The organism is Chondromyces apiculatus DSM 436 (assembly GCF_000601485.1).
GTDB lineage: Bacteria > Myxococcota_A > Polyangia > Polyangiales > Polyangiaceae > Chondromyces > Chondromyces apiculatus.
Window position 1 is genome coordinate 57,672 of record NZ_ASRX01000014.1, and the last position, 115,343, is coordinate 173,014.

85 protein-coding genes (2 of these 85 cut by a window edge) are annotated in these 115,343 nt (G+C 70.6%); 48 read left to right on the top strand and 37 right to left on the bottom strand.

From position 1 onward, the window contains the following. Both CAP_RS10050 and ppdK read right to left on the bottom strand, forming a co-directional pair. On the bottom strand, positions 1–16 hold the start of the coding sequence (locus CAP_RS10050; RefSeq protein ID WP_231511278.1) for a PspA/IM30 family protein. Its footprint begins 728 nt before the window's first position; 16 of the gene's 744 nt are visible here — the first part of the coding sequence; the start codon lies at positions 14–16; the stop codon falls past the left edge of the window. 58 nt (positions 17–74) lie between these two features. Beyond that, on the bottom strand, positions 75–2,825 hold the full coding sequence (gene ppdK, locus CAP_RS10055; protein WP_044239107.1) for a pyruvate, phosphate dikinase: 2,751 nt from the start codon (positions 2,823–2,825) through the stop codon (positions 75–77). Positions 2,826–3,003: 178 nt separating this feature from the next. On the opposite strand from ppdK, the gene CAP_RS10060 reads away from it, so the two are divergent. Continuing rightward, complete coding sequence (locus tag CAP_RS10060) at positions 3,004–4,212, top strand: AAA family ATPase (protein ID WP_044239108.1); 1,209 nt, start codon at positions 3,004–3,006, stop codon at positions 4,210–4,212. 20 nt (positions 4,213–4,232) lie between these two features. Continuing rightward, positions 4,233–5,363: a methyltransferase gene (locus CAP_RS10065; protein ID WP_081864732.1), complete on the top strand. Its 1,131-nt coding sequence runs from the start codon at positions 4,233–4,235 to the stop codon at positions 5,361–5,363. A 42-nt stretch (positions 5,364–5,405) separates the two neighbouring features. Here the strand turns inward: CAP_RS10065 and CAP_RS10070 are convergent, their stop codons facing one another. Further along, positions 5,406–7,223: an AAA family ATPase gene (locus CAP_RS10070; protein ID WP_063748666.1), complete on the bottom strand. Its 1,818-nt coding sequence runs from the start codon at positions 7,221–7,223 to the stop codon at positions 5,406–5,408. Positions 7,224–7,351: 128 nt separating this feature from the next. On the opposite strand from CAP_RS10070, the gene CAP_RS10075 reads away from it, so the two are divergent. Then, positions 7,352–7,765, top strand: a complete 414-nt coding sequence (locus CAP_RS10075; RefSeq protein ID WP_044239111.1) for a hypothetical protein — start codon at positions 7,352–7,354, stop codon at positions 7,763–7,765. A gap of 23 nt (positions 7,766–7,788) precedes the next feature. Beyond that, positions 7,789–8,439: a hypothetical protein gene (locus tag CAP_RS10080; protein ID WP_044239113.1), complete on the top strand. Its 651-nt coding sequence runs from the start codon at positions 7,789–7,791 to the stop codon at positions 8,437–8,439. Positions 8,440–8,488: 49 nt separating this feature from the next. Here the strand turns inward: CAP_RS10080 and CAP_RS10085 are convergent, their stop codons facing one another. Together CAP_RS10085 and CAP_RS10090 are read right to left on the bottom strand one after the other, a co-directional pair. Then, positions 8,489–9,115: a hypothetical protein gene (locus CAP_RS10085; RefSeq protein ID WP_197041102.1), complete on the bottom strand. Its 627-nt coding sequence runs from the start codon at positions 9,113–9,115 to the stop codon at positions 8,489–8,491. A 48-nt stretch (positions 9,116–9,163) separates the two neighbouring features. Next, entirely contained in the window at positions 9,164–9,922 is a 759-nt protein-coding gene (locus tag CAP_RS10090; RefSeq protein ID WP_044239115.1) for a hypothetical protein, read from the bottom strand. Between the two features lie 357 nt (positions 9,923–10,279). Between CAP_RS10090 and CAP_RS10095 the strand changes: the two genes are divergently transcribed. The 4 genes from CAP_RS10095 to CAP_RS56085 all read left to right on the top strand — a co-directional run bounded on the left by CAP_RS10095 (position 10,280) and on the right by CAP_RS56085 (position 17,827). Further along, the gene (locus tag CAP_RS10095) at positions 10,280–12,775 is read left to right on the top strand and encodes a protein kinase domain-containing protein (protein ID WP_044239118.1); all 2,496 of its coding nucleotides are present in this window, start codon (positions 10,280–10,282) and stop codon (positions 12,773–12,775) included. A gap of 39 nt (positions 12,776–12,814) precedes the next feature. Next, a complete protein-coding gene (locus CAP_RS10100) occupies positions 12,815–16,063 on the top strand; it encodes an nSTAND1 domain-containing NTPase (RefSeq protein WP_197041103.1) in 3,249 nt (1,082 codons plus the stop codon). Positions 16,064–16,190: 127 nt separating this feature from the next. After that, positions 16,191–17,477, top strand: a complete 1,287-nt coding sequence (locus CAP_RS44180) for a pectin acetylesterase-family hydrolase (RefSeq protein ID WP_081864733.1) — start codon at positions 16,191–16,193, stop codon at positions 17,475–17,477. A 191-nt stretch (positions 17,478–17,668) separates the two neighbouring features. Then, positions 17,669–17,827, top strand: coding sequence for a hypothetical protein (locus CAP_RS56085; protein WP_197041104.1), 159 nt, complete (start codon positions 17,669–17,671; stop codon positions 17,825–17,827). Positions 17,828–17,944: 117 nt separating this feature from the next. On the opposite strand, the gene CAP_RS10110 is transcribed toward CAP_RS56085, so the two are convergent. Continuing rightward, the gene (locus CAP_RS10110; RefSeq protein WP_044239124.1) at positions 17,945–18,691 is read right to left on the bottom strand and encodes a 3-oxoacyl-ACP reductase family protein; all 747 of its coding nucleotides are present in this window, start codon (positions 18,689–18,691) and stop codon (positions 17,945–17,947) included. A 117-nt stretch (positions 18,692–18,808) separates the two neighbouring features. Continuing rightward, on the bottom strand, positions 18,809–19,549 hold the full coding sequence (locus CAP_RS10115) for a 3-oxoacyl-ACP reductase family protein (protein WP_044239126.1): 741 nt from the start codon (positions 19,547–19,549) through the stop codon (positions 18,809–18,811). Positions 19,550–19,652: 103 nt separating this feature from the next. Here CAP_RS10115 and CAP_RS10120 point away from each other — a divergent pair, with 103 nt between their 5' ends. Next, on the top strand, positions 19,653–20,294 hold the full coding sequence (locus CAP_RS10120; protein ID WP_044239129.1) for a TetR/AcrR family transcriptional regulator: 642 nt from the start codon (positions 19,653–19,655) through the stop codon (positions 20,292–20,294). Here the strand turns inward: CAP_RS10120 and CAP_RS10125 are convergent. The 5 genes from CAP_RS10125 to CAP_RS10145 all read right to left on the bottom strand — a co-directional run bounded on the left by CAP_RS10125 (position 20,273) and on the right by CAP_RS10145 (position 24,035). Continuing rightward, positions 20,273–21,487, bottom strand: coding sequence for an alpha/beta hydrolase family protein (locus CAP_RS10125; protein ID WP_044239132.1), 1,215 nt, complete (start codon positions 21,485–21,487; stop codon positions 20,273–20,275). The genes CAP_RS10120 and CAP_RS10125 overlap by 22 nt on opposite strands. A 28-nt stretch (positions 21,488–21,515) precedes the next feature. Continuing rightward, positions 21,516–22,280, bottom strand: a complete 765-nt coding sequence (locus CAP_RS10130; protein WP_044239135.1) for a trypsin-like serine peptidase — start codon at positions 22,278–22,280, stop codon at positions 21,516–21,518. Positions 22,281–22,309: 29 nt separating this feature from the next. Then, positions 22,310–22,786 carry a cysteine peptidase family C39 domain-containing protein gene (locus CAP_RS10135; protein ID WP_044239138.1) on the bottom strand — a complete coding sequence of 159 codons (477 nt, stop codon included), beginning with the start codon at positions 22,784–22,786 and terminating at the stop codon, positions 22,310–22,312. Between the two features lie 32 nt (positions 22,787–22,818). Further along, positions 22,819–23,271, bottom strand: a complete 453-nt coding sequence (locus tag CAP_RS10140; protein ID WP_156040664.1) for a hypothetical protein — start codon at positions 23,269–23,271, stop codon at positions 22,819–22,821. Positions 23,272–23,453: 182 nt separating this feature from the next. Continuing rightward, the gene (locus CAP_RS10145; protein ID WP_063748667.1) at positions 23,454–24,035 is read right to left on the bottom strand and encodes a P-loop nucleotide/nucleoside kinase family protein; all 582 of its coding nucleotides are present in this window, start codon (positions 24,033–24,035) and stop codon (positions 23,454–23,456) included. A gap of 181 nt (positions 24,036–24,216) precedes the next feature. Between CAP_RS10145 and CAP_RS53500 the strand changes: the two genes are divergently transcribed. Then, positions 24,217–25,446: a phospholipase D-like domain-containing protein gene (locus CAP_RS53500; RefSeq protein WP_052374682.1), complete on the top strand. Its 1,230-nt coding sequence runs from the start codon at positions 24,217–24,219 to the stop codon at positions 25,444–25,446. Between the two features lie 103 nt (positions 25,447–25,549). Further along, positions 25,550–26,230: a 2-hydroxychromene-2-carboxylate isomerase gene (locus CAP_RS10155; RefSeq protein WP_044239143.1), complete on the top strand. Its 681-nt coding sequence runs from the start codon at positions 25,550–25,552 to the stop codon at positions 26,228–26,230. Between the two features lie 6 nt (positions 26,231–26,236). Here CAP_RS10155 and CAP_RS10160 read toward each other — a convergent pair whose 3' ends face one another. After that, entirely contained in the window at positions 26,237–31,555 is a 5,319-nt protein-coding gene (locus CAP_RS10160) for an AAA family ATPase (protein WP_044239145.1), read from the bottom strand. A 142-nt stretch (positions 31,556–31,697) separates the two neighbouring features. Here CAP_RS10160 and CAP_RS52155 point away from each other — a divergent pair, with 142 nt between their 5' ends. The 5 genes from CAP_RS52155 to CAP_RS10185 all read left to right on the top strand — a co-directional run bounded on the left by CAP_RS52155 (position 31,698) and on the right by CAP_RS10185 (position 39,719). Beyond that, entirely contained in the window at positions 31,698–32,225 is a 528-nt protein-coding gene (locus tag CAP_RS52155; protein WP_052374684.1) for a PaaI family thioesterase, read from the top strand. 337 nt (positions 32,226–32,562) lie between these two features. Beyond that, positions 32,563–32,964, top strand: a complete 402-nt coding sequence (locus CAP_RS44190; protein ID WP_156040666.1) for a hypothetical protein — start codon at positions 32,563–32,565, stop codon at positions 32,962–32,964. 244 nt (positions 32,965–33,208) lie between these two features. Beyond that, positions 33,209–33,697, top strand: a complete 489-nt coding sequence (locus CAP_RS10175) for a VOC family protein (RefSeq protein WP_044239147.1) — start codon at positions 33,209–33,211, stop codon at positions 33,695–33,697. A 93-nt stretch (positions 33,698–33,790) separates the two neighbouring features. Continuing rightward, positions 33,791–39,094 carry a hypothetical protein gene (locus tag CAP_RS10180; protein ID WP_044239149.1) on the top strand — a complete coding sequence of 1,768 codons (5,304 nt, stop codon included), beginning with the start codon at positions 33,791–33,793 and terminating at the stop codon, positions 39,092–39,094. 208 nt (positions 39,095–39,302) lie between these two features. Then, the gene (locus tag CAP_RS10185) at positions 39,303–39,719 is read left to right on the top strand and encodes a VOC family protein (protein WP_044239151.1); all 417 of its coding nucleotides are present in this window, start codon (positions 39,303–39,305) and stop codon (positions 39,717–39,719) included. Between the two features lie 100 nt (positions 39,720–39,819). On the opposite strand, the gene CAP_RS10190 is transcribed toward CAP_RS10185, so the two are convergent. The 5 genes from CAP_RS10190 to CAP_RS10210 all read right to left on the bottom strand — a co-directional run bounded on the left by CAP_RS10190 (position 39,820) and on the right by CAP_RS10210 (position 46,030). Next, positions 39,820–41,007 carry a CapA family protein gene (locus CAP_RS10190; protein WP_052374691.1) on the bottom strand — a complete coding sequence of 396 codons (1,188 nt, stop codon included), beginning with the start codon at positions 41,005–41,007 and terminating at the stop codon, positions 39,820–39,822. Positions 41,008–41,069: 62 nt separating this feature from the next. Then, positions 41,070–41,441, bottom strand: coding sequence for a response regulator (locus CAP_RS10195; RefSeq protein WP_231511282.1), 372 nt, complete (start codon positions 41,439–41,441; stop codon positions 41,070–41,072). Between the two features lie 302 nt (positions 41,442–41,743). After that, positions 41,744–44,458, bottom strand: a complete 2,715-nt coding sequence (locus CAP_RS10200) for a M1 family metallopeptidase (protein WP_231511294.1) — start codon at positions 44,456–44,458, stop codon at positions 41,744–41,746. 138 nt (positions 44,459–44,596) lie between these two features. Then, positions 44,597–45,793: a hypothetical protein gene (locus CAP_RS10205; RefSeq protein ID WP_156040667.1), complete on the bottom strand. Its 1,197-nt coding sequence runs from the start codon at positions 45,791–45,793 to the stop codon at positions 44,597–44,599. A 15-nt stretch (positions 45,794–45,808) separates the two neighbouring features. After that, complete coding sequence (locus CAP_RS10210) at positions 45,809–46,030, bottom strand: DUF350 domain-containing protein (protein WP_044239155.1); 222 nt, start codon at positions 46,028–46,030, stop codon at positions 45,809–45,811. Positions 46,031–46,269: 239 nt separating this feature from the next. On the opposite strand from CAP_RS10210, the gene CAP_RS10215 reads away from it, so the two are divergent. Then, complete coding sequence (locus CAP_RS10215) at positions 46,270–47,982, top strand: TolB family protein (RefSeq protein WP_044239157.1); 1,713 nt, start codon at positions 46,270–46,272, stop codon at positions 47,980–47,982. 17 nt (positions 47,983–47,999) lie between these two features. Here the strand turns inward: CAP_RS10215 and CAP_RS10220 are convergent, their stop codons facing one another. Continuing rightward, the gene (locus CAP_RS10220) at positions 48,000–49,511 is read right to left on the bottom strand and encodes an ATP-binding protein (RefSeq protein WP_197041107.1); all 1,512 of its coding nucleotides are present in this window, start codon (positions 49,509–49,511) and stop codon (positions 48,000–48,002) included. Positions 49,512–49,869: 358 nt separating this feature from the next. Here CAP_RS10220 and CAP_RS10225 point away from each other — a divergent pair, with 358 nt between their 5' ends. The 10 genes from CAP_RS10225 (at position 49,870) to CAP_RS10270 (ending at position 61,365) form a co-directional block, all read left to right on the top strand. Beyond that, positions 49,870–51,141 carry a cytochrome-c peroxidase gene (locus tag CAP_RS10225; protein ID WP_044239161.1) on the top strand — a complete coding sequence of 424 codons (1,272 nt, stop codon included), beginning with the start codon at positions 49,870–49,872 and terminating at the stop codon, positions 51,139–51,141. Positions 51,142–51,151: 10 nt separating this feature from the next. Continuing rightward, on the top strand, positions 51,152–52,600 hold the full coding sequence (locus tag CAP_RS10230; protein ID WP_044239163.1) for an outer membrane beta-barrel protein: 1,449 nt from the start codon (positions 51,152–51,154) through the stop codon (positions 52,598–52,600). Between the two features lie 11 nt (positions 52,601–52,611). Next, positions 52,612–53,304 carry a carboxypeptidase regulatory-like domain-containing protein gene (locus tag CAP_RS44195; protein ID WP_156040669.1) on the top strand — a complete coding sequence of 231 codons (693 nt, stop codon included), beginning with the start codon at positions 52,612–52,614 and terminating at the stop codon, positions 53,302–53,304. 5 nt (positions 53,305–53,309) lie between these two features. Beyond that, a complete protein-coding gene (locus CAP_RS10240; RefSeq protein WP_044239165.1) occupies positions 53,310–54,536 on the top strand; it encodes a hypothetical protein in 1,227 nt (408 codons plus the stop codon). Further along, positions 54,533–56,350 carry a PP2C family protein-serine/threonine phosphatase gene (locus CAP_RS44200; RefSeq protein WP_052374697.1) on the top strand — a complete coding sequence of 606 codons (1,818 nt, stop codon included), beginning with the start codon at positions 54,533–54,535 and terminating at the stop codon, positions 56,348–56,350. Before CAP_RS10240 ends, CAP_RS44200 begins: the two co-directional genes overlap by 4 nt. A 16-nt stretch (positions 56,351–56,366) precedes the next feature. Continuing rightward, positions 56,367–56,915 (top strand): hypothetical protein, encoded by a 549-nt coding sequence (locus CAP_RS10250; RefSeq protein WP_044239167.1) that lies wholly within the window; start codon positions 56,367–56,369, stop codon positions 56,913–56,915. Further along, complete coding sequence (locus tag CAP_RS10255; RefSeq protein WP_044239170.1) at positions 56,912–57,292, top strand: STAS domain-containing protein; 381 nt, start codon at positions 56,912–56,914, stop codon at positions 57,290–57,292. Before CAP_RS10250 ends, CAP_RS10255 begins: the two co-directional genes overlap by 4 nt. Then, positions 57,292–58,719 (top strand): M16 family metallopeptidase, encoded by a 1,428-nt coding sequence (locus tag CAP_RS10260; protein WP_052374699.1) that lies wholly within the window; start codon positions 57,292–57,294, stop codon positions 58,717–58,719. The genes CAP_RS10255 and CAP_RS10260 overlap by 1 nt, the downstream gene beginning before the upstream one ends. A 164-nt stretch (positions 58,720–58,883) precedes the next feature. Then, positions 58,884–60,302 carry a M16 family metallopeptidase gene (locus CAP_RS10265; protein WP_052374701.1) on the top strand — a complete coding sequence of 473 codons (1,419 nt, stop codon included), beginning with the start codon at positions 58,884–58,886 and terminating at the stop codon, positions 60,300–60,302. A 361-nt stretch (positions 60,303–60,663) separates the two neighbouring features. Beyond that, a complete protein-coding gene (locus CAP_RS10270; RefSeq protein WP_044239176.1) occupies positions 60,664–61,365 on the top strand; it encodes an alpha/beta hydrolase in 702 nt (233 codons plus the stop codon). Between the two features lie 267 nt (positions 61,366–61,632). Here the strand turns inward: CAP_RS10270 and CAP_RS10275 are convergent, their stop codons facing one another. From CAP_RS10275 to CAP_RS10305, 6 genes are all read right to left on the bottom strand, one after another. Then, entirely contained in the window at positions 61,633–64,899 is a 3,267-nt protein-coding gene (locus tag CAP_RS10275) for a protein kinase domain-containing protein (protein WP_269324159.1), read from the bottom strand. A 69-nt stretch (positions 64,900–64,968) separates the two neighbouring features. Further along, positions 64,969–68,475, bottom strand: a complete 3,507-nt coding sequence (locus CAP_RS10285) for an FIST N-terminal domain-containing protein (RefSeq protein WP_044239179.1) — start codon at positions 68,473–68,475, stop codon at positions 64,969–64,971. A 20-nt stretch (positions 68,476–68,495) separates the two neighbouring features. After that, positions 68,496–69,728 (bottom strand): PP2C family protein-serine/threonine phosphatase, encoded by a 1,233-nt coding sequence (locus tag CAP_RS10290; RefSeq protein WP_044239180.1) that lies wholly within the window; start codon positions 69,726–69,728, stop codon positions 68,496–68,498. Positions 69,729–69,745: 17 nt separating this feature from the next. Continuing rightward, positions 69,746–70,765 carry a hypothetical protein gene (locus tag CAP_RS10295; protein ID WP_231511285.1) on the bottom strand — a complete coding sequence of 340 codons (1,020 nt, stop codon included), beginning with the start codon at positions 70,763–70,765 and terminating at the stop codon, positions 69,746–69,748. A gap of 143 nt (positions 70,766–70,908) precedes the next feature. Further along, the gene (locus CAP_RS10300; RefSeq protein WP_044239182.1) at positions 70,909–72,087 is read right to left on the bottom strand and encodes a vWA domain-containing protein; all 1,179 of its coding nucleotides are present in this window, start codon (positions 72,085–72,087) and stop codon (positions 70,909–70,911) included. Positions 72,088–72,271: 184 nt separating this feature from the next. Beyond that, positions 72,272–73,219 (bottom strand): tRNA1(Val) (adenine(37)-N6)-methyltransferase, encoded by a 948-nt coding sequence (locus CAP_RS10305; RefSeq protein ID WP_044239183.1) that lies wholly within the window; start codon positions 73,217–73,219, stop codon positions 72,272–72,274. Positions 73,220–73,314: 95 nt separating this feature from the next. Here CAP_RS10305 and CAP_RS10310 point away from each other — a divergent pair, with 95 nt between their 5' ends. Continuing rightward, positions 73,315–73,911: a GNAT family N-acetyltransferase gene (locus CAP_RS10310; RefSeq protein WP_044239185.1), complete on the top strand. Its 597-nt coding sequence runs from the start codon at positions 73,315–73,317 to the stop codon at positions 73,909–73,911. 3 nt (positions 73,912–73,914) lie between these two features. Here the strand turns inward: CAP_RS10310 and CAP_RS10315 are convergent, their stop codons facing one another. The 6 genes from CAP_RS10315 to CAP_RS10340 form a co-directional block, all read right to left on the bottom strand. Then, complete coding sequence (locus CAP_RS10315) at positions 73,915–75,894, bottom strand: hybrid sensor histidine kinase/response regulator (RefSeq protein WP_044239188.1); 1,980 nt, start codon at positions 75,892–75,894, stop codon at positions 73,915–73,917. A 2-nt stretch (positions 75,895–75,896) separates the two neighbouring features. Further along, positions 75,897–77,927, bottom strand: a complete 2,031-nt coding sequence (locus tag CAP_RS10320) for a hybrid sensor histidine kinase/response regulator (RefSeq protein ID WP_044239190.1) — start codon at positions 77,925–77,927, stop codon at positions 75,897–75,899. Beyond that, entirely contained in the window at positions 77,924–78,775 is an 852-nt protein-coding gene (locus CAP_RS10325; RefSeq protein WP_044239192.1) for a hypothetical protein, read from the bottom strand. The genes CAP_RS10320 and CAP_RS10325 overlap by 4 nt, the downstream gene beginning before the upstream one ends. Next, a complete protein-coding gene (locus CAP_RS44205; protein WP_052374707.1) occupies positions 78,772–79,551 on the bottom strand; it encodes a hypothetical protein in 780 nt (259 codons plus the stop codon). The genes CAP_RS10325 and CAP_RS44205 overlap by 4 nt, the downstream gene beginning before the upstream one ends. Continuing rightward, complete coding sequence (locus CAP_RS10335; protein WP_063748668.1) at positions 79,552–80,328, bottom strand: cobalamin B12-binding domain-containing protein; 777 nt, start codon at positions 80,326–80,328, stop codon at positions 79,552–79,554. 153 nt (positions 80,329–80,481) lie between these two features. Further along, complete coding sequence (locus CAP_RS10340) at positions 80,482–84,408, bottom strand: serine/threonine-protein kinase (protein WP_044239194.1); 3,927 nt, start codon at positions 84,406–84,408, stop codon at positions 80,482–80,484. A gap of 174 nt (positions 84,409–84,582) precedes the next feature. On the opposite strand from CAP_RS10340, the gene CAP_RS10345 reads away from it, so the two are divergent. Beyond that, positions 84,583–85,281, top strand: coding sequence for an HAD family hydrolase (locus tag CAP_RS10345; RefSeq protein ID WP_044239196.1), 699 nt, complete (start codon positions 84,583–84,585; stop codon positions 85,279–85,281). A 93-nt stretch (positions 85,282–85,374) separates the two neighbouring features. Here the strand turns inward: CAP_RS10345 and CAP_RS10350 are convergent, their stop codons facing one another. After that, positions 85,375–86,055, bottom strand: a complete 681-nt coding sequence (locus tag CAP_RS10350; RefSeq protein WP_231511286.1) for an RNA polymerase sigma factor — start codon at positions 86,053–86,055, stop codon at positions 85,375–85,377. 265 nt (positions 86,056–86,320) lie between these two features. Here CAP_RS10350 and CAP_RS10355 point away from each other — a divergent pair, with 265 nt between their 5' ends. The 15 genes from CAP_RS10355 (at position 86,321) to CAP_RS10430 (ending at position 106,163) form a co-directional block, all read left to right on the top strand. Further along, a complete protein-coding gene (locus CAP_RS10355; protein ID WP_044239200.1) occupies positions 86,321–87,604 on the top strand; it encodes an adenylosuccinate synthase in 1,284 nt (427 codons plus the stop codon). 235 nt (positions 87,605–87,839) lie between these two features. Beyond that, positions 87,840–89,987: a type VI secretion system Vgr family protein gene (locus CAP_RS10360; protein WP_044239202.1), complete on the top strand. Its 2,148-nt coding sequence runs from the start codon at positions 87,840–87,842 to the stop codon at positions 89,985–89,987. 19 nt (positions 89,988–90,006) lie between these two features. After that, positions 90,007–91,263: a TIGR02270 family protein gene (locus CAP_RS10365; RefSeq protein ID WP_044239204.1), complete on the top strand. Its 1,257-nt coding sequence runs from the start codon at positions 90,007–90,009 to the stop codon at positions 91,261–91,263. A gap of 62 nt (positions 91,264–91,325) precedes the next feature. Further along, the gene (locus CAP_RS10370; protein ID WP_052374710.1) at positions 91,326–92,063 is read left to right on the top strand and encodes a phosphatase PAP2 family protein; all 738 of its coding nucleotides are present in this window, start codon (positions 91,326–91,328) and stop codon (positions 92,061–92,063) included. A 192-nt stretch (positions 92,064–92,255) separates the two neighbouring features. Then, positions 92,256–93,878 carry a VPA1262 family N-terminal domain-containing protein gene (locus CAP_RS10375; protein ID WP_044239206.1) on the top strand — a complete coding sequence of 541 codons (1,623 nt, stop codon included), beginning with the start codon at positions 92,256–92,258 and terminating at the stop codon, positions 93,876–93,878. 113 nt (positions 93,879–93,991) lie between these two features. Then, positions 93,992–95,755, top strand: a complete 1,764-nt coding sequence (locus CAP_RS10380) for a hypothetical protein (protein ID WP_044239208.1) — start codon at positions 93,992–93,994, stop codon at positions 95,753–95,755. 111 nt (positions 95,756–95,866) lie between these two features. After that, entirely contained in the window at positions 95,867–96,454 is a 588-nt protein-coding gene (locus tag CAP_RS10385; protein ID WP_044239211.1) for a Uma2 family endonuclease, read from the top strand. Between the two features lie 823 nt (positions 96,455–97,277). Continuing rightward, positions 97,278–98,345, top strand: coding sequence for a DUF2169 family type VI secretion system accessory protein (locus CAP_RS10390; protein ID WP_044239215.1), 1,068 nt, complete (start codon positions 97,278–97,280; stop codon positions 98,343–98,345). Positions 98,346–98,458: 113 nt separating this feature from the next. Then, the gene (locus CAP_RS10395; RefSeq protein ID WP_044239218.1) at positions 98,459–98,926 is read left to right on the top strand and encodes a DUF4150 domain-containing protein; all 468 of its coding nucleotides are present in this window, start codon (positions 98,459–98,461) and stop codon (positions 98,924–98,926) included. 72 nt (positions 98,927–98,998) lie between these two features. Further along, complete coding sequence (locus CAP_RS10400; protein WP_156040672.1) at positions 98,999–100,147, top strand: beta-ketoacyl synthase N-terminal-like domain-containing protein; 1,149 nt, start codon at positions 98,999–99,001, stop codon at positions 100,145–100,147. Positions 100,148–100,175: 28 nt separating this feature from the next. Further along, complete coding sequence (locus tag CAP_RS10405) at positions 100,176–100,925, top strand: hypothetical protein (protein ID WP_156040673.1); 750 nt, start codon at positions 100,176–100,178, stop codon at positions 100,923–100,925. Positions 100,926–100,977: 52 nt separating this feature from the next. Beyond that, positions 100,978–101,559 (top strand): imm11 family protein, encoded by a 582-nt coding sequence (locus tag CAP_RS10410; RefSeq protein ID WP_044239226.1) that lies wholly within the window; start codon positions 100,978–100,980, stop codon positions 101,557–101,559. Positions 101,560–101,575: 16 nt separating this feature from the next. Beyond that, positions 101,576–102,370 carry an Imm49 family immunity protein gene (locus CAP_RS44210; protein WP_197041109.1) on the top strand — a complete coding sequence of 265 codons (795 nt, stop codon included), beginning with the start codon at positions 101,576–101,578 and terminating at the stop codon, positions 102,368–102,370. A gap of 39 nt (positions 102,371–102,409) precedes the next feature. Beyond that, positions 102,410–104,926, top strand: a complete 2,517-nt coding sequence (locus tag CAP_RS10425; protein WP_044239229.1) for a DUF2169 domain-containing protein — start codon at positions 102,410–102,412, stop codon at positions 104,924–104,926. Between the two features lie 91 nt (positions 104,927–105,017). Beyond that, a complete protein-coding gene (locus CAP_RS10430) occupies positions 105,018–106,163 on the top strand; it encodes a right-handed parallel beta-helix repeat-containing protein (protein WP_052374715.1) in 1,146 nt (381 codons plus the stop codon). Here the strand turns inward: CAP_RS10430 and CAP_RS47815 are convergent. Then, a complete protein-coding gene (locus tag CAP_RS47815) occupies positions 106,111–106,287 on the bottom strand; it encodes a DUF3606 domain-containing protein (RefSeq protein WP_081864739.1) in 177 nt (58 codons plus the stop codon). The genes CAP_RS10430 and CAP_RS47815 overlap by 53 nt on opposite strands. Before the next feature lie 282 nt (positions 106,288–106,569). Beyond that, positions 106,570–108,435, bottom strand: a complete 1,866-nt coding sequence (locus CAP_RS10435; RefSeq protein WP_044239234.1) for an OPT family oligopeptide transporter — start codon at positions 108,433–108,435, stop codon at positions 106,570–106,572. A 115-nt stretch (positions 108,436–108,550) separates the two neighbouring features. On the opposite strand from CAP_RS10435, the gene CAP_RS10440 reads away from it, so the two are divergent. Next, positions 108,551–110,035, top strand: coding sequence for a PAS domain S-box protein (locus tag CAP_RS10440; protein ID WP_044239237.1), 1,485 nt, complete (start codon positions 108,551–108,553; stop codon positions 110,033–110,035). Positions 110,036–110,041: 6 nt separating this feature from the next. On the opposite strand, the gene CAP_RS10445 is transcribed toward CAP_RS10440, so the two are convergent. The 3 genes from CAP_RS10445 to CAP_RS10455 all read right to left on the bottom strand — a co-directional run bounded on the left by CAP_RS10445 (position 110,042) and on the right by CAP_RS10455 (position 112,573). Beyond that, positions 110,042–111,211, bottom strand: a complete 1,170-nt coding sequence (locus CAP_RS10445) for an alpha/beta hydrolase family protein (protein ID WP_044239240.1) — start codon at positions 111,209–111,211, stop codon at positions 110,042–110,044. An 84-nt stretch (positions 111,212–111,295) separates the two neighbouring features. Next, a complete protein-coding gene (locus CAP_RS10450) occupies positions 111,296–112,126 on the bottom strand; it encodes an alpha/beta fold hydrolase (RefSeq protein WP_044239243.1) in 831 nt (276 codons plus the stop codon). A gap of 30 nt (positions 112,127–112,156) precedes the next feature. Then, on the bottom strand, positions 112,157–112,573 hold the full coding sequence (locus CAP_RS10455) for an NUDIX domain-containing protein (protein WP_044239246.1): 417 nt from the start codon (positions 112,571–112,573) through the stop codon (positions 112,157–112,159). 42 nt (positions 112,574–112,615) lie between these two features. Here CAP_RS10455 and CAP_RS10460 point away from each other — a divergent pair, with 42 nt between their 5' ends. The 3 genes from CAP_RS10460 to CAP_RS10470 all read left to right on the top strand — a co-directional run. Next, complete coding sequence (locus tag CAP_RS10460) at positions 112,616–114,157, top strand: M20/M25/M40 family metallo-hydrolase (protein ID WP_081864740.1); 1,542 nt, start codon at positions 112,616–112,618, stop codon at positions 114,155–114,157. A 118-nt stretch (positions 114,158–114,275) separates the two neighbouring features. After that, entirely contained in the window at positions 114,276–115,181 is a 906-nt protein-coding gene (locus CAP_RS10465) for an MBL fold metallo-hydrolase (protein WP_044239249.1), read from the top strand. 99 nt (positions 115,182–115,280) lie between these two features. Beyond that, positions 115,281–115,343, top strand: the 5' end (the start) of a protein-coding gene (locus CAP_RS10470) for a DUF2490 domain-containing protein (RefSeq protein ID WP_044239252.1). 627 nt of this gene lie beyond the right edge of the window; the window shows 63 of its 690 coding nt (coding positions 1–63); its start codon is at positions 115,281–115,283; the stop codon falls past the right edge of the window.

Genomic DNA, 115,343 nt, shown 5'->3' on the forward strand with positions numbered 1-115,343 from the left:
TGGAGGTAGGGTGCACCGCCGGCCCGCCCGTGTAAAGCGCGGGCCCGATCGCGGCGGTGGGGGGGTGGAGAGCTTCAGTCGGTGGCCTTGGGGCCGGCGTGGCTGCCGGCGAGGAGCGACGCCTGGGCCGCGGCGAGCCGCGCGATGGGCACGCGGTAGGGAGAGCAGGACACGTAGTCGAGCCCCGCCTTCTCGAAGAACGACACCGAGGCCGGATCGCCGCCGTGCTCGCCGCACACCCCGAGGTGGATGTCCTTGCGCGTGGCGCGGCCGCGCGCGCAGGCCATCTCCACGAGCGCGCCCACGCCGGGGACGTCGATGGACTGGAACGGATCCTTCGCGAAGATCCCCGTGTCGACGTAGGCGCCGAGGAACTTGCCCGCGTCGTCGCGGGAGATGCCGAGCGTGGTCTGGGTGAGATCGTTGGTCCCGAAGCTGAAGAACTCCGCGTCCTCGGCCAGCTCACCGGCCCGGATCGCGGCGCGCGGCAGCTCGATCATGGTCCCGAAGTGGAACGCCACCTTGCGGCCCTTGTCCGCGAACACCTTCTCCGCGATGCGGTCCACCAGCTCCCGCATCACCACCAGCTCGCGCCGGGTCATGGTTAGCGGGATCATGATCTCCGGGTGCACCTCCACCCCCGCGGCTGCCACCTCGCACGCGGCTTCGAGGATGGCGCGCACCTGCATCTCGTAGATCTCGGGGTAGGTGATCGCCAGCCGGCACCCGCGGTGCCCCAGCATCGGGTTGAACTCGTGCAGCTCCTCGTTCTTGCGCACGACCTCCTGCACGCTCACCCCGAGCACCTGCGCCATCTGTTCGAGCTGCGCCTTCTCCTGCGGGAGGAACTCGTGGAGCGGCGGATCGAGCAGCCGGATGGTCACCGGCAGGCCCGCCATCTCCTTGAAGACGCCGATGAAGTCCTCGCGCTGGAAAGGCAGGAGCTTGTCCACGGCCCGGTGCCGCGCGGTCTTGTCGCCGGCGAGGATCATCTCCCGCACCGCCTCGATGCGCTCCTCGTCGAAGAACATGTGCTCGGTGCGGCAGAGCCCCACGCCCTCGGCGCCGAAGTTGCGCGCCGTGCGCGCGTCGTGCGGGGTGTCGGCGTTGGCGCGGACGCGCATGCGGCGCACCTTGTCCGCCCAGCCCATCAGCTCGCCGAACTCGCCGCTCAGCGAGGCGGCCACGGTGGGCACGGCGCCCTGGTAGACGCGGCCCGTGCCGCCGTCGAGGGTGATCACGTCGCCGGCCTTGAACGACTTCGTGCCCGTGGGGCGCCCGTCATCGTCGTAGAGCGTCACCGTCATGGCGTCGCGCCCCACGCTCACCGACGAGCAGCCCGCCACGCAGCTCTTCCCCATCCCGCGCGCCACCACGGCCGCGTGGCTGGTCATGCCCCCGCGCGCGGTGAGGATCCCCTGCGCCGCCTTCATCCCGTGGATGTCCTCCGGCGAGGTCTCGGCGCGCACCAGGATCACCGCCGTGCCCTGCGCCGCGCGCCGCTCGGCCTCGTCGGCCGAGAACACGATCTGCCCGGTACCCGCGCCGGGGCTCGCTGGCAGCCCGCGGGCGAGGAGCGTCTTCGGCGCGTTCGGGTCGAGGCTCGGGTGGAGGAGCTGGTCGATCGAGGACGGGTCCACCCGGAGGATCGCCTCGTGCTCGGTGATGACCTTCTCCTTCACCATCTCCACGGCGATGCGCACAGACGCTCGGCCAGTGCGCTTGCCGTTCCGCGTCTGGAGCAGGTAGAGCGAGCCGCCCTGGATGGTGAACTCCATGTCCTGCATGTCGCGGAAGTGACTCTCGAGCCGCGCCTGCACCGCCATGAGCTGCTTGAAGGCCTCGGGCATCAGCACCTCCAGGCTGCGCGCATCGTCGCCGCGCCCCTTGGAGATGGGGTTCGGGGTGCGCACCCCCGCCACCACGTCCTCGCCCTGCGCGTTCGGCAACCACTCGCCGAAGAACAGGCGCTCGCCGGTCGACGGATCGCGGGTGAAGGCGACGCCCGTGCCCGAGTCGTCGCCCATGTTCCCGAACACCATCGCTTGCACCGTGCACGCCGTCCCCCAGCTCTCGGGGATGTCGTTCATCTTGCGGTAGACCTTGGCGCGGTGGTTGTTCCAGCTCCCGAACACCGCCTGGATCGCGCCGCGGAGCTGATCCCACGGATCGTCCGGGAAGGGCTTGCCGGTCGCGGCGAGGACGATCTCCTTCTCGCGCGCGATGAGGCCCCGGAGCGCCTCCGGATCGAGCACCGAGTCCGGCACCTTGCGCTCCAGCTCCGCGTTGTTGAGGCGCGAGTGCTCGACCCCCAGGGTGGTCGCGGCCTTCCGGCGCGCGGCGACGAGCGCCTCCTCGAACTGCTCCCGGGCGACGCCGAGCACGACGCCCGCGTAGGTCAGGATGAAGCGCCGGTAGGCGTCGAGCGCGAACCGCTCGTTGCCGGTGCGGGCGGCGAGGCCCGCGACGATGGCATCGTTCAGGCCGAGGTTCAGGATGGTGTCCATCATCCCCGGCATCGAGGCGCGGGAGCCCGAGCGCACCGACACGAGCAGCGGCTCGGTCTTGCTCCCGAACCCCCCGCCCACGATCGTCTCGATGCGCCCCATGGCTTCGGGCAGGCCCGACGCGACCTCCTCCGGCAGCACGGCCCCGCCCGCGTAGTAGGCGGTGCAGACCTCGGTGGTGATGGTGAACCCTGGCGGCACGGGCACGCCGAGGCGGCTCATCTCGGCGAGCCCTGCTCCCTTGCCGCCGAGCAGCGCCTTCATGGTCGCGTCGCCGTCTGCCTGCCCGGCCCCGAAGAAGTAGATCGATCTGGCCATGTCACCACTGACGCTAGTCCCTCTCCGTGCGCGGTGTCGAGGCCCGATCGGCGCGCCGAGGCCTCCGCACCGGGCGCAATCCCGCGGCTTCCGGCGTGCGGCATGCCCAGGCCGACGCTGGACATCCAGACGGCCGCCCGGCACGATGCATCGTCCTCGATCCAGCGAGTCCAGAACGATGCTGACCTCCCTCCGGCTGCGGAATTTCAAGAGCTTCTCCGATCAGACCGTGGAGCTGTCGCCGCTCACGGTGCTCCTCGGGGCCAGCGCCTCCGGCAAGAGCAACTTCCTCGACGCCATCCGGCTCCTCCAGGGGATCGGCCTCGACCTCCCCCTCGCCGACGTGCTTCGTGGGCGCACCGAAGGAGGCCGGGGGATCTGGCCCGGGCTGCGCGGCAGCGCCGAGGAGGTGGCGCGGGGCCGAGAGAAGGTGTTCACGCTGGAGAGCTGCTGGACGCTGGGCCGCCAGGTGCTGACCCACGAGATCTCGGTCCGCGTCGGCGCCGAGCCGCTCGTGGAGCACGAGTCGGTGCGCGCCGAGGGGCTCGGGGTGCTCTTCGACACCCCCGCCGCCTCGCTCAAGGGCTGGGATGGCCTCGCCCCTGGCTCCAGTCCGAGCACCTCCAAGCGCGCCCGCGGCCTTCGCCCGAGCAACGACCGGCACCCGGCGCGGCGAAGCCTGCTCGGCCAGATCGAGCACCACCGCGGCCGCGGCGAAGGCGTGCGCCTCAACGACGTGGTGGAGCAGTGCCACGCCCTCCAGCAGGCGATGCGCAACACCATCTCTCTCGATCTGCAGCCCGCCCACATGCGCGGCTACGCCCACCGCTCCCTCGACCACCTCGGCACGACCGGCGAGCACCTCTCGGCGATCCTTCACCGCATCTGCCAGGACCCCTCCCGCAAGGCCGACCTCACGGCCAAGCTGTCGGCCTTGTACGCGCCGGAGCAGGTCGACATCGACTTCGTGGAGACCGACCTCGGCGACGTGATGGTGCGCCTCGTCGAGCAGGACGGCACCCGCATCTCGGCGCGCAGCCTCTCCGACGGGACCTTGCGCGTGCTCGGCCTCATCGCGGCGGTGATGACCGCGCCCGAGGGCGCCCGCATCCTCATCGAGGCCCTGGAGCAGGGCGTGCACCCGGCGCAGGCGGGTCTGCTCGTGCAGATCCTGGAGGGCGCGACCGGGGCGGGCGGCAGCCAGATCGTGGCCACCACCTACGCCCCGTCGACGCTCCAGGCCCTGTCTCAGGAGGCACGGGGCCGCGCCGTGGCGTTCGGCAGGCGCGCTGGCACGGAGGGCACCGTGGCGCAGCGTCTCGGCGCCATCCCTGGCATCGAAGCGCTGCTGGAGAAGGGCGCCGAGACCTTGTTCTCCGCCCGCTGACCGGAGATCTGAACCACCCCATGCAGGACCCTGTGAAGACCGCGCCGGGGGCCCCGGGCGCTCTGGCCGCGCCGACTGCGCCGACCGCCTCGTCCGCCCCGCGCGAGCTGCGCTTCGAGGCGCAGCGCATCGCCTTCGGCCCCATGATGTTCCACGCGGCCATGCTGCTGCGCGACCTCGGCCTCCTCGCCGCCCTCAAGGCCGCCCACCCCACCGGCCTCACGGCCAGCGCTGTGGCCGCCAAGGCAGGCATCTCCGCGTACGGCGCGCGTGTCCTCCTGGAAGCCGGCCTGGGCATGGATCTCGTCCACCTCGCCGCCCTGGAAGACCCCGAGGGACCCTACCGCCTCGCCCCCCTCGGCGCCGTCTTTCTCCAGGACCCCATGACCCGCGCCAACGCCGACTTCGTGCGTGACGTCTGCTACCGCGGCATGGCCGACCTCGGGGCCTCCATCCGCGAGGCCCGCCCCGCCGGCCTTGAAGCTTTCGGCGCCTGGCCGACCATCTACGAGGGCCTGAGCCAGCTCCCTCCGAAGGTGCAGGAGAGCTGGTTCCGCTTCGACCACTACTACTCCGACAGCGCCTTTCCCGCCGTCCTCCCCCTCGTCTTCCGCGCCCGCCCGCGCCGCCTCCTCGACGTCGGCGGCAACACCGGCCGCTTCGCGCTGCAGTGCGTGCGCCACGACCCTGACGTGCAGGTGACCCTCCTCGACCTGCCCGGCCAGCTCGCGAAGGCCGCCGAGAACGTGGCCGCCGCGGGCTTCTCGGGCCGCATCGGCGGCCACCCCCTCGACCTGCTCGACGCCACGCAGCCCTTCCCGGGCGGCTTCGACGCGGTGTGGATGAGCCAGTTTCTGTGCTGCTTCCCCGAGGAGGACATCGTGCACCTCCTCCGGCGCGGCGCTGCGGCGCTCAACGCGGGAGGGTCGCTGTACGTGCTCGACACGTACTGGGACCGCCAGAAGACGCCCGCCGCGGCGTACTGCCTGCAGGCCACGTCGCTCTACTTCACCGCGCTCGCGAACGGCACGAGCCGCATGTACCACTCGCGCGATCTCCTGCGCTGCGTGGACGCCGCGGGGCTCGTGGTCGAGGAGGACGTGGACGGCCTCGGGATCAGCCACACGCTCTTCCGCTGTCGGGTGCGCTGAAGTTCGGGCGCTCACGTCGCGCTCCTCAGGCATCTGGTGCGCTCAGGATCTGCGCTTCTTCGTCTGCGCCGTGCTGGCGCCCCGAGCTGCCTTCTTCACGGCCTTGCGCGCCGGTCCCGCCGACATGGCGCGCACCCACACCTGCTTGCCATCGAAGGCCACCGCGAACAGGTGAATGGGCACGGCCCCGGCAGCGTGCAGTGCGGCCGCGTAGTCCAGGCGCTGGACCTGAGCCAGGCCTTCGGCGAGCGCCTTGTCCGGCCGTCGCCGGGCAGGCTTGATCACCTTCAGCTCCAGCACCGCACCAGGCTGCCCCGCTTGCCGTGGCTTCACCAGCACATCGGCCCTGCCGAGCCCAGACTCCCGGTTCGAGCGAACCTCGTAGCGCCCCTCCAGGGACGCGAGCAGGCCCACGATGAACGCCTGATAGACCAGCTCCGGCGAGCGCGCCGGGATGTCGTGGTACGAGAGGACGTTCTCGATGAAGGCTTCGAGCTGACGCTGCAGCCCCTCGGCATCTCCCGCGAGCAGCGCGGCGATGAGCAGATCCAGATCCCCACCGCACGCCCTCAAACTCGACGCCATCCAGCCGCGGAACGTGTCTGTGTAGACCTTCCGCACCTCGCGGTTGGGGATGGACAGCAGGTGCGGCGCCTCGTCCATGGGACCGCGTGAGCGTCGCTCCGCCCGGAGGTAACCCGCGAACACCAGCAGACTCCAGAGCGCGCCCTTGCTCGCCTGTACCTCTCCGAGCGGAACACTCTCGTCCAGCACCTGCTCGATGCTGCCCCCCGCCAGAAGCTCCTCAAACACCGGCTCGACCTCCAGCGCGCGCTGCTCCAGGAGCTCGCGCACGAGATCGTTGGAGCTTGTGGACAGCCAGTACGGCGCCGGCTCCTCGCTCTCGGACGCGAGGAAGTTGAGCACTGACCAGGGGTTGTAGATCACCTCCCCGCCGAAGACGTACCCGTTGTACCAGGCGCGCAGCGGCTCCAACCGGTCTCTCCCTTGCGTCTTCTCCAGGAGGCCAAGCACCTCCGCCTCGGTGAAGCCGAAGCACGTGTTGAAGTCGCGCTGGAGCAGCGAATACACGCCCAGGTTGTTCAACCCCGAGAAGATGCTCTCATCTAACGATGGGGGCGTCGTGCGGGGAACCGCGCTGTGCCCCCATACCCCCCGCGCCACCCGCAGGATCCCCGTGAGCACTGCCTTGAAGAGGTGCGGGTTTCCCTTGAGCCCACCCGCGAGAAACGCCCGGAAAAACTCGACGGCCTGCGCCTGGTAGCCGTGGAAGTACCCTGTGTGGATCGGCTTGTCGTACTCGTCGATGAGGATCACCACCCGCTCCCCGTGGTGGGCGTGGAGATAGCGGGAGAGGTCGGCGAGCGCTCCCGCATAGATGGCGAGTGACGCCGTGCCGTCGAGGATCTCCTGCGCCCACCGCGCATCTGCCCCGGTGAGGCCTGCGAGCGCCGCGCGGTGCTCGCCGTAGAGCATGGTGATCTTCTTTTTGATGGCCTCCCAGCACGCCTCCCATGACAGGAACTTCAAGTCCTTGAGGGTCAGGTGAATGACCGGGTAGCGCTGAAAATGGGCGCGGTAAGGCGCGCCAGCTTCCCAGACGCGCAGCCCCTGGAACAGCGGCGAAAGATCCTCGGGCTGCTTCTCGAAGAAGCAGCGGAGCATGGAGAGGTTGAGCGTCTTGCCGAAGCGCCGTGGCCTCGGGAGGAGCAGCACCTCGACACCCTCCTTGTCGAGCAGCTCCAGGGCGAGATGGGTCTTGTCGACGTACTCCAGGCCAAGCTCGCGCACCTTGCGGAAGTCGTCGATGCCGATGGGGACGCGGACTTTGTGGCGCATGGAGCGAGGAGCGGAACGCCAGGGACGCCCGGCGCAGGCTCAGCATCCGGAGGGCGCGGGGGAGGGCCTTCAGCACGGTCCTCCACGGCGACGGCAGCCTGGAACAGGCCCGTGGCGAGGGCTGCCACGTGGTGCACATGCACGGCTACTGGTACGGCACCGACACGCTCCATGCTCCGCTCCAGCTCGGGCAAGAGCGACCCCAGCTCCGCGCCTCGTTGGCGAGGCTGCTCACCGGGCGCACCTTGGTGGTGCTCGCGTACGGCGGCTGGGATGACATCTTCACCCGCACCTTGCGGGACGTGAGCGCAGACCAAGGCGCGTACCCGGACGCGCTCTGGTGCTTCTACGACCGTGACCCGGAGCGCATCCGCCGTGACAACGCCTCGGTACCGCCACCACGGTGGTCCGCATCAATTTCCAGCAGCTTTCCGGCAATCCCCACCGCGAGGCACCTCACCGCTGGATCGCCGCCGCCCTTCACGAAGTCCGTCCCGCCCTTCCCAGCCCGCCTGACTCCGCGGCATGGAGCGACACGCTGACCTGGCTCCAGAACGCCGAGGCTGTGCTGACCCGAGAACACATCCTCATCGCCATCGATGAAATCGAGCGCCTCCAGACCGGCATCGAGGAAGGCTGGACCTCCGCCGCATTCCTCGACTTCCTCCGCGCTGCCGGTGACAGCCTTCGGCGTACGCGGCTGCTCCTCGTCTGCGCTCATCCTCTCCATCGCCTCGGCCGTGCCTGGACCGACCGCCTCATCAGCGTCATCCACCGCGAGATCACCTACCTCGCCCCGGAGGAAGCCGAGGCGCTCCTCTGCGATCCCATGCCAGGCTTCCCGGAGATCTACCCTCCCGGCGGTGTCGCGCGCATCGTGCGCGACACCAACGGCCACCCCTACCTCGTTCAGCTCGTCGCCGACGCTCTCATCCGCAACCTGAACGGCCGGAGCAGCCTCTCAGCCAAGGAGGCCGACCTCACGCGCGCCCTGGACCGCGCCCTGACGGACACGCCCTTCTTTCAGGAACTCTGGAGCGACCGCACCGAGGAGGAGCGCGAACTTCTGCTCCGACTTGCCGAACGAGAGCCACTCACGCTGGAGGCGAGCACTGCGTTGAAGGAACTCGTGCACGGCGGCTACGTCACGATAGCGGCGGACCAGCACCGGATCGCCGTTCCGCTCTTCCGGACCTGGATCCAGGAGCACGCCTGAAGTCGCTCCCAGCCTATGGCGCGCTTCCGTGAGACTTCACAGCCTTCGCTCAGAACACCTTGCACCGGCCCGCCGCCGTCGCCCGCGCATACGGCAGCGTCGACTTCCGCGCCTTCACGTAGATCGCCCCGCCTCCAGCGGGCCTCGGGATCACCGCGCCGGAGGCCAGGGGCCGCCCCTCGGGCAGCTCCTCCACTTCCACCACGATGTCGTTCCCTTCCTGGTCCACGGCCGAGATGGACGGCCGCCGCTTCTCCTCGTCGGCGTTCCCCCCCTCGCACGTCACCCCCCGCGCGCTCAGCGCGACGGCCATCACCCCGTTGCCTGCTTCGGGTGCGCCGGCCACCCACTGGAAGCGCTTGTCCTGCACGTCGCCCACCTCCACGGCCAGGCAACTGCAGCGCGCCGTCCGGCTGGGCGAGGGAGCCAGCATCAGATCGTGGCGCACGCCCACCAAGGCCGAGGGCGCCTCGGGGCTCTGCGTCAGCGGCTCGGCGGTCAGCGCGGCCTGATCGACCTCCTCGATCTTCCGCACCTTCTTGGGCTCGCTGTCGCCCGATGCGGAGTCGGTCCAGTAGATGTCGGTGGTGTACCCCCCACCGCCACAGCCCGACGTCGCCGACATCAGAGAAGCGGCAGCCACCGCCACGAGCAACCAGGAGCGCTGAAACACCATGCCTCCCGATCTTGGCACCCCCACCCTGCAGGGACAAGTAACCGCCCGCTATTGCGCCTTGCGCTGGCCTGTGAGTGGCCCACGGATGCCTGACTCGCGCTGGCTCATCACCCGCGGGAGCCGCGCGCTCGCGAACCGGGCGGTCACCCCCACGATCCCTGCGGTGGTGCCCAGCCTATCGAGGACGGCCATCGCCTGAGAGAGCGTCAGCTCGTCGCGCTCGAACCCCAGTGAGCGCGTGGCCTCGTCGACGATTTGCGCGCTCTTGTGGGTCCCGAGCGTGGGCGCCAGCAGCGCCTTCACCTGCTCGACAGCGATGGTCGCGACGGACCCGCCCGCCTCGTTCGCGCCCCGCTCTCCATCTGCTAGCGACGTGTCCGGATCCTCGGCATCGCCGCTTTCGGCGCCTGGGTCCTCGGCGCCGCTGGCTCCTCCCACGCCTCGTACGTCGGCACCGCGCGCCTCGATGGCTCTCAAGGCTGACCCTCGCGACGCGGGACCTCGACTCTCCTCGGTGCCGTGCTCCTCCTTCAGTGCCGGGGGCCGCACGCTCACGGGCGCGTCCTTCGGCTTCGACCACTTCAGCACCTGGGTCCGCGCGAACTGCGCGGCCATCGCCTGGAGACCACCTGCTTGCGCCACCAGGTCCAGCACGGCCAGCGCCCCGGCGCGCGTCATCTCCTCCGACCACACCAGCGCATCGCCGCGCAGCCCCAGATCGCGCGCCGCGGCGTGCACGGCTTCCCGGCTCCGCTCGTGGCCCAGTGTCGGCGTCAGGAGCGCGATCAGCTCCCGCGCGGAGATCATGTCCGATACCGGAACGGCCCGCCGCATCTAGCCCGCGCCTCCCTCGACGCGCACCCGGTCCACCGAGGTCACTGCGCGCGCGGACCCGTGGAACCTGCATCTCGTGACGCTCGTGTGCACGCTCCCAGTGTACCCATCTCCTCGCGCGGGTTCGCCACTGCCGTGCGTCCGACGAAGCGCCCGTCCTGCCATCGGCCGTGACGCGATGCGCCCCGCGCCTGGCGCCTCCCTCCCACCACCTCTCCTGCCCGACCACCGTGATCGTGGTTTTCCAGCTCGCCTACCGGCGACTTCCTCCTGCCGGACGCCCGCGCTTCGCCGAGGCACCCCCGGGCGCTTCATGTACACTGCTCGGACATGGCGAGCCTCCTCCGGTCGACAGACCCGGACCTGCGCGATCTCGCCCGGGATGCTCCGCCGCTCGTCGAGGCCACCCGCGGCCGGCCCACGGGCGTCACCCTCCTCGACTGCCTCGGCGTCGGCGGGATGTCGTCGGTCTTCCTCGCGGAGCTCGACCCCGAGGGCCGCTCCGACGACCTCTCCCCGCTCACACCCCGCCGCCTCGTCATCAAGATCATGAAGCCGCGCACTGTCCACGAGCTGGAGATGGCCGGCCTCGCCCAGGAGGCGACCTTCGAGCGCGAGGTCACCTCCCTGCGCCGCATGATGGAGCGCAGACCTCCCACCGAGTTCGTGGTCGGCTTCTATGGCCGCGGGTTCGCCGACGTCGCCACCGGCCAGCGTGAGGAGCGCCTGCCGTGGATCGCCCTTGAGCTCGTCGATGGTGGCGCCGCGGGCACCTCCCTCACCGACCGCGTCGCCCGCGCGGGGGAGGGGTGTGACCCCGTCCGCGCCCTCCGCCTCACCCACGGCATCGCCGAGGGGGTCAGGGCCCTGCACGAAGAGAGCATCATCCACCGCGACCTCAAGCCGGACAACGTCCTCGTCGTCGGCCCCATCGACGACGAGACCCCCAAGATCTCCGACTGCGGCGTCGCCCGCGTCGAGGGCATCCTCACCACCATGGCTGCCCTCACCTGGGAGTACGCCGGCCCCGAGCAGATGCTCTCGCGCCCCGGGGAGCGCAACCCGCTCATCGGCCCCTGGACCGACGTGCATGCGCTCGCCGCCGTCGTCTGGTTCCTGCTCACCGGCGAGCACTGGTGCAGCGGCCGCGGCGACGAGGCCTGGCGCGCTGGCGTGCGGAGACCGCTCCGCGGCGCGCGCCGCATGCACCCCGCCTTCGCCACCGAGGGCAACCTCCTCGACGAGGTCGACGCCGTCCTCGCCCGAGGCGCCTCCCCGCGCTTGCCCCGCTCGGTCCCCACCCCGCGCCGCATCCTCCGCCCCGACGCCGCTGAGCACCGCTTCGAGAGCGTCGAGACCTTCACCGCGCGCCTCCTTCCCCTCCTTGAAGCTTGCGCTGCCCGCTCCATCGACCGCGCCGCGCAGCGCAGCATCGCCTCCACCTCGTTCCGCACCACCCAGCCGGCTGGCGAGAACGACGGCGTGGTCTCGGTCGTCCCTCTCGCCGAGCTCGTGGATCTCGACCTCACCCGGGGCCTCGGCCCGGGCATCCAGAAGGCCTCCCCGGGCGGCGTCGCCTTCCAGCCCGATGGCCGCGCCCTCGCCCGCTTCGGCGCGCGCCTCTTCCTCCTCAGCGACGGCCGTCCCCTCGAGGTCGACGTCCCTGCGGCCGAGCGCGCCGCCATCGCCGCCACGACCCACGTCGTCCGCGGCCCTGGGGGAGGGTTCGCGCTCGTCGGGCCGCACCAGGTGCGCCTCCTCAAGGCCGGTGTCTTTCGCGAGGCGCCGCTGCCCTCGCGTGCGGGGGACGCCGAAGCTCTGCCCCGCCTCGGCCCCCGCCCGGGCGCAGCCCAGAGCCCTCAGCCCACGCCCAGCCCTCCGCGCCCTCCTGTTGGTCCCATCGAAGCGGTCATCGGCGATGGCCGCGTCTTCGGCGTGGTCACCGCCGAGACCGACGACAGCGATGGCGGCCCCGAGCTCTGGACCTCGCGCGATGGCCTCCGCTGGGCGGGCCCCACCATCCTCCCCCTCGGCGGCCGCGTGAAGAGCCTCGCCTCGGGCCCGTACGGCACGCTCGTCGTCGGCGCTTCCGCGCGCGGCAAGGCGCGCGCCCTGTTCCTCGGCTTCGACGGGCAGGCCAGCGTCTACGCCAACGGCGTCAACCAGCGCCCCGCCCTGGAGGTCGCCCTCTGCGGCGCCGACCGCACCTGCTGGGCCGCGGGCGAAGGCTTCGTGCTCGCCTTCGACCGCGCTGCCGTCACCGTCGAGGAGATCGAGACCACCGAGCGCCCCATCGCCATGGGCCTCGACCCGGTGGGCGTCCCCTGGCTGGTCACCCCGCGCACCGTGCTGCGCCGCCACGCCGGCCTCGCGAACGCCTCCTGGCGCGTGTACTTCCAGCAGGACACGGGCGCCCCGCCGCTCCTCGCCATCGGCTTCACCACCGACGGCGCGCGCGTCATCGACGCCGCGGGCCGGGGCGCGATGATCATCCCCCGCGACATCGCCGCCTGGCGCAGGGAGCCGCTGCCCCTCCCTGGCAGCCCTGCCGCCAGCGCCTCCGCCAGCGCCTCCGCCAGCGTGGCGGTGAGCCTCTCTGGCGGCCCCTCCACGGGCGCCGCTGGTGGTCCTCAGGGCAACGTCCCTCCGGGCCCGCCCAAGGTCGAGATCCGCCCCGAGCTGCTCGCGCCGTTGCCGGCTGCCGGTGTGCCCGCGGGCGCGCCCGGACTCTCTGCGTCCTATCCAGCCGCGACCCGCGCGCCAGTTGCTGGCAACATCCCCGCGGGTGGCGTAGTTCCTCCCAAGGGGCGTCCGCCCCGCGCCTGATCCCACGAGCCGCGCTTGTCTCTCGACCTCCCCACCCCGGTGCGAAGCTTTCTCACGCTCCCCGACGAGGAGCGTGTCCTGGGCCCGTACCGCCTCAAGCGCCAGCTCGGCCGCGGCGGCTTCGCGCCTGTGTGGCTCGCCGAGGAGGTCTACGGCGACACCGTCCTCCGCCTCGCTGCCGTCAAGATCTTCGGCCTCGACACCCGCCGCGAGGGAGGCCGCCCTGCCGCCGACCGCGCCATCGTCGACGAGGCCCGCCGCCTCTGCCAGGTCGAGCACCCCAACATCGTCCGCTTCTACGCCCTGCCCATCAACGAGGCGCGCAGCATCGCTGGCCTCGCCATGGAGTACATCGCCGGCGACGCCCTGAGCGACCGCCTCCGCGAGCGCGGCCCCTTGCCTGTGCTCGAAGTCCTGGAGCTCGGCGCCGCCCTCGCCTCTGCCCTCTCTGCGGTGCACGTCGCGGGGCTCGTCCACCGCGACCTCTCCCCCGCGAACATCCTCGTCTCCTCCTCGCCCGCGCTCGGCGGCGCCTCGGCCTGCAAGCTCATCGACTTCGGCATCGCCGCCGCGCTGCCCCAGGGCCGCTCTCCCGACAGCGACCCCACCGCGGCCTGGGCCAGGCACCTCCTGCTCGGCAGCGACTTCCCCGAGGCGCTCGGCGGCACCGCGCTCGCCGCCCTCCCCGCCGCCATCCAGCTCGGCCCCGAGGAGGCCGCCGATCTCGCCGGCCCCCTCACCCGCGTCGGCGGCAAGCTCGGCTACGTCGACCCCGTGTGCTGGCGCGAGCTGCGCCCCGCCACCATGGCCAGTGACCTGTACGGCCTCGCCGCCGTCCTCTTCGTGTGCCTCACAGGCCGCATCCCCGCGGCGGGCACGGGCGCCCTGCGCGCCGAGATCCTCGACGGCCGCGCCCGCGCCCCGCGCCTCACCGAGATCCTCCCGGACGCGCCCCCCGCGCTGGATCGCCTCCTCGACGCGCTCCTCGACCCGGACCCTGCGAAGCGCCCGCGCTCCGCGGAGCTCGTCGCCATCGAGCTCGAGCGCCTCCGCGGCCAGCTCGCCGCCCGGCCCATCGCGCTCCCCTCCGAGGACGAGGGCCCCTTCCGCGGCCTGGAGCGCTTCGAGCAGCAGCACCGCGACGTCTTCTTCGGCCGCCGCGTCGAGATCGCCGCGACGCTGGAGGCCATGCGCTCGAACGGCCTGGTGGCCCTGCTCGGACCCTCCGGCAGCGGCAAGAGCAGCCTCGCCCGCGCCGGCGTGCTCAACGCCATCGCCGACGGCGCCCTCGGCGGCCCGCGCCGCTGGGACACCGTCGCCATCACCCCGGGCACCGATCCCCGCAACGCCATCGGCGCTGCCCTCTTCCACGTCGGCCTCGACGTCTCCCGCGCCCCCGCCGACGTCGCCGCCGACATGGTCGCGTGGACCCAGCGCGAAGGCCGCGGCCTCGTGCTCCTCGTCGACCAGCTCGAAGAGCTGACCACCCTCGCCAGCCCGGGGCCCATCCCCGGCACCGCCCCCCGCTTGTCCTACGTGTCCCACGCGGCGCCGGTCTCTCCCGCGGCGCACGCGGCCCAGGCACTGCAGCCGAACCACGCAGCGCACGCCTCGAACGCGGCGAATGCGTCCCCCGCCGCCGCGGCCGAAGCCGAGCCCGTGGACCCCTATGCCGAGAGCCGCGCCTGGACCATCGAGCTGCTCGCGCGCCTCGGCGAGCGCCCCTTGCCTGGCGTGCGCGCCCTGGTCACCGCCCGCCGCGACCTGCTCGACCCCCTCCTCGCCCACGCCGCCCTCGGCCGCGCCATCCTGCGCGGCGCGGTCCTCGTCTCGCCCATCGACGACGCCTCCTGGGGCGAGGTGATCGACGCCGCCCTCACCACGTACGGCTACACCTTCGAGGACGAGGCCCTCCGAGACGAGCTGCTCGCGGGCCTGCAGAGCACCGCGCGCGCCATGCCCCTCGTCGAGTTCGCGATGACCCGCCTCTGGGCCGAGCGCGATCAGGAGCGGCGCCAGATCACCCGCGAGGGCATGCGCACCGTCGGCGGCATCCCCGGCGCCCTCGAACGCTACGCCGAGGCCACCTTCCAGCGCGCCCTCGATGCCGGCCTCTCCACCGATCTCCTGCGCCGGCTGCTCCTCGCCCTGGTCACCCTCGACGGCACCCGCGCCACCCGCTCCCTGGAGTTTCTCCTCGACCTCGGCACGGGCCCGGAGAGCGAGGTCCGCTCCGCCCTCGCCCACCTCGAACGCGCCCGCCTCGTCGTGCGCGAGCGCAGCGGCATCGCCCTCGCCCACGACGCCCTCCTCACCCAGTGGGACCGCCTCCGCGCCTGGCTCGCCGAGGTCCAGCAGGACCGCCTCCTCGCCGAGCGCCTGGAGCGCGCCGCCGCCCACTGGGCCGAGGACACCACCGACCACGACCTCCTCTGGCGCGGCCGGGTCCTCACCGCCGCGACCGAGCTGTCGCGCCGCGGCAGCATCATCCTCAGCCTCACCGGCAGCCGCTTCCTCTCCGCCGGCCAGCGCGGCCGCGTCCACCGCCGCATCGCCGCGGGCGTGCTCTTCGCCCTCGTCAACATCGCGATCCTCGGCGGCATCGGCAAGTACATCAAGGACACCCGCGCCGAGAGCGAGCGCGCCCGCGCCGAGAGCGAGAGCGCCCGCGTCGAGAGCGAGCGTGCCCGCGTCGCCGAGCGCGAGGCCCTCGCCCAGGAGGAGCACGCCGAGAGCGCCAAGGCCGAGCTGGAGGCGCTCAAGAAGACCGTCGACGAGGACCGCTTCCGCTACTACAGCGCCCTGCGCAACCTGGCGCAGGCCCTCGCCGACAAGGAGAGCGCCCAGTCCGTGGTGCAGCGCCTCCAGCAGCGCCCGACCGAGCTGCCCGAGATCCCCCCTCCGCTCGACGGCCCCCGGTTGCTCCCCGAGCAGACCTTGCTCGAACAGGTCGAGGCGATCATCCCCGAGGCCCCTCCCCCCCGCGTGCCGGTGCGCATCGAGGAGCGCCAGGACCCGGGCCTCTTCAACCTCGGCGCCGCCTACGCGGCCTTGCAGGACGGCGCGACGCGCGCCCGCGCGTGCCGGGGCAACGACACGAGCCAGCGCCTCCTCCGGCTCGACGTGGTGTTCGGGAACGACGGCGCCGTGGAGAACGTGAGCCCCAGCGGCGACCTGCAAGCGCCGCCGCCTCTGGTGCGCTGCCTCGAAGGCGCCTTCGCCGGCATCCGCGTGCCCGCCTTCAAGGGCGCGCCCATCACCGCCCCGAAGACCGTGCGCCTGCGCTGACCAGATCCACCGACGGCGGCCCCGCAGATCGCCGCCTCGACGTCGGTGTGCCTCGCCGGCTGAGCGTCACGGCTGCTGCCGACGATTGTGTGCGTCTCGCGCGACGGCAGCACCTACCATCCATGACATGCATCCTGTGTGGCAGACGGTTGGTTGCCTGCTCGCCCTCGGGCTCGCGGCAGGCGCGTGCTCCAGCGGCGAGGAGGAGAGCGCCACGGGGGACCAGGCGCCCGCGGGCTCTGGCGGGAGCGGCGGCGTGGGTGGCGGGGTCGGCGAGGGCGGCGGCGCCTCCACCTCTCAGGGAGGGAGCGGCGGCGAAGGTGGCAGCGGGGGTGAAGGCGGAGGCACCACCGGGGAGTGCAACCCCGAGGGACCTTTCGACGGCGAGCCCATCACCGCTGCTCCCGAGTCGTGGACCTGGGTCGGCGTGCCCGGGGCCATGTGCCGCGACGGCTCTCCGACCGGCTTCGGGGTGCGGCTCAACCCGGACTCCGACAAGCTCGTCATCTACCTCGCGGGCGGCGGCGCCTGCTTCAACGCGCTCACCTGCGCGAACAACCCCTCGACGTTCACGGAGCAGAGCTTCAACAACTGGCGGTCCAACAGCAGCGGCAGGGGCATCTTCAACAACGACACCGCCCTGAACCCGCTCGGCGACTGGAACAAGGTGTACGTGCCCTACTGCACCGGCGACGTGCACTCCGGCAACGCGACCGACGTCGACGTGCCCGGCACCGCGGCGCCGCAGAACCAGGCCTTCGTGGGCCACGCCAACATCGGCCTGTACCTGCAGCGCATCATCCCCACGCTCCCCAACCTGACCCAGGTGGTGCTCACCGGCAGCAGCGCCGGAGGGTTCGGGGCGGCGTTCAACTACGACCGCGTGGCGCAGGCGTTCTGCCCGACGCCGGTGGTGCTCGTCGACGACGCGGGCCCGGTCCTCCCCGACGACACCCTCGCCCCGTGCCTGCAGAAGCGCTGGCGCGACCTCTGGGGCCTCGACGGGACGCTCCCCGCGGACTGCACCGAGTGCACCGGTCAGGCGAATGGCGGCGGCCTCGTGCGCTACGTGGAGTACCTCGGCGCCAAGTACCCGGACCGTCGGCTCGGGCTCCTGTCGGCGGACAAGGACACCACCATCGCCGGGTTCTTCGGCTTCGGCAAGAACGACTGCGCGGGCATGGACGGCGCTCCGTCACCGCTGTCGGGCGCCCAGTTCAGCGCCGGGATCATGGCCCTGCGCGACGACCACCTGATGTCGTCCCCGGCGTGGGGGACGTTCCTCGTCGACAGCACGACGCACACCTTCCTCGGGAGCGACAACTACTTCAGCATCGAGGTGGACGGCGTCGGGATGGCCGACTGGGTGGCGGCGATGGTGGCGGGTGACCCCTCGACCCACGTCGGGCCCTGACGCCTTCTTCGCCGCTGGTCACAGCGCGCTGTCCGGGAGGACATGGGTGCATGTCCTCCTGGAGGTGATCGACATCCTGGAGGTGATCGGCGACGTCTTCGAGGACGAAGGCGACGTCCTTGAGGAGATGAGGTGACGTCTTCGAGGACGAGGGCGACGTCTTCGAGGACGAGGGCGACGTCTTCGAGGAGATGGGCGACGTCTTCGAGGACGAGGGCGACGTCTTCGAGGAGATGGGCGACGTCTTCGAGGACGAGGGTGACGTCTTCGAGGACGAGGGCGACGTCTTCGAGGACGAGGGCGACGTCTTCGAGGAGATGGGGGTGACCTCTTCGAGGAGATGGGGGTGACCTCTTCGAGGAGATGGGTCAAACCCAGGAAACTCCCTGGGTTTCTTCCAGCGCCGGTCCAGCGGGAGCGGTCCGCGGGACCGGGCTGGCAGCGGGCCTGGGCGCCCTGTCCGGAGGTCAGGCGTTGTTGCCGCCGTCGATGGTGAGGCTCGCGCCGGTGACGAACCCGGCCTCCGGGCTGGCGAGGTAGGCCACCATCGCCGCCACCTCGTCGCCCGTGCCGAAGCGCTTGATGGCGAGCCCGCTCCGGAACAGGTCCGCGTACGCGCCATCCGCGGGGCTCATGTCGGTGTCGATGGGGCCGGGCTGGACGTTGTTGACGGTGATGCCGCGCGGCCCGAGGTCGCGGGCGAGGCCGCGCGTGAGCCCGGCGACGGCTGCCTTGGTCATCGCGTACACGGCCATCGCGCTCATCGGGATCCGCTCGGCGGCCATGCTGCCGATGGTGATCACCCGTCCGCCTTCGCCCATGTGCGCCACCGCCTCTTTCACCGCCGCGAACACGCCGCGCACGTTGACGGCGACGAGCCTGTCGAACTCCTCCAGGGGAAACTCGGTGATCGTCGCCAGGTAGCCGACGCCTGCGTTGTTGACCAGGATGTCGAGCTCGCCGAAGGCCCGGGCCGTCTCGCGGACGGCGCCGCGCACCGCCTCGGCGTCGGCGCTGTCGGCCTGGAGGGCGAGCGCGCGCCCGCCCGCGGCCTCGATGTCGCGCACCACGGCGTCTGCCTTGTCCTTCCCGCTCACGTAGGTGAGCGCCACCGCCGCACCTTCTCGCGCGAGCCGCTTCGCGATCGCCGCGCCGATGCCGCGGCTGCCACCGGTCACCAGGGCCACCTTGCCTGCCAGATCCGCCATGTCCATCCTGCCTTTCAGCGTGCGTGTCGGGTGGGCGCACTCGGGTGCGTCCGCTGCGTGTCTCTCGTGAAGCTCATGCGGCGCGGCCTCCACAGGGCTCATGCGGCGTGGCCTCCGCAGGGCTCATGCGGCGTAGCCGCCGTCGATGGTGAGGCTCGCGCCGGTGACGAAGCCGGCTTCGGGGCCCGCCAGGTAGGCGACCATCGCCGCGATCTCGTCCCCGGTGCCGTAGCGGGGAAGGGCCATGAGCTTGCGCAACTCTGCGGCGAACGCGGTGTTTGCGGGGTTCAGGTCGGTGTCGACGGGGCCGGGCTGGACGTTGTTGACGGTGATGCCGCGCGGCCCGAGGTCGCGGGCGAGGCCGCGCGTGAGCCCGGCGACGGCTGCCTTGGTCATCGCGTAGAGGCCGCCACCGAGGGTCGGCATCCGGTCGGCGTTGACGCTCCCGATGGTGATCACCCGGCCGCCCTCGCCCATGTGCGCCACCGCCTCTTTCACCGCCACGAACACGCCGCGCACGTTGATGGCGACGAGCCTGTCGAACTCCTCCACCGAGAACTCCTCGATCGGGGCGAAGCGACCGACGCCGGCGTTGTTGACCAGGATGTCGAGCCTGCCGAAGGCGCGGACGGTCTCGGCGACGGCGGCGCGCACCGCCTCGACGTCGCCGCTGTCGGCGAGGATGGCCAGGGCGCGTCCGTCCGCCGCCTCGATGTCGCGCACCACGGCATCCGCCTTGTCCTTCCTGTTCACGTAGGTGAGCGCCACCGCTGCGCCTTCGCGCGCGAGCCGTTTCGCGATCGCCGCGCCGATGCCACGGCTGCCACCCGTCACCAGCGCCACCTTGCCCGCAAGCTTCGTCATGACCGCTTCCTCCTGATTGAGTACCGATTGGTACAGATAAGGTGCGCGCTTGCTGGTCGGTGGTCAAGGATTTATATCTAGGTCGGTACAGAAAGGAGTCCTCATGGCCGAACGGGGCCGTCCCCGCAGCTTCGATCGGGCTGTCGCGCTGCGGCAGGCGATGAAGGTGTTCTGGGAGCAGGGGTACGAGGGCACGTCTCTCGGTGACCTCACCGAGGCGATGGGCATCAACCGGCCGAGCCTGTACGCGGCGTTCGGGTGCAAGGAGGCGCTCTTCAAGGAAGCCATCGCGCTCTACGCGGGCGCGGAGGGCTCGGCGTCGGCGCGCGCGATGCGGGAGGAGCCGACGGCGCGCGCAGCGATCGAGGCGATGCTGCGCGCCGGCGCGGAGGGCTTCGCCAGTCCGGAGAGGCCGGGCGGGTGCATGGTCACGCTCGCGGCGACGCTGGGCACGCCCGAGAACGAGGGCGTGCGCGCCTACCTGGCCGAGGTGCGGTGCGCGTCGCGGCGGCTGATGCGCGCGCGCCTCGACCGCGCGGTCGTCGAGGGCGAGATCTCCGAGGGGGTCGACGTGGAGGCAGTCGTGGCGTTCTACAGCACGGTGCTGCAGGGGATGTCGATCCAGGCCCGCGACGGCATGTCACGCGAGATGTTGGAGAAGATCGTCGCGTGTGCCATGGCCGGCTGGGACGGCCTCGTCGCGGGAAAGACGCGCCGTGCGCCTCAGGGAGCGCCGGTCGGGTGAGCGGGCATCACGGGGGCGCTCACGACGTGGCCCTCGTCGTCGAAGAGGTTCATGAAGCAGAACGCGGTGCCCTCGGGGAGATCGGCGGCGGCTTCCGACGGCCTGACGTCGACGCGCGCCGGGTGCGCCTCCCAGTGCTTGTCACGCCAGTCGTCAGGGGCGCCATCGCGGGTGATGCAGAGCTCCGCGCGCACGATGCGGCGGGGCCCCTCGAAGCGCGCCCGCACGGTACGGCCGTGCTGCTCCTGGGTGCGGATCGCTGAAAGCGGCTCGCCACCGCGGAGGAGCTGGTCGGTGAAGGCCTTGATCTCCGGAGGGTTCTCGCCCGGTCCCTCGTGGGCATGAGGCATCCGGATCCGGACCGCTGCCTGCTGCCGCGCAGGCGTGATCGCGGCGGAGCGCCAGAGTGCGTCGAGCGGGTAGTAGTCGTTGGTGCCGGTGACCCACAGGGTGGGGATGCGGACCTCGGGGAGGTAGTTCGAGGGGTCCCAGGTGCTGGCCCAGCGTTCGGCGAGCGCGGCATCGCCGAGGGCGTCGAGGTCGGCGCGGAACCAGGAGGAAGGCGAGAACATGAAGCCGCAGCCGTACACGGGCGCGACGAGGCGGAAGCGCGGGTCGATCGCGGCCGTGATGCAGGCGAGGGTGGCGCCCCAGGAGATGCCGGTGAGGCCGATGCGCGCGGGGTCCACCCGCGGGTCGGCGCGGAGGAGCGCGTGGGCGAGGATGACGGCGCCGACGGCGTGGTAGCCCCACTGATCTTCGAGAGGCCAGGTGAGCTGGTCGAGGCCGTCCTTGCCAGGGCTGCTGCAGCCCAGCGGGCCTCCGGAGGGGTGGGCTTCCCAGGCGTCCATGGTGCCCCGAGGGACGCAGCCGTTCAGGTCCATGGCGATGGCCGCGTAGCCGCGCCCGGTCCACAGCCGCACCCACGCCTCGAAGGCCGTGCCCCCGCCGCCATGCACGAGCACCATGGCCGGTGCGCGCTCGGCCCGGGCCTGCGCCGGGACGCCGCGCCAGTAGAAGACGCGCGTGTCGCACCCCCGGAAAGGGAGGCCCTCGAAGAAGCCGGCCTCCAGGCCTTCTGCGTGGAGTTCCGGCGCGGGGAAGGTGAGCGGCGGCGTGGCGCGCTCCGCGAGGCTCCGGAGGTCACGGTGGACGCGGAGGGAGGGGCGTTCGCTGTCGGGGGAGGGGGGCATGGACCGTGGTCGTGCGAAGGTGGTGAATTCAGGCAGAGCCCAGCATCTCCACGAGATTACGGCACTTCGTGGCTACCAGGATCCGCTCCGTGGGTCTCCATTGGGTAACGATGCCCACGAGGAGACTTCGCTCAGGGCTCCAGGTGTCAACCCTTCGTCCACCTGCTCCGATGCGCCAGACTGGACTTCCTGAGAGACCGTGCGGGTCGAGCCAGTCGGTCGGTTGTCCGTCAGGGCCTCGCAGGTTCTCCGGGTCGAAGTCCATGGCAAACTGGAATGACTGCAGATCAGACGGCAGATCGTCGTCTCGCTGCATGACACCGTAAGGAAGAGACCGGCTCATGACGCCGCTGGCTAGGGCGCTGAAGCGGGAGCGCACTGCCGGAAAACCATGAATGAAGAGGTAGTCCACGGCGCGCGGCGCATCGTCTGGATCCATCCGCTCCTGGGGCCAGAAGCTCACCCCTTCCGTGGGATAGTCGTCGGCGAGGAAGTAAATTGCCAAGTCGGCAGTCGCATCGAAGAGATCTGGCTTCCCTCGGAATTCATAGGGCACGTCGCCGCGAATGGCCGTCACGGCGACACGCCCATACCGCTCCTGGGCCTCACGGATCACGTGAGCCGCGGTGACAATGCCTCGTCGGCCATGCATCCGAAATCGGAGTGCCGAACCGACATGCTGGCCCGATGCGTTGCTCTCGACGCCCAGCACACTGACGATGTGCGGGTACGTGTGCCACGCCATCGGGTTCATGGTTGATTGAACGAAAGCAATCTTGTCGTCGAGATCCATGACATGCCTCTGCAGGGTCGGAGTGCGCTCTACAGCCGGTAGACGGTCCCGTTGAAGGCGCGCTTCCACTTTTCGAGGAAGACGCCCAGCTTCATCGTGGCCTCCATGCCACTTCCCGAGTTGTCCCCGGTGATTCCTCCAGGATCACGCACGTGGACGATGCCTGCTTCAATCCTGTCAACGATGACCCAGTGTTTCCCTGCCGGCATGCGGAGCAGAGCGAGGAACGGGGCTCGATGCACCAGCGCACCGAGCTGCTCCTCATGCACAGCTCCGCCTCCGTAGGTCATCGGTACAGCCGCCTCTGCGTGCATCTTCGAGAGCGTGCTGGCCAGCGTGCGGGCGTCGATCCCGTCTAGGGGATCGAAGGCCGCATCGGCGCGGATGGTAGATTCAGGGACATCGATCGCGGCATCGCGCAGGAGCTGCCGCGCACAAGCGGCGCCACAGGACATGGCCAGCTCCTGTCGCACCATCCGCGCCGACGCTGCGGCCTGCTCGTACACTCATGGCCTCATCGACGGGTCGAGCTGCCCCTCTAGCGGGTACCGGTGCCTGTCGTGGCTACCTGCGTGGCATAGCTGCCGATCACCTCGGCCACGGCCTCTTGCAATGTGGAGACGTAGACCTCTCTGCCGACCTGGCCGGGTCCAGAGATGAGCGTGACGATCTCTCCTGTGGGCTCTGCGAAGATGGCAAAAGGGTGCTGGTAGGCTCGGATTCCTGCGTGTTCCTCCAGCGATGTGCCACCCAGGATGTGGAGGTCCCGTCCCCTGGAGGCTTGTGCGATCAGACCTGCTTTCTGGAGGGCGTGAAGGGCACCGCGGAGCGCGTCTTCAACGTCGTCGGAAGAGACCCCGGGAGCCTTCGTGACCGGGAGCGGGAGGATGCGCAGCTTTTCGAGGCCCCTGCTCACCTGAACTGGCGCGAAGAAGGGCGTCGCCGGCAGGGAAGCTTCGTTCAGCATCGTTGACTCCTCACGTCGTACCACGCCCAACCTGGAGCATGGTCAGAAGCACTGAAGAGTATATAGCGCTGCCTGCGGTGGGATGGCGCTGCCTGGGCTTGGCCCTCCTTCGCCACAGCAATCTCCATTTCTCAGCGGCTTTTAGGTTTGCAAACGGCGTGCCGCCGCAGTCGCTGCTGAGTCTGAAGAGCCTCATCCACGCCAGGTCAACCTCGGCCCGGGTCCACCTTCATCGGCAGGGTGATGCGGTCGCCCCTCGGGCGCGTTTCAGGCTCGGGGGGCTCGGGGACGGCGAGGACGGTGATGTGCTCGCCGCCGAGCAGCTCCTCGGCGTCGGGGGCCTCGAAGCGTGCCTCCATGAAGTCGACCATGTCCGCGGTCACCTCGAAGGCGAACACGGCGGGGTCGCGCTCGGCGTTGCGGCGAAGGACGCGGGCGCGGCGCTCCTCGGCAGGGACGTCCAGGTAGTGCACGACGGCGGTGGCGCCGAGGCCCTCGGCGAGGGCGCGGTGCTCTGCGCGGTGCGCGCGCGTCGTGAAGCCGAGGTCGAGGATCACGTCGGTGCCGAGGGCGACGAGCTGCGCGGCGACCTCCCACATCTGCGTCTCGCAGCGGGCGATGCGCTCCATGATCCACGCGAACTCGATCGTGGTGAGGTCGGGGTGGAAGAGGGTCTTCATCCAGGGATCGATGGAGAAGCGGACGGCGCGCTGCCGCTCGGCGAGGGCGCGGGCGTAGGTGGTCTTTCCGGCGCCGGTCGATCCGCAGACGATGAAGACGGTGGCCATGAGGAGGGCTCGACTGTGCCATGGAACCGGGGTGGTGAGGGCGTGGGCGGGTGTCGGGGGCACACGGGGGTACGCTCGGGGCGGGCAGCGGGCCTGCGCGGAGGGCGTGCGGAGAGCACGTTGTAGGAAAAGGGTGCCCGGGTGCGTTGAACCCCGCGCGAAGGCGGCGCACGATCGGGACGTGGTGGGTCTCTTCGCTCGTCTTCGTGCCCGGTTCCTGGCCCTGCTCGCGCCGACGTCGGTGGCGCTGCCCACTCCGTCCGCGCTCGGATCTGGAGCGGTGTCGGCGGAGAAGGTGGAGGAGCCGGCGGAGCTTCTGTCGCTGGCGCGGGCGCAGCTCAAGCGCACCGAGCGCCGTCTCTCGGAGGTGGAGGTGCGCGCCGAGAACGCGGTGGAGCGGACGCGGCGCACCGAGCAGCGCGCCAAGACGGCGGAGGCGCGCGCGGTGTCGGCGGCGGACCGGGCGAAGCAGGCGCTCCAGCGAGAAATGGAGGCCGAGACGCGGCTGACGGCGGTGGAGGCGCGCGTGCGGCAGGCGCTGCAGCGCGAGAAGGAGATCGAGGGGAGGGCGGCGCTCGCCGAGGAGCGCGCGCGCAAGGCGCTGCAGCGGGAGAAGGGGCCGCAGGAGAAGGACGGGGCGAGGTCGCGGCGGGGAGAAGCGCCGAGGTCCGGGCGGGGCGCGGAGTCGCTGTCGCGGCCTTCGCCGCAGTCGAAACCGTCGCCGTCGTCACGGAAGGGGGAGCTGTCCGCACAGGGCGACGCAGCGCGGGTGCGGGCGGCCGAGGAGCGGGCGCGGGCCGCGGAGGAGCGGGTGCGGGGCGCGGAGCAGCGGGCTCGGGTCGCGGAGCGTCGCGCGGAGGAGGCCACGCAGCAGGCGCAGGAGGCGGTGGGGAAGATGGCGCGCCTCGAAGGGAAGCTCGGGGAGCTGGAGGTGCGGGCAGGCGTGCAGGGGGGGCGCCGCGCGGAGGCGCACGTCGCCGAGGTGGCGTTCAGCCCAGGGGAGGCTTGCCTGGAGATGATCCGCAGCCGCCTGGAGGGGGCGCGCCGGACGCTGGACGTCTGCGTGTTCACGATCACGGACGACCGGATCGCGGAGGCGATCCTCGACGCGCACCGGCGCGGGGTGGCGGTGCGGGTGATCACCGACAATGACAAGAGCCTGGACGAAGGGTCGGACGTGGGTCGGCTGGCGCGCGCCGGGATCGCGGTGAGGATGGACCGCACCGAGTACCACATGCACCACAAGTTCGCGGTGTTCGACGGGCGCTTCGTGCTGACCGGCAGCTACAACTGGACGCGCAGCGCGGCGAAGTACAACGAGGAGAACCTCGTGGTGTCGGGGGATCCGCGGCTGGTCACGCCGTTCGCGAGGGAGTTCGAGGCGCTCTGGGCGCACCTCGATCCGGGGTGACATGCGCGGCGTGTGGCCTGCTGTGCCGGCTGCTGGCTGTGCCGCCTACCAGCGTGCGGAACTTTGTCTCCACCCCGGGTGGAGCGGCGTGCAAGATCGCGGCATGCGCGGTGCTCCCGTGACCATCCGGTTCTTCTTCGACGTGATCTCGCCCTATGCGTACCTGGGCTGGACGCAGATCCACGCGCTGGCGGAGCGGACGGGGGCGGTGGTGGTGCCCGAGGCGGTGCTCTTCGCGGCGATGCTGAACCACCACGGGAACAAGGGGCCTGCGGAGATCGCGCCGAAGAGGATCTACCTGTTCAAGGACGTGCTGCGCCGCGCGCACCGGCTCGGGGTGCCGTTCGCGGCGCCGCCGCACCACCCGTTCAACCCGCTCACCGCGATGCGGGTGGCGTCGCTGCCGCTGCCGGAGGAGTCACGTCGTCGCCTGATCGACGGGCTGTTCGCCGCGGTGTGGGGCGGAGGAGAGGGGCTGGAGAGCCCCGAGGCGGTGGCCAGGGTGGCGACAGCGGTGGGGCTCGACGGCGCCGCGCTGGTCGCGGAGGCGCAGACGGCGGAGGCGAAGGCGCGGCTCCGGGAGAGGTCGGACGCGGCGATCCAGCAAGGGGTCTTCGGGGTGCCGACGATGGTGGTCGGAGACGAGCTGTTCTGGGGCGCGGACGCGCTGGTCGAGGTGGAGGCGTACCTGCGGGGCGAGGATCCGCTGCAGCAGGAGGGCGGGGCGGCGGCGCTTTCGCGCTGGGTGGAGACCACGCCGTCGGCCCGCCGCACTCCCGGCTGATTGATTTCAGGTGGAGCGCGGGGAGCGCGTGGACCGTGGGGTGGGGGGGGCCCGGCGCGCGGCGCCAGAGGCGGGAGCGAGGGCGCGCGCCGCCGCCGCGCGACGGAGCGCGTGGGCGATGCCGCTGCGCAGGCTGCTCCGGGTGGTCACGTCGCCGAAGTCGATGCCCGACTCCACGAGCGCGCGCGCGGCGTCGGGGCGCATGCCGGTGATGACCGCCTCGGTGCCGAGCAGCTTGAGGGCGCGGGCGGTGCGCAGGAGCGCGGAGGCCACGGCGATGCCGGCGCCTTTCATGCCGGTCACGTCGAGGAGGAGGGTGCGCGCGGACCAGGCGCTGGCGCCCTCCAGGGCCGCCTCCAGCACGGTGGCGGCGCGGGTGTCGTCCATGGTGCCGATGAGGGGGACCAGCACCACGCCCTCGGCGATGGGCAGGATCGGGGCCGACAGCTCGGCGATGCGGGCGCGCTGGGCCTCGATGATCTCCTCGGCGAGGGCGGCGCGTGCGGTCTCGGAAGCCTCCTTGGCGGCGAGCTCGCGCCGCAGCTCGGCGGTGCGCCGGGCGACGGCCTCCTCCAGCCAGGCGTTGGACTCGCGCAGGTCCGCGGTGGTGGCTTCGAGCTGCTCGTAGAGGCGGGCGTTCTCCATGGTGATCGCGGCCTGGGCGGCGATGGCGCGGAGCGGCTCGATGCGGTCGGGCCCGAAGGCGCCACGCGCGGCGTTGTTCTCCAGGTACAGGACGCCGGCGCGGCGGCCAGCGTGGGCGACCTCCATGCACAGGACGGAGCGGGGTTTGTAGCGCTCCATGTAAGGGTCGAGGATGAAGGCGTCGGCGCGCGCGGCGTCCGCGAGCAGGACAGGGGCGCCCGAGCGCGCCACCTGGCGGACGACGGAGAGGGGAAGGGCCGTGCTGATGGCGGTCGTCTGGAGCGGGCCCTGGGATGCGCCTCCAGGGCCGAGCTGGGCCTCGACGACCCAGCGGCCATCCCGCTCGACGAGGAGCAAGGCGCGCTCGGCACCGGCGACCTCCGCGACGATCCGGACGAGGCGCTCGACGACGCGGGCGAGGACGACCTCGGTGGTGATGGCCTGTGCGGCGCGGATGGCGGCGGTGGCGTCGAGCAGGGCGGAGGCGCCCGTGGTGCCACCGGCGCCGCCAGCATCCCCGAGGTGAGCAGGCGCGGTGGTGCGTTCGGCGAGGCGCTGTTCCAGGACGCGCACCTTGCCCCCGGCGCCGTAGCGGCGGTAGGCGGCGAGCGCGTCGGCGAGGTAGGCGCGCGCGATGCGGGTGCGGCCGTGCGCTTCGTGGAAGGCGGCGCAGCGCTCGGCGGTGAGGGCTTCGTCGCGCAGCATCTCGCCCGCGCGGGCCGCGCCGAGGGCCTCGTCGTAGAGGCGCATGGCGGTGAGCTCTTCACCGCGGATGCGCGCGACCTCGGCCTCGATGAGCAGGTGGCGCGCGGCGTAGGTGGCAGGGCATGATTCGGCCCAAGCGCGGAGGTCACGGCGGTGCGCAGGGAGCTGGCCCTCGGTGCTCGGGTCGACGTGGCCGTGGTCGGCGTGGTCGGTGCGGTTGGCGTGGTCGGTGCGGTTGGCGCGGTCGGTGCGGTTGGCGCGGTCGGTGCGGTTGGCGCGGTCGGTGCGGTTGGCGCGGGGGGCGAGGGGCGCGACGGTGAGCCGCGCGAGGGAGGCGAAGAAGGCGAGTTCGGTGGCGAAGAACTGGCCAGGGGCGTAGGGGCCGTTCGCCTCCGCGGCCTCCGCCTCCTCGAAGGCGGCACCCCAGTCCTCGCGGAAGACGCGGACCATGAGCCGCTGGGTGCGGTAGAAGCCGGCGAGGTTCGCGAAGTCGTCGCGCCTGAAGATGGCGTCGATGGCCGCTTCGCTCCACGCACCCTCGTCGTCGGAGAGCGGGGCCTGGGGCGTGGCCTGGAAGGCGGCGCGCGCGTCGGGGAGCGGGGCCCGGGGCGTGGCGAGGGGCGTGGCGAGGGGCGTGGCATGAAAGGCGGCGTGCGCGCTGGCATGGGACGCATGCGGCGCCGCGGAGAAGGCGGCGTGGGAGGCGGCGAGAGAGGCGGCGAGAGAGGCGGGGGGCGGTTCGGGGTGCGCCGGGTCGCCGCGCAGTTCGCGCGCGGTGGCGCGGGCGACACGCACGCAGGCCATGGAGAACAGGTCGCCGTAGCGGTCGACGGTGGCGACCAGCTCCTCGGTCTGGGCCACGATCTCGGTGAGCGGGTCTCCGAGGGCGACGCGCATGGGGGTGATGTGGCCGCAGATGTGGTTGACGTGGAGGAGGTCGCCGGCGTCGAGGCCGGCGCGCATGGCGGCCGGGAAGTAGCCGAGCACCTCGCGCAGGGGCTCGAACAGGAAGAGGATGTTGCCGCAGACGGTCTCGGTGACCTTGCAGGCGAGGGACTGGTTGCGCTGGCGCGCGACGAGGTCGAGGGCGAGCCTGCCGAAGACGTGGGCCTCGGCCCCGCCAGCCCTCGACGTGAGGAAGGCGCCGAAGTTGGCGTACCCCATGGCCGAGAGGCGCGAGTGTCCGTGGCGCCGGAGCAGGCTGACCCAGTGGCTGCCGATGAGGCCGAAGAGGCTGGACGAGATGAAGTAGGCCGGCATGCCCATGGCGAGGAGCAGCCGCTCGATGGACTGGGCCTCGGGGTCGGTCATGGGGGGCGCGTCGAGGCGCGCCTCGGCGGGGAGCGCGGTGAGGGCGGTGATCTCCTCGGCGACCGCGGCGTCGAGGGCGACCTTGCGCGCGTCCTCGGAGGCAGGGAGCGCGATCCCGGCGGCGTCGAGGGCCGCGCAGCCCACGGCGACGGCCTCGGTGTTGCGGCCCTCGCGCATGGCCAGGTCGACGCGCACGGCGGCGATGTAGAGGCGCTCGACGAGGCTGCGGGCGCGGGCGTCGAGCGCGGAGAGGCTTTCACGGGCGGCCCGGGCGTCGCCGCTCGCGGCCTCGCACTCGCTCCGCCCGGAGAGGAGGGCGAAGGCGAGGTCGTGGTCCCCTGACCACAGCCCCTCGTCGAGGAGGGCGGCGCCGGCCTCGAAGTAGCGGCGCGCGGCAGCGAACGCGGCGCGGCTGAGCGCCCGCTGGCCGGCGCGCAGGTCGTCGCGGGCGAGCGAGAGGCGCTCGTCAGGGTCGGTGAGGAGCGCGGCGGCAGGGTTGAGCAGCTCCACAGCCGCGAAGAGATCGTCGTCGCTGGGGGTCGCGCCGGCGCGTACCCGCAGGGTGCGGCCCGCGTCGCGTTCGAGGAGGCGGCGCACCGGCTCGGTGACGAGCGCGAGCGCGGCCTGCTGCACCCTGTCGTGCGCGAAGCGGAAGGCGCGGCCGGCGGGGAGCACGAAGCTACCGCGCGCCGCCTCGTCGAGGGCGGCGAGCACCTGGTCCTCCGGCACGTCGAGCGCGCCTGCGAGGGTGTCCAGCGCGAAGGTGTGGCCGAGGCAGGCGGCGCAGGTGAGGACGCGCTGGGTGCGCGGCGAGAGGCGCCCGAGCTGCTGGCGGAGGAGCGCCGCGACGTCGGCGCCATGGGAGGTCTTGACGTCTCCCTCGTTGCCTTCGGCGGCGTCGCCCACGGTCGCGCCCGAGAAGTCGGCCACGATGGCGCCGTCCTCGGGGTCGATGGAGAGCGCCCCGGCCTCGTGCAGGGACCTGAGCAAGGTCACCGCCGAGAGGGGGTTGCCGCCCGTGCGCGCGGTCACCCCTGCCGCCACCGTGCGCACCCGCGTCTCCGGCAGGCGCAGGACGTCTGCGGCGAGCGCGGTGATCCCGTGCACGTCGAGGGCGCCGATGTGCAGCTCCTGGAGCGGGATGCCGCCGCGCCAGAGGCTTTCGAGCACCCCGCGCGTCTGCGCCGCTTCGCCCTCGCGCAGGGCGAGCACGATGAGGACGCCGCGCGCCTTGCGGCTCGCGAGCAGCTCCCGGAGGAGGTCGAGCGAGGCCGGGTCGATCCACTGCACGTCGTCGAGCAGCAGGGTGATGGGGCGGGCCTGCTCCGCGACCGCGGCGAGCGCGCGCTCGATGACCAGGACGAGGCGGTTCTTCGCCTCCTCCAGCGGCAGGTCCGGAGCGCCGGGCTGTACGTCGAGCACCGGGCCGGCCTCCGGCACCAGCTCCACCAGCACGCCGCCGTTGGGGCCGAGGGCGTCGGCCATGTCCTCGCGGAGGCGCCCGAGCGCCGCGGGGCCGTCTCTTCCGAGGTCGAGGAAGATCGCGCCGAGCGCCTGGGCGAGCGGTGCATACGGCGCGTCGCGCCCGGTCTGTTCGCACTTGCCGATGCCCACCCGGCCGCCGCGGCGCGGGCCCTCCACCGCGAGGTCGCGCAGCAGGGCCGACTTGCCGATCCCGGGCGGCCCCGAGAGGACCACGATCTCGGCCTCCCCGTCCGCGGCGCGGTCGAGGGCGTCGCGGAGGAGCATCTGCTCTTCCTCCCTCCCGAACAGCCCTTCGGGGAGGGACAGCTCCACCGGCACGTCGCGGGCGCCGAGGGTGAGCTGCGGCAGCGGGCCGGGACCCCGGAGCGCAGGGAGGGCGGCGAGGCAGGCGTCGAGGTCGAAGAGGAGGCCGGCGGCGCTCTGGTAGCGGTTCTCGGGTGCCTTGCTGAGGAGGCGCAGCACGATCTCGGCCACCACCTCGGGGAGCGCGGGCTCCAGGGTCCGCGGGTCTGCCGGGGGGCGCGCGAGGTGCGCGTGCACGAGCTCCACCGGGTCGGTGGTCGTGAAGGGCAGCGTGCCGGTGAGCATCTCGTGGAGGGTCACGCCGAGCGCGTAGAGGTCGCTCCGCGCGTCCACGCCGCGGTCCATGCGCCCGGTCTGCTCCGGGGCGATGTAGGCGAGGGTTCCGTCGAGCGCGTCGCGCCGCGCGCTCGCGGCGCGGCGGGTGGCGAGGCCGAAGTCGATGAGCTGGATCGCGCCCGCGTCGAGGTCCACGGTGACGTTGGCGGGCTTCAGGTCACGGTGGATGACGCCGGCCTGGTGGACGGCGAGGAGGGCGCGCGCGAGGCCGGCCCCGATGGTCAGCGCTTCGCCGAGGCCGAGCCGGCGCTCCCGCAGGAGGGCGTCGAGGGGCTGTCCCGCCGCGCTCTCCAGCACCAGTGCCAGCCCGCCGTCGAGCCGCTGGAGGCCGAGCGCGCGCGGCACCGAGGGCGAATCGATGCCGAGCAGGATGCGGTGCTCGTCACGGAGCATGGCCTCCTCGACGCCGCCGAGGAGGAGCGCCGGCAGCATCTTGACGAGCACCGGGGTCCCGTCGACGCCACGAACCCCGCGGTACAGGATGGCCGGGCCGCGGTCGTGCAAGACCTCGGTCAGCGTGACGTGGGGAGGGTCGCTCATGCGAGCGAGTCATCATGCCCATCCGCCCTCATCACGGGAACCCGAGAGAGGTGTGAAGCGCTTTTCCAGGCATTTCATGCGTGCGCAGAGCTGGAACGACCCTACTGCGCGGATGGCTCTTCCTGTGGTAACGCGCTGCACGATGAAGCTCCCGCTCCTTCCCCTGCCCGATCCCGCTCGCGGGCGGCGCCAGCCCGGCTCCGCGCTCTGCTTCGTGTGCGGAACCGAGAACCCGCACGGGCTGCGGGTCGACTTCCTCGACGACGGCGAGCGGGTGTGGACCGAGCTGACGCCTGCGGAGCACCACCAAGGATGGCCTGGGGTGCTGCACGGGGGCATCGTGTCCGCGGTGCTCGACGAGACCATCGGGCGGGTGGCGTTCCTCCACGATCGCTGGGTGCAGACCGCGCGGCTCGAGGTGCGCTTTCAGAAGCCCGCGCCGCTCGGGCAGCGGCTGATCGCCATCGGTGAGATGACGCGCGACGCGCGCCGGTTGATGGAGATGCGGGGCCAGCTCGTGACCGCGGAGGGGGGAGAGATCCTGGCCGAGGCGAGCGGGACGTTCGTGCGGCTCCCCGACGAGGCGCGCGACGAGCTGGCGCAGAGGCTCGGTGGAGATTTTGCGGCGTGGGAGCAGTGGCTCTCGCAGAACCGCGCTCTGCGCGGCTGAAACGCCGAGGTGCTGAGGGGACGCTTGGGCCTCGTAGCCTCGTCAATGGTGGCGGATTCGTCGCCCCTCGATGTCAATGCATTGCCGGTCCCATCTCTGCGGCGAATTCCGACAGCATTGCCAGGAGGTGCTCCAACGTGCGCGTTCATGCATGCCTTCATGCGGGAATTGCAGGGGGAATGGCGCGGTGAATCGAGGCTCGTGCCTCGCGAGACTCGTGCTAGGTTCGTCGGCCTCGACGCCGGGGGGGCGCGCCTTCATGCGTGTCGCCACGGCCTGCACCGGAAAGAGGTGACCTGTGATTGCTCGTAAGCTCATGGCCTGGGGTGCGATTTCGATGCTGCTGTCCTTCTCCGCGACCGCGTGCGGCGTCGGCGTCGTCGACGCGCAGGAGGACGAGAACGAGCCTGCATCGCAGGCGCAGGACGACAGCGAGGCTGCTGCAATCGGCGAGGACGAAGAAGAGCTGGTCGTCGGTCAGCAGTGTGGCAATTCCGTGTGCGGCAAGGGCACGTACTGCTGCAATGCGAGCTGTGGCACCTGCGCTCCCAAGGGCGGGGCGTGTACGCAGCAGGTATGCGAGTCGCCCGTGAAGGTCGAGGCGGAGCCCGCCTTCGTGGGTCAGCAGTGTGGCACCGCGGTGTGTGGCAAGGGGATGTACTGCTGCAATGCGAGCTGCAATCGGTGCGCCCCGAAGGGCATGGCGTGTACCCAGGAAGCCTGCGTGGACCCGACCTGACCCAGCAGGGCGCCTTGCGTGATAGCGCCCTGTATTTCCTCTCTCTCTCGCTGCCTGCGCATGGGCGTCGTCGATTTTTCGTGACCCTTCGTGGGTGACGAGGTCCGGTACACCGGCTCCGCGTACGCGCTTCCCGGAACCCTGCGGAGAGGTCATGGCGGCGCTTGACAGTGCCGTGGCTCCGGATGTCCTCTACCGCGCCGATCGGCGTACTTGCCGGTCCGCTTTCCGGAGGAGATCCCGCATGTCCAGCGCGAGCAAGCCCGATTCACATTCCAGAGGCTATGCCACGGTCACCCCGTATCTGACCATTCGCGGCGCGGCCGACGCCATTGCATTCTATGCGCGGGCATTCGGCGCCGTGGAACTCTCGCGCATGCAAGGGCCCGGCGGAAAGCTCATGCACGCCGAGATCAAGATCGGGGACTCGATCCTCATGATGTCCGACGAGTTTCCCGAGATGGGTGGCAAGGGCGGGCCGCAGACGCTGGGCGGGACGACGGTGGCGATGTGCATCACCGTCGAGGGGGACATCGACGCGGCTTACGCGCGCGCCGTCGAGGCGGGGGCGACGCCCACCATGCCACTCGCCGACATGTTCTGGGGCGACCGCTACGGCCAGCTCGTCGATCCTTTCGGGCATGCCTGGGCGATGACCAAGCAGGTCGAAGTGCTGTCTTCCGAGGAGATTGAACGCCGCGCCGCGGCCGCGTTCTCGGGCCCCAAGCCCTGAGTGACGCGGGGGGGCGCGTCTGCCCGTTGCGGAGCCACGCCCATCGCGGCATCGTCCCTCCCGCCGTGCCCTTCTCCGTCCGTCCTCCTCCCCGTGCAAGCTCCCGCGCGTGACCGCAGACGCCGGGGCGCGCGCCTCGGCCTTTGGGCGGCGCTCGCAGCGGCGCTCACCGCCGTCGTTGCGCTGCCCGCACAGGGGGCAGAGCGCCTCGCCTGGATCACGCCCGGGCGCGCGCGGGCGATTCCCTGGGGCGACGCAGCGCCCTCCGCAGGTCGCGAGGTCGACCCGCGCGCGCCCGTCGCGCTCGGCGCGGAGGAACTGCTGGTGCTCCCCGCAGACCCTGGCGATCGTTTCGAGATCTGGGGAGAGATCAGCGGGGTGGGGGTCGGCACGGGGGTGGGCGATGCGCCCGACGGCATCACCTGGGTGCCGCTGCCGAAGCTCGCCGGGGGGCGTCGTGAGGTGGGGATTCCTCCCTGGACCTCGGCGCGGTTCCTGGTGCTGCGGCCGGCAGTGCCAGGGAGCGCAGGGACCACGGCTACAGGCGCGCGCAACCCCACGTCGCCGGCGACGGCGCCGATCACCGTCCACGTGGCGGCACGCGAGAGTGCGGCGCTCGCCTGGTATCGTCTCGACGAGGACGTCGCAGACTGGTTGCTGCGCGGGGGAGAAGCGCCGCGCGCCCTGACGGTCCCGCTCGACGAGCTGGGCACGGCGCTCGCTGCGGCCCGTCCCCTGCTGCGCTGGGTCGAGGCGGCGCGTGACGCCCTCGCGCCCGCGCCCGGGGAGCCTGTCTCCGGCGCTGCGGCATCCTGGCTCGTGGCGCGTTACCTGGAGGAGTCCTTGCGGGTCCGCCCCCTCACCGAGCCCTACTTCCTGCGCCGGGGGGTGGATGTCGAGGGCGGGGCCGGGGAGGCGCCGCTCGATGCCGCGGATCACGCGACGTCCTGGCAGCTCGGGGTCGCGCGTGCCGGCGAGGGCGCGGGGAAGGGAGGGGATGCAGGCGGCGCTGCTGCGGCTGCGCGCGTGACCCTGACCACGCCGGCCGATGTCCTGCGCCTCGGCTTCCGTGCCCGTGCCTCGGGCCCGGCGCGCGCGATCGTGCGTGCGGGGGGCGCGGTGGTCCGCGAGCTGGTCTGGCGCACGTCGCCCAGGCTCATGGACCGCGCGCGGTGGAGTGAGGCTCGCTGGATACGCGCCGTCCTTCCGGTCGGCGCGCGCGAGGTCACCGTGGAGGTGGTGCAGGGCGAGGTGGCCGTCGCGGCCATCGGGCACCGTCAGCGCGTGGGCGTGGCCGACTTCTTCGAGGTGCGGCGCGACCGGGACGAGGCGTTCGCCGATGCCGCGGGGGGAGCGAGCCTCGCGGCCCTCCTCGCCAGGGCGGACCAGGCGCCCGTCCTCGCGTCGGCAAGTGCCGCACGCGCGGCGCTCGCGGCTGCCACGAAGCGTCCGCCGCTCCTGCAGACCTTGATCCATGCCGAAGCTTCCCGCTGGGCAGCGTCACCCGCAGAGGCCCGGATGCGCGTGTCCGCGGCGTTCGAGGCAGCCCGGCGCGCGCCCGACGCGCTCGTGGCGCCCCTGCTCCGGGTGGCCCTCGAGCGGCTCTCGGCGGCGCATGCGGACCCTCTCGTCACGCTTGGCACCGTGCCGGGGCAGGGCCGGGCTGGACCGCTTCCCTGGGCCGGCTGGGGTGCGACCCTGGCGCTGCGCCCTGGGGTGGATGCCGACGACGCCGCGACCATCCGGGCGCTCGGCGACGCGCTCTCCGCTTCTGCCGATGGGCGGCGTCCCCTCGCCGGCGCCGAGGCGGATCGGTTTGCCGCGGCGCACGGGGACATCCCGGGGGCAGCGTCGCGCGCGCGCGAGGCGTGGACCCGCGAGGGGGGCTGGGGCGCACTCGACGCGGCGCCAGGGGTGACGATCTGGAGCGCGCTGGAAGAGCCGCGTGACCAGATCCCGGAGGGGCCGGCGCCCACGTGTGCCGTCGTCGGGCCTCAGGGGTTGCGCTGGACCTTGCTCGATGCGCCCCGCACCGTCATCCCGGTGGACGCGCCTCCGGGTACGCATGCGCGCGTGCTCCTGCGCGGCGCGTCCGCGGGACCCGAGCCCGAGTCGCTCGTGCGCATCGATGAGGCCTCCGTTGCGGTGCACGCGGGTGCGGGTGTCGCCTCGGTGGTCGCGGTCTCCCCGGGCGCTCGGACGTTCTCCCGTGCTCCCGGAGCGCCTCCCGTGCTGGCGCGCATCCCGCGGGTGGGCGAGGCGCCGTGCGCGACGCTGCGCGACGTTCTTCAGTGGGCCTGGGTCGAGGGCGACGCGACCTTCCTGGTGCCCGACCGCGACCGCGCCACCGTGGCCCGGGTGGTCATCGCCCCGTCCCCTGTCCTCGCTGCCGCGCAACCTGGCGCTCCCCCGCGGCAAGGGTCCCGCCGCCTCACCGTCTCCGCGGGGGGCATCACCTACGAGGGCTGGATCCGCGCCGATGCCACGGGCGCCATCGAGGTGCCCGTGCCGGCGGGGGCCGGTGAGCTGCGCGTGCATGCCTCCGAGGGGGTCCTCCTGCGCGCTTCGGCCCGTCTTCACCCGGCCCTGCCGTCACCCGAGCGCATCGTGGCGCCTCGCGGCGGGGGGCCGCTCGCGGACGTGGACGATCTGCTCGGTACGGTGCGCGCGTCCACCCGTGCGCTCCGCCGCGCCTCGGACGCCGAGCGCCCGGTCCTCAAGGAGCGCCGCGCGGTGGCCCTCGACATGCTCGGGTTTCCGGCGCTCGCTGCCCTCGATCGCGCGCCGCCCATCGAGGTCGCGGACCTCTCTCTCGAAGCCGGCGCCACGCTCGCCTTCACGTTGCCGCCGGGTAGCCCTCCCGTCGTCCCGATCGGCCTTCTGGGGCGCCTCGCGCCGCTCGCGCTGCCTCCGGATCTCGCGCCGCTCGGGGAGGCTCGCAGCGCCCGCCGCGCAGGCGACGTGCGCCGGGGCATCGAGATCCTCACCCCGACGGCCGCGCGCTCGACGGCCGCTGACGCTTTGCTCCTCGGGCTCCTCGCGGAGCGCGAGGGCGATGTCCTGCTCGGGAGTGAGACGTTCCTGCGCCTCGGCCTGGCCCACCGCGATGGGCGCGTCATCGCCCGGGCGGCGACCCTCGCCACCGACCTCGCGGCCGTGAAGGGTGACCGCCTCCTCGCGCTGCGTGCGTTCGCCATCGCGGAGCTCGCCGCGCAGACGTCCGCTGCCCGCGCCGCTGCCGGTGACACGTGGCCCGATCCGTCGCCCGCGGCGCTGGCGCGGCTCGCTCCGGTGATCTCCTGGAAGGCGCCGCCCCGCGTCGACCACACCGCCGGCAGCGCCAGCCTCGACGTGCGCGCGGGGCCCGAGCCGGAGCAGCCCCTCCCCGCCCGCGTCCGCCGTGCGCTCGTGGACGCCCCGGAGGGGGCTCTGCTCATGACCGAGGGGGCCTTCGCCCAGCTTCATTTCGACCGACCGGCGCCCTTCGCGCTGGCGCTGGAGGGAGCCTGCCGCCACCTCGACGGGCCGGAGACGCCCTGCCAGCTCGATGTCCGCCTGGACGGCGAGGCGGTCACCTGCGCCTCCGGGGCAGGCACGTCGGCGGCGGGTGGGGGGGCTACGCCCGCGGGCGCGCCCACTGGCGCGCCGACTCCTGTGGATCCGGTCCTCGGTCCAGGTGCACTCCGTTGCAGCGTCGCCGTTCCCAGGGGTCGCCACCGCGTCGAGATCCGCCCGCCGCCCGAGGTCCCCGTGGTCGCCTGGGTGCGCGGCCTCGATGCTGGGCAGCCCTATCCGGGCCGCGTGATGTCCACCTGGAGCGACATCGACCCGGCGCGTCCTCTGGAGCTGGTCTTCGCTGGCCCCACCGTCGTCCGCCTGCGTGCCCGCCCCGCCTACGAGTGCGCCACCAGCAAGGCCGGCGCTGCTGGGGGCGCTGGCGACGATCCCACCTGCCACCCCGACGTCACCACCACCGCGGCCGAGGGCGCGCTTCACTTCACGGTCACCTCGCCGTCGTCGGACGATGCCCGCGGCTCCGTGCCTCCCGCGCCTCTCGCGCCTCCCACACAACCTGGCGAGGCGATGGCGCCGACGTCCTCCGGCTCCGCCGCGCCCGCGCCCGAGGGCGACACCATCGTCGAGCAAGGAGACCTCGTCCTCGACCCCACGGAGGACCCGTGGGCGCGCAGGAGTGGCGTGCGCCGCGCGCCCTTCTTCTGGCTCGGTCACGAGGTCGAGCGCCGCATCGCCATCCTCGGCGACGGCCCGCATGTCCTCCGGGTCAGCTCTCCCGCGGGGCGCGCCCTCGTGCGGGTGGAGATCGCCGTCGCACATCGGCCGCCGCGGCCCCGCGATCCGCCGCCCCCTCCCGCGGGCCTCACGCCGGAGCCAGGCACGGGCTCCCGCCTCCGCTGGGCGCCTCCCGTGGGACGCGATCCCGTCGAGGGGGCCCTGCTGCTCGCCGGTTACATCCGGACCACCGACGGCAACATGTCCGACGAGGACCTCCGCGCGGGGATCCGGTTCTACGAGATCGGCGTCGACGCGAGCCGCGAGGTGCTCCCAGGGGCGCTCTGGGCTGGCGCCACCGCGTTCACGCGCCTCCGCACGGGCACGACCAGCCTCGGCGCGGAGCTGCGCCTCGACAGCGCGGGGGGCGGTTTCGTTCCCTCGCTCAGCGCCCAGGCCCGCATGGTGGCCCAGCCTCCGGCGCTGGGAGGTCGGGTGGGGCTCTCGGCGGCGTGGGGCATCCCGCTCGGCGAGGTCACCCTCATCCCCTGGGCGAGCGCCGCCCTCCTCGCGGTCGACGACTCCCTCGCGGGCCGCGCCGACGCCGATCGCGACGTGTACACCGTCTACTCCTCCGAGCGGCGCACGCTGGCGAGCCTCGGCGCGCGCTTCCGCTTCCGTCCTGCGGTCGATGCCATCGCATCCATCGGCCCCTCGGTGCGGGTGAGCCCCCTCTTCAGCGCCGTGGACCGCATCGATCTGCGCGCCGACCTCGACGTGCTCCATGGCCGCGGGCTGTGGCCCTGGGTCCAGCTCGGGTGGGTCGGGAGCTACCGCCCCACGAACGAGGCCCGCGAGGAGGCCTTCCTGCGCAACACCTTCTCCTTCGGGCTCATGTTCTGGAGCTGGTTCTCGCGCGGCCACCGGATCTCGCTCGCCAGCGAGACGGCCTTGCTCGTCGACACGCCGGCATCGATCATCGATTCACCCCGCTTCGGGCTCGCCCTGCTGCTTCGCTACGACTGGACCGGCAGCCGCGGGCTGCGCGATCTTCCCCCCCGCCTCACGCCCTTCCGCGATCGCCTCGAAGAGGGCAGCGGGGTCGTCGCCCGGGAGCCTCCCGCGACCGAGCCCCGCTGGGATGACGACGACGACGACGGGGGATGAACCCGCGGCTCAGCGGCTGAAGGGGAACTCGTTCACCCAGTGGAAACCGCGGTTCACGAGCAGCATCGACGCCGTTTCCGTGGGGCGGACGTCGATTGCCGGTAGGCACGCGGTGTGACCCCACCTGCTCCGAGGTGGTCATGGCCGATCCCCTGAACTAAATTCCCGGCGGCGTGGCAGACCACGCCAGAACCCGAGGAGTCGCTCCATGGAATTCCAGCGTGGCAGGCTGATCGATCACGTTCACCTCGTCGTCCGTGATGTCGAGGCGAGCAAGCGGTTTTACAGCAACGCTCTCAAGGAGATCGGCATCGTCGTCGGCGGCGAGGGCGCAGGGTACTTCTTCGTGGACGAGCTCTACGTGAGCGAGGTGCGCGAGGGAGAGTCCCTCACGGGCCGCGTCCACCTCGCCTTCCAGGCCCCCGATCAGGAGGCGGTGCGCAACTTCTACGAGGCTGCGCTCGCCAGCGGCGGCAAGGACAACGGAGCCCCCGGAGAGCGCAAGTACCACCCCGGGTACTACGCGGCCTTCATCCTCGATCCCGACGGAAACAACATCGAGATCGTGCACCACGGGCCGTCCCACCGCTCCGCCGCCGCCGTGACCATCACGCCCGCTCATTGAGCCTCGTGACAGACGGCAGCGCTTCCAGTGCTACCTGCCGTGGTGATCGCGGCTCTTCACCCGCGCCTCGCGTTGCATGCACGGTGTGGCTGCGGAGGCGTCATTGCGGCGACGCCAGCCGCGCGCTGAGCTCCTGCAGCTTTCCGAGCACCCGCTCACCTTCTGCTCCCTCGAGCACCACGGGGCGGTAATCGTTCCGATCGGTGACCGACGACATCCGCGCTGGAATGGCAGTGCTCCCGGTCTGCGATACCTGACCCGCCTGGAGCGCGAATGTCGCCTGGTAGATGAACGTGTCCTTGTCCTCGGGGTTCGAGTGCCCCCCGAACACGAAATTCCCGAGGGAATAGACGATCTCCCGTCCGCGGTAGCGCTCTATCCCCTGCATGACGTGGGGGTGGTGACCGAGCACCAGGTCGGCCCCCGCGTCCACGGCGCCGTGCCCCAGCAGGATCTGGTCTCCGTTCGGCTGATACACCCCTTCGCCACCCCAGTGGAAGGACACGATCACCAGGTTGTCGGGGCGCTTGTGCTGCTTCACCGAGCGGGCCATGTCCCGCATCACGAGCGAGGGATCGCCTCCCGTGTAGCCGAGGTTGACCACCTCGACTCCCTGCACGACCCGCCTGTCGACGTGTCCGAAGCCAAACGCGCCGACGCCCACCTCGTTCAGCGCCTGCAGCGTGTCGGTGAAGCCGCGGGGACCGAGGTCGTTCGCGTGGTTGTTGGCCACGCTCACCACCTCGACACCACCCAGCACCAGCATGCGCGCCCACCCGGGATCTCCCCTGAACTGCAATCCGCGCGGCGGTCCCGAAGGCTCCCGGGACGTGAGCGTCGTCTCCAGGTTCGCAATGGTCAGATCGTCCTGCGCGAAGACGGGCGCGACGCCGGAGAACGGATAGGAAAGGTCGCCACCCCGGGCCTGCATTTCCATGTGGAACGACCCCTGGCCCCACCGTGACCGCAGCTCGGTCCCCAGGGTGCAATCTCCCACCGCGCTGAGCCGGACCACGCCTTCCTTGGCGCTCGTCGCGGCAGGGCCGCGCTCCTCTGCTGCGCGTGCGGAGCGCCTCGCGCCAGCCGTCGCCGCGGTGCTCGTCGTGCTCGCGGCGCCTGTCGCCTCCGGGCTGGGCTCGCCGCGCTCTCCAGCCGTCGGTTCGTGAACCGCCGCTTCGCGCGCGTGTTCAGGCTCTGCCCTGACCGGCGCTGCACTCGACTCCGCGCAGGCAGCGCCCGCCACGCCCACTGCCAGTACCACCGCGACCTTGCCGATCTCGACGCGCACGCTTGCCTTATGCCAGCCCTCCCGAGGACCGCCAACTTCCGCGCCGTCAGCTCTGGCGGGAGTCAGCCTCCGCAGGCCTTCTCCACGATCCCGAGCAGCGCCTCGACGTCCAGCGGCTTGTGCAGGAAGCTCTCTCCCTCGGGGGGGTCCTCCGACGCCGACACGATCGTTACCGGGATCGCCGCCAGCGCGTGCACCTGCTTCAGGGCCGCCAGCATCTCCTGGCCGCTCATGACCGGCATCATCAGGTCGAGCAGGATCAGCCCCGGCGCCGGATCGGCCCGCTTCAGGAGGTTCAGCGCCTCTTGCCCGTTCTCGGCGCAGTAGACGTCGTACCCGTTCTCCTCGAGCAGGTCTCGGAGCGCGTCCCGCAGCTCGATGTCGTCGTCGACCACGAGCACCGGAGCGCGCCTGTTGGAGGGTTCGGGTGTCAACTTTCCAGCAAGCCCCCCCGAGGACCGCGAGTCAGCCATCATCGTACCTCAGGACTCCACCAAGCAACGAAAGCCAGCTTCAACGTGCCCGCGCCACCGGCGCATCGACGTGCGGAGCGATGCATAGCAGGGTCGCCCCGCGCTCGCACCTTCGCCGCACTCTGGGTCGTCCATCGCCTTCAGGGCACTGGCAGCCGGACAACACCCATGACCTGCATCCATGCGCGAGCCTCAAGCCCGAGGGCCCTTCCGTCAAGGGGCAGCGCAGAATCCCGGCACGTCTCGCGTGCGCCTCGCCGCTGTCAGCGCGGGAGGCGCCGGCCGGACACGCTTCCGAGCCGCTTCGTCAGCCGTGGTCCCTCCCGGAGACGCGCGGCGATGCACAGGTCCGCTGCAGCCAGTGACTGCTTTAGCGGATGCTTTGCGCCTTCCAGATCCTCCAGCGCCTCGCCGAAGAAGCGGGCCGCCTCGGCGCGGTTTTCTGGGTCGCAGATCGCGCTCAGCACGCCCAGGCGCCGGACCATCGCCACGTCGGCGAGCTTCCCCTTCAGCTCTGGCAGGTGCTCTCGCATCCAGGATAGCAGATGGGGCCGTGCCCCAGGCCACGCCGCTGCGGCCATGAAGACCGTGTGCCCATCCTGGGGCGTGACGCCACCGGTGAGCGTCCAGTCGAGTGCGGTGCGCAGCAGCGCCGGGTCTGCAAAGCTCCCCACGGCCTCCAGGATCATCCGCCGCTCCTCGGTCGTGGTCGCCTTCTTCAGCACCGTCGTGAGCTGTCTGAACTGTGCCTCTCCGGCCCGCCGCGTCGACGCCTTCAGCGCCACGGCCACCGCCGCGGCGTTTCCGTCGAGGGTGCGCGGACCCTTCAGGAGCGCCGCCGCCCGTCGCTCGGCCTCCGTGAAGACCCACGGCTCCTCCGCCAGCACGAGGAGCGCCTCCAGCACCTCCCGTCGCAGGAGGCGCTGATCGTCGCTGTCCGCCCGCTGGGCCTCCCAGCCCAGCTCTCGCCCGAGCGGAAGCAGGAGGGACGACACGAACGCCTGGAAGCCGGGCCTCACCCCGTCGTCCACGAGCAGATCGCTCACACCCTGCAGGGTGTCGATCATCTGGCCGACCACCAGCCGGTGCCGTTCGCCCTTCATGGCGCCGAGGAGGTCGAGCAGCACCTCCACCCCCACGTCGCCGCTCTTCACGAGCGCCCAGGTGTTCGCCACGAGCCCGATCCGGGCGCTCACCTCGAGAGACCGCGCCTTCGCCACGAGCGCACCGAGCTGCGCTGGGGGCAGCGAGAACCGGTAATAGCCGCCCTCTGCCGCGTTCGGGTAGATCCACCGTGGGCACCGTCCCTCCGGCAACGGCACCTCCCCTGTGGTGCCCTCAAGGAGGGTGCATGCTGGGCCGGCCTTGACCCCGCCCTCGTACGCCACGCACACGGGGAAAGTCCAGGGTGGCTCCGTGACGCCCTCCGCTGGGCGCGCACCGTGCCTCCGCTGCGTGAGTGTCACCCGCGGCGCCCTGTTGCTCTCGCAGGTGAGCGATGCGGCCACGAGCGGCACGCCGGTCCGATCGAGGAAGGGCGCCACCACGGCGCTGACGTCGCGGTTCGAGGCTTCCCCGAGGGACGTGAGGAGATCGGCGGTCGTCACCACGCCGCGTGGGTGGTCCTTCAGGTAGGCGCGCACGCCGTCCCGGAAGAGCTCCGGGCCGATCCACCGCTCCACCATCTCCAGCACATGCGACGCCTTCACCCCCATGAGCGGTTCGAGCGCTTCCTTCGCCTCGCTCGTGCTCGTCACGGGCTGCCGGACGGCCCGCGCTTCCCCGAAGGCGTCGAGGCCCATCACCCGGTCCTTCTCCCGGAGCGATGCCTCGCGGGCTTCGAGACCTGGCCGGGATCGGTCGAGCAGCTTCACCTCCATCCAGCGGGAGAAGCCATCGTGCAGCCACTGGTCGTCCCACCACGCAGCGCTCACCAGATCGGCGAACCACGGACGCGACACCGCACCGGCAACCACCTCCGCCATCCGTTTGCGCGCGACCGCTCCCGAGATCGCCGGGTCGAGCAGGACCAGGTCCTCGCGCAGCGCCATGAGCCCCGCGCTCACCGAGGTCTCGAAACCAAACTCCGGGATTGCCACGAGGTCCAGCTTGGGGTGCGGGAACGGTTGCGCGGTGTACTCGGCCATGAACCCGAGGTGCGCCGCCGTGGCCTCGAGCGCCGCCTGTCCGAGGTTCCCCGCCCCCCGCGCGGTCACGACACGGAGGGGGACCGGCTGCCGGGCTCCCTCCACGATCTCGAACGGTCCCACGCCGAACCCGAGCAGGTACGTCGGTATCGCCTGCGTCGGCGCGAAGGTGAAGGTCGCGCCGCGGCCGTCCTCGGGCTCCGTGCGATCCACCTCGGGCGTGCTCGCGACCACCACGTTCCCCTTGGGCGTGGTCACCTTCAGGTCGAACGGCACCCTGTGGCCCGGCTCGTCGAAGCAGGGAAAGACGCGCCGCGCCTCCGTGGGTTCGAGGTGGGTGAACGCATAGGAGGCCCCCCCGTGCTCCACCCGGTAAAGCCCGGTGATTCCAGCTTCCAGCGCCGCCGAGTACGTGATGTGGAGCTGGAGCTGTCCTGGAGCCACGGCCCTCGGCAGCGTGAGGACGATCTCCTCCGGGCTCCCCTTGCCCCCCATCGCTTGCCGGTAGCCGGTGCGTACCTGGATGGCCTCCCCGTCGAGCACCACCTCTGCCTGCGCGAGGGTGAGGTCGCGCCCGTGCAGCACGATGGTCTCGGTCTTCGCGGGGATCGCCAGATCGATGGTCACGTCTCCGTAGAACCGCTCCTTCGTCGGGTCGATGGAGAGCGAGAGGGCGTAATGCAGCGGCCGCGCTGTGTCTGGCAGCCGCCCTGAGGGGAGATCCGGCGGAGCTACCACGTCGCGCTGCGCCACGGGCGCTGCAGCCCTGGGCGCGACCGTGATGTCGTTGCTCCCGCTGCACGCCGGAGCGACCGCCAGCATCAGGGCCATCGTCGCCACGCGACGTGCTCTGCGCGTGCCTTCGACGCGCGTGCCTTCGATGCGCGTGCCTTCGATGCGCGTGCGTCGGAGCGGGACGAGGGTGGAAGGACAGCGCGGCAGAGAAGTCGGCATCGGATCCCCGTTGGTTCAGGGTGCGCCGAACCCGAGCGCGCGCGCCTGGGCGGCTCCCGTGTCGCGGCGGCGCCAGAGCACGGCGTCGAGCACATAATGGGTCGCCTGCGGCACGGCGAGCAGGGGAACGACGAGCGCTGCCGCGACCGGGCCGAGGAGGGGGTGCTCCCTGTCCAGGCCTCCGAACAGCGAGGGCCGGTCGTGCCATACCAGCCGGTCCCACAGGAACTCCTCGAAGAAGGCGAAGCAGAGTGCCGTCGCGATGAAGGCGGCGAGCCCTCCCGCGGCGATCCGGCCGACCAGAGACCCTGGCCGCTCTCGCGCTCTCTCCCGGGTGTACCCGAAGAGCAGCGCCATGTACGGCACGCCGTGGGCGATGACGTTCGTCACGGTGAAGGCGAAGTCGCTGTCGAGCGCGACGATCCCGACGTACCAGGTCGCCGCCGTGGTGGCGACGACGAGGTGCTTGCCCCCGTTGAGGGGGGCGCCTTCTCGCGCCCGGTGGACGGTACGGCCCACGTACAGCGCGGCGAGCACCGCGTACGCCGTCCATGCGGCCGGCAACGCCGCCTGCAGCCAGGGTGTTCCGAGGAAGTCTCCCTCGACGAACCACCGGAACGACCGCGGTAGGTGCGCGTGCCAGTACAGAAGCGGGACGCCTGTCGCGGCGTAGATCAGCGCGTCGTCGAGCCAGCGGTCGGAGCGCGCGCGCTCCCCGGCCCGCGCCCGGTAGATTGCCACCCACCCTGCCTGCTGCCGTACGAAGTGGAATACCGCCACGTACGCGAGCACCCGCCAGAACGTCAGCGCCGACGCGAGGTGCAGGAGGACGCCGAGCCCCCAGCACGCGAGGGGCACCCCCACGTACAGCGCGCTCCTGCGCCGCAGCTCCTCACGATCCAGGTAGGTGCGGAACAAGGTCGTGTGCACGTGCGCCACGTCGATGGCCAGCACGAACACGATCCACCCCCAGGTAGGCAGCGCCCCTTCGTGCGAGAGCACGGGCGCGAGCGCCGCGAGTATCAGCGCGAGCGCCGCCGATCCTCCGAACACCCCGAGGTCGACCGTGCGTCCCCAGATCCACGGTCTGCGCGCGTTCGCCTTCGCCTGCGGGGTGATCCTCTCGGGCGCTGCACCCGGGAGGCCCGACGGGGACCCACCCCGGGCCCGCTCCTCCGGACCGCGCTCGTCGGGAATCACCGCCGAGGCCACCGCGCGCTCCCGGGATCAGCCGTGGATCGCGGCAGAGATGATCCAGGCGAGCCCCAGGATCACCGACCCGATCACGATCGCGAGCGCCGTGTTCTGGTCCTCCTCGATTTCCTTGCGGATCGAGAAGGGCGTGATCTTCACGATCAGCAGGAACGCCACCGCAAAGACGAGGATCCCGAGCAACACGAACACGAGGGTGGAGATCAGGATCTTGGGGAGGGTGGCCATGTCGAACATGGAGAGGCGCTCCGGAGAAGTGAAGGGGAACGAGGCTTGCGCGCCAGCCTACGCGACTTGTGGACCCTCTCCAACAAGGTGTCACGCCGTCTTTCCTGCGTTCGCCCAGCCGCATCGGTTCCTGGCAATTCACGGCGGGACCGTTTCCGTGGGGCGCGCGAGGCTTGACCCCTCCCGCTGGCACCGCCACGCTCGGTTTCTCTCCAACCTCGCGCTCTTTCGCTTTCGAGAGGTCCCTCATGGCCAGCACGCATCGCATGACCGTCCTCTTGCTCCTGACCTGCGCGGTCCCGGCCGCGAGCCTCGCCGCCTGCGGCAGTGACAACGGTGGCTCCGGTGAGCCCGGCGGTACTGGCGCCGGCAGCGGCACCAATGTCGGCGGTGCCGGGGGCACGGGCCTGGGGGCTGGTGGAGGCACGGGCGGTGATCTCTTCAGCTCCGGCCCCGGTCAGACGTTCGAGCCCGCCTTCCCCGAGGATCCCATCGTGGAGACCTCGGCGCCTGCGAACGCTCCCGAGCTGTTCGGCGCCGACCCTGGCTCCGCGGCCGGGGGGCCCTGCATGTTCGAGCCGGAGTCGAACGCGCTCTTCCCGCGCAACTGGCTGCGTCCGCGGTTTCGCTTCACCCCGGTCGATCAGCAGAACCTCTTCGAGATCCGGCTCCACACCGACGACGAGGCGCATGATCTCGTCGTCTACACGGCGGACGCGCAGTGGGCGATGCCCAAGGAGATGTGGGAGCGGCTCGCGGCGCGCGCCGTGAGTGCGCCCCTCGCGGTCAAGATGACGGTGCGCGGCGCGGTCTTCGACGGGACGACGCTCACCGTCCCACCCAGCACCGGCACCGCGGGCGAGTTCCTTGTCGCGCCGGCCCAGGCGGAGGGGGCCATCGTCTACTGGACGACCTCTGGCAGCTCTGCCCTGAAGGGTTTCCAGATCGGCGACGAGAACGTGGCCACCACCCTGACGCCGCCTCAGGTGCAGATGCCCACCACGAACAACGCCCCCGTGACCTGCATCGGCTGCCATACCTCGACGCCCGACGGCAAGTTCGTGGGCTTCACGGCGCAGGGGCCGTGGAGCAACGTGCTCGCCTCGATCGAGGAAGCCACGGCCGGCGCGCAGCCCTCGTTCATGGGGGCAGGCGCCCTCGCGGCCCTCACCGGCTTCAGCGAGGTCGGCATCCACTCCTACTCCAAGGCCCACTGGGAGGACGGTGACCGGGTCATGGTCGCTCCCCTCGGCACCGGGGTTGCCACGCAGCTCATCTGGGTCGACCTCGAGGCGCAGGCCAGCGGCGAGGGCGTGTCCTACGGCGTCATGGCGCGCGATGGCGACACGCACGGCGCTGGCTCGCCCACCTGGAGCCACGATGGGCAGACGGTGGTCTACGTGTCCAACGATACGCAGACCACCGGTCGCCTCGACGCCGGTCACGCCGACCTCGTAGCGGTGCCCTACAACGACCGGCTGGGCGGCACGGTGACGCCCATCCCGGGCGCCTCGTATCCGGAGTACGCCGAGTACTACCCGGCCTTCTCGTCCGACGATGCCTTGCTCGCCTTCAACCGGTTCCCGGTCGGCCCGAACATGTACGATCAGCCGCTGGCAGAGCTGTTCGTGATCCCGGCTCAGGGCGGCGACCCGCTCCGCCTCGCGGCGAACGATCCGGTGTCGTGCACCGGCAAGGTCAGCCCTGGCGTGACCAATAGCTGGCCGAAATGGGCGCCCGAAGCCACCACCGTGGGCGGCAAGACGTACTACTGGCTCATCTATTCGTCGAAGCGCGGGCAGGGCGTGAACCCTCAGCTCTACGTGACCGGCGTGGTGGCCGACGGAAACACGGTGCAGAGCTTCGCCTCGGTCTACCTGTGGAACCAGCCCGAGGCCGAGAACAACCACACGCCTGCGTGGGACGTGTTCAAGATCCCGCCGGCTTCGCCGCCCCAGTGACCGACGCCCACGCCTGATCAGGCGCGACGGCGCATGGGGAGGAGCGCCTCCGGGCGGAGGAGGAGCGCTTCGTCGTCGCCGAGACGCACCACCTCCACGGGGTGACGGTCGGGCGTCGGGCAGAACCGCTCGGCGGTGCGGCGGAAAGGGGGACCGCCAGCGCGGAGCTGGGCGCTGAAGTCTTCTCCGTTCAGCTCGATGCAGAGCCGGTTGCCGCGGCGGCTGCCGGTCTCGAGCTGGAGCAGGTCGAGTGGGTCCAGCGCGTCGGCGCTGTCCTCGTTGCGGGGGACGGCATCGAAGGTGGCGGGCACGGCGAAGGTCAGGTCTGCGCCCCAGGCAGGGAAGCACAGAACCCGAAGGCGACGGCTCGCCTGCGGCACCCGCGCGGTCACCGTCGTGCCGTGGCCGAGGTGGGTGGTGACCGCGATGTGTCCTCCCACCCGGGCGAGGGTGCTGCGCACCGCGTCGAGGCCGATGCCCCGGCCCGACACGTCGGTCACCTGCGAGCGCGTGCTGAAGCCCGGCTGGAGCACCACATCGGTCAGCTCGCGCTCCGAGGCCGTCTCGGCGTCCTGCGGCGTCATGAACCCGCGCTCCACGGCCTTGCGGCGCACCTCTTCGAGGTCGATGCCGTGGCCATCGTCATCGACCTCGACCTCGCCGCCTCCGTCGATCATCCGGACCTGCACGCGGATCCTGCCGGTGGGCGGCTTCCCGAGCCGCACCCGCTCGTCGGGGAACTCGATGCCATGGTCGACCGCGTTGCGCAGGAGATGGAGGAGCGCGGTCTCCAGCGCGTCGGCCGCGTCGGCCCGCACCCGCACGTCACCGGTGATGACCTCCACCGCGGTCTCCTTGCCGAGGTCGCGCGCGAGCCGCAGCGCCGCGTGCTGGTGGCGTGTGACCCGCGGGGCGAGGGGGGCCGCGTACAGGTCGGCAATCTGGTGGCTCAGCGCGCGCCACACGGCCTGGAGTCTCTCTCTCGCCGCACCTCCAGCGCGCAGGGACTCCAGGTACACATCGGTGGCCGCGGCCGCGAGCCCTTGCTGGGTCGCCGGGGCCACCCTGTCGAGCGGCTCCACGTTGATGGGAACCCGCCGCGACATCGGTGGCTGCTCGGTGCTCTCCACGGAGCGCACCTGGCTGTCGGCGACCAGCTCGTCGATCTGCTGCACGAAGCCGTCGACGTCGATGCCTCCGAGCGAGACGCCGTCACGCGTCCGGAGCAGCATGACCACGAGCCGGATGGCCATGGTCATCACGAGGTCGAACTCCTCCGGCACCCGAAAGTTCCGGTGCTCCGCGGCGACGAGGAGTTCTTCGAGCTTGTGGGCGAGCAGGTGCACGTCGCTGAATCCCACGACGCGCGCGTCGCCTTTCAGGGTGTGCAGCTCGTTGTGCACCTCGGCCGCGCGCTCATGATCGCCAGCAAGCACGGCTGCCCACTCGGTCTCGATTCGATCGAGGCGCTCGAGCGACAAGCTCCGGAAGCGGCCTACGATCGCGGGCGGGAGGTTGACCGATCTCAAGGGCGCCTGCGCATTGTGGTTCAAGGAGGCGGTGACGTCTGCCGGAAACTGCCATCGGGAAGGGTGAAGCGCAGGATGAGGCGGCGCGCTGACTGCCGCGGACATGCAAGCCGCGTCCACCTGGCTTGCAAGCGGCGGGCCTCCCGCTTCCGGCTGGCAGGCACGCGCATCCTCGCGGGATGCAAATTGGCAACCGGGTGGAGGATCCGGGCTGATGCGTGCGGGAGAGCGCGGAGGTGCGCTGACGTGCGACGGGAAAATGTCTCTTTCGTCAGCGCAGCAACTGCGATGCAATCAGGTCACGCGGAGCTGGGACCTTATGAAGCTTACCCGATCGAGCTTGGCACTTGTGGCTGTCATGGCGTCAGGATGTAGCGCCGAGGAGGCACTGATCGACGGTCTGTTCACGCCGGTCGAGTGGGAAAAGGTGCAGACCTTGTCGCCGCTCCCCGAGGTGCCGGAGGACACGACCAACCGCTACGCCGATGACCCGAACGCCGCGGCGCTCGGCCAGCGGCTCTTCTTCGAGAAGGGCTACTCCGGGCCCATCGCGGTCGGCGGTGCGGAGAGCGGCGCTCTCGGCGAGGTCGGGGAGACCGGACGCGTGGCCTGCGCGAGCTGCCACCACGGCACCTGGCTCATCGACCACCGCTCGACGCCGAACAATGCCTCGCTCGGTACCGCGTGGATCCCGCGCAACGCCAACAGCGTGATCAATGCCGCGTTCTATGAGCCCTGGATCGAGAACGATGGCGTGAGCGATTCGCTCTGGTCCGACGTGCTCGTGGATCCCGAGCTGAACATCGCCATGGATGGCAGCCGCCTGCAGGTGGTGCACGTGCTCTGGGAGAAGTACCGCGACGAGTACAACGCCATGTTCGACCCCGACCTCGACGCCGACCTGGACCCGGCGAGCGAGAACGCCGATCGCTTCCCGGCGACGGGCAAGCCCGGAAGCGAGGAGTGGGACCGCATGACGGCCGAGGACCAGGAGACCGTCACCGGGATCTACGTCAATTTCGGCAAGGCTGTCGCCGCCTACTTGCGCCTGCTCGTGAGCCGTGAGGCGCCCTTCGACAGGTACGTGGCAGGAGAGACGGGGGCCATCGGAGAGGACGCGAAGCACGGCCTTCAGCTCTTCGTGGGCAAGGCGGGATGCGTCGCCTGTCACTCAGGCTCGCACTTCAGTGACGACGAGTTCCACGTGAATGGCCTCGCGCCGGCGGGACCGAACATCAACCCCGAGGAGCTCGGGCGTGCGACCGCCATCGACAACGTCCTCAAGAACCCCTTCAACTCCGACGGGATCTACAGCGACGATCGCGCGACCGGCAGGCTCGAGGGCCTCAAGAAGACCGAGGAGGCGGTGGGGCAGTGGCGCACGAAGGGTCTGCGGCACATCGCCGAGACCGCGCCATACATGCACACCGGCCAGCTCGAGACCCTGCGCGACGTGGTGACGTTCTACAACACGGGGGGGCACGCGACGGGCTTCGTCGGGGTGAAGAGCGACAAGATGAAGCCGCTCAACCTCACGGACGAGGAGATCGACCATCTCGTCGCTTTCCTGGAGACGCTGACGGGCGCGCCCGTGGATGAGGCGCTGCGCGAGGACACCTCCGCGCGGTAACGTCACGCGCGTGAAGCCACCCCGCCACGCCGTCGCCGCAGTCACCCTTGCGCTCGCGGTGTCGCCGGGACTCTCCGCGGCACAGGGGGCCACCTCGTCATCGCCGCCCGTGCCGAGCGAGGCGCAGGCGGCTCCTGCGGCACCGCCCTCTGCAAGCGCGCAGGACATCGAGCGGCGGCTCCTTTTGCTGGAGCAAGACAACGCGCGCCTCCGCGGAGAGGTCGAGGCGCTGCGGGAAGAGCAGGGCTTCCTCGATCAGGTGGTGTCGCGCTTGATGCCGGTGGCTGGCCGCTTCGGGGGCTACCTCGATGTGGGCTTCTTCTCCGTGCAGGGCAACGGGTCGGGGATCCGGGCGGACCTCGGTCACCGCTACTTTCCGAGCTACGCGGGCAAGGTTCCCGATTCGTGGGTCTTCTATGGTGATCCGCTCTCGACCGCGATCAACTCCCGCGGCGAACCCGCCGACACCGGCGAGTCGCGCGCCGTCGTGTTCGACCCGGTGGACAGCGGGGGCAAGCCGTCGTTCCTGGTGAATGCCCTGAACCTCGGCCTCTTCGCGGGATTTGGCGACGAGCTGTCGCTCACCGGTTCGATCGACCTCGTGCCGAGGGCGCGCAACGTGTCGGTGACCGGTGACTCGGCGCTCGGGGATTTCCTCGACGTGAAGCTCGCCTACGCGGAGTACCTGGTCCCGGTGGAGAGCTTCACCCTCAGCCTCTACGCGGGGAAGTTCGACTCGGTGCTCGGCTACGAGTACCGCCTGCGCGAGGCCCCCGATCGGATCACTGTCACCCCTTCGCTGCTGTGCCGGTACACCTGTGGGGCGCCCCTCGGCCTGAAGGCGCGCGGCACGTTCCTCGACGACGTGCTCACCGTGAACGTGGCCGTCACGAACGGGAGCCACGGGACCGAGGGCTTTCCGTTCCACGACGAGATCGATGCCAATGCCTTCAAGACGCTGGCCGGGAGGATCTCCTCCCGAGCCCCCGTCGGCTCAGGTCTGGAGGTCGGAGTGAGCGGAGCCTTCGGCGCCGCGGACCAGCAACCCGACGACGCGGTGCACCAGTTCCATTACGGCGTGGACCTGCACCTGGACTGGAGAGATCTCGAGGTCACGGCGGAGCTCGTTTTCGGCGAGGCGCATGGCAGGTCGGAGCCAGGCGCGGCGCCCTGCAATCTCAGCCCATGCCTGAGTTACCGGGGTGCCTATGGCCTCCTGGCCTACCGCCTCGTCAACTGGATGACGCCTTATGCGCGTGTCGACTGGCGTAATGCGGTGCACCAGAGTGGCGAGAGCTTCGTCTATCTGTCGAAGCTCATGCGGGTAACGGCCGGTTCCCGGTTCGAGATCGGTGAGCGGGTCATCGTCAAGGCGGAGTACACCTTCAATCTGGAGCTGGGGGAGCCGCCCCAGTTCCCGAATGATGTGCTCACGAGCTCGCTGCTCGTGAAATACTGAGAGGGAGAACGATGCGTTCCAGGCACCTCGCGGCGGCAGTCCTTGCAGGGTTGTTCGTGACCCTGTCACGCGGCTCCCACGTGGTCAGCGCCGCTGGCGACAGCGCCGGTCCGAGCGGCACGGTCACCGGCACGGTCACCGTGCTCAAGGACGGGGCTCCCAGGGCGGACCGCTCGGGCATCGTGGTCTACCTGGAGGGCGCGCCGGGGCCGCTCGTGGCTGCGAAGGGGCGCGCCATCCAGCAGAAGGACCTGGCGTTCGTGCCGGGGGTGATGGTGGTGACCACCGGAACCACCCTGGAGTTTCCAAACGAGGACAAGGTATTCCACAACGTGTTCTCGGTCTCCAAGGCCGCACGCTTCGACCTCGGGCTCTACAAGAGCGGGTCGAGCAAATCGGTGACGCTGAAGAACCCTGGCGTGGTGGACGTGTACTGCAACATCCACCCGCAGATGGCGGCGCGGATCAAGGTGGTCGACACGGGTTACCACGCCATGACGGACGCGAACGGCAGGTTCCAGATCAAGGGCGTGCCGGTGGGAACTTACCCGATCGTGGCCTGGCCGGCGTACGGAGAGGAGCAGCGCGGCACGGTGACGGTCACGGCGGGAGGCCTGGCGGCGCTCGACCTGTCGGTGGTCGAGGGCAAGCCGTCGAAGCGGCACCTGAGGAAGGACGGGACGCCATACGGCCGCTACAAGTAGCCCGTGTGGCCACGCTCGGTGGGGCGCTCTTCGGGGCCCTCACGGCATGCGAGGGCTCGCCGCCATGGGGTGTGCCGCCAGTCGCCACCGCCGAACGGTTCGCGCCGGTCGCACCAGGCGCCGCGACGCGCGCGCAGAAGCCGTCCGGGCTTGCCGCAGGGGCGCCGCAGATCGTCGGCCCGCCCGGACCAGCGCACCTGGCGAGCCGCTGCGCCGATTGCCACGGGACGGTGCACGGTGGCTGGTCGGAGTCCGGGCACGCGCAGAGCAACCAGGGCGCGCTGTACACGGCGATGCGGAGGCAGAGCGAGCCCGCGGCGTGTGACCCGTGCCACGCTCCCCTGCGCATGGTGTTGCCGCCGGGGGATGTGCTGGCCGAGGAAGGCGTCACCTGCGATGCGTGCCACACACTCAAGGACGTGGCGGTCGGCGGTCCGCGCGCGACGCTCACCCTGGCGCTCACAGACGATGTCCGCTGGGGGACGCTCTGCGACGCGCAGGAGCATTACTTTCACAAGACAGGGTGCGCGCCCCTCTTCAAGGAGTCTCGCCTCTGCGCCGGCTGTCATCGCTGGTCGATGACGATGCCTTCTGGCAAGAGCCTGGAGGTGCTGATGGAATACACCGACTGGCTGACGAGCCCCGCTGCCGCGGCCGGGACCACCTGCCAGGGATGCCACATGCCCCCGATGCGGGGTGAGGTGGCGACGGGTTGGACAGGGCGCACGTCGGTGCATGGCCACGATCTGCTCGGAAAGGGCGGGTCGCTGCGGCGAAACGCGGTGAAACTCAAGGTGCAGGTCCATGTCGACGGAGGGCAGGAGATCCGCGCCGAGGTGGACCTGACCAACACGAGCGAGGCTCACGCGGCGCCGACCGGGTTCCCGGGGCGGCAGCTCGCGCTGGAGGTGACCCTCCTCGACGCTGCCGAGGGGAAGCTCGCGCGCGCGGCGCGGGTCTACGGGCGGGTGCTGGTCGATGGGGCAGGGCAGGAGGTCCCCTTCTACGAGGCGCACGCGCAGGCGTCGGACAACCGCATCGCACCCGGCGCGACCCGGCGCGAAGCGTTCTCGTTCCAGGTGGGCGCGGCGGCAGCGGTGCGGGCGCGCGTGGTGTGGCGCGCAATGTCGCCTACCATCGCGGCGAAGCTCGGCCTGCCGGTGGAGGAGCAGGTGCTCGCCGAGGTGCTGACGCCACTGCGGCGGGCGGCTAAAGCAGCCGGAGCGCCATGAGGTTCCGCTCCCTGCTCCTGCTCGGCGTGGTCGCGCTGATCGCGGGCTCCCTCGGAGGGACGGTGCTCCTCGTTGCGGCGGTGCTGCATGCGTCGGCACGCACGGAGATCGCGGCGGACCTCAGCCGGGGTCGGGACGCCTTCCTGGAGCTGAAGGCACAGCGCGACGCGCGGCGCAGGTCCGAGACGCGCGTGGTGGCTGAAGAGCCGCGGCTGAAGGCCGTGGTGGCGACGGAGGACGTGTCGCAGGAGACCACCTTCGGAGTGGCCTACGAGCTGCGCAAGGCCGTGGGAAGCGACCTGTTCCTCCTGACGGATGGCGATGGTCGGCTCCTCGCCGACGTGCTCGACCCGACCGCACAGGGCTACGATCTCAAGGAGATCCCGCTCGTCGCTGCGGCGCTGGTCCAGGGAGAGTCGTCTGCGGTGTGGACGCAGGGGGCGCGGGTCTACGAGGTGGAAGCGCGGCGCCTGTCGTTCGGAGCGACCGCGGTGGGCGTGCTGGTGCTCGGCGACGAGCTCGATGACGCCGAGGCAGATCGGGTGGCGCGGGTCACGGGGTGTGAGGCGGTGGTCCTTCAAGGAGGCGTACCGGCGGCGGCGTCACGGTCGCTCCCGGGGAGCCGGGAGTCCCTGGGGTCTGCGCTCGGAGGAATCTCGGCCGCGGAGGCCGCGGCGCCCGTGGAGGTGCTGATCGGCGGGGCGCGCCACCTGGCGCTGTGGGCGCCGATGCCTGGCGTGCAGCAGGGCGTGGACGTACGCCTCGTGATGCTGCGATCGCTCGATCAGGCGCTGCTCCCCGCCGTGACCATCTCGCGGCGCCTCTACGGCTTCGCCCTGCTCTCGCTCGCGGCCGGGGTCATCCTCGCTGTGCTGCTGTCGAAGCGACTCTCCCGCCCGCTCGACGCGCTGGTCGATCTGACCCGGCAGCTCGCCGCGGGGGCGCTCGACGCGCGGACGGTGCTGGCGGGACCGGTGGAGGTGCAGGTCCTCGGGCAGGCCATGAACCGCATGGCCGGCGAGCTGGAGGCATCACGCGAGGCGCTGGTGGCGAAGGAGCGGCTCGAACAGGAACTGGAGATCAGCACCCGGATTCAGACCTCCATCCTGCCTCGGAGCTTCGACGTCGACGGGCTGGAGGTCGCGGCGCAGATGATTACCGCCGCCGAGGTCGGGGGCGACTACATGGATGTCATCCCGGCCCGGGGGGGGACGTGGATCGCCATCGGTGATGTGGCGGGGCACGGGCTGCGATCGGGGCTGGTGATGATCATGCTGCAGAGTGCCGTCTCCGCGCTCGCCCGCGAGCAGCCGCTGTCCCCACCGAGTGAGCTGCTCCGCGCCGTGAACCGGGTGCTCTACGACAACATCCGGAACCGGCTGGGCAACGACGAGCACGTGACCTTGACGCTGCTGCGCTACCGCCGCGACGGCCTGTTCACCTTCGCCGGGGCTCACGAGGAGATCCTCGTGTACCGCGCCGCGACCGGAAAGTGCGAGCTGATCCCCACGCCGGGGCCCTGGGTGGGTGCGATCGAGGACATCGGGGCGGTGACGGTGGACTCGCGGCTCCAGCTCGAGGACGGGGACGTGATGGTGCTCTACACCGACGGGATCACCGAGGCGCGGAACGAGGCGGGGAAGCTGTACGGTCTGGACCCTCTGGTCGCGGCGATCGAGGCGCACGGCGCTGAGCCTGTGGACCGGATCCGGGACGAGATCCTGGTCGGGGTGGCGGAGTGGGCGGTGACGCCAGAGGACGACGTGACCCTGCTGGTGATGCGCTACCGGTCGCCGCAGACGAGGCTCGCCTAGGAGGGGGGATGGCGGCGTGCGCTTCGCGCTTCCCGCCCCGCGGCGGCGGCGTTACGACCTGTGCTCCGGGAGGGGAGCCTTCATGACGGCGTTCGAGCTGCAGTTTCGACCGAGCGCGACGCTCATCCAGGTCGTTCGTCGGTTCGTGTTCGACTTCTATGAAGGGGTGCTCGACGATCCAGACACCGTGGCACGCGTCGCCCTCGCCACCCACGAGCTCCTGGAGAATGCGGTGAAGTACTCGCTCGACGGGGCGACCGAGCTGTCGCTCGGGATCGAGGAGGGCGAAGGTGGCACGAGGGAGGTCGCCCTGCGGCTGCGCAACCGTGCTGCCGCGAGTGACGTCGAAGCGCTCACGGCGCTCTTCGCGGAGATGGACCAGTATCCGGACCCGTACGCGCACTACCAGGCGGCCATGGAGCGCGGGGCGCGGCGTCGCACCGGCTCTGGGCTTGGAATCGTGCGGGTGCGGGCGGAAGGGGAGATGTGCATGAAGTGCAGTGTCGAGGGGGACAAGGTGCTCATCGAAGCGCGAACCCAGGTGGAGCCGAGGAGGGAGGCATGAGCGCGATCGCACTGCCGGCGGTGACTGTCCCCGAGCTGAAGGCGGAGGCGGTGCACGAGGGGGAGATCCTGGTGCTGTGCCTCACGGGTACAGCCGACATGCGGGCGAGCGAGGCACTCGAGCGCGTGCTCGCGCAGGTGCACACAGAGGCGCAGCGGCTCGGCGTCGCTCAGGTGCGGGTGGACCTGCGCGCGCTCGAGTTCATGAATTCTTCGTGCCTGAAGGCCTTCGTGACGTGGATCAGCAACGTGCGCGATGCGCCGGGAGAGCAGCGGTACTCGATCCACTTCATGTCCCGACCGGAGATCCTCTGGCAGCGCCGCAGCCTGCACGCGCTCCGCTGCTTCGCGGTGGACCTGATCACCGTGGAGAGCTGATGCGCGTCGCCGGGCTGATCACCCTGGGGATTCTGGTCTGGGCGGGCCAAGCCCAGGCGCAGGACAAGCCGCAAAGCGCGAGAGCGCAGGCGCAGGAGGCCGGGGGACAGCATCCGAAAGGCGAGCCCAAGGCTGGGGCAGCCACTGCGGGAGCGACGCTGAAGCTGCCTGTCCAGCGAGAGCGGCTCGACAATGGCCTGCGTGTGGTGATGAGCGTCGACCACAGTGCACCCACGGTGGCCGTGGCCATCACGTACGACGTGGGCTCTGCCGACGAGCCGCAGGGCAAGGGAGGGATGGCGTGGCTCGCGGCGCAGATGATGTTCGAGGGCAGCAAGAACGTCGCCGCTGGAGAGCACCGCCGGCTCGTGGCTGCCAGGGGAGGGCAAAGCGCGGCGCGCGTCTCGGCAGACCTCTCGTCATTCGTGTCCGTGCTGCCAGCGGGGGATCTCGAACTGGCACTGTGGTTGGAAGCCGATCGGATGCGTGCGCTCAAGGTCAGTGAGGCGTCGTTTGCCGAGCAGCGCCGCGCGGCAGTGGCAGCGCTCGGCGCTCCGGACGCCCCTGGGGGGAGCGCCGCCCTGCGGTCCCGGCTCGGAGAGCTGGTGTTCGAGGGATACGCACCGTACGCGCACCCCGCCCGGGGGACAGCCGCCGCTCTGGAGAGCGCCGAGATCGGCTGGGTGCGGGAGATCGTCGCGCTGTACGGGCCGGAGCGCGCGGTTCTGAGCGTGGTGGGTGACGTCGAGCCGGCGCAGGTGATGGCGCTCGTACGTCGCCACTTCGCAGGGATTGCAGCGCACCCCGCAGTGGTGCGGCGGGAAGCGGTGCTGCCGGAGCAGACGGGCCAGCGTACGGCGGTGCCCAAGGACGGGAGCGGACGGCTCCCGGCATTGATCCAGGGATGGGCAGTGCCGCCGATGAGACATGCCGACTACCCAGCGTTGACGGTGGCGGCCGAGGTGCTCGGGGGAGGGGAGGGGGCGCGACTTCACCGGCTGCTCGTGCTCGAACGCGGGATGGCGCGCGAGGCGCGTGCTGGTGTCGAGGCGCGACGCGGGCCGGGGCTGCTGGCGATCGAGGTCGGTCTCCTGGGGGCAGAGAAGGTCGCGGAAGCAGAGAAGACCATCGGGGCCGAGATCCAGGCGCTCGCCACGCGAGGGCCCGGCGAGGTAGATCTCGCGCGGGCGAAGACCCGTGCGTGTGCAGAGGAACTGCTGGAGATGCAGCCGAGCGAGGCACGCGCTGTGCGACTCGGCGAGGCAGAGCTGCTCCTCGGCGACGCGGGGCAGCTCGGTGAGAGGTGCACGCGCCTCGGAGCTGTGAGCCGGGAAGACGTGCAGCGCGTGGTGCGTGCATACCTGACACCTGCGCGCAGCTCCGTGGTCGAGGTAGCCCCACGAGGTGGCGAGGAGAGCCGTCGATGAGGGCACTCGCGGTGCGTGGAGCGTGGTTGCTCGGGGGGCTCTGGGCCCTCACCGGCTGTGCGGCGCGGAGTGGCCCACGCACATCCGAGAAGCCCGTTGCGGCTGTCGCAAGGAAGGCACCCCCGGCGAAGGCGCCCGCCACGGATGCACGTGAAGAGCCGCCCGTGTCGGCCGGGGCGAGGGCCTTCAGGTTTCCGACACCCACCTGGATCGAGCTCCCGAGCGGCATCCGGGTGGGGACGGTGATCCACAGGAGCTTGCCAGTCGTGGAGATCCGGGTGGCCATCCCGGGTGGAATGGTGGCGGACGAGGAGCGGGCAGGGGTTGCTGTGCTCACCGGGGAGATGCTTCGGGAGGGCGGCGCGGGCACTCTGGGAGGGCGGGACCTGCTGGCCCAGATGGAAGGGCTCGGGGCGCGGTTCACGGTGGAGACGACGTTCGACGCGACGGTGCTCCGGGTGAGCGCGCCCCGCGAGCAGCTCGGTGCGGTGCTGAAGCTCGTTGCGGAGGTGGTGCTGAGACCACGCTTTGCTCCGGCAGCGCTGGACGGCGTGAAGCGGCGTGCGATCGCCGAGGTGGAGAGGCTTGGCCGCGAGGACGGCGCGTGGGCTGGCCTGACCATGCTTCACCGCGAGCTCTACCTGCTGCCCATGGAGCGCCACCCTTATTCCTCGGCGGCCTTCAGCGCCGAGGAGCTGAGCCGGATCACGGTCGCCGACTGCAGGGCGTTCTACGAGCGTCAGATCGCGTCGTCACCGCTGCTCGTCGTGGTCGCTGGCGACGCGGGGCCGGCCCTGGTGCGCGCTGCGGCCGAGGCAGCGTTCGCGTCTGATACGCGCAGGCGTCGGAGCGTGACGGAGCTGTCGCTGACCGATCCGGTGCCCCCTGAAGGCACGAAGATCACCCTGGTCGATCGTCCTGGTGCGCTGGAGAGCGAGATCTTCCTCGGCTTCGTGGGACCCTCGCGTGGCGATGGAGAGTGGCCGGCCTTCCTGCTCGCAGGACAGATCGTGGGCGGTGCGGGAGGTCCCTGGCTCTCCCAGGGAGGCGCGCTCGCGGGTGCGGTGCTCTCCACGTCCTCCGCGCCGCTCGACGTTGCCCGAGGCCCGACGCCGCTCGTGGTGCGGGTGACCGCGAAGGCGGAGAAGACGGGCGCGGTGGTGCAGGCGCTGCTCGAGCAGGCGGCGCAGCTCTCCACGAACGTACCCCCGCCCGAGGAGGTGGAGGCCGCGATCCATTCACTGTCGAGTACCCTCGTCGTGCAGCTCGAAACACCCTCCGCGCTCGCCGATGCCCTGGTGCGTCTGCGCCTGTCCGGGTTGCCCGACGATCAACACCAGCGCTCGCGGAGGAGCATGCAGGACATGACTCCGGTGTTCGTGGCGAAAGTCGCCAGCGCCTACATGGCCCCCGCGCACGGGGTGCTCGTGGTTGCTGGTGATGCGGCGCGGCTGGGCGTGCCGCTCAGCCATTTCGGGCAGGTGAAGGTGGTGAACCCGACCCGGAATTTCGGGCGGGAGCGCACCCTGCTTCCAGATACCGGGGCCCCTCTCGAGCCGCCCCCCGGTGCGTCGCTCCCCTGATCTCATGCAAGCTTTGAGACGTCGGGCAGCACTCCTCGCGGCGCAACCTCCAGTGCGCCTTGTCATACGGGTCCTGGTTGCTTCCGCGCTCACGGTCAGCGTCGCCCTGGCAGCTGGCGATCACCTCGCCAGCGCAGGGACTGAGCCGCCTCGAGAGGTCTTCACGGAGACCCGGACCTCTCGCCCTCTCGGAGCGCCGCTGCAGCCTGCTCCGGTCGAGCCCCAGCCGGCTCGGAGCGATGGTGCAGCGCGGAGGAGGAAGCCCGAACCGCCCCCACCGCTCGACGGAGCCACGTATGACTTTGCACTGGAGCCCCGGGACGCGGGAGGTGCCGAGAAGAGCTGGCTGGGCAGGGTCTTCGTGCACAAGCTCGCGGCCTCCGCGTCGCGCCCGCTGCCAGTCCTGGTGTTCCTGCACGGCATCAATGCCGAGCTGATCCGCTACCGGTGGATGGGTGGCGGTCAGGAGGGCGATGTCCGCCGGATCGTCTCGGAGCTCATGGAGTCGGGCCGCATCCCCCCTGTCCTCGTCGCCGCTCCGAGCGCCATCGTGCCGGCGGCTACCGCCGTCGCGCGCACGAGCTGGCCTCACTTCGACCTTGCCCGCTTTCTCGACCTCACCACGGCCCGTCTCGGCCGCATGGCCACCCTGGACCGGGAGCGGATCCTCGTCGCTGGTCACTCCGGCGGAGGCTGCAATGCGAGCGGCGGTGTGGTCTCTGCGGCGCTCGCATCTCCGCCTGTCCATGCAGCCCTGGTGATCGACGGCTGCATGGAACCCGACTTTGCCAGCGCAATCGCCAGGGCTCCCGCGACCACGCACGTCATCGTCTCGTGGCAGACCCAGAGCTGGGCCCGGCGCCCTTTCGGCGCTTTCGAGCGCGCGTTCCGGCGTGAGGAGGTACTTCGGCCGGCAGCGCCAGGCGTTCTGCGAGAACTGGAGCATCTACGCCCCACGGAGCCCATGCCCCATGATGCGATGGTCCCGCTGGTCCTCCAGCGCTGGCTCCCTGCGCTGCTCTCATCGGACGCGCTGCCCGATCTACCCTGCGTGTCCCCGTAAGGGATGCATGGGGGCTGCGGTTCACTCACAGAACAGCGTGGCACTCAGGAGCACAAAAAAGCGAGCGCCCGCTCGACGGTGGGGGGGGGAGAACCGTCCGCAGGCGCTCTGTTCATCCCCTCATGCTGCTTCTGTGCCAGCCCAAGACGTTTCCGATTGGGCGAGTTGCAATCGCCTTGGGGCTTCGGCGTGCAAATCTGAAACTTCACCCTTGCGAAGCTGAGGGCATCTCGACCCTGGCTGGGGTGCGGGCCCTCGCCAGGCGACTCAGTGCGGTGTGTCCTTGCGGAGGCGCACCTCCTTGCGACGTCCCCCGGCCTCCACCCCGACGTCAACCAGCCCGGGCTCGGCCTTCTGAACCGCGCGCTGCAAGGCATCGAGGCCCGAGATCGGGGTGCCGTTCACGCTGAGCAGCAGGTCGCCCGGATGGAGGCCCGCGGTCGCAGCGGCGTGCTTGCTGTCGACGCCCACGACCACGGTCTCGCCGGGGAGGCTGGGGACCTGCTCCAGCGTGGGAAAGAGCAGCGCCACGTCGAGGTTCAGCACCTTCAGCGTGCGCTTGTAGATGTCGAGTGCGGCGTCGAAGCCGTCTTTACGGAGGTGGTAGCGGACCAGGGCCGTCACCTCTCCGCCGTGCTCCTGGAAGCGCACCTCGTCGCGTTCGGGCGTCGCGACGGTACCCACCTGCTGCAGGTATCGCGCAGCCTGGGCCGCCATCTGCTCGGGTGTGAGCTTCGCGGGGGCGTCTTTCTCGTGCTGCTTCAGCAGAGCGTGCACGGGGGAGCCGGCGAGTGCGACGGCCAGGTTGCGGATGATCTCTGTGATGGCCGCGGTGCGTGCCGCCGAGAGCGCAACCTCCCGCGTCGCTCCTGCGCCCTGGCCGACGACCAGGACCTGATCTCCCTCGATCACGAAGGAACGCTCGGCCCAGGCAGGGGGGGACTCGTGCTGCAGTCGGCCCGTGCTCTGAGCGTTTGCCGCGTCGCCGGGCGGACCGCCCTGCGTGTCCTTCATCGCGGTGCGGTACGCGAATCCGAGACCCATGGCCACGCCCACGCCCACCAGGAGCGCGATCAACACGGGCGCCCTGGAGCGTATTGCGCCTGCCGCGGTCGGCGGCGTGGAGGGCGTCCCAGGTGCTGCCTGCGCCGTGCGGGTCTCCGCCTGGGAGATGCGCGCTGGCTGAGAGGTGCGGGGCGGCTGAGAGGTGCGGGGCGGCTGGGACGTGCGCGGCGACGAGGGCCGCTCTCGCCCTGCTCCCGGGGACGAGTTGCGCTTCTCCTCGGTGTCAACCGGCTGGGAAGGCCTCGCGCCGCCCATGCGTCGGAGCAAGGGTCGGAGCTGATCGAAGGAGAGGGCGGTGTTGCAGCGCTTGCAGGGGACGTAGGGGTCACGGTCCTCCTGCGCGGCGGCGGTCACCTCCTTGATGTCCAGCAACGTCGAGCGCATCGCATTGCAGGACTCGCAACGTGCTTCCACGAGCGCCGAGGCGATGACGACGCGGAGCTTCGGTTTCGCGGAGATGAGGTGCTCGCAGAGCGCGCGTGGGCAGCCTTCGATGGAGATGGAGGTCACCTCGTCACCGAGCGCGCGCAGCGCCATCTCGAAGGCGCGGGCCCCCTCCGGGACCACTCCGGCCGAGCCGCCGAGATCGATCACCAGGTCACCCTCGATGCCGTCGAGCGCGCGCTTCCATCGGACGGTGGTGTCGAGCTTGCCGGTCACCCGGACGCGGGTCCCATGATTGTCGACCGACTTCTCGATCGCGTCGCCGCTCGCCCCCCCCTCGCTCCTGTTCAACTCGTCGAGTACCGCCCGGACCTCGCGCGGAATGGGCGTGCCGGCGAAGGACGAGGCGAAGGCGAAGTAGCTCTCGGCGTCATCGTCGAAGACACCTTCTGCGCCGCACCGCGGGCAAGGGCTCGGGGGGGGCTCGGCCGCCCGGATGGCCGCCGCGTCCTTCTCGCAGTCGAAGAGCCGATCGAAGGCGTTGCCGCAGCTCTCACAGCGGTACGGTCCGTAGAAAGAGACGATGAGGCCATCGCCGACGAAGCGGCGGATCATGCTCACCTGATTCACGATGGGCTCGGAGCAGCGCGCGATGTACAGCGCGCTCACCCGGGAGCTCGCCTCGTTGAGCATCTGGAGCCATTCGCGCACGCCGAACGAGGTGACCCGCTCCACGCCTGCCAGGTCGAACAGCACCCGCCCCGAGACCTCACGGGCGAGCGCGCCTCCCTGGAACGCTTCCGTCATCCGGCCGGAAAGCGACACCATGAGCAGGCCGTGTGTACGCCGCCGGATGATGGAAAGGGCGCGGGGCTCACCCGTGGGGGCAGGGTCGGGGAGCGGGGAGGGCGCCTCCTCCTCCGCGCGCCTCGGAGGTGAGGGCGCCGAGGGCCTCGTCGCGAACAGCCCATCCTCGTTCCGCCCCTCACGCGGTTCGACGCCATCGGGATCGAGTCCCCAGTCGTCTCCGAGCATCTCTGACGCCGGCGAGCGCTTGGCGAGGTGATCGAGCAGCTCATTGTCGGAGGCGATGGCGTCCCTCCAGGCCTCGGCGCGCTCGCCGAAAAGTTCGCCCATGAACGACGAGAGCGAGAGCGCGCTCGTGTTCAGGCGGTGCTCGCGCGCAAAGGCTTCCAGGTCGATCTGCATGTCACGCGCCGTCGCGTAGCGCTCGGCCCTGTTCTTGGCGAGCGACTTGAGGACGATGCGCTCCAGCTCTGGCGGATAGTCGATCGCCACCCGCGTGGGTGGCGTCACCGGATCTTCCACGATGGCGCGCATGATCTCGAACTCGGTCGCCCCGCGCCGGAAGATGCGGTGTCCCGTCGAGATCTCGTAGAGGATGATCCCCGTCGAGTAGATGTCCGAGCGCCTGTCCAGGCGCTCGCTGCGACACTGCTCCGGAGACATGTACGGGATCTTTCCCTTGAGCGCGCCGTCCCGGGTCTCGTTCATCCGGTTGGCCGCCTTCGCGATCCCGAAGTCGAGGAGCTTCACCGCGCCGTCGTAGGTGACGATGACGTTGTGGGGGGACACGTCACGGTGGACGACGTTCAGCGGCTTGCCGTCGAACCCAACCTTCTCGTGGGCGTAGTGGAGACCAGCAGCCATGCCGGTGGCGATGCTGATCGCCTGCTCGAGCGGCATGCGCTGCTTCTGGGCGCGCAGCTCCTTCTTGATGGAGCGGAGGTCCTCGCCATGGAGGTACTCCATGGCGATGAGGGGGATCCCGTCCACCTCCTCCACGTCGTACATCTGCACGAGGTTCGGATGGGACAGGGTCGCCGCGATGCGGGCCTCGTCGAGGAACATCCGCACGAACTCGGCGCTGTCCGTGAGGTGCGGGAGGATCCGCTTGACCACGCAGATCTTCTGTACCCCCGAGATCCCTGCCACGCGGGCGACCCAGATCTCAGCCATCCCCCCGAGACCGATCCTCTTGAGGAGCTGGTAGCGCCCGAGCCGCGTGGGCCTGGGGGAGACTGTCTGTGGACTGCGGGAGCTGGACTTGGGTCCGTCACTCACGGGAGGTCCCCTCTCTCGTCCGGCGATGCGCGTGGTCCTGGCTGCCTGAGATCATCGAGGGTTGGGAGGCTAATTTCGCTGCCCCGCGAGTTTTCGGAGCTCCAGGGCGCGCCGGGCGCCGAGCGACTCGAGCCTCACAGTGATGATACCATTCGGTGCGGTGCTCGCCCATTCCTCCCGGGCGACCTTGTCGAAGCTTTCCACCGTGGTCACGGGCCGTCCGTTGATCTCGAGCACCACGTCACCCGGGCGTACGTCGGCGCGCGAGATCACCCAGTTCTTCTCCACGTCCACCACAATCAGGTCTCCCTGGGTGCGGATGCTGGCCTCGAGCTCCGGGAAGAAGCGGCCCACCACGAGCCCCTGAAACGTCGACGTTGCGCGGTAGCTCGACACCGCCTGCGCGTAGCTTTGCTTCGGCAGCTTGTAGCGCGCGAACGCCTCGATCCCACCGGACTGCTGCTTCATCACCACGTCGACGCGCTCGGGGGTGGCGAAGGCGCCGACCTGCTGAAGGAAGCGGCGCGCGACGGCCTCGGCGTGCTCCGGCCTTCGCTCTGCGCTCCCCGTCGCAGCGACCCGCGACTGCACGAAGTCGTGGATGGGCGAGCCTGCGAGCTCCGGGATCATGTTCGAGGCGAGGCGCTCCACGGCGTCGGTGCGCGCCATCGCGAGCGCCGCCTCCTCGTTCGCCGCGAGCCCCCCACGGCCGACGACGAAGACACTGTCTCCCTCGATCACGAAGGGGCGCTCGACCCATGGCGGGGGCAGATCGTCCACCTTCGCCCAGCCCGCCGACGGGGCGCTGGCTCCCGCGGGCTGGGTCGCCTGCGGGGTTGAGCGCTCGCGCCAGACCAGCACTCCGCCCACGCCGAGCACCAGCACCACGGCCAGCGCCACCACCGTCCCGCCTCCGAACCGCGGTGGTGCCGGGTGCACCGTGCGCGAGGTCTCCGGAGGGGGCGTCGAGGGGGTCGCCGGCGGTAGGGGCTCCGGGGGCTCCGACAGGGCGGCCTTCGACGCGCGGATGTCGGCAGGGGCTACCCGACGCCCGGTGGCGCGGCCTGCGTGCGCGCCGAGCAGGTGCATCAGCGCGCGCGAACCATCGAACGCAAGCGGGGTGCTGCAGCGCTTGCAAGGAATCGCGGGGTCCTGCCCTTCGCGCAGCGTTTGCGCGTTGGCGAGCACGTCGACCACCACCGGGCGCAGGGCGCTGCAGGTCGCGCACCGTCCTTCGACCACCGCGGAGACGATCGTCACCTCGGGTGGCGACGAGGGCGCGGCGAGGCGCTCTGCCAGGAGCTTCGGGCAGCCCTCGATGCGGATGGCCTCCGTCGAGGGCGCGAGCGACCGCAACGCGCTCTCGAGCCGAGCCGTGCCGTCGGGCGTCGCGGAGGGGACGCCGCCGAGGTCGAAGACCACCTGACCTTCGAGACCATCGACGATCCGGTTCCACCGTAGCTGCGCGTCGAGCCTGCAGGTCACCTTGACCCGGGTGACGTCGCCATCGATCGTCTTCTCGATCGCGTCACCGCCCACGGGCTCCGTCGCCTTCTCCAGCTCCTCGATCACCTGCCGCAGCGCGCGCGGCACTGCACGCGCACCGTGCTGCGCCACGAACCCGAAGTAGGTCTGCGCGTCGTCGTCGAAGCTGCCCGGGCCGCTGCAGCGCGGGCAGGTGGCCGCTGGGGCCCTGCCCTGCGCGAGCGCGACGCCGTCGTGCTCGCAGTCCACGAGCCTCTCGAACTGGTTCGAGCAGCTCTCGCAGGTGTACGGCGCGAAGAACGAGACGATCTGCCCTGCGCCCGCGAACTTGCGGATCATGCTCACCTGGTTCACCACCGGCTCCGAGCACCGGGCCAGGAAGAGCTTGGTGACGCGGCCTTCCGACGCCTGCAGCATCTGGAGCCACTCGCGTACCCCGAACGACGTGATCCGCTCCACGCCGGCGAGGTCGAAGACGACCTGGCCTTCGAGGTCCTTGGCCAGCGCTGCGCCCTTGAAGGTCTCCGTCATCCGGCCCGCCACGCGGACCGCCAGGTAGTCGCCGGCCCTGCGCTTGTCGAAGACCAGCCCGGCGCCGCGCGCCTCCTGCCCTGTGGGTGCCACGCTGCGCGTCGGCGCGAAGTGACGGGCTGCCGAGTGCGCGGTGACCGACACGGACACCGGCGTGTGGTCCGACGATGCCGGCGCGGCCTGTGTCGACGGCGCCTCCTGGTGCGGCATCTCGATTGATGCCGGAATGCTCGATTGCCGGCCCGTCGCCGGAGGGGGTGTCTCCGCCTGCGGCGAGGAGACCGGCGCCGATGCCTCGTGCACTGCCTCCGGCGTCGCCTCCTTCGCCACCCGGCTCTCCGCTCGGGCAGGCGCGCGTGCCTCCACCTCGTCGGGAGTTTGTCGCGCGCGCGCCTGCGGCTTCGGCAGGGGCGTCTTCGACTCCGAGAAGACGGTGAGGGTCATGGTCTGGTTGTGGAGATCGCAGTGGCCAGTGGCGAAGGGAGAGATCTCGCCGTAGGAGTAGAAGCCAGTGAGCTCCGTCCCGGCAGGGAGCTTGTCGAGCACGGCCTCGACCTCTTCCTCGGTGCGCTGACCGAGGACGAGGCGTCGCCCGACGCAGCTGATGGCGACGGCGAGGTGAGCGTCGGTCCTGGCGAGCGCGGGCGTATTGGCGGCCTTGGCTGCCAGCTCAGCGCCGCCGATGAGGCGCTCGAAGTCGGCCTTCATGAGCTGGACGAGGTGGCCTCTGGGCACGTCGCCCGCGAAGGTCATGGAGTTCTTGTCGTGGTCGACGGCGAGCAGGGTGCGGACCAGGACCTTGTCGTCCTTGCTGGAGGCGCGCATGGCGAGGGGGAAGAGCAGACCGGAGGCGGGCAGGTCAGCGGCCTTGTCGCCGAGGTACTCTTTGTAGAGGGCGAGTGCGGGCTTTCCGTCGAGTTCGTAGAGGACGTTGGCCTCGCTGCGGGTGACGGTGCGCTCGGGGCCGAACTTGTCCCATCCGCCCTTGGAGCCGTGGGTGATGAGGACGTGGTCACCGTAGAAGCCGACGGCGGTGACGATGCCGCTGCGGATCTTGTCGCCGGTGCAGACCCAGGTGCGCTTGAAGCGAGGGCCGTCGCCGGAGAGGCCGCCAGTGACGACGACGGTGTCTGGGAGAGCGGAGTTGAGGCCGCGTACCAGCTCGCTGCCGTTGACGCCGAGGCCCTCGCTGAGGACGAGCACCCCCCGCAGGTCGGGCCGCGCCAGCTTGCGTGCGAGCTGCTGCCCGGCGGCGTGCGACCCCGCCATGCTGGAGACCTCGACGTACGCCGAGGTCAGGGTGGTCTTCTCGAAGCGTGCCACCGCTACCGAGAGGCTGCGATCGCGCACGCTCGTGCCGATGATCTCTCCGGCGCTGGAGCAACCAACGAGGTGCGCCCGCGGGTAGGCGCGACGCAGCTCGCGGAGCGGCGCCGGATCGTCGATCAGCTCTGCCGCCCCGAAGGCCAGCACCAGCGTCCGCTCACTGTCGAGCACTGGCAGGGCCCGCACGGACCACTTCCTCGTGTCAGAATCGTACGCGAACGTCTCGAGGATCATCTGAAACCCCTCCCGGCTGTCTACTGCACGGCAGCGACGACCAGCGTGACGTCATCATCGAGCGCGCGCCCGCCACGGTAATCGGCAATGGCCGTCACGATGGTATCCCGGATCCGCTCGGGCCCGGTGGAGGCCACCTCCTGGAACAGCGCGCGCAGGCGCTTGTCCGTGAATGGCTCCTGCGCCTCGTTCTCGCACTCCGTGATGCCGTCGGTGAACCACAGGAGCGCGTCGCCCGTCTGGAGCTGGACCGTCTGCGCCTGGTAGTCGGCGTTCCCCGAGGCGCCGAGCGGCGAGCCCTGGGCCGGGATCTGCCGCACCGACCCCTTCCGCGCGATGTAGGGGAAGGGGTGCCCGGCGTTGGCGATGGTCATCGTCCGGTTCGTCGGATCGAAGATCGACGCCGTGCACGTCATCAGGAACTTCTGCTTCGCGGCCTCGTAGATCGAGCAGTTCATGATCCGGAGGAGCTGGGTGACCGTGAGCCGCTCCGAGGAGAACGTGCGCGCCAGATCGCAGGCTGCCTTTGCCGCGCCCGTGATGATGGCCGAGGAGATCCCGTGGCCGGTCACGTCGCCGATCACCGTGAGCACCCGCTCGCCAGGCAGATCGTGCACGGCCCACCAGTCGCCCCCACACTCGGCCGCCGGCTGGAAATGCCCGGCGATCCGCAGGAAGGAGCGATCGTGGACATCCTCGCTGGGGACCAGCATCTGCTGCACGGCGCGCGCGACTTCGAGCTGCTTCTTGAGCGACGCCTTCTCGGCCGTGTCGTAGAGGAGCTGCACCAGCCGGTCGGCGAGGTGCAGGAAGTTCACCCGGATGTCGTTGATGACCTCGCTGGAGTCGCCGCTGCTCGCCGACATGGCGGAGCTGACCGCCAGGATCTCCCCGAGCTTGGCGGCGAACTGCCGCTTGGCCACGGTGATGGTGCCCGTCAGCTCGTGGGTGCTCGTGGGCTCGGGCCGGGTGCTGGCCACGTCGTGGAAGACGTTGAGCGCGTCGCCCACCGCGGTGATCACCCCCTTGAGCCGGTCCCGCTCCGCCGCGAGCTGCTGATGGAGCTGGCTCATCTCGGTGGTACTCAGCTCGAGTGAGCGGGTAAGCAGGCTCCGGTCCTCGGCGACGTGCCGGTAGTGATCGCTGATCCTGGCCAGCGCCTTCTGCCAGGTCTCCCGGTCCGGCGGCTCGTCGAGATCGACGATGCCGAGACGCTTGAGCTGTCGCACCAGGAGCGGGTCAGTCTCGCTCATGAATCCCCCTCACCGGGCTACCCTGCGCTCTGCTCGTCGGCCGGGGCCGCCGAGGCTTGCCGCTCGAAGAAGTGGACGGAAGCGGGCAGCGAGCGGAACTCCCGCGGGTTCACGTCGAGGTCGTAGAAGGACGTGACGAACGTCGAGCTGCTCGGGGTCACGTCGACGAGCAGCACCGCCCCCGCGGTGTAGATCTTCAGCATGCCGAGCCCTGCGCCTCCGCGCGAGGTGTCGAGCACCTGCTCGGCGCCACCGCTCCCCTCGCGGGCGCTCAGCCCGCGGGTGATGCCCTCGAACACGTCGTGCCGCCGCAGCCGGCCGAAGGGATCGTGGGCCTGGAGCGCGATGCGCTCACCATCCGTGCCGAGCCGCAGCGTGGGGATCTCGCTGTCGTCGAGCACGATGTTCTGACGGCGATCGTGCGAGTAGCGCGGCCTCCCCCTGCGGTCGACGGGCGCGTCATACATCGCGTTCATGAGCAGCTCGTGCGCGAGCTCCCCGAGCCGCTCCGCGATCCGCGCCTGGGCGCCCGCCCTGCTCGCCCAGTGACACACCTCGCTCACCGCGCGATCCCGCTCCTCGCTGGAGCGCGGCCGCCACTTCACGACCGTGGCGCCCCAGGAGAGCATGTCGGAGAGCCGGGGCGGCGAAGCCTGGGGGTTCAGGATCCGGCGCACCGAGAGGGCGATCTCCCAGGGCCTCGGCATCGACTCGAAGCTCGGCCACCCGATCACGCTGGAGAGCCGTGGCTCTTGCAGCGCCGCCCGCAGCACGGCCGCCGTGTTCCCCGAGGTCCACACCACCAGGTTCAGGCTCGTGTAGCGCTCTGCAGCCCACTCCAGCGCGAGATCCAGATCGGCGGCGTCGCATCCGAGCAGGAGCGGGCGCTTGCTGAGCACCTTGTGAAGCTCGGCCGGATCGTCCACGCACGGGATCTCCATGAGGCCGCTGGCGGCGCACATGACCCGCGCGATCCGCTGACCGACCACGCGGTTCCGCTCCAGGATCGCGATGTTTGCCTTCCGGGGTTCGCTCAACGTGGGAGCTCGATACGAAGATCGATCGGCAGCTCTGTCAAGGGTCGGGGCAGCAAACCCCTGGATCGCGCCCGTGGAAATGAGCGCGATCCAGCGTCATCAAGCGCCTCGGGCCGACGCGCGTCGGCGGCGCGACGGACCGATCAAGCCGGCTGGGTGTCGCACCCGACCACGATGCGGATGCTGCCCGTGTTGTCGGACTGCACGGCCGAGCACGTGGTGGGGCACAGGGTGATCGTGGTGGGGTCGTTCGGGTTGTCGTACCACCAGCCGCCTGCCGCGGTGCAGGCGTCGGCACCGGTGACCTGCCCGATGATCGTCTCCACGCCGCCCTCGGTCGTGTAGACCACGTTGATCTGGTCCGGGTTGACCTCCTGGCCCATCGAGGCCTGCGGCATCTGGAAGTCGCACGCGAGCTGGCTGCCCTGGATGGCCTGGAGCGCCACCAGGAGATCCTCCTCGGCGTTGGCGCCCGCGCCGATGAAGATGCCCGCGCTCGTCCCGCCCCGCTCGGCGATGAGGTTCATCAGGTTCTCCTCCGAACCCTCCAGGCCCACGGCGTACGTGTACACCCCGGAGTTCGTGAAGGCGTCCCCGGCCACGTTGGCGATGGCGTTGCTGTTCTCGTTGCAGCCGTTCGGCTCACCGTCGGTCACCAGGATGACCACGGCCTTCTCGGTCGGGTTGGCCGCGACATAGCTCGAGGCCCACTGCGTCGCGCCCGAGAGCGCGGCGTGGATGGGGGTGTCTCCCCCGTTCGGGTCCTCGTTGAGGATGGCGCTCACCAGCGCCTGTTCCTGCGTGTCCGTCGGCGCGGGCTCGGAGCTCAGGGGGGCCGCCTCCACGACGGGCTGGGCGCAGACGTTGACGTTGCAGCTATTGCCGTTGCACTGGCCGTTCGGGAAGAAGCGGAGCGCGACGCGCAGCCCGCCAGCTTCCGGAGACTCGAGGAAGGCGCGCAGCGCGGCGGTCGAGTCGTCCCACTTGTCGTTGTTGTCCATCGAGCCCGACTTGTCGAACATGATGATCATGTTGAGGGGCACGAGGGTCGCCTCGTCGCTGGCCGTCGCGCACTCCGAGAAGCCGGTGCCCGTCGAGGTGGTCGAGCCGGTGTTCGTGGGGTTGATGATGATCCCGCCACCCTGACCACCCTCGCCGTTGCCGGCACCTTGCCCGCTGCCAGCGCCGGAGCCGGTGTCCTGGAAGGAGCCACCATCTCCGGAGCTGCCGCAGGCCACCCCGATCGCCGCCGTGGCGCCGAGAAGGAGGGCAATGCTCACGGTGCGGGTCGACAAGCTACGGACGAACGAGGTGCGCTTCATGACCGCATCTTACCGCAAGCTCTATGCCGTACGGAAAGACACGATTGCGCGATGTCCTTCGCATGGTCCCCGGTCTGCCATGGACCGCAGATGATCCAGACATCGGATCCTTTTGCGACCAGGTCACGGGTGACTCGCCTGCGCGCCTGGAACACCGTCGCCTTCCACACTCACGGCACGCCGCTCAGAACACTGGAATCCCCATGGCGCGCCGCAGCGCATTGAACGTGTCCGTGAAGCGCCCGTCCGCGCCGCGGATGACGAGCGGCGTCGCCTCCTCGAAGCCCCTCGTCTCTCCAGCGCCGTGCGCGTCTCCAGCGCCGTGCGCGCCGCGCGCGCCCTGCGCCGGTCGCCGTGCCGCATAGACCGAGAAGAGGGGCGCCTTGCCCTCGCGGGGGATGGCGTCCATCCACACCTCCAGCGCGAGCCCCGAGGCCTCTGCCGAGCGCACCACCCGGTCCCGCTGCCGCGCTGCCGAGCACCCCACGAACACCCCTCGGGGCGCGAGGAACTGCGCCGCCGCCTCGAAGTACACCTCGACGCCACCACGGTGCTCGAAGCGGCACGGCGCGCACTGCACCCGCGACGACTCGATCCCCGTGCCCGGTGGCAGGTATGGCGGGGTCCCCGTCACCAGGTCCGCCGGACCGAGCCCCTCCAGGCTCACCGGCTCACGCATGTCCCCGTGACGCACGTCGACGCGCCCTTCCAGCCCGTTCCACGCCACCGAACGCCGCGCCAGGCCAGCGCTCACCTCCTGCGCCTCCACGCCGGTGCACCTCGCCTCCGGGAACCGCCACGCCGTGCACAGGAGCACCGTCCCGATGCCGCACCCGAGGTCCACGGTCCGCCGCGGCGGGTCCCCACCGCACTGCTCTGCCGCGAACCACGCCGTCACCAGATCGTCTGCGGACCACCGGTGCCCATCCACCCGCTGCAGGATCCGGAAATCGCCGGCGAGGTAGCACAGGTCCTCTCCGGCGCCGGGCCAGACCTCGGGCCTGTCGGCGGGTGTCACCGGCCTCGGACCTGGCGCCTTCCACCCCGCCGGTCGCCGGGCGGGGCGCACGATCCCGCCGGTGCTCAGGACCCCAGCCGCCGCATCGGGAGCAACATCACGGGCAACATCCATCACCCGGCAGCCTTACCACACGGCGGCCTTCGCCGCGTCACGGAGGCCTGATCCAGTTGCCGCGTGCGCGTGTCCCGGTGCAGGCTCGACAGACCATGGAGCCTCGACCGATCCTGCTGGAGGGACTGCACGTCCGCCTTGAGCCGCTCACCCTCGCCCATGCCGCCGACCTCTTCGACGCCCTCTGCCGCGACGTCGTGGTCTGGCAGTGGCTCACCACCGAGCCCCCCCAGACGTTGCCAGAGATGCAGGCGTACATCGTTCAGCGCCTGGCCGGGCAGGATGCCGGCAAGGAGGTCTGCTTCACGCAGGTCTCCCGCGCCGAGGGGCGCGCGGTCGGGGTGACGACGTACCTCGACCTGCGCCTGCACGACCAGGGCCTGGAGATCGGTGGCACCTGGATCGGCCGCCCCTGGCAGCGCACGGCCATCAACACCGAAGCCAAGCTCCTCCTGCTCCGCCATGCCTTCGAGGATCTCGGCGCGCTCCGGGTCCAGCTCAAGACCGACGAGCGCAACCACCAGTCCCAGGCCGCCATCGCGCGGCTCGGCGCGGTGCGCGAGGGCGTCCTGCGGCGTTACCAGCGCACCCGTGGCGGCGTCCAGAGGAACACCGTGATGTTCAGCATCACCGCCGAGGAGTGGGGCGCAGTGAAGGTCGGACTCGAAGCACGCCTGCGCGCTCGCACCTGAAGCTCAAGCGCTGGGCTGGCCGTCCGCCCTCGGGCGCAAGGCGAGCGCCTGACGCTCGATCGCCTCGGCGAGGTGGGTGGGGTTCACGGGCTTGACGAGGTGCTCGTCGAAGCCGGCGTCCTTCGCGCGACGCCTGTCTTCCTCGCGGCCGTACCCGGTGACGGCGATGAGCGCGATGTTCCTGCCCGCCCCTTCCGCGCGGAGCCGCGACGCGACCTCGTAGCCATCCATGGCGGGGAGGCCGATGTCGATGAGCGCCACGTCCGGCTTCATCGTGAGCGCCATCTCCAGGCCGGTCACGCCGTCGCTCGCCGTCTCCACCTGATGCCCCCAGAGCTCAAGAAGGTTCTGGACCAGCTCCAGCGCGTCCGGGTTGTCCTCCACGACGAGCACCCGCAGGCGCCCCGAAGGCAGCCGCTCCGGCTGGGAGTTCTCCGCGGCGGGCGCCGCCTTGAGCGCTGGCAGCATGACCCGGAACTCCGAGCCTTTCCCCCGGCCCTCGCTCTGGGCCCGGATGGTCCCCCCGTGGAGCTGCGCCAGGCCGCGGGCCATGGTCAGGCCGATGCCCAGCCCTCCGGTGGACCTGGCGAGCGAGACATCCTCCTGCGCGAAGAGGTCGAAGATCGCCTCGAGCTGGTCGGCGGCGATGCCCACCCCCGTGTCGCGCACCCGGATCGCGGCGTAGCTTTTTCCGTCGTGCGCCTCCTCCCGCTCCACCGACAGCCAGATGCGCCCCCCGGTGTCGGTGTACTTCGCGGCGTTGTTGAGGAGGTTCACCAGGATCTGCTCGATCCGCAGGGTGTCTCCCTCGATCCACATCGGCTCGGGGGGCAGGGTCACCGTGAGCTGGTGGCGGCGCGAGTCGATGAGCAGCCGGCAGGTACCCACGGCACGCTCCACGATCTCGGCAAGATCGAGCGACTCCTGCTTGAGCAAGATCTTGCCCCGCGTGATGCGGGAGACGTCCAGCAGGTCGTCGACGAGCCGGGCCAGATGGCTCGTCTGCCGGCTGATGGTCGCGCGCAGCCTGACGTTCTGCGGATCCTGGGAACCGATCCGGTTCTGGATGTGCACCGCCGTGCTGATCGCGTTCAGCGGGTTGCGCAGCTCGTGGGCCAGCATCGCCAGGAACTCGTCCTTGCGCCGGTCTGCCTCGGCCAGGTGCTCGGCGCGCTGGCGTCGCTCCTCGTCGAGACGCTTGTGCTCCGACACATCGTTGAAAATGAGCACGAGCCCGCGCGCCCCATGCGCATAGAGCACGGGATCGGCCGTGATCTGGAACCACCGATCCCCGATGGCGGCCTCCATGCTCTGACGCTCCTCACTCCCCAGCGTCATCCCCAGCCCCTTCGTCGAGCGGGTGGGGAGCAGCATCCCCAGCACGGCCTCGGCAGTCCGACCGCCCATGCTGGCGAGGAGGAGCGCGTCTGCGCCCCCCTTCTCATCGACGGCGTGCGGAGCGAACCGCTCGACCAGATCGGCGAAGGCCCGGTTGTGGCGCCGCAGGCGGCCATCGGCGCCGAACAGGCACACCCCGTCGCTGATCCCGTCGAACGTCGCCTCCCAGTCGTTGGCGGCGCTGCGCGCGGCCTCCTCGGCCCGGCGCGCCCGGAGCAACGAGCGCACGGTGGCGATCAACTCGATCGCCTCGAAGGGCTGCGTCAGGTAGCTGTCGGCGCCCCCCTCGAGCCCCTGCACCCGTCGCTCGCTGGTCACGAACGTCGCCGAGGTCTGGAGCACCGGGATCGTGGCGGTCTGCGCGTTCGCCTTGAGGAGCCGACACACCTCGTAGCCGCTGATGTCGGGGAGCTTGATATCGAGGACGACGAGGTCGGGCCCCGTGGCGGCGAGCCGGAGCGCCTCTTCCCCGTTCTGCGCTTCGATGACGGAGAACCCCGCACCGGTCAGGATTTTCTTGATGAGATACCGCGTGGTCTCGTCATCGTTGACGTTGAGAACGACGGGGCGCTTCGCTTCGGACATCCCTACGGCTCCTTCACCGCTTTGACTGCTGGCCCGATGCCCGCGTTGGTCAGGGCGTCACGGATGCGCGCGATGGCAAGCTCGCGCGAGAGGCTGTGCTTCGAGAGGATGGCCGCGGTCTCTTTCTTGAGCCGCTCCCGCTCGCCTTCTTCGAGGCTCTTCGAGGTGTGCACGATGACGGGGATGGAGCGTGTCCGCGGGTCCTTCTTCAGCTCGTCGAGCACGTCGAAGGCGGTCATGTCGCCGAGCAGGAAGTCGAGGAAGATGACCTGGGGCCGCTCCCGCCGCGCCACCTCGACGCCTTGCTCGCCGTTCATGGCTTCGATGACCACGTAGGGCGTCCCGGAGAGCATGCGCCGCACCAGGTAGCGGGCCACCTCGTCGTCGTCGATGACCAGGACCCGCTCGACGGGGCCGGTGCGCGCCAGGGCCTTGAGCCGCCTGAGGAGCCAGGCCCGCTCGAAGGGCTTCACGCAGAACTCGTCGGCGCCGAGCGCCCGCGCCTTCTCCTCGCGGTTGGTGACCGTGACGACCAGCGCCGGGATGTCTCGCGTCGCCTCGTTCGCCTTCAGCTCCTCCAGGAAGTTCCACGAGGTCTCGCCCTCGAGCATGATGTCGAGCACCACGGCCGAGGGCCGCACGCGCTCCATCGCCCTCCTGGCGTCCTCGATCGACCGCGCCGGGACCACCTGGAAGCCCGACCCCTCCAGGTACTTCTCGTAGAGGAACAGCGTCTGCCGATCGTCCTCCACCACGAGCACGGGGGCGCGCGTCGGGTCGAGCCGCTCGCTCCGCGCCACCATCTCGTCGAGGGCCTTCGCTTCCGGGTGCACGCGGGGGATGATCAGCGAGAAGGTCGACCCCTTCCCGACGGTGCTCTGCAGGGACACGCTCCCCCCGAGCGTCTCGCCGATCTTCACGCAGAGCGCGAGCCCGAGCCCGGTGCCCTTCACCTTGCGCTGGAGCGGCGAGTCGATCTGGATGAACTCCTCGAAGACGTGGTGCTGATCCTCGGGCGCGATGCCGATGCCGGTGTCCGCCACCGAGAAGACGATGGTGTCGCTCGGCCCTTCGTGCGCCCGGAGCCGCACCTCGCCGCGCTCGGTGAACTTCAGCGCGTTCGAGAGGAAGTTCCGGAGCACCTGGGCGACCTTGCTCTCGTCGGTGTCGAGCTTCGGGAGCGCGGAGGCGTCCTCGATGACGAGCTGGACGCCCTCGGGCGCGAGGGGCCGGAGCATGCCGCGCAGGGCGACGAAGATGTCGCTGGCGTCGAACTTCGCGATCCGCAGGCCGACCTTGCCGGCCTCCATCTTCGAGAGGTCGAGCAGATCGTTCACCAGCTCGGAGAGCGTCTCCGCCGCGCGGCGGATGAACTTGAGCTGCTTGTCTTGCTCCTCGTTCAGCTCCCCGTCCGTGCGATCGAGCAGGAGCCGCGACAGGCCCAGGATGGAGTTCAGCGGCGTGCGGAACTCGTGGCTGACGTTGGCCACCATGCGTGCCTTGACCTCGGAGGCGCGCCGCAGCGAGTCCTGCTTCTCGTCGAGCTCCGCGTGCAGCGCCACCACCCCGCGGTTCGAGTCGTCGAGCTCCCGCCCGAGCCGGAGCAGCTCCTCGTGCCGCCGGAGCAGCTCCCGCTGCTGACGCTCCGTCTCGCGGTAGAGCCCCGCGAGCTCGCTCATGGTGGCCGACACCTGCCCGAGCGCCTCGGCGTAATCCTGCGGGACGAGGCTCGCCACGAGCGCGATCTCCTCTCCCTCGCAGCTCGTCCGCACGGCCAACGTCGTCGGCGTGCCGTCCACCACCAGCGCCAGCTCCCAGCCGGAGACCGCGCGCACGCGCGACTCCGCGATCAGGAAGTCGACCTTCTCCTCCGCGCCCGGGGCCGAGAGCTGCCGGAGGAGCACCCCGGGCTCTGCCCCGAGGAGCCGCTTCGCGCGCGCATCGGCGAACACGATGCAGCCCTCATGATCGCAGATGAGCTCCAGCTCGCGGCTGAGCGCCCCGAAGCGCTTCGCGCGTTCCTCCTGGGTCATGGTGAGCCGAGCAGGCGTGCGATGTTCGGGGACGATTGCGGGGGCGATTTCAGGAGCGGCGTGGCCGGATCCGGCGCCGAGGAAGCAGGAGCGCTGGTGGGTGCCTCGGGCGCCACGGGTACCTCAGGCGCCTCGCCCATCGTCAGCAGGGCTGGAAACAAGGTCTCGGCAATGTACCGTGCAGCCCAGCCCTCGCCAAACAGCTTCGCCAGCATGCGGAGCCCTTTGTCGTGCTCCCTGTGTGCTGCCGCATATCCCTCGACCGCACGGGCTGTACCGAGGCGGTGCTGCGGCGCGGGCGCCGACGCCGTGCACAGGGACACGTGGACCCGCACGAGGTCGTCGCAGGCTGATGCTGCCCTTGCCAGGTCTGCGCCGGCGACCCGGGTGTAGAGCGCGAACGGGGAGAACCACGCGGTGCACCACGCGGGCAGCGCCCCTCCCGGGGGCAGCGTCGAGGAGCGCGCTGCGCAAGCCGCGTCGAGGGGAGCGAGCTGCGCCTCCCTCTCCTTCCCCGGCGGCAGCGTGGGCGACAGATCGGCCACGAGCATCAGCGTGTCGCCCAGCATCACCAGATCCACCCCCAGGATCGGCAGCGGATGATCGACGCAGGGCGTGCACAGCATGTTGCCGATCGCCAGGCCCTCTCCCGTGATCTCCACGAAGCGCGCGTAGTGAAGCGGCTGTCCCCGGTAGGCCCGCGTCTCCAGGGTCACCGCTCGACCCCGGTAGGTCCCCACGGCGTGCGTCGCCTCCGGGTCGAGCTGCAGCGGACGCAGCCCGAGCGCTTCCACGAGGCCTCCCTCGGCGCGCCTCACCAGCGCTTTCAGGGAGGACGCGTCGATCATGTCGCGCGTGCCGCTTCCAGCGCGTCGTGAGCGCCCCGCGCGTCCCCCGCGCCCTGCGCGCCCTGCCGGATCCGACCGCGCGCCGCGTCCACGACCTCTGCGGCGAGCGCGCGCCCCGGTGCACCCTCGGGAAGCAGCGCGAGCGAGGCCTCGATCGCATCGAGCCTCCCTTCGAGCAAGGCGGGCGGCGCTCCCCGGGCCCCCAGGTAGTCCGCCGCGAACAGCAGGTGGTCCCCGAAGAGCTCCGGCCTGTCGCGCGCGATCGCGTCGATGAGGTACGAGAGCAGCGTGCCCGCCCCTGCGATCCCCTCGGGCGCCTGGCGCTCGTCGGCTGCGCCCTCCTGCGCCTTCACCTGCGCCCTCACCTGCGCCTCCATCGCCTCCGCCGCGTCCTGCACCTCGCGCGCCGCACCCTCCGGATACCGGAGCGCCTCGACCGCCGCCTTCAGGTACGCCACCGCGGCTTCGGAGCCCTCCACCGCGCTCCCGACCTTCGCGCCGATGCGCTCGAAGTTCTCCACGAGGTGGGCCGTGCACATCCCCCGCGACGTGAGCAGGGTCTGCAGCCAGCGCGCGTAGGCGCAGAGCGTCTCCGGCGTCCCGCTGCGCAGCGCCTCCACCAGATAGCGCACGTGGTAGTGCCCATCCTCGTGCGAGAAGCGGCGTCCCCGCTCCCCGTAGCGGGCCTCCCAGAACGGGTCCCGGTACATCTCCGCGAGCGCCTCCTCGGCGAGCTGCGCGGCGCGTCCTTCGATGCGATCGGCCAGATCCAGCATTCAACCCCCCGCTTGGCCGGGAGACCCCGACGGCGTGCGCCCCTGCGCTCCCCCGCCGCGCCCCGGCATCCCTGTCTTCCGCTTCACCCGCAAGATCGTGCACACCTGCTCGACCATCCCTTTCGCGTCCTTCGCGGCGGGCGGCACGCCGAGCTGAACTTCGATGCCGGGCGTCCATGCCACGGCCCTTCCTCCGGCCAGGAGGGGCACCGTCGGACCGAGCGACTCCCGCAGGCGCGCCACTGCGCGCCGCAGCGACTGCAGGTGGAACGAGAGCGATGCCGACAGCGCCACCAGGTCCGGCCGCATCTCCAGGGCCAGGGTGACCAGGTGATCGGTCGGCACGTTGGCCCCGAGGAGCTTCACCTCGAACCCCTCGGCTTCCAGCAGGTCGGCGAGGATGCGCACCCCCATCTCGTGCTGCTCACCCTCCACGCAGGCGAGGAGCACCCGCTTGCCATTCGACGGCGCGCGCGGCAGGTGCCGGTAGAGGTGCGAGAGCACGAGCTGACTCACCGCCGTCGCCAGGTGCTCCTGCGCGATGGAGATCTGGTTCTCCTGCCAGAGCCGCCCGATCTCGTACTGCGCTTCCTGGATCACCTGGAGGTGGATGTCCCGCACGCTCATGCCCTGCTTCAGACACTGCTCGACCACCTGCACGGCCCGGCTGCGTTCACCTGCGAGGATCGCCTTCAGGTAACTGGCCGTGGGCGCCGTGGAGGCGGGGGGAGCCGCGAAAGCTGGGGGAGCTGTGGAGGGAGGAGCGACGATGGTCACTCCTCAGGCTCGATCTTCGTGGCGTTCTGGACAACAAGGACGGGCCTTGCTTGCACACGAGGAGAGCCTGACGCGTCTCAGGGCCCCCCCGATGCTCTCAGCGTCTCATGCGCCCTTTCCCGACACTCTGCACCTTCAGAGGGTACGCAGTACCTAGCGGGAGGCTACGTCTCGCTCCTGGGACCACAGCGTCGCCAGCGCGAACGTCTTCGCGTGCTCCGGTACCTCTTCACAGAAGCTCTGCCGCCGCCCTGGATCCTGGATCCGCTGGGCCCGCTCCAGCAGCCGATCCATCGCCAGCCCCACGGCGTCCCGCGCCGCGCCCCGGTGTCCCGCTGCCCGGAGGGCCTCGGCGTACGTCAGCCGGATCAGCGCCTCGCTCTCCTCCGTCCCGCCCAGTGACCCGAGCAGCGACAGCGCCTCCCGCGCGAGCACCAGCGCCTCCATCCCCCGCCCCAGATCGAGCAGCCCCCGCGCCCTCACCGCGAGCGCCATCGCCCGCAGCGTCGGGACGAAGGCCAGCGTCTCCACGGCCGCCTCCGCCTCTGCCTCTGCTGCCGCCGGGTCGCCGAGGCGCGAGAGCACCTGGGCCAGGTAGGCGCGTGACCGCCCCTCTTGCCGCCGGTTCTCCTGGGTCAGGAACGCCTCGATCGCCTCGAGCAGCACCGCCCGCGCCGAGCCCAGGTTGCCCAGGTGCAGCCAGCACAGCCCCAGGTTCTGCTTCGCGAACGTCGCCACGTTGTGGAGGCTCATCCGCTCCGCCTCCCCCAGCGCCTCCTTCAGCGCCGTCTCCGCGCGCCCGTACATCCCGAGCTGGATCAGGCAGTGCGCCGCGTTCACCCGGTTCAGGCAGGCGTTGCGCAGATCCCCCGCGTGCAGGAACCAGGGGATGCTCCGCTCCGTGCATTCGAGCGACTCGGCGGGGTCCCCGTGACAGAGCGCCCGCGACGCCCGGAGCGCGAAGAGCCGCGCCGCCACCATGGCGTCGCTCTTGTCGAGCGGCGCCGCCACCTGCGAGAGCTGCTCGATCAGATCCTGGGCTGGCGCGTGCAGCCCCGCGTGCAGGAGCGACGCTGCCACCCGCGCCAGCGCGCTCACGCTCTGGCCGCTCGCGTCTGCTGGCAGCCCGAGCGCCCGCAGCTCGTCCGCCAGATCGGCGAGCCTGTCGTTCCGGCCGAGCCTCACCCGCATCGACGCCGCCTCGGCGGCCGCCGCGTACCAGAGCGCGCTCCCCGGCGGGAAGTGCTGCATCGCCGTCTCCGCGCACCGCTCCGCCTCGGCGGCCTCTCCCAGCCACTTGTGCGCCTCGGCCTGGATGAGCCGCATCGCCGCCAGCATCTCCCCTTCGGCGCTCGACGCCCCGCGACCGGCCCGGGTGATGGCCCCCCGGAAGTCGTTCGCCTCCAGCGCCTGCTCCGCCGAGCGCCGGAACCACACCACCGCCCGCTCGACGTCACCGCCGCGCTCGTAGTGCTCGGCCAGGAGCGCTGCGTCCTGCTCCCCGGCCCCCTCCAGCCACTCCCCGGCCAGCCGGTGCCCCAGCGTCCGGTCTCCCTCCGTCAGCGTCGCGTAGGCCGCCTCCCGCACCAGCGCGTGCCGGAAGTTGTACTCCTCCTGCCCCTTGAACTTCCCCTCGCCGCGCCGCGCGATCAGCTCCCGGTCCACCAGCACCGACAGCCAGTCCCCGATCCGCGCCGCCTCCTCGGGCCCCCCGAGCAGCGCCGACACCCCGCCTCGCCAGAAGAGCTGCCCGAACACGCTCGCCGCGCGCAGCACCCGCCGCGCCTCCGGGTCCAGCGCTTCGAGCCGCGCCTGCACCATCGCCAGCACCGTCTCCGGCAGGATCTCCGTCCTGCCCGCGGCCGCCGCCCGGATCAGCTCCTCCAGGTAGAAAGCGTTGCCCCCGGCGCGCTCCACGAGCCGCGTCACCACCGACGCCGGCACCTCCTCGCCGAGCACCTCCCGCACCAGCTTCTCCGCGCCGCGCCGCCCGATCTCCCGCAGCCGGATCTCCTGCAGCCCCCGCTCCGCCCACAGCCGCGGGAACACCGTCTCCACCTCGGGCCGCGCCATCGCCAGCACCATCAGCGGCTGCTCCCGCAGCCCCCGCAGCGCCCCGTCGAGCAGCTTCACGGTGGGCAGGTCGCCCCACTGCAGGTCCTCCAGCACGATCAGCACCGGCTGCGCCTGGCACTCCGCGTGGAGGAAATCCTCCCACGCCCGCCGCACCTGATCGCCCATCAGCACCGCGTCGCCGCGCGCCGACCGAAGCTCCACGCTCGCCTCGTCCGGGAAGCGCACCCCCGCGATCTCCCCGAGGAACACCGTGACCCGCGTCAGGTCCTCCGGCTCCACGTGCCGCGCCACGCGCGCCCGGAGCCGCTGCTGGGCCAGCTCCGGCGCCTCGCCCCCGGTCAGGCCCGCCTCCCGCCGCAGGATCTGGCCGAGCATCCGGTAGGGCGACCCTGCGCTCATCGGGTCGCCGTAGCCGAGCCACACCTGCACCCGATCCTGCCGCTCCCGCACCTGGCGGAGCAGCTCGTAGCGCAGCCGGCTCTTGCCCACCCCGGCCGGCGCGCTCACCAGCACCGCCCGCGCCGTCGGCTCCTCGCAGCACTGGTCGAGCACCGCCTTCAGCATGCCCATCTCGTGGTCGCGCCCCACGAACGGCGTTTGCCGCCCGAGCAGCGTCCGCGACGCCTCCACCTGATCGCGCTCGGCCTGGAGGAGGAGCCCCCCTGCGTCGCCCTCCACGTCGAAGCGCGCGTCGAGCAGCCCCGCCATCACGTCGTCGAGCCGGATCGTGTCCACCTGCGCGCGATCGAGCAGCCGCACTGCCCGCTCGATGGTCGCCCCCATGGGCACCCGCTCCACGTGCGTCCCCCTTCCGGCGACGAGCGCGATCCGCACCCCCTCGACGAACCCCCGCACCTCCAGCGCGCACCGCGCCGCCCGCGCCGCGTGATCCGTCGCGACGCCCGGCCCCTCCACCGTGATCAGGGTGAGCCCATCGGCGAGCGTCTGCCGGCGCCCGTGGAACCGCGACGCGATGCGCCCCAGCGCCTCCCCCGGCACCGCCCGCGCCTCGCCCCCCGGCGAGAACCCCATGGGCAGCGTCGACGGCAGCGTCATCGGCATGGTCGGCTGGTACGCCGGCTCCACCGCGTCCGGGAGCCGCGCCAGCATCAGGCAGAAGATCCGCCGCTCCCCCGTGGTCAGCGCCACCGACGTCCGGCTCACCACCGCCGGTGGAGAGCTGCCGATCTCCCCGAGCCCCGACAGCTCGTCCGCGACCACGCCCCCCTCGGCCGGCCTCCCTGCGCGATCCTTGGAGAGCATCCGCGCCACGAGGCTGTCGAGCGCCTCCGGGATGTCCTGGCGGATCTCCCGCAGCCGTGGCGCCTCTTCGAGGACCACCTTGAGCAGCGCCGCGTGCATGTCTTCCCCCGCGAACGGCGGCCTGCCCGTGAGGCAGTGGAACAGCACGCACCCGAGCGCGAACACGTCGGCCCGCGCGTCGATCTCCTTCTCGCCGCGCGCCTGCTCGGGTGACATGTAGAACGGCGTCCCCACCACGACCCCGGTCATGGTCAGCGGGTCGAGCCCCGCGTGCCGCGCGATGCCGAAGTCGAGCACCTTCACCCGGTCGGTGGACCGGTCGACGAGGTGCAGGTTGCTCGGCTTGAGGTCCCGGTGCACCACGCCGCACCGGTGCGCCTCTGCCAGCGCCTCCGAGACGCGCAGCCCGAGGTGCACGCTCTCGGCCACGGTCAGCCCCCGCCGCCGGAGCCGCTCCCCGAGGCTCTCTCCCTCCAGCCACTCCAGCGCCAGCCATGGCTCGCCTGCCGGCGTCGTGCCGTGGGCGATGTACTTGACGATGCCCGGGTGCCGCAGCTCTGCCAGCACCTGCGACTCACGCAGGAACCGCTCCACGTGATCCAGGCCGCGTCCGGCCATCACCTTGAGCGCTGCCGCCTCTCCCGTGTGGCGATCGACCGCACGGTACACGGCCCCCATCCCGCCGCTGCCAGCGAGGCGCTCGATGAGGAAGCGGTCGGCCACGAGGTCCCCGGGCTTCATGGGGGCAGCCAGTATCGTAAAGCGGGGCCTGCATGGCTACCTTTCGGAAGTCCGTGGGCTGGATTGCAGCTTGGCGGTAACCCCCCCAGACCCGCATTTCAACTCTGAAATCCGCGCTTTACCCGGTGCACCCGCCCTTCCGCCCTGGCTGGGTTGGCCTTACGATCCAGCACGATGAACATTCCCGCTGCGGTGGTCTTCGACCTCGACGGTACGCTGATCGACAGTCGGGGAGACATCGTCGCGGCAGCAAATCACGCCCTCAGCGCCACGGGTCGGCGTCCGCTCCCCGCGCAGCTCATCGTCCGCTTCATCGGAGATGGCGCCCGCGCCCTGTGCGCCCGCGCCGCAGGACTGCCCGAGGCCTCCGAGGAGGTGGATCCCGTCCTCGCCGAGTTCCTGGCCTACTACCGGGCCCACCCCGTGGAGTTCACGCGCTGGATGCCCGGCGCCCACGAGGTCATCGAGCAGCTCACCGAGTGGGACGATCTGACCATCGCGCTCTGCACGAACAAGCCGCGCGCAGTCACCGACGCCGTGCTCTCCGCGCTCGGCGTGCGCTCCCGTTTCCGCGCCATCATCGCCGAGGGTGACCTCGCCGAGCGCAAGCCCTCGCCGGCCCCGCTGCAGTGGATCGCGCGTGTCCTCGGCCTCGACACGGCGCGCCTGGTGATGGTCGGCGACGGCCCCCAGGACATCGAGAGCGCCCGCCGCGCCGGCGCCCGCTCCGTGGGCCTGCTCAACGGCTACTCCACGCGCGAGCGCCTCGCCGAGGCCAAGCCCGACGTCCTCATCCCCACCCTGCTCGACCTCCGCGACGTGGTCCGCCGCTGGCGCGACGCCACCGTCCGCATCGTCAGCGTGGCGCGGTAGTACTGCGTACCCTGGATCAGGGGCTTGCGGCCCCTACGCTCCCGCTGGTCGCTACCCGTTGAGACGTCTCGCGGAGGAGCTGGGAGAAAGTGATCAGGCCGCGAGCTCGGCCGCGATCTCGCGACCCGCGGGGCTCTGGCTCAGGATCGCGCGGAGCCGCACCCGCGCCCGGTGCAGGCGCGACCGCACCGCGCTCTCGCTCACCGCGAGCTTGCGCGCGATCTCCTGCAGGCCGAGGTCCTCGTGGTAGTGCGCCATCACCACGTCGCGGTAGTCCTCCGGCAGCTCGCCGAGCGCCTCCCGCACGTGTGCCTCCCGCTCCGCGAGCGACGCCGCGTCGTCCTCGCTGGTGATGCTCCGGACCGTGGGCAGGACGCCGAGCTCCTCGAAGTCCAGCCCCTCGACCACCCGCGCCCGCTGCCGGCGCTGCGAGCGCATCAGCATCAGCGCCTCGTTCGCCGTCACCCGGAAGAGCCAGGTGGTGAAGCTCGAATCCCCCCGGAACGACCCCAGCGTGCGCACCACCTGCAGGAGGGTCGACTGCACCAGGTCGAGGCGGTCCTCCTCGGAGACTGGATAGCGCGCGAGCTGCCGCTCCACCTGGGGGCGAATGAGCCGCGTCAGCTCATCGAGAGCGCCCCGATTGCTGGTCTGTGCCCGCCGGATCACCTCCGCGAGCACTCCAGCAGGCAGCGTCCGGAGCGGCGTGGGGTCGGTGCGGCCCGACTTCGCGCCTACGCCTGCCGCATACATCGGAACGCCCTCACTCGTCATGTCATCCTCCATAGAAGAGGGCATCGCGTCTCGGGTACGCGCGCCCGCCTGGTGTGGTGCCTCCTCCAGCAAACTACTTGCCAACCAAACTCCGTTCCGGCTGAGCCGAAGTGCGCAGCGCGTGCTCATCGCGTGCACACCCCGAGGGGGTGGGCCGTGCGCACCGTGCCGATCCCGGGCTGCCTCACGTCGCAAAACCGCCCACGTCACATGGAGGCTCGCGTACAGGAGACTCCTGAGCTAAAGCCGGGCCACGGGAGCACGCATGACCGCCATCGTCGTCGTCGGTGCGCAGTGGGGGGATGAGGGCAAGGGCAAGGTCGTCGACCTCTACACGGAGAGCGCCGACGTCGTCGTGCGCTACGCCGGAGGTCCCAACGCCGGCCACACCCTGGTCGTGGGCGATGAGAAGATCATCGTCAGGCTGATCCCGAGCGGCGTCCTGCGCCCCCTGGCGCGCTGTGTCCTCGCCCAGGGCATGGTCATCGACCCTGGCGTCCTCGTCTCGGAGATCGACGCCCTGGAAGCGCGGGGCCACACCACCGCGGGCCGCCTCTTCGTCTCCGACAGGGCGCACCTCATCCTGCCTTTCCACCCCCTCATCGACGCCCTGCGCGAGGCCGCCGCCGACAGCAACCTCCGCATCGGCACCACGAAGCGCGGCATCGGCCCGTGTTACGAGGACAAGGCAGCCCGCCGCGGCGTCCGCGCCGGCGACCTGCGCAACCTGAAGCAGCTCGCCGCCGCCGCCGCGCGCTCCATCGAGGCCTGGACGCCCACCTTGCGCGCCCTCGGCGGTGAGCCCCCGCCCCTCGACGAGGTCATCGCCGCCCTCGAACCCCTCGCCGTCCGCATCGTCCCGCTCCTCACCGACACCTCCGCCCTCATCGACGCCGCCATCCACAAGGGCGAGCGCGTCATCCTCGAAGGCGCGCAGGGCACCCTCCTCGACCTCGACCACGGCACCTACCCCTTCGTCACCTCCTCGTCGGCCATCGCCGGGGGCGCCTGCGTCGGCGCCGGCATCGGCCCCACCCGCATCAAGCGCGTCGTCGGCCTCGCCAAGGCCTACTGCACCCGCGTCGGCGAGGGCCCCTTCCCCACCGAGCTGCACGACGCCACCGGCGAGAGCATCCGCACCATGGGCGGCGAGTTCGGCTCCGTCACCGGACGCCCCCGCCGCACTGGCTGGCTCGATCTCCCCGCCCTCCGCTACGCCGCCCGCGTCAACGGCCTCGACGGCATCGCCCTCACCAAGCTCGACGTCCTCACCGGCATCGCCGACCTCTCGGTCTGCGTCGCCTATGAGACCCCCACCGGCCAGTCCCTCGATTTCCCCATCGACGACCTCGCCTCCGCCCGTCCCATCTACAAGCGCGTCCACCCCTGGACCGACCCCATCGAGGGCGCGCGCTCCCTCCGCGACCTCCCCGCCGCCGCCCGCGACTACATCGACCTCATCGAGAAAGAGATCGGCGTCCCCATCGACGTGGTCTCCGTCGGCCCCGAACGCGACGCGACCATCATCCTCCGCAGCGCCTTCGGTTAACCCCCCCCAACGCCTCCGGCGTATCCCCAGCGCCTCCGGCGTACCTCCTCGGCGCATCCCCCCATCTGCGCCCTCCAGCCTGGATCCCCGCGGCCCCAGCACCCAGCGTGCGCGCTCCATCCCGGGGGCGTGAAAGTCCTGCACTCTCGGGTCTCCTGATAAGCGTAGTATTCCTCCCCACGCTCACGTCCACACTCACGCTTTGGCTGGGCCATCGCCGCGGGAAGGGGATCGCATGCACACGTTCCAGGTCGACGGAATCAGCGACGAGCTCCGTGTGGTGCGCTTCGATGGCCGCGAAGGACTCTCGCAGCTCTACGAGTTCGAGATCACCTTCGCCGCCGCCACCGACCTCGCCCTCGCCGACCTCGTGGGCAAACCTGCGGTCCTCACCTTCCGCGTCGGCGAAGACCCCCGTCACGTGCACGGCATCCTCGCCAGCCTCGAACAGGGTGACGAGGGCAAGAAGCTCACCTCCTACCGCGCCGTCCTCGTCCCCGAGGTCTGGCGCCTCCGTCACCGCCGCGACAGCCGCATCTTCCAGGAGCTCTCGGTCCCCGACATCCTCAAGAAGGTCCTGGGCGGCGCTGGCATCAACGACTTCCGCCTCTCCCTCAGCGGCACCTACGCCCCCCGCGAGTACTGCGTCCAGTACCGCGAGAGCGACTGGGACTTCATGAGCCGCCTCATGGAGGAAGAGGGCATCGCCACCTGGTTCGAGCACACCGAGGGCAGCCACGTCCTCATCCTCTCCGACAACCCCTCGGCCCACCCCGCCATCGCCGGCGAGTCCACCCTCGTCTTTCGCCCGCCGCTCGGCGCGCTGGTCAAGGGCGAGCACGTCTCTCGCCTGCACGTCGCCGAGCGCGTGCGCCCCGGCAAGGTCACCCTCCGCGACTACAATTTCAAGAAGCCGAGCCTCCTCCTCGAAGGCGTGGAGCAAGCCCCGCAGGACGACGACCTCGAGATCTACGACTACCCCGGCGAGTACGACGAGCCTGGCCATGGCCGCGCCTACGCCAAGATCCGCCTCGAAGAGATGCAGGTCGCCCGCCGCACCGGCGACGGCGAGAGCGCCTGCCCCCGCTTCGTCCCTGGAAACCGCTTCACCCTCGCCGAGCACCCCCGCGACGACTTCAACGCCGACTACCTCCTCGTCCGCGTCGACCACCACGGCAGCGAGCCCAACCCCGAGCAATCCGGCGGCGGCGCCCCCTACGGCAACCGCTTCCACCTCATCCCTGCCGACATCCCCTTCCGCCCCACGCGCGTCACCCCCCGCCCCACCGTGCGCGGCATCCAGACCGCCGTCGTCACTGGCCCTGCCGGCGAGGAGGTCCACACCGACGAACACGGCCGCATCAAGGTCCAGTTCCACTGGGACCGCCAGGGCAAGAAGGACGACAAGAGCTCCTGCTGGATGCGCGTCGCCCAGGCCTGGGCGGGCGGCGCCTGGGGCGCGGTCTTCCTCCCCCGCATCGGCCACGAGGTCGTCGTCGACTTCATCGAGGGCGACCCCGACCGCCCCCTCGTCGTCGGCAGCGTCTACCACGGCGCCAACGTCCCGCCTTACCCCCTCCCTGCCGAGAAGACCAAGAGCACCCTCAAGTCGAACAGCTCGAAGGGCGGCGGCGGCTCGAACGAGCTTCGCTTCGAGGACAAGAAGGGCCAGGAGGAGATCTTCCTCCACGGCCAGAAGGACTGGAACATCCTCATCGAGCACGACAAGACCCAGAAGGTCGTGCACGACGAGGCGCTCCTCGTCGGCCACGACCGCTCGAAGCGCGTCGACAACGACCAGAGCGAGTCCATCGGCGGCCACAAGAGCATCGAGGTCACGAAGACCCACACCGAGACCATCGGTGAGGACGCCTCCGTCAGCGTCGGCGGCAACCTCGACGAGTCCGTCGCCGGCAGCCACGACGAGCGCGTCGACGGCGACCAGTCCATCACCGTCGGCGGCGACCAGAGCGTCTCCGTCGGCAAATCCATGTCCCTCTCGGTCGGCGACAGCAAGAGCGAGTCCGTCGGGAAGTCCAGCTCCGAGACCGTCGGCAAGAGCAAGTCGACCAGCGTCGACGAGAACTACGCCATCACCGTCACCAAGGACATGACCATCACCGTCAGCAAGAACGCGAAGGACGAGGTCGGCGAGAAGAAGACCGTCATCGTCGGCAAGGAGCTGGCCATCCAGGTCGGCGACGCCCAGATCGTGATCAAGAAGAACGGCGACATCACCGTGCAGGGCAAGAACATCACCGTGAAGGCCAAGGGCCCCATCCAGGTCCAGGGCAAGAAGCTCGAGGTGAAGTCCGACGGCGAGGTCAACGTCCAGGCCTCCGGCAAGGTGAAGGTCAAGGGCAGCAACATCGGCATGAACTGAGGCGAGCCGCGCCCTGCCCATGACGCTCACGACCATCGAAGAAGACGTCTGCGAAGAGCACGCGCGCCAGGCCACCTTCCTCTGGCTCCTCCGCGACGCCGCCGTGCGCGACGCCGCCTACGACCTCACCGACCTCGCCGAGCTCGATGACCGCCTTGAAGCCCACCTCGACGGCCTCCGCCTCGCGGGCGACGTCGGCTGGGAGGCCTGCGCGTCCCTCCTCGCCGAGCCCGAGGGTGGCGAGATCTTCGCCGCCGCCGTCCTCGCCGTCGACCGCTGGGACCTGCGCGGCGTCGCCCGCGCCCTCGACCTCGGCGCTGGCGCCCCCGACCTCGCCCGCGGCTTCGCCTCCGCCCTCGGCTGGACCCCGCTCCCCCGCGTCAAGCGCCTCCTCCCTGGCCTCCTCGCCGCCCGCTGCCCCCCCGCGCTCCACTGGCTCGGCATCGCCGCCTGCGCCGCCCACCGCCACGACCCGGGCACCCCCCTCGGCTACGCCCTCTTCTCCGAGCACCCCACCCTCCGCGCCCGCGCCCTCCGCCTCGCCGGAGAACTCGGCCGCGCGAACCTCCTCCCCGACATCCAGCAAGCCCTCACCGCCGACAGCGACGTCGTCCGCTTCTGGGCCACCTGGTCCGCCGCCCTCCTCGGCGACCCCGCTGCCGCGCGCCCCCTCTTCCGCTTCGCCACCGCCGGCGGCCGCCACGCCGAGCGCGCCGCCGACCTCGCCATGCGCCGCATGGACCCTGCCGCCGCCGCCACCTGGCTCTACTCCCTGGCCAGCACGTCACCCGATCCCCGCGTCCCCCTCGCCGCCGCGAGCGCCCTTGGCGACCCCGCCCTCGTCCCCTGGCTCCTCGAACAGATGTCTTCCCCCGCCCTCGCGCGCCTCGCCGGCCTCGCCTTCACCCTCATCACCGGCCTCGACCTCGCCGCCGAGAAGCTCGACCAGAAGCCCCCCGAAGGCTTCCAGGCCGGCCCCACCGACGACCCCGCCGACGAGAACGTCTCCCTCGACCCCGACGAGAGCCTCCCGTTCCCCGACCCTGCCGCCCTCGCCGCCTGGTGGCGCACCCACGCCCCCCAGTTCAAGCGCGGCACCCGTCACCTCCTCGGCCACCCCCTCACCCCCGAGCACCTGGAGCGCGTCCTCCGCACCGCCTCCCAGCCTGCCCGCGCCGCCGCCGCCCTCGAACTCTCCATCCGCCACCGCGGCCGCCCCCTCTTCGAAATCCGCGCCCCCGGCCTCCAGCAAGCCCAGGCCCTCGCCGCGCGCTGACCGCGGCCCGGTCGCGCCAGGCGTGCTACGCCCCAGGTTCTTCCTCAGAGGAGCCGCGCCCCGTGGAGTCCCCCGCCCCCTCGCCGTCCGTGTCGTCTCCCCCGCGCCCCCAGATCCTGGAGCGCCTCCTCCAGCGCCTCCCCTTCGGCCAGATCAGCCTCTCCGCCTTTCTCGGCGCCGTGCTCATCGTCGGCACCACCTTCGGCTTCGCCTGGCTCGCTGACGAGGTCTTCGAGAACCAGTTCGCCACCGCCGACAACGCCGTCCTCCTCTGGATCCACGCCCATCAGGGACCGCGCGTCGACGCCCTGATGCACGCCTTCACCTTCCTCGGCGGCCCGCTCCCGATCACCCTCCTCCTCACCGGCGCCGGCCTCACGCTCCTCGCGCGCCGCCACTTCAGCGAAGCCTTCGGCGTCGCCCTCGCCGGCCTCGGCTGCGCCCTCATCAACAGCACCCTCAAGCACCTCTTCGCCCGCGCGCGCCCCTCCCTGTTCGACAGCCCCTTCCACCTCACCAGCTACAGCTTCCCGAGCGGCCACGCCATGGGCTCCACCGTCGGCTTCGGCATCCTCGCCTACCTCTTCTGCCGCCGCGTCCAGACCCCTCTCGGCCGCGCCGCTGCCGTGTCCACCGCGCTCCTCACCGTCATCTTCGTCGGCCTCTCCCGCATGTACTTCGGCGTGCACTTCCCCACCGACATCCTCGGCGGCTACCTCGCCGGCGCCCTCTGGCTCACCCTGTCCATCGTGATCCTCCGCTCCTCCGAGTGGTGGTACGCCCGCCGCGCCCGCGCCTGAGCTGCGTGAGTTCGCGCTCACCCGGGTGTACCTGCAACCGAGCCACGCAGGAGACAGCCACCACCGCAACGACGACAACCCGACGCTATTCGAAGTGCATCGTGCCGAGGCTGGACGCCTCGCTCCCATTCGCCTTCTGGCTTGCGCCTTACCTCTGAGAGGACCCAGCATGGAGCGCGGAGTGCGCATCCGATGGACATACACGAAGAATCTCCGGTGTTGCCCAGTCCTCTCGGGGGGCTGGAGGATGATTACCGGCACGCAGTCCTGCACCTCGCGTGGGATCTGAACACCAAGAGCAAGGAGCGGACGCTCCTCTTCAGCTTCGTGGAGTTGCTCCCCGCGGAGATTCCTTCCCCCATCGACGACTTTGAGCCACTCGCAGGCCATCGGCTTGGGAATGACAGTCAGCACCGGGTTTATGTGCGCCATGCAGTCACCACTGCCCGGCAGGCACTCGGCTGGTACCTGGATGCTCGTGCCGGCACGGCCGTGCTACCCGACGATGACGGAACGCTCCCCGCGACTGATAACCTCAGAGCGAAGCGCCTCAAGATCGCAACTCTAGGCGAAGAGCCGGCGTGGCCGGTGCTGGTCTCGAATTCCGATGACAGCGACATCCTTCCCTTCATTCCACAGTGGATCCACTGTCCACGTACGCACCATCTGCTGCCAATCGCGGCTTTCGCATTGGAACAGCTCTGGTCCGCGCAGGAGGCAGAGAAGGCATGGCATTGGCTGGAGGGGCGTCTGCATTTCGACTTGGGTAACTACCCGGAATACTGGGGTTCGGCGCACCTGATCGCGCCGAATCCACTGTACCGCAAGCTCAAGTCGCGCCTCCAGCGGCGGCAGCCTCCAGCCGAGTCCGTGCTTCTGAGGTTCCAGCCGAGGGCGGGCAAGTCCATCGAAGGATTGGAACTGATTTTCCATGAGAAAGAGCCCTGGGGCGTCACCACATCACGGCGTCTGAGTCTGCGGAGCCCGTTGGTGCGCATGAATCTCGACCGTGAGGTGAACAGCGTCACGAGAGACGTGTGGGATCCGCGCCGCGGATTTCTCGAAACAACAAACCATATCCATGTGTTTATCAAAGCCATTGATTCGGACATCGAGGTCACCCGTAGGGTGATGGTCCGAGGAGAGGGGCAATCCTACGAAGTGATGCGATCGCGCGTGGTCGGCCGGGTGGCCGTGGGCAGCACAACGAAAATTGCCGCAGTGCGCTCGCGGCTCCTCGACGCTCACTATGCCCGGCAGAAGCAGCGCACCGCCAAGACGCACGATCAACGATGGTTCCGGAATCAGAAGGAGGAGGCTCGTGCTCTGCTGCGTAGCCTATTCAGTGAGGCTAGAAGCCACGTTCTCGTTGTGGACCCTTACTTCGGGGCCAAGGAACTGGTTGAGTTCACCCTCGCAGTTGGCCGGTACGACGTCCCCATCCACATCCTAAGCTCCGCAGAGTTGCTCAAAAAGCCGGCCTTCCACGGCTGTACACTGGAGAAGGGCGATCAACTGCTAAACACGCTTGGTCAGACCTGCAAGCAGGAGCGCATGAACGCCTTCGAGATCCGCGTCATGACGGGCGACCGGCCCACGATTCATGACCGCTTCATTGCCTTCGACAGGCGCATCTGGCTCCTTGGCTCGTCGCTCAATGAGTTCGGCTCGCGGGGTACGATGATGCTGGCTCTCCCTGATCCGGACGCTGTGCGTGGCGACCTCCTCAGGGCGTGGGAGGAGGCCGCGTCGCTGGAAGCCTGGGTTGAACGCCGGCAGCAGAACCGCGAGAAGACGACGGGTGAAGAGGCGTGAGGGACTCTCGCTTCGATGAAGCAGATGCCTGGGACCAGTACAACCGGCCTACACCGGAGCAGGTGGAGAGAGCACGTGCCAACGCGCGCTCTCTTGCGGAAGGGCTGGCCGAAGTGACGCTTCTAGAGCAGGCGGAGGACACGCTTAAGACACAGCCGTGGGGCCTCAGGCATGCGTTCCATGATGCATTTGTGGCCGCGGCGCGGGAAACGCCTGAGCGGCAGGCCGCGTGGTCCCGTGCGCTCGAAGAAGCCTTCGCGGATGCCAGGGGTGCGCTCGTGACAGGTCTCACGGACAAGATGGACCGTCGAGAGGTTGAGGGAGCATCTCAGGCGTGGCGGGAAGAGAGCGATCCTTTCTCCGTTTGGGGTCGGTGGGCTCCCGAGGTCTATTTTGACCGCAGCTACATCTGGCATTGGGGGGCGGTTCTTACTCGCGTCCAGCCTGTGGAAGGGCTTCGTGCGCTTGAGACGCTCCCCTACCCGGCGCTCATAAACGAGGTGCTAGTCCTTCAGTGTCGCGAAGACCGCGAACTCATCGAGGAGTTGATCGTGGCCTCGCCGCCGGTGTTCGATGAACAAGGAGATTGGGGGCCGGAGCGCAGCGTTGCGGCGCTCCTCGTCGTGAATCTCATCGCCGCTCACATGAACGCGCTCCACGACGCGCTCTCCCGTGCCACCCGCACATCCGGGAACAAGCGTGAGCAGCCCGGGGCCGATGCCACGCTGAAGGGTTTTGAGGAGCGCGAACTGCCGAACTGGATCACACGCGTTTTCGGCTTGCTGCTCCGACGGTCGGATGGCTTGCGCATCGCGCTCGGTTACCTCGGGTACCTCGTTCGTACGACGCTGCTCGGGCGCGAACAGCAGTACGGCAGCACGGAGCGTTGGGGGGCACATGAGTCGACGCTTGGCGGGCTCGTCAAGGTGCTGCGCGATGCCGGGGTGAGTGTCGCGCAGGTACGCGAGGCATGGTGTGCCGCCGAGGAACTTGCCATGCACAAGGAGACGGAAGACGCGAAGCGGAACCGGGTGCACCCGCGATCCTCTGGCAGGCGAGGTGAGAGGGAAGGCGAGGGGGCGCGCACTCTCCGTGCGAACGGGTTCCCGCTCCTCTGTGGCGCCGCAGTGATGCTTGGAGGCGATCCAACCTCGGATGCAGAGATCCTCCTCTTCTGGTCGTGGTTTGAAGAACTGTTGCAGGGTCGCGATCCCGGGTTGAGCCTAGTCATCCAAGGGCGTTCGCTCATGGAGGTGCTTCAGCACTTCGGCTTCCTCCTCGCAAAGCTCCCGGACCCCGGGGCCTTGGTGCGCGTGGCCTACGCGAAGCTTGAGCCTCAACGGCGTCGCGCGCGTTTTGCCTTCTACTACGATGAGCGCTGCCATGACTTGGAGAGTGTCATCCTTCTGAGGGTGGCTCTGAGCGCGGCGTCGTACTGGCTCGATCGGGAGAAGCCCGGCGAGCAAGCTGACGCCGCGCGCTCTCTTTTCATGTGGATCTATGAGCGAGCGCGGGCGCTCTGGTTGACAGCCGTGCTCGACTCCGGCCAGAGCACGCGGGAACTCGTCACTTCTTGCTTCGCTTGGGTGCCACTCTTGTTCGGCGAGTCGCGGGGCGAGGCGTTCAAGCAGATCATCCCGCCTCTCGCGAACGACGCATGCATGCTCGTCGACGCGTGCGTAAACGTGCGTCTCAACGGCATCGAGGCAGAGAAGCTCCGCGTACTCGTCGCTGACGCAGGAGCTGATCTCGATGCCGCGCTACGCGACGTGTACCAGTGGTCAGAACTCACCGGGCGCAAGGAGGAGGTCTCTGAGGGTCTTCAAAAGCTCGCTGAAGAGTTGGGCATCAAGTTCAACGCGCCGGAAGACGGATGAACGTGCGGCGCCTCGGCGCAGCTTCGGGCCGGCCTGGGTTCGAACACCAGTCCGTCCGTGATTTATGGGCCACACTGGCCCACAAATCGCAGCAGGTGTACCCTTTCCTGCATGTCACCCTTCGCAAGTGCGACTGCCGGGCCCGCGACGGCCGCGGACCTCGCCCTGCTCCCGGAGGACACCCGCTTCCACGAGATCGTGGGCGGACAGCTCGTGCGCAAGGCAAGCCCTGCCGCCGAGCATGGCGCCGCCCAAGCCGCCCTGGCCGGCCTTCTCTTCGGTCCCTTCAACCGCCACCCGGGCGGCCACGCTCCCGGCGGCTGGTGGATCATGACCGAGGTCGAGGTCGAGCTGGAGCCCCACGAGGTCTACCGCCCTGACCTCGTCGGCTACCGCCGCGCCACCTTCCCCGAGCGCCCCAAGGGCTCTCCGCTGCGCCTGCGTCCCGACTGGGTCTGCGAGATCCTCTCGCCCGGCAACCCCCGCGTCGACACCGTGCGCAAGATGCGCGTCTACCACCGCTGCCGGATCCCCTCGTACTGGATCGTCGACCCGCGTGACGAGACGCTGAGCGTCTACCGCTGGTCCGAGCCTGGCTACCTCGCCCTCCTCATCGCCGAGCGCGGCGAGCGGGTACGCGCAGAGCCCTTCGACGCCCTGGAGCTGTCGGTCGGTACCCTGTTCGGCGACGACACCTGACCCGGATCCTGCTCCCGCCCAGACCGCCCCGAAACGGAGAGGCGTCACCTCCCGAGGCAGCGAGCGTCGCCCTCCGCGGACGACGGCAGCATTCGCACCCTGCCAGCCCCACCGACCGCCACGACGACACCCCTTCGCGGTGAGTTGACCCACCTCGCCCCCTGCTCCGGGTGGCATTCCTCACGCTCCGAATGCCATCGTCTTCGGAAGACGGCGACATTCTCACCGCGCCGAACGTCGCCGTCGACGGACGACGGCGTCATTCTCACCACGACCCCTCCCCCCGGAGGCGGGCGACGTGACCGCTCTCCCACCCCGACCGAGGCACCCCTGCCGGCGGCCATGGCCTTCGGCGTCCGAGGCAGGGCGGAGGCCACCTCCGGCGACGCTCGTCGTGGCAGGAGTGACGCCGTCACCGCACGCGGCCCTCGGTTTGCCGCTCCGACCACCGCCGGCGTCCCCCGACGATGGCCTTCGGCGCGGACCGAACGGTGCCGTCCTCGCACGACGACGTGTGTCGGAGGCCTGGGAGGCTCTTTCGGGTGAAGACAGGTGCGGACGCGCCCCGGCCGGAGGCCTCCACCACACGGCTCCTGTGCGTGGATCCCGGCCCGCGACCTGCGCCAGGAGGAGCCTCCCTTTGCGGAATGGATTCCGGCAGTTCCAGAGGCTGCGTCGTGCGTCGACGGGAGGCGGTGTCCGGCTGGGCCGAGCGCAAGAACGTACGGGTAGCGCCGGGAGAACGCGCCCATAGAACCAGTGCCCCCGGCAGAACGCATGGCTTGTGACCGGGGTGTAAGTCTGGAATTCTTCCATTGGAGGCATGGGTCACCCTGAAGTCGACAACCGGACCTCCTTCGCGCTGGAGCTCCTGTTCCTGCTCGATGAAGAGGGGCGCCCGCTGCTCGTCCCGCTGGTGCAGGCGACCTACGCGATCGTGCCCGGTCGCGGCCTCGAGCTGGCCCCGGAGCAGGTGGCGCCGAGCCTCACCGGAGAGACCTGGGGCAAGGACGCCGCCGTCTCCAGCTACCGCATCGAGCCCGCCTTCGCGTTCATCAAGCCCGCCACCGACGTCGTGCTCCTCGGCCACGCCCACGCCCGCCGCGCCACCGAGGCCTACGTGGCATTCAAGGTCGGCCCTGTGGGCAAGACGCTCAAGGTGGTGGGCGACAGGTACTGGGTGCGCAGCGGCAACGCCATCACCCCGACCCGCCCCACGCCCTTCGAGAGCATCCCCCTCACCTACGAGCGCGCCTTCGGCGGCTGGGACCGCAGCGACCCCGACCCCGCGAAGCACACGTTAGACGCACGCAACCCGGTGGGCACAGGCTTCCGGGTGCCAGGAGGTCCCTTCGAGGAAGGCGTCGCCCTGCCCAACCTGGAGGACCCCGCCGACCCCGTGAAGACCTGGGGCCAGGCGGTCACGCCTGCGGGCGTCGGCTTCACCTCGCCGAACTGGCAGCCGCGCGCCGCACGCGCGGGGACCTACGACGAGGCCTGGAGGAAGGAGCGTATGCCGCTCCTGGCCCGCGACTTCGACCGGCGGTTCTTCAACGCCGCATCCCCCGGGCTCGTGGCGTCGGGGTATCTGCGCGGAGACGAGCCAGTCTCGGTGGAAGGGGCCTCCGTGATGGGACGATTGTCGTTCCGGCTGCCCGGAGTGCTGCCGCCACGGTGCCAGGTGTCCTTGGTGAACCGCGGGGACGAAGAGGTGGCGCTGAAGCTGGACACGGTGATCATCGACGCCGACGCAGACCGGGTGCTGCTGCAGTGGCGAGGTCACACGGTGCTGCGCGACGGGCCGCACGACGTGCGGGCGGTGCTGGTGGAGCGGGCCGAGCAGGCGTTGTTGAGGGCGGCAGTGCAGCAGCCCGCGGGGAGCTGGGCGTGAGGTCGGGGAGCGCGTGAGGCGGATGCCGCATCCCCCTGGGCGAGCGCGCGAGGCGACGGTGGTGAGCGCGAAGCGACGGTGGTGAGCGCGAGGCGAGGACGGAGGAGGCAGCAATGGGCGTGACGGTCGGCGTGAACAACATGTCGGTGGTGCACAAGGACAGCGGCGGGGTGTCGCCGTGCTTCCCCGACGTCTGCAAGACCCCTTCCCCCGCAGGTCCGGTGCCCATCCCGTACCCGAACATCGCGCGCTCCAGCGACACCGCCAAGGGCACGAAGAAAGTGAAGTGCGACGGCAACCCGGTGTGCGTCGAGAGTTCGAACTTCAGCACCAGCACCGGGGACGAGGCAGGGACCGCCGGCGGCGGCGTCGTCTCGAACAAGACGAAGGGGAAGGCGGAGTTCGTGAACTACTCCTTCGACGTGAAGTTCGAGGGAAAGGGCGTGGCGAGGGCGCTCGACCTGATGCTGCACAACGACAAGAACACGCCGCCGACGCCGGTCATTCAGAAGCCGGTGGTGGTGATCCTGATGGCCGGGAGCATCAAGTCAGAGTGCCCGTGCTGCGAGGAGGCCACCTGACCACGGTCACTGGTCGCGTGAAGGAGACCGCCCCTTGCGGGGGCCCGAGAAGCGCCTGAGGTCGCCGAGATCATGAGTCAGCATCGAGGGGGCACTCCGTGTGGAGTCACCGCCATCGGCATGGTGAGCGCGCTCGGGCGGGATGCGATCACCTCCTGCGCTGCGGGCCGCTCTGGGCTCAGCATGCCTTCGGAGCTGAAGGTCATGGACTTCCAGACGCAATCCCTCTTCGGCGAGGAGACCTACCATGGCCCTCCTGCGGTCGTTGGCCACGCCGTGCGCGGGATCGCCGAGGGATTCGCGGGGCCAGCAAAAGCCCTGATGCTCGGAGTGGGGGCGCTCCGGGAAGTGATCCAGAAGCGCGGCCTCTCGCCTCAGGAACTGCGCCGGACGGCGCTCGTTCTCAACCTGTCCGACTGGGTCCTGCAAGACGAAGCGGCGAGCAAGTCGGGTGAGGCGCAGCCCGAGGGCAAGCCTTCGCAGCGGTGGATCGTGCAGACCGCCGACCTTGGGCAGAAGCTCGTGAAGCGCGCAGAGGTGGCGCTACCGCCGGAACTCCAGATCGTCGTCCATGGGGGGCATGCAGGGCTCGCGCTTGCCGTCCGTGAGGCCCTGACGATGATCGAGCGAGGCCGTGCCGACCGTTGCCTGGTCGGGGGGATCGAGTCTCGCGTGGAGCCTGCCTTCCTGAGGGCCGCTGCGGCGCTGAAGCTGCTCCGCACCAACGACACGCCCGCAGGGCTGATGCCCGGTGAAGGCGCCGCCTTCTTCCTGCTCGAACCCGTGGACGTCCGAGGGGCGAAGGGCGCGCAGGTGGTCCTCGACGGCGTGGCTTCGGGGAGCGAAGCGGCCGGGTCACGCTCGGATGCGCTGCCGAACGGCGCTTCGCTTGCACAGACACTGCTGGATCTGTTGCGGGAGGTGCCACTCACCGAACAGCATGGCTGGATGATCGGTGATCTGAATGGCACCGAGCGGCGGGCCATGGAGTGGGGCCGAGCCGCGGTGCGCGTCCATGCCGAGCATCCGCTCGACCAGGTGCCTCTCTGGCTCCCCGCTTCGTCCTTCGGCGACACCGGAGCTGCCAGCGCAGCCATGGGGGTGTGTATGGCTGTGCGCGCTTTCGAGCGTGGCTATGCGCCCGCGCGTCGCTGTCTGCTGTGGATGTGCTCGGAGGGGCCACATCGAGGCGCCCTCGCGCTCCGTCATCGCGTCAATTGAAGCCATCGATCTGCCCAAGGAGACCACCGTGGCCGGTAAACAGAGCGAGCACATGAAGCCTCCGGATGAGGCCCACTGGAAGTTCAAGCGGAACCGGGACGGCGATAAACACATCAAGAACTGCGACGAGGGCTACTATGCCCCGACAGTCGTCTTCAAACATGGCGGCAAGGTCAGGAACGTTCGAGAGGTTCACCACGTTCTCTGCGTGCACGCCTGTTCCGATGCTACGCTTCCCGTCAAGATCGAGGCCGCAGACAAGAAGTTTATTCACGACAGCTTGGCGATCACCGACTGGGACATCAATGCTGCCGCGAACAATATCGGGCTACCCAGAAAATGGGCGTATGTGCTCGATACCGACGCGACGCTGAAGGTGCCCGGTGCTCCAAACGAGTGGGACGGGCTGCCTTGCCACCAGGTGGATCACGACATCTACCTCGACAAGGTCGAAGAGTGGGTGACCGAGAACATCTGGAACAAGATCAGGGCAAACAAGAGCGCGGAAAACTGCGAGTACATGAAGCCCGAAGCCGTGAAGAACATGTTCGAGAGAGGCAGCAGGATGTGGAAAGCGCTGCTCAGGAGGCGCGGCATGCTGCACGGCGGAACCCGGGCCTCGCTCGAATACTGTCAGAGCGGCAAGGAAGATCCTGCGAAGGAGGACATCTGGCACAAGCCGTTCTCCATGGCGATGCCTGAAGGCGACATTCGCCGGCGGAACAAGCCGCCCAAGGGGAACCTGGTCAGAACCGGCCTGCTGACCATGATCAAGTGAGCGACGACGTGAAAGAACATGGATCGATGATCAACGAGGAGCGCGTACAGCGATGAGCTTTCTGCTTTGGAGGCCAGGAAGAAGCACGGACGGCATCTGCAAGATCCTGGAGATCGAAGGCGTGGAGAAGTCCTTCGAGCTGGCGGAGGGCGTCTCGCGGGCTACTGGCTGGCCTGACGATGCGCAGTGCCAGATGGACCCGAACCGGCCCAAAGACATCGCGCTGGCAGACAGCCTGCTCGGGGCGAAACTCGTGGTGGTGTCTGCAAAGGTCAAGAGAGCGCTCGACGATGCACATTCGAAGAACGTCGAGTTCTTGCCCATCAAGATCATCAATCACAAGGGGCGCGTCGCCTCCGATGAGTACTTCGTGCTCAATCCTCTGGAGATTTGCGATTGCATCGATGTCCAGCAGTCCAATGTCGAGTGGAACGATCTCGACCCTGAAGCGATCTGCGCCTGTGACGCTTTGATTCTCAAGGAGAGCGCCGTCCCGGAGTCCCTCTCGGTCTTCCGCCTGAAGCACTGGAAGAACTTGATTGTGATCCGGCGCTCCCTGGCCGAATCGATGCTTTCGCAAGGCCTGACAGGGCTGAACTTCTTGGAGCCCGAAGAGTACATGGGACTCGGCTGAGATGGATCTCGCAGCCGTGCACGAGGAGCTGGTGTCGGAGCTGCATTACGGCATGCTGTCCGTGGGCAAAGCTCCAATCTCTGCAATGGGCGACGAGTTCGACGCTTTCTCTCACCAGTTCGAAGCGCTCGGCATCTGTCACTTGCTCGAATTCGCCGACGAAAGCGAGTTTCTCACCAACTTGATCCGCAGCGGGCACGCTCGCCGCTACTTCTTGAGGCGCTCACGGGCAGAGGGGAACGTCGCTGACCGGCACCTGGCGCTCAGCCGCACGAACAGTTTCCTCGCCGCCGCCGCAGCGGGCGATGGGGTGCTGGCCCGGCAGATCGCAGACGAATCAACCGAGACCTGGAACCCTGCCTGGGAGTACGAGGACGACCACCACTTTTTCCTGCTGCTTCACAGGCTTGTGCAGCAAGGGCCCTCATTCCCCTCGGGAGACGTACCAGCCATCCTGACAGCCTTCGAACGCTCCCTGGATGGCGCAACGTCCGCGAGACATGCGGTGTGCCACGCGCTGGTCGCGGGTGATGCCTCGGCATTTCTTGGAGCGCTCTCAGAGCTGATGCAAGGGGAAGCTGCGCTGAGAGACGAGAAGCGCAGCTCCGCGGCGGTCCACGAGGGGGATGTCGCGTACTGGCCACACAGCTTCGTCTCCGTCGAGGGGCTCGCCCTCCTGAACCTCGCCCAGCTTCGGGGCATCTCCACAGAGACGGGAACGACGCTGCCGCTCTGTCCAGAAATCGCGCGCCTGCCTTGGTCCACGGCGTCGGTGGAGGATCTCTTCGAAGCCATGGCGCGGCTACCCTGACTCAGCGTCCCTCGACTGTCTCTCCAGGAGCCATCCATCATGCAGGCTGCCCAGCTCCACCCGGTGACTTCCCAGGGCCGCGTCGCCACAGCCACCGTGGCCTGGCGCCACCGCGGGCAGCTCTCCCTGACGGTGGTCGTCAAGGGCACCTTCGCCCTCGTCCCCGAGGCGCGCATGACGCTCGTCGAGCCGGATCCCATCGTCTCGACCGAGCACAAGGCGCCCTCCGGGCGTGGGCTGCTCGCGGCGGGAGATCTCGCGCCGTACCTGGGGCACGCGGACGTGTGGCTGGTGGGGCATGCGGAGGTGCCGCCCCATTACGCGGAGCCGCGGCTGCACGTGGCGATGTCGCTGGTGCAGGGAGGGGCGGTGCGGATCGACAAGCGGGTCGACCTCGACGCTACGCAGCGCGCTGGGGAGCAGCAGCATCGGGTGCCGATTCACGGGCTCGATCCGATCTCGCGGGAGTGGCCGGTGCGGCGGAAGCTGCTCGGGGATCTCGATCCGCGCCGGTTGGAGGGGAGCATTGTCGAGCTGCCGGAGACGTTCGAGTGGCGGTACTTCCACGCGGTGCCGGAGGACCAGCGGCTGGAGACGGTCACGGGGGAGGAGTGGCTGGTGCTCGGGGGCATGGTGCTCCGGCGGCCGCGGTTCCGGACGCAGCTCCCGGCAGCGCACGGGGTGGCGCGGATGTTCCGCCGGAACGTGTCGGCGCCGCGGGCGGGAGAGCCGGTCGCGCTGCGTGCGGACATGATCCAGATCGATGTCGACAGGCTGCGCTGCGCGATCGTGTGGCGGGGGCACGTGCGGCTCCAGAGCGAGGCGGATCTTGCGGGGCTGCACGTGGTCGGCGCCGTGGAGGTGCCGGGGGAGCCCGTGGCGTGGGTGGACCCGTTTGCTGTCGCGCCTCGACCCGCGCCTCCGCCGCCGGAGGATGCGGAGCGCGCGCTGGGGAGCACGGTGGCGATCTCGGCGCAGGATGCGGCCTCGCTCCTGCGGGAGATCGGGGCGACGTTGCCCTTCGAGGGGTCGCCTCCGAGAACTCCGCCGCCAGCGCCGCCAGCGCCGCCAGCACCGCCAGCACGACCGACCACGCCGGCAGCATCGGCTGCACCGACCGTACCGCCAGCGCGGGCAGTCACCCCGCCAGTCTCTCCCCTGTCGCCACTGCCGCCGCGCTTGCCGCCGCCGGATGAGAATCCCATCGGGAGCACGATGGGGCTGTCCCCGAGCGAGGCGCGGCGCGCGGTGATGGAGTCCGCGCTGCCGTTCTCGTCCCCCGGGCGTGGGTCATCGCCCGCGCTGCCAGCGGTGGCGCAGCCGCCATCACCGGCGCACCCGCCAGCAGGACGCGGGTCATCGTCCGCGCTGCCAGCGGTGGCGCAGCCGCCGCCTGGACACATGCCGACGGGACGCGCATCATCGCCCGCATTTCCAGCAGTGGCGCAGCCTCCGGCTGGAACCATGCCGACGGGACGCGGGTCGTCACCTGCGCTTCCAGCAGTGGCGCAGCCTCTGGCTGGAACCATGCCGACGGGACGAGGGTCATCGCCCGCGCTGCCAGCGGTGGCACAGCCGCCGCCTGGACACATGCCGACGGGACGAGGGTCATCCCCTGCGCTGCCAGCGGTGGCGCTTCCAGCAGCGGCTGGCGGGACAACGGGGGCGGGCGGTGCGCAGGAGGCGAGCAACCCTCTGGGGGAGACGATGGGGCTCCAGAGCGGGGCGCTCGACCCCAGGATGCTGGCAGCGATACCCTTCAAGCCGGCGGGTGGCGCTGCTCGTCCAGCGGCAGGCCCACCAGCATCCTTGGCGCCGCGCCCGGCAGGGGCTGCATCGGGTGGGGCACCCTTGCCGGCGCGGTCTTCCGGTGCAGCGGAGGAGGCGCTGGGAGGGACGCTCTCGGTGCCGAAGGATCAGCAGGAGCGGCTCTTCAACAGGGCAGCGACGCCGTTCGAGGGGAAGCCCGTTCCCATGGCTCCGCGTGCGCAGGGGCCCGGAGCAGCGGGGATGCCGCCTCCGCCTGGGTCAGGGGTCGGGGTCGCGCCGCCGGGTCGCATCGCGTCGCCAGGGATGATGGCGCCAGCACCGCCTGCACCACCAGGGATGAAGGGGGCAGCAACGCCTTCAGCGCCCGGTATGGTGGCGCGACCCTCGGGCTCGTCGCCCGGATTCACGGCGCCTGCATCAGGAGCGGCGCCCGGGTTTGCGGCGCCTGCATCAGGCTCGGCGTCCGGGTTCGTGGCGCGCCCATCAGGTTCGTCGCCAGGGGGAGGCGCGCCGCTCCAGGATCTGGATTTCGATGGCGATGGGGCAGCGCCGACGGCTCCTGCAGGTGGGGGACTACCGTGGGGGGCAGCGCCTTCGCTGGGCTCACCCCGCATCGATGGCGCGCGGCTCGATGGCATCCGCAAGCTGCCGCCGCTTCCCGCTGCGGGCATCACGCCGATGGGGCTCCCAGGGCTGACGCACGAGGACATCGCGCAGTGGCCGCCGGGGCTCGGGGCCGAGTTTCTGGCAGCCATGGCCGAGGCCGGAGCGCTCGCACCGCCGTGAGTCGCTGAGTCACAAGGCTGCCTGGACGTGCACACGCGATGCGCGAAAGGCGAAGGTCACGTCGAACACGACGTGGGCCGACGTCTCGATCGTGTTCGGTTACCAGGACGCGAACAACTACTCCTTCGCGAGCCTCAACAAGCTGAACAACCAGGACACGAGCGGCATCTTCCGGGTGCAGGGTGGGGTGGCCACGGACCTTGCGGACATCACCACGGCCATCGCGGTGAACACGACCTATGCGGTGCGCGTCGCGCGGACGGGGAGCACGGTGAAGGTGTACCTGGGGGGGCAGCAGGTGGCGAGTGCGTCGGGGGTGGGGACGGGGAGCGGGAAGGTCGGGTTCGGGTCGCGCAACGATGCAGGGACGTTCGACGATCTGGTGGTGACGGTGAACGAGGCGGCGCCGCCTCCGGTCGGGAACACCGTGCAGGTGTCGACGGCGAGCCAGCTCTCGGTAGCGCTGGCGAACGCGGCGCCAGGGGACCGGATCGTGCTGGCCAGCGGGACGTACAGCGGGCACTTCGGGTCGACGAAGAGCGGGACGGCGAGCGCGCACATCGTGCTGGAAGGAGGGGCGGGGGCGATCCTGCACGGGGGGTCGCGGAGCGGGGCGAACCACAACCTCATCGACGGGGTGACGGTGCGCGACATGGGCGAGGAAGGGGTGCACTTCAGGGCGTTCAGCTCGGACAACACGCTCCAGAACAGCACGGTCTACGACGTGGGGCTGCTGACGCCGGACTACGGGGAGGCGGTGTACCTGGGGTCGGCGAAGAGCAACTGGGGGGCGTACTCGGGGGGGCAGCCAGATCGGAGCGACGGGAACAAGGTGCTCGACAACCACCTCGGGCCCGGGGTCACGGCGGAGGCGATCGGCGTGAAGGAAGGGACGGCGGGCGGGGAGATCCGCGGCAATTTCTTCGAGGCGACGGGGCTGAGCGGGGCGAACTCGGCGGATAGCTGGATCGATGTGAAGGGGAACAGCTACCTCATCGCGGGGAAGACGGGGGTGAACCCCGGCGGGACGTCCGCGCTGCTCGATGGGTTCCAGACGCACGTCGCGGTGTCGGGGTGGGGTGATTACAACGTGTTCGAGGACAACGAGGCAGACGTGGAGGCGTCCGGGTATGGCTTCAGGATCCAGACCTCGGGGAGCCAGGGGACGGCGACGCACAACGCCGTTACTTGCCGAGGTGCGCGCGCACCTTCTCCGCGCTGTGACCGACGGCCGTGACCGCCTTCTCCAGCTCCTCCTTCGAGACCCCCAGCGCCTTCGTCCAGTAGCGAACCTCGTGCTCCTCTTTGAGGCTGATCAGCTTGGCGTCCTGCGGGCCGCGAATGCTCGTATCGTCGCTCATGATGAATGCCTTTCTGCTGGTCTGAGGAAATGCGTCGATCCGAACGTAAGAAGGCATGGGACCGCGTCAAGCAGCCACGCCGCGCGTCGTCGGGCAGAGATCGCAGGGATGCAGCGAGGACACTCTGCGCAGGGCGGGGTAGCCGCCCCCATGGAAGGTAAATGCCTAGGGGGAGTCTGTATTCGTAGGGGACGTGCCTGGCCCGCCCGTGGTGGCGCGTGGTGGCGCGTGGTGGTGGTGGAAGAAGGCGGTGCGTCAGCCAGGGCTGCGCGAGGCCGACGGCTACTTGGAGAGCACGCCGAGGGCGACGAGGATGGCGACGACGATGCCCATCAGGCTCTCGCCGGCGATGATGCCGGAGGCGACGGGGACGGTGGCGCGCTCGGCGAGGTCGGGGCGGCGGCGGCGCACCAGCTCGGCGAGGAGGGCGCCAATGAACATGGCAATGGCATTGGCGCCGGGGACGACGAGGGCAATGCCGAGACCCGAGGCGGTAGGGATGAAGGCGCGGGCCTTGGGCGGGGCGTAACGTTCGGCGAGGGTGAGGAAGATGCCGAGGGTGAGGCCGGCGAGGATGGCGATCCGGGCGGTGATGTCGATGCCGGCGATGCCGGAGGTGAGGGCCTTGGAGACGCCGGCCCAGACCTGCACGGCAGGGGCGGGGAACTCGGCGGAGCCGATGATGTCGGCGGTGGGGACGAGGAGGTTGAAGGCAGGGACGACGACGGCGGCGCCAGCGATGACGCCGAAGAACTGGGCGAAGAGCTGCTGGCGGGGGTTGGCGCCGAGGAGGTAGCCGCTCTTCAGGTCGATGAGGAGGTCGGCGGCGTGGAGGCCGACGCCGCCGGTGACATTGGCGCCCATGATGTTGGCGGCGATGTTGCCGGGGACAAGGCCGCCGTAGACGACCTGGGTGACGGGGCCGAGGGCCTTGGTGGGGGTGACGTCGGTCTCGCCGGTGACGCGCGCGGCGACGACGCCCATGACGAGGGCGAGGGGGAGCGCGACGACGCCAGCCCACCAGGGGATGCCGAAGAGGTGGGACATGAGGAAGACCATGACCGGGCCGAGGAGGGCGAAGCCGGCGGGGAACCACCAGGAGGGGCACTCGATGTCGGCGAGGGGGTCGTCGGTGGCAGGGCCGCGGCCAGGGCGCATGACGGCGATGAGGCCGGAGAAGGAGCGGGCGACGCTCTTCCACTGGAAGGCGAAGGAGAGCAGGCCAGAGGCGAGGAGGACCGCGGCGCCAGGCCAGAGGGTCCACTGGACGATGTCCTTGTACTTCGCAGCGGCGATGACGCCCCGCTCGACCATGCTGGGGGCGATGACGCCGTAGGTGACGATGGCGCCGAGCAAGAGGGACCAGCCGGTGCGGAAGCCCATGAGGGCGCCAGCGCCGACGAGGATCAGGCTGCCGTCGAGGCTCATGGTCCAGTCGGCGGCGGAGTGGCCGCGCCAGCCGAAGGGCAGGTGGGCGCTCTTGGGGAAGTTGAAGGGCATCCAGGGGGCCTTGGCGTCGCGGAGGAAGGCGACCACGGCGCCGATGAGGCCCGTCCAGCCGAGGAGGCGGGCCTTGTCGCCCTCGCCATGGGCGCCGTGCATGGAGCGGATGGTCTCCGCGGTGGCGGTGCCGGTGGGGAAGGGGAGGGCCTCGATGTTGATGAGCTGGCGCTTGATGGGGATGGCGGCGAAGACGCCGAGCGCGGCGATGACGGCGAACCAGGCGAACATCCAGCCAGAGTCGGGGCGGGTGCCGGTGAGGACGAGCAGGGCAGGGATGGCCGCCATGTTGCCGCCACCCGTCATGTACCCGGCGGCGGAGGCCACCGAGCCCATGGCGTTGTTCTCGAGCATGGAGAACTCGCCGCGGGTGAGGCCCACGGAGCGCAGGGCGCGGAAGAGCGCGAAGGCGAGGATGCACGCGGTGACGGTGACGCCGAGGCTCCAGCCGGTCTTGAGGACCACGTAGAGGTTGGAGAGGCACATCACCGCGCCGATGAGCATGCCGGAGATGACGGCGCGGACGGTGAGCTGCGGGACGCCACGCTGGTAGACGGTGGCGAGCCAGTGGCGCTCCGGATCCGGAGGGCTGGGCGGCGCGTCCGGCAGAGCGTCCGGCGGAGGGGCCGCGGCGGGAGTAGCGTGCATCACGCTACCATCGCACGGCGAGCGCAGGGTCGGGGAGGGCATGGTAGCGTGCGGCGGAATGCGCTGACCTTCCCCTGCTTCGACGCTCCGCCGGCCGGTGGGGCGACCTCCCGCGATGACCGATCCCGCTTCGCTCTCCACGGCAGCGGCTGCGCTGCTCACGTCGATCTCGCCGGAGGGTCGGCTGCTCGGCGTCGCGCCAGGCCTGTGCCGCGCGCTCGGGGTGTCGGCGCAGGAGCTGGTGGGGAAGGGGCTGCTCTCGCTGGTGCCGCAGGAGGAGCAAGGGCCGGTGCTGGCGACGCTGCGGGGGCTCAAGCCAGGGGAGCCCGCGACGTTCGAGGCGCGGATGGGCTTCGGGGGAGCCGCGCCGCGGTGGTTCTCGTGGGAGGTGGTGCTCGCCGCGGCGGGGGGGATGATCCTGGGGACGGCGCGCGACATCGACGCGGAGCGCGCAGAGGCGCGGGCGCACGCGCTGCTGCAGGCCATCGGCGATGCACTGCCGGTGGGGATCGCGTGCTCCGACGAGGGCGGGCGCTTCCGCTACGTGAACCGCGCGTACAGCGACCACTACGGGTTTTCGCGCGAGGCGATGCTGGGGATGCCCTTCACCATGATCATCCAGGAAGCGCAGCGGGAGCGCTGGATGGAGTGGCACCGGCGGGTGATCGGAGGCGCCACCGAGCCCGACCGCGAGGCGCCCGTGGTGAACCGGCAGGGGCAGAAGTCGCACGTGCGGGCGACGGCGGCGCGGGTGTCGCTCCCGGGAGGGCAGCGGTTCCGGCTGACGACGATCACCGACGTGACCGAGCGGCGGAAGGCGCAGCAGAGCGAGCAGGTTCTCCGGTCCATCCTGGCGAGCGCGCCGATGGTGATCTGGGCCGCCGATACGCAGCGGAAGCTCACCCTGCTGGAAGGGCGAGGGCTGCTCGATCGGGGCATCCACGGCGAGGCGCTGCTCGGGCAGCCGCTGGAGCTGCTGCACGGGAGCGCGGAGGTGCGCGCGGCCATCGAGCGCGCGTATGCGTGCGAGGAGGTGTCGGGGCGCTTCGAGCTGGTCGGGCGGGTGTTCGACGTGTGCCTGGTGCCCCTCGCAGGCGTGGAGCGCGGGGCAGGGGAGCCCGTGCAGGCCGATGTGGTGCTCGGGGTGGAGTGGGACGTGACCGAGGAGGTGCGCGCAGCCGAGGAGCTGGCGGCGCAACTCGCGCTCGTCGCGTCGCAGCGGGAGACCATCCGGCGTCTGGGGATGCCCGTGGTGCCGGTGGGCGAAGGAGAGCTGTGCGTGCCGCTGGTGGGCGAGATCGATCAGGAGCGGGCGCGGGGGCTGCTGGAGGACCTGCTCGCGCGGATCGTGAAGGACGGGGCGCACCGGGCGCTGATCGATCTGACCGGGGTGGAGGGGGCCGACGTGGCGACGCTCGCGCACCTCGTGAAGGTGGCGCGGGCAGCGCGGCTCCTCGGGGCCGAGGTGGTGCTCACAGGGCTGCAGCCGGCAATGGCGCGGGCCATCGCGGAGAGCGGGGTCGGGCAGGGAGGGTTGAAGACGCGGGCGACACTGCAGGAGGCGCTGGGGCGGCGCAGGGGCCGACAGCCGTCTGCGTGAACGGCGTCACTTGCGGGTGGCGAGGTCGACGGTGTCGGCGGGGTGGCCGGCGTCGAGGTACGCGCGGGCAGAGGCGTCGTCGGTGAGCGTGGCGAGGAAGAAGGCCGTGGTGTAGGCGGCGGCGATGCCGCGCGCAGCGACGATGTCGAGGTAGGTGAAGGGCTCGCGGTCGGTCTGGCGGACATCCTCGGTGCAGCCCGCGCTGAAGCCCTCGACGAGGCCGCAGATGTCGGTGAAGGACCAGTGGCCAGCGTCCTTGACCTCGGCCTTCCAGGCGGGCGGGCTGGCGGCCTCGAAGTTCTGGCGGATGTAGTCGTTGCCGATCTCGGTGATGCTGTTGTCCTCGGTGGCGAGGAGGAAGAAGACCGGGATGTGGATGTCGGCCATCGCCGCGCCGGGGAGGAGCGGGTTCTCCATGGGGACGGCGAGGGCGAGGCCAGCGCGAGGGCGGGGGTCGTCGGCGAGCACGACGCCGGTGGTGACGCCGCCGAAGCTGTGGCCGAAGACGCCGACGCGCTCGGGGTCGAGGTGGCCGCGGAGGGCGTCGGGCAGCTCGGTGGCCGCGGGGTCGAGGACGCGATCGAGGGTGAAGATCATGTCGGCGGCGCGGACGGCGAGGAACTCGGTGCCGAGGGGCGCGGCGTTGCCCGCAAGCTCGTCGAAGAGGGTGCCGCCCGCATGGTCGGGGGCGACCACGGCGACGCCGTGGCTGGCGAGGCGCTCGGCGACGGTGGCGATGGAGAAGCGGGTGCAGTTGTAGCAGTGGGAGAAGGCGACCACGGGGAAGCTGCCACCCTCGGCGAGGGGAGCGTCGAGGGCCGCATGGACGCGGCGGGTGGTGCCGGGATCGGGGGCGGCGGCGACGAGGTCGGCGAGCTGGGTGCGCTCGTCGCCAGGGGCGGCGAAGTCTTCGAGGGGATGGCCGGTGTCCGCCGCGGCGCGGGCGCTCTCGGCGGCGGGGTACCAGATCTCCACCCGGAGGCTGCGGGTGCGCGCGGTGTCGTCGAGGGTGACGGTGGTGCGGCCGACGGGGTGGGGGCCCGCGGAGGCGACGGGGTGCTGTTCCTCGGGGGCGGGCTCGGGATCCGGGGAGGTGGCGTCGCCGCAGCCGGCGAGGGCGAGGGTGGTCGCGAGGAGGCTGGAGAGGAGGGCGCTCGGCAGCGGAAGGCGGGCCATCTGGCGGGGGTACCAGCGCGCGTCGACGCCAGCAATGGGCGTCGGAGAGGATAGAGCGGCGGAGAGGAGGGGGTGGAGGCGGGGTCAGGGCGCGGGCGGGACCTCTGCGAAGTGGTCGAGCAACAGGGCGTTGATGCGGTCGGCACATTGCAAGGGGACGCCGTGCGAGGCGTCGTCGATCTGCACGTAACGCGCGCCAGGGATGCCAGCCGCGAGGGCGCGGCCGAGCCTGGGAGGGGCGATGGGATCGTGGAGGGCGCTCACCACGAGGGTGGGTACGCCGGCGAGCTCGCCGAGGCGCGGCGTGGCGTCGTAGCGGTGCATGGCGGCCATCTGCTTCGTGGCCACCGGCGGGGGGTCGGCCAGGTCATGGCCGAAGCGCGCGGCGAGGCGCTCGGCGAGGGCGTCCACGTCGCCCGTCGCCAGGACGTCGGGGGGCATGACGATCTCCAGGAAGGCGCGGCGACGCATGCGCCGGCTGCCGAGGCGCGTGCGCAGGCCGAGCCACATGGCCCGCGGCGCGGGCAGGGTGACGTCGCGGCCGCGCGCGAAGGTGCAGAGCAGAGACAGGCTCCGGACGCGTTCGCGCGCGGTGAGGGCGAGGTGCTGGGCGACGAGGCCGCCGAGCGAGTGGCCGACGACGTGCGCGGCGCGGAACCCCTGGGCATCCATCAGCGCCAGCGCGTCCTCGGCCATCTGCGCGACCGTGAGCTGCGCGCCGAGGGGCTGGCTGCGGGCCATGCCGCGGTTGTCGAACCAGAGGCAGCGGTGCCGCTCGGCCAGCGCGTCCACCTGGGGGAGCCAGGCGTCGCCGCGCACGGCCACGCCCTGGATCAGCAGGACCGGAGGGCCCTCGCCGCGGATGCCGTAGGCGAGCTTGCAGCCACGGTGCGCGAGGAAGGGAGGGTCGGTCATGGGGGCCGGCAATGCTGCTGGGACAGGCTCTCAGCCGCGCGCGGCGAGGGCGATGCGGCCGAGCTGCGCGACGTTCGGGGGGCCGCCGATGTCGTCGAAGCTGTCCACCCAGCGGAAGTGTTCGAACTCGTCGTTGGGCGTCACGGCGTCGGTGTCGACGTCGGCCACGAACACGAAGTTCAGGTGGAAGCCTTTGCTCCCCGCGAGGTGCTCCTCGTAGCCGATGAGGCCCGCAGGGGTGCCGTCGATGTCGCTGAGCACGGGGAAGCGGCCTTCGAGGCCCGTCTCCTCCAGCAGCTCGCGGCGCGCAGCTTCGAGGGGGGTCTCGCCAGGCAACAGCTCGCCGCCCGGGGGAAGCCAGATGCCCAGGCGGCGGTGGTGAATGAGGAGGACGCGGCCCTGGTGGCGGGGATAGATGGCGACGGAGAAGGCGCGGCGCGTGGTCATGAAGGCGGCTCCCGGCAGGGGCGCTGCGCAGTACCATGAGGCATGCGCCGGCGCACCCAGAGCCACGGGCTCGACCTTTTTCAGCCGCGAGCCCGGAGGGCCCTGCCCGTCGTGGCGAGCGCGCTCGCCTTCCTGGTGTCGCTGTCGTGCGCGACGAGCGACCCTGCGGCGCAGCCCGCGCGCGCTCCTCGACCGGCGCCGGTAGCGGCGCCGATCCGTGCGCGCTCCACGCGCTCCACGCGCTCCACGCCTGCAGAGCGGCAGGCGGCGCTCCGGGAAATCTATGCGCAGCTCATCGCGATCGACACCACGGAGGCGCGGGGGAGCACCACCGTGGCGGCACAGGCGATGGCGGCGCGGCTCACCGCGGCAGGGCTGCCCGCGCAGGACGTGCAGGTGCTGGTGCACCCGGACAACCCGCGCAAGGGGAACCTGGTGGCGCGGCTGCGGGGGCGCGGGGGGAAGAAGCCGCTGCTCCTGCTCGCCCACCTCGACGTGGTCGAGGCGCTGCAGAAGGACTGGTCGCCCGATCTGGACCCCTTCAAGCTCACCGAGAAGGACGGGTTCTTCTACGGGCGGGGGACCTCCGACGACAAGGCGATGGCGGCGATCTTCGTCGCCACCCTGGTGCGCGCGAAGCAGGAGGGGTTCACCCCGGAGCGGGACATCATCGTGGCCCTCACCGCCGACGAGGAGGGAGGTCAGCAGAACGGGGTCGCGTGGCTGCTCGCGAACCACCGGGCGCTCGTCGACGCCGAGCTCGGGCTCAACGAGGGCGCGGGAGGCCGGTTCCGCCAGGGCAAGCGGCTGTTCAACGGGGTGCAGGCCAGCGAGAAGGTGTTCCAGAGCTTCGCGCTGGAGGCGCACAACAAGGGCGGGCACAGCGCGCTGCCGGTCAAGGACAACGCCATCTACCGGCTCGCCGCGGCGCTCGACCGGCTCGGGAAGTTCGACTTCCCGGTGAACCTGAACGAGGTGACGCGGGGCTACTTCGGCAGGATGGCGTCCATCGAGAAGGGGCCCATGGCCGCCGCGATGAAGGCCGCGGCCGCGACGCCGCCGGACCCCGCCGCCCTCGCCCAGCTCTCCACCTCCGCCTATTACAACGCGCTGCTCCGCACCACCTGCGTGGCGACCCAGCTCTCGGGCGGGCACGCGGAGAACGCGCTGCCGCAGACCGCGCGCGCCGTGGTGAACTGCCGCATCCTCCCGCAAGAGTCGTCTGCGGACGTGCAGCGCACGCTGGCGCAGGTGGTGGCCGACGCCGAGGTGAGCATCGCGCCCCTCACGGCGCCGCAGCCGAGCCCTCCCTCGCCGCTCACGAGAACGGTGATGGCGCCCATCGAGCAGATCACGGGCGCGCTCTGGCCCGGCGTGCCGGTGGTGCCCATCATGGGCACCGGGGCGACCGACAGCCTCTACCTGCGGCGGGCGGGGATCCCGATGTACGGCGTCTCGGGCCTGTTCTCGGACATCGACGACGTGCGGGCGCACGGCAAGGATGAGCGCCTCGGGGTGACGGCGCTGTACGAGGGGCAGGAGTTCCTGGACCGCCTGGTGCGAGCACTCGCGGGCGGATCTTGAGCGACGGGCGCTGATCCCGGGGCGGCAAACGCGGCGCGCCGCAGCAGGGTACGATCCCGAGGGGGCGGGCGCGGCGCGGCAGGGCACGATCCCGGGACTGCCGTGCTATGGGCGCTGCATGCTTCTCCGTCGGCGCCACCTCGCTTGCCTCCTCCCGCTGGTGCTCGCGGCGACCGCGTGCGGTGGGGGTGAGCCCGTCCTCAGCGCGGAGGCGCGCGCTGCGCATCCGGCCAAGGCCGCACCAGCGGATGCCAGAACCGCGACGCCGTGGCCCACCTCGACCGAGGGGCTCGCCGAGGTGAAGCTCGCCGAGGATCTCGTCCTCCGCGAGCTCGGTCCGGGCGTGCACCTGATCACCCACGCCCACCCCTGGGCCGCCAACGCGCTGCTCGTGGAGATGGCGAACGGGGACCTCGTGCTCTGCGACCCCACGTACACGGTGGACGCGATGCGGCGCGTCCTCGCCTGGATCGATGGGCACCACGGCAAGCGACGCATCGTGGCGATCAGCACCCACTTCCACATCGACCGGGTGGGCGGCAACGGGGCGCTCGTGGAGCGCGGCATCCCCGTGTACGGCGCCGACCTCACCCTGAAGATGCTCGCCGAGCGCGGGGACGCGGGGCGCAGGTGGCTGCGCGAGAGCCTGGACGACAAGGCGCTGATCGCGGAGTTCGAGGCGCAGCCCACGGTGGCCCCGGACCACCCTTTCCCGGCCGCGGAGGGGCTGACCCTGCGCTTCGGTGAGGAGCAGGTGGTGGTGCACTACCCCGGGCCCGGTCACGCCCCGGACAACGTGGTGGTGGTCTTCCCGGAGCGCGGCATCCTCTTCGGCGGGTGCCTGGTGGCGGCGGGGGAGCGCATCGGCAACAAGAGCGACGCCGACATGGCGCGCTGGGGCGACTCCGTCCGGAGCCTGCACCGGTTCAAGCCGCGGATGGTGATCCCGGGCCACGGTGAGCGGCTGGATCCGGGGCTGCTCGACCACACACTCAAGCTTCTCGCGGCGGAGCAGGGTGGCTGACACGCGACGCAGCCACGGGACATTTCGCCCCTTTTTCAGGGGTCTTCGTCCCTTTTTGGGCGATTGATCTGCGGCGCTGGAGTGTGGCTTCTGGAGAGGATGACGTGCTCCTCGGCCACGCTCCTGGCCCTCGCGGCGCTCACCGTCCCTCTCACCTTCACC

Coding starts and splice junctions, on each gene's coding strand:
- ppdK (WP_044239107.1), bottom strand. CDS start 2,825: ATGGCCAGATCGATCTACTTCTTCGGGGCCGGGCAGGCAGACGGCGAC.
- CAP_RS10060 (WP_044239108.1), top strand. CDS start 3,004: ATGCTGACCTCCCTCCGGCTGCGGAATTTCAAGAGCTTCTCCGATCAG.
- CAP_RS10065 (WP_081864732.1), top strand. CDS start 4,233: ATGCAGGACCCTGTGAAGACCGCGCCGGGGGCCCCGGGCGCTCTGGCC.
- CAP_RS10070 (WP_063748666.1), bottom strand. CDS start 7,223: ATGCGCCACAAAGTCCGCGTCCCCATCGGCATCGACGACTTCCGCAAG.
- CAP_RS10085 (WP_197041102.1), bottom strand. CDS start 9,115: ATGGTGTTTCAGCGCTCCTGGTTGCTCGTGGCGGTGGCTGCCGCTTCT.
- CAP_RS10090 (WP_044239115.1), bottom strand. CDS start 9,922: ATGATCTCCGCGCGGGAGCTGATCGCGCTCCTGACGCCGACACTGGGC.
- CAP_RS10095 (WP_044239118.1), top strand. CDS start 10,280: ATGGCGAGCCTCCTCCGGTCGACAGACCCGGACCTGCGCGATCTCGCC.
- CAP_RS44180 (WP_081864733.1), top strand. CDS start 16,191: ATGCATCCTGTGTGGCAGACGGTTGGTTGCCTGCTCGCCCTCGGGCTC.
- CAP_RS56085 (WP_197041104.1), top strand. CDS start 17,669: ATGGGCGACGTCTTCGAGGACGAGGGCGACGTCTTCGAGGAGATGGGC.
- CAP_RS10110 (WP_044239124.1), bottom strand. CDS start 18,691: ATGGACATGGCGGATCTGGCAGGCAAGGTGGCCCTGGTGACCGGTGGC.
- CAP_RS10115 (WP_044239126.1), bottom strand. CDS start 19,549: ATGACGAAGCTTGCGGGCAAGGTGGCGCTGGTGACGGGTGGCAGCCGT.
- CAP_RS10120 (WP_044239129.1), top strand. CDS start 19,653: ATGGCCGAACGGGGCCGTCCCCGCAGCTTCGATCGGGCTGTCGCGCTG.
- CAP_RS10125 (WP_044239132.1), bottom strand. CDS start 21,487: ATGCCCCCCTCCCCCGACAGCGAACGCCCCTCCCTCCGCGTCCACCGT.
- CAP_RS10130 (WP_044239135.1), bottom strand. CDS start 22,280: ATGGATCTCGACGACAAGATTGCTTTCGTTCAATCAACCATGAACCCG.
- CAP_RS10145 (WP_063748667.1), bottom strand. CDS start 24,035: ATGGCCACCGTCTTCATCGTCTGCGGATCGACCGGCGCCGGAAAGACC.
- CAP_RS10155 (WP_044239143.1), top strand. CDS start 25,550: ATGCGCGGTGCTCCCGTGACCATCCGGTTCTTCTTCGACGTGATCTCG.
- CAP_RS10160 (WP_044239145.1), bottom strand. CDS start 31,555: ATGAGCGACCCTCCCCACGTCACGCTGACCGAGGTCTTGCACGACCGC.
- CAP_RS52155 (WP_052374684.1), top strand. CDS start 31,698: ATGAAGCTCCCGCTCCTTCCCCTGCCCGATCCCGCTCGCGGGCGGCGC.
- CAP_RS44190 (WP_156040666.1), top strand. CDS start 32,563: ATGCTGCTGTCCTTCTCCGCGACCGCGTGCGGCGTCGGCGTCGTCGAC.
- CAP_RS10175 (WP_044239147.1), top strand. CDS start 33,209: ATGTCCAGCGCGAGCAAGCCCGATTCACATTCCAGAGGCTATGCCACG.
- CAP_RS10185 (WP_044239151.1), top strand. CDS start 39,303: ATGGAATTCCAGCGTGGCAGGCTGATCGATCACGTTCACCTCGTCGTC.
- CAP_RS10200 (WP_231511294.1), bottom strand. CDS start 44,458: ATGGCCCTGATGCTGGCGGTCGCTCCGGCGTGCAGCGGGAGCAACGAC.
- CAP_RS10210 (WP_044239155.1), bottom strand. CDS start 46,030: ATGTTCGACATGGCCACCCTCCCCAAGATCCTGATCTCCACCCTCGTG.
- CAP_RS10215 (WP_044239157.1), top strand. CDS start 46,270: ATGGCCAGCACGCATCGCATGACCGTCCTCTTGCTCCTGACCTGCGCG.
- CAP_RS10225 (WP_044239161.1), top strand. CDS start 49,870: ATGGCGTCAGGATGTAGCGCCGAGGAGGCACTGATCGACGGTCTGTTC.
- CAP_RS44195 (WP_156040669.1), top strand. CDS start 52,612: ATGCGTTCCAGGCACCTCGCGGCGGCAGTCCTTGCAGGGTTGTTCGTG.
- CAP_RS44200 (WP_052374697.1), top strand. CDS start 54,533: ATGAGGTTCCGCTCCCTGCTCCTGCTCGGCGTGGTCGCGCTGATCGCG.
- CAP_RS10255 (WP_044239170.1), top strand. CDS start 56,912: ATGAGCGCGATCGCACTGCCGGCGGTGACTGTCCCCGAGCTGAAGGCG.
- CAP_RS10260 (WP_052374699.1), top strand. CDS start 57,292: ATGCGCGTCGCCGGGCTGATCACCCTGGGGATTCTGGTCTGGGCGGGC.
- CAP_RS10285 (WP_044239179.1), bottom strand. CDS start 68,475: ATGATCCTCGAGACGTTCGCGTACGATTCTGACACGAGGAAGTGGTCC.
- CAP_RS10290 (WP_044239180.1), bottom strand. CDS start 69,728: ATGAGCGAGACTGACCCGCTCCTGGTGCGACAGCTCAAGCGTCTCGGC.
- CAP_RS10300 (WP_044239182.1), bottom strand. CDS start 72,087: ATGAAGCGCACCTCGTTCGTCCGTAGCTTGTCGACCCGCACCGTGAGC.
- CAP_RS10305 (WP_044239183.1), bottom strand. CDS start 73,219: ATGGATGTTGCCCGTGATGTTGCTCCCGATGCGGCGGCTGGGGTCCTG.
- CAP_RS10310 (WP_044239185.1), top strand. CDS start 73,315: ATGGAGCCTCGACCGATCCTGCTGGAGGGACTGCACGTCCGCCTTGAG.
- CAP_RS10315 (WP_044239188.1), bottom strand. CDS start 75,894: ATGTCCGAAGCGAAGCGCCCCGTCGTTCTCAACGTCAACGATGACGAG.
- CAP_RS10320 (WP_044239190.1), bottom strand. CDS start 77,927: ATGACCCAGGAGGAACGCGCGAAGCGCTTCGGGGCGCTCAGCCGCGAG.
- CAP_RS10325 (WP_044239192.1), bottom strand. CDS start 78,775: ATGATCGACGCGTCCTCCCTGAAAGCGCTGGTGAGGCGCGCCGAGGGA.
- CAP_RS44205 (WP_052374707.1), bottom strand. CDS start 79,551: ATGCTGGATCTGGCCGATCGCATCGAAGGACGCGCCGCGCAGCTCGCC.
- CAP_RS10340 (WP_044239194.1), bottom strand. CDS start 84,408: ATGAAGCCCGGGGACCTCGTGGCCGACCGCTTCCTCATCGAGCGCCTC.
- CAP_RS10345 (WP_044239196.1), top strand. CDS start 84,583: ATGAACATTCCCGCTGCGGTGGTCTTCGACCTCGACGGTACGCTGATC.
- CAP_RS10350 (WP_231511286.1), bottom strand. CDS start 86,055: ATGACGAGTGAGGGCGTTCCGATGTATGCGGCAGGCGTAGGCGCGAAG.
- CAP_RS10355 (WP_044239200.1), top strand. CDS start 86,321: ATGACCGCCATCGTCGTCGTCGGTGCGCAGTGGGGGGATGAGGGCAAG.
- CAP_RS10360 (WP_044239202.1), top strand. CDS start 87,840: ATGCACACGTTCCAGGTCGACGGAATCAGCGACGAGCTCCGTGTGGTG.
- CAP_RS10365 (WP_044239204.1), top strand. CDS start 90,007: ATGACGCTCACGACCATCGAAGAAGACGTCTGCGAAGAGCACGCGCGC.
- CAP_RS10375 (WP_044239206.1), top strand. CDS start 92,256: ATGGACATACACGAAGAATCTCCGGTGTTGCCCAGTCCTCTCGGGGGG.
- CAP_RS10385 (WP_044239211.1), top strand. CDS start 95,867: ATGTCACCCTTCGCAAGTGCGACTGCCGGGCCCGCGACGGCCGCGGAC.
- CAP_RS10390 (WP_044239215.1), top strand. CDS start 97,278: ATGGGTCACCCTGAAGTCGACAACCGGACCTCCTTCGCGCTGGAGCTC.
- CAP_RS10395 (WP_044239218.1), top strand. CDS start 98,459: ATGGGCGTGACGGTCGGCGTGAACAACATGTCGGTGGTGCACAAGGAC.
- CAP_RS10400 (WP_156040672.1), top strand. CDS start 98,999: ATGAGTCAGCATCGAGGGGGCACTCCGTGTGGAGTCACCGCCATCGGC.
- CAP_RS10410 (WP_044239226.1), top strand. CDS start 100,978: ATGAGCTTTCTGCTTTGGAGGCCAGGAAGAAGCACGGACGGCATCTGC.
- CAP_RS10425 (WP_044239229.1), top strand. CDS start 102,410: ATGCAGGCTGCCCAGCTCCACCCGGTGACTTCCCAGGGCCGCGTCGCC.
- CAP_RS47815 (WP_081864739.1), bottom strand. CDS start 106,287: ATGAGCGACGATACGAGCATTCGCGGCCCGCAGGACGCCAAGCTGATC.
- CAP_RS10435 (WP_044239234.1), bottom strand. CDS start 108,435: ATGCACGCTACTCCCGCCGCGGCCCCTCCGCCGGACGCTCTGCCGGAC.
- CAP_RS10440 (WP_044239237.1), top strand. CDS start 108,551: ATGACCGATCCCGCTTCGCTCTCCACGGCAGCGGCTGCGCTGCTCACG.
- CAP_RS10445 (WP_044239240.1), bottom strand. CDS start 111,211: ATGGCCCGCCTTCCGCTGCCGAGCGCCCTCCTCTCCAGCCTCCTCGCG.
- CAP_RS10450 (WP_044239243.1), bottom strand. CDS start 112,126: ATGACCGACCCTCCCTTCCTCGCGCACCGTGGCTGCAAGCTCGCCTAC.
- CAP_RS10455 (WP_044239246.1), bottom strand. CDS start 112,573: ATGACCACGCGCCGCGCCTTCTCCGTCGCCATCTATCCCCGCCACCAG.
- CAP_RS10460 (WP_081864740.1), top strand. CDS start 112,616: ATGCGCCGGCGCACCCAGAGCCACGGGCTCGACCTTTTTCAGCCGCGA.
- CAP_RS10465 (WP_044239249.1), top strand. CDS start 114,276: ATGCTTCTCCGTCGGCGCCACCTCGCTTGCCTCCTCCCGCTGGTGCTC.